The following is a 115,343-nucleotide window of genomic DNA, read 5'->3' on the forward strand; positions in this document are numbered from 1 at the left end:
ATGCGGACGTGGCTCAGCGGTAGAGCATCGCCTTGCCAAGGCGAGGGTCGCGGGTTCGATTCCCGTCGTCCGCTCCATCTTCATACGCGCCCTTAGCTCAGCTGGATAGAGCGTTTGACTACGAATCAAAAGGTCAGGAGTTCGAATCTCTTAGGGCGCGTTCCTTTGCCGGTGTGGCGGAATTGGCAGACGCGCGCGACTCAAAATCGTGAGGGAAACCGTGGGGGTTCGAGTCCCTTCACCGGCATCAAACAAGACAGGTTCATCAATGGCTTCGGCCGATGATGAACCTGTCTTTCTTTTATGCTCGATCAATGAGAGAATGAATAGTTTAGCTTATATTCCCTCGGACTCATCCCCGTGTATTTCGTGAAGACATGAGTGAAATAAGCAGGCGTTTCAATGCCTACGGCTACCGCAACTTCAAATACTTTATTTGCCGGATTCCGTAGTAATTTCTTGGCCTGTTCAATCCGGTACTTGTTGATGGAATCAATGATGGATTCCCCGGTTACTCGTTTATAGAGGCGGCTAAGATAGCTACTGTTGATATGGATGTGGTCTGCAATAATCTGCAGGTTCAGATTCTGGTTATAATGCTCTCTGATATATTTCTGGCATTCGATCACGATATAATTGGTTTGCTTGTCATTGGACGCCAAAGCCTCTGAACAGCTCTGAATCAAACGCTTTAGGATATCTGTCAACTGCTGGATATTTTTACTCTCCTGGATTTGCTTATACACGGTGGTTTGGCTTTCTGTGGGCTCCGAAACAAAGGGTTGGCTGGCAATCCGCAGACGGAAACAGTAAGAACTGACCGGCAGACAAGCTACCTTCACATTTTCAATCGGTTCTTGGTTGCTTTCTGTATCTCTCAAGCAGGTGGTCCAGCTCGTGGGTGGCCAACTCTTTTTGTCCACGTTGCAGATATTCGGCAATTTGATCTGCGACATGATGCGGAAGCGTAACGGGAGTGATTGCTTGGTTGGCATGTGGACTGTAGACGACGACAGGATTATCGCTGTAAAAGCTGCCCTTCAATGCTTCTCTAGCTTCGCGATAGGCTTGTGACAGCGTTAATACATCTCGATGCAGTGTACTGATGCCCATATTCAGACGATATCGTTGGAAATTGTTAGCCATGGCAAGAGCCTCATTGCAAATGGTGAGCAAGGATTGGATAGAAACGGCCGCGTCCTTGCCGTTCATGGACACGATAACGAGCAAGCTATTTTGTTCCATGGCTAAAGTATAGGACGGGCGATCCGTAATCTGTCCGTCACGATCGGCATTTGCGGATTCCCCCTTAAGCTCCCAGGTTCCTTCAAAAGGATCGGGAGAAGCGTTCTCCAGGACATAGGAGCTGGGATGTCCGTAACCAAAGTCATTCTCTGGGCCGGAAGAGAAATAAAGGTACCATTTGCTGTCCAATCGATAAATGTAGGGCCCCCAGACATAAAGCTCTGCCGATTAATATCGAATATTAATTGTTGACATCTTCACATAGGTCGCTATAATAGAAAAAGTGGCCCGATTTCTTAGATTGGGTAACCATTGATTTCGGGACGTAGCTCAGCTTGGTAGAGCACCTGGTTTGGGACCAGGGGGTCGCATGTTCGAATCGTGTCGTCCCGATTCGAATCAGCAGTCATCCTTTTAGGATGGCTGTTTTTGTTTAGGCGTTGAAACAACCTCGTTGGTTTCCCAATTGAATAAAGCTCCTTACTATCGGCCACAATAGAGACAAAAGTCCGATAGAAGGGGATAACCGTGAATATCTTCCAAATCAAAAAAAACTTCAAAAAACGATGGAGAAGATGGAGACGCGCCATATGGACCGCCAGCGCCTTTTGCCTGATTGCGGTGATGGCCTGGATGGGATTGCCATTATCCACACAAATGGAAAAGCTGATGGCCCGCGAGCCGATAGCTATCGAAACTTTAGGGAAATGGCAGGAAGCTGTCCCCACGGCCGATCACGAATGGTTATTGGACCTGGAGAAGGATAAGTCGCGAATCGTCCATTTGACGAAGATATATACCTGTGGTGAAGAAAGCAGCGTGCTCGGGATTATGACGCCGGAGGAAATCGCTGACTTGATGAAAGACCACCCTGCATGGGAAGGAAGACTGGGCGCAGGGGGCGATGTTTGGATTGAGGAAAAAATCGACGGCCTGTCCGATACCTGCAAAACGCGGGGGTACATCGGTTTGGACAAGGATGGGAATTTGACGTTATTTGACGGTCCGCCGAAGAAGGAAAAGGTGATCCGTACTTTTTTCCAGATGGATGTAGAGATGATGGAGAGCGCCTTGCCTGCGGAAGTGATTCAACAATTAAAGCAAGGGATTCGCATTCAGGATGAAGAAGAGTACAACAGCGTCCTGTCCACCTTCAGCGACTTTGCGATTGAGCCGTCGGAGCGGGTTATGCAGCAAAACGATGAGCAGTCGCAATGAGCAGCAGCCATACTGAAAACGGCCAAAGCAGCGCCCCCTTCCTATGCAAAGGAGGGAGGCGTTTTTTTACGTTGCATTGCACGGTACACCGGAGTTGACGAGGCCTTCCAATGTGGTACTATCTGAGAAAGAAGCTGCTAATTTTCATCGCAATGGAGGCTTTGTTTTGACTAACCTTGTCTCGGAGTGGGCGGAGTTCCGCTTCCCTATATATACGGCTGTCCAAATTCGTTCGTTATACGGCACTTCAAGCTTGCCGATGCACAAAATCCATGAAGAGTTTGCGGTGCTGATCGGCATTGCCGGCGGCAAGGCGGTTCTCGGAATCGAAGACCAGTCCTTTGAGCTTGCCGAAGGCACGGTTATATTGCTTCCGGCCGGAGCCCCTGCCGCGCTGATGACGGATTCCCAGGGGCCGCTGCACGCCTACAAGCTATCCATCGGCATCTCCGGGCCAACCGTATCTCAGTATGACGGCTCCATGAACCACGGCAGCGAGCTGATTGATGGTAAGAATGTGCGACTTTTTCCAAATGAACCGGGGATTGTGGCCATGCTGGAGGAATTGTACCTTTATCGTTCACCGGCTTATGAAGCCCGGCATGTCCAGAATCAACTGGTGTTTTATCGTGTGATTTTTGAGCTGCTGTCCCGAACGGGGACAACCGCTGCGGACATTGGGCAGCCAAGCATGGAGCGAAGCCTCGCCTATATGGAGAACCACTTTAAAGATAAAATCACCCGCGAGCAATTGGCCGCGATGGCGGGCGTAAGCAGTTCGCATTATTCTATTCTATTCAAACGGATTACCGGCTTCTCACCGCAGGAATACCTGTCGCGGCTGCGCGTTCACCGGGCCGTCGAGCTGCTGATCGGCGGTTCGGGCACGCTCCGGGAGATCGCGCAGAAGGTCGGCTACAAGGATGAATTTTACCTTAGCCGCCGCTTTAAACGGCAGACCGGGGTTTCGCCGACGGGATACCACCGCGTTTCTCCGCAGCGCGTGGCCGTCATGCTGACGCCTTATGCGAGCCATCTGCTGCTGCTTGGGCGGGAGCCGGCGCTCACGATTTCGGAGAACGGCGAGTATGTCCAAACCGCTGACCTGCCGCAACCGCAAACGATGAGATTTATCCATACGGACTGTACCTTCGAGCAGTTAAAGTCGGCGCTGCTGGATACCCAAGCGGACATGATTATCGCAGCGGGTCAGCATTTGCATCGGCATGGTTTGAATCCCGAGCAGTTGCGAGCCATCGCGCCTGTGGTAGATATTCCATGGATGGAGCTGGGCTGGAAGGAGCATCTTCGCTTGATCGCCCGGGCGATCAGGGAGAGCGATAAGGCGGAAGCGTGGCTGGCCGCATTTGAACAGGAGGAGATGTCGGCGCGCCAGCTTGTACGGCAATATGCGGCCGCGGGCGAAACCGTGGCGATATTGGTGCTTCGCCCGGAGGGGCTGCTCGTTTACGGCGCCCGCAATGTCGGGTACGTAATCTATCATTCGCTCGAGCTAAGGCCACCGGCCAAAGTGGAGCAGCTTATCAATAAGCTCGGTACGCCCTTTCATTCCATTCCCATCGAACCGGCGGAGTTAGCGGATTACGCGGGGGATCGCCTGCTCGTCATCGTGCTTCCCGACGCCAAAGGTTCAACCGCCCACGCTGACGCCGTGTTTCAGTCTCCGCATTGGAGAGAGCTTCCCGCCGTGCGGCACAACAAGGTGCATCAGCTGGACGTAGATGAATGGATCCCATACAATCCCGTGTCGATCCGGCTGCAGTTGCAACGTGCGATCGCGTTGTTTGCCGGCATTCAATAGTCCAAGCTTCTTTCCTAACAATAAGCTATGGTCTAGCAAAATGAGGCTGAATATAATGATTAATGAAAATGAAACTCATTATCAACTGAAATGCGGATTGATGCATAGCCATTGTAAAAGGGAGAGGGTCATCTTATGAGAAAGCTGTTTGTTCCAATCATATTGTCACTAGCGGTTATGTTGAGCGCGTGCGGTGGAAATCAAACCGATCGCACAGGTACTGGCGGGAATTCTTCCCCAGCGTCTTCCCAGGCTTCAAACGCGTCTGACTCCGGGACCATGACTTATGAATCCGAGAACGGGCCGGTCGAAGTTCCGGCCGATCCGCAGCGTGTCGTTGTCCTGACCCGGTTCCTGACGGGCAATGTGATGCTGCTGAATGTGCCGATCGTCGGAGCGGATGAAATGTCCAAGGAAAACCCTCAGTTTCAAGACAAGCTGAAGGACGTCGAGGCGGTTACGGACGAAAGTCTGGAGAAGATCATCGAACTGCAGCCGGACCTTATCATCGGACAGTCTGATATCAAAAACCTGGACAAGCTCAAGCAAATTGCGCCGACAGTTACTTATACGTACGGCAAAGTGGACTACTTAACACAGCAGCTGGAAATCGGCAAACTGCTGAACAAGGAAAAAGAAGCCCAAGCCTGGGTCGATGATTTCAAGGCGCGGACCAAACAAGCCGGTGAAGAGATCCAAGCGAAGGTCGGCGAAGGAGCGACGGTGTCGGTCATCGAGACGTTCAACAAACAGCTGTACGTGTACGGCTATAATTTTGGACGCGGCACCGAACTTTTGTACGGCGATCTGGGGTTTAGCTTGCCCGAGAAAGCCAAACAAGCCACGGAGAAAGAGGGCTTTTTCGCGGTATCGTCCGAAGTTTTACAGGATTATGTAGGGGACTATATTATTTTCAGCAAAAATGCCGACGAGGACAATTCCTTTCAGAATACACAGTCCTACAAAAATATCCCTGCCGTCAAAAACAACCGGGTATTTGAAGCCGATGCGAAAGCGTTCTACTTTAACGACCCGCTCAGCATGGAATACCAGTTGGACTTCTTCATTAAAAGTTTTCTCGGCAAATGATCAAGGCAACGATACCGATGAGAATTAAAATACGTTCGATTCCGTTTATTTACAAGCTTCTCGGCGGTGTGCTGCTGCTCGTCGCCGCCTTCGTAATATCGATGTGGTTCGGCGCGCAGGAAACGACGCCCCGCGAGCTGTGGCTGGCGCTAACTTCGACTGCCTCCGAAGGGAATATACTCACGCTGCAGGAAATCCGCTTGCCGCGTGAATTGGCCGCGATGCTGGTCGGCGCCGCGCTGGCGGCAGCCGGAGCGATCATGCAAGGGGTCACCCGCAATCCGCTCGCCGATCCCGGCTTGCTGGGGCTTACATCCGGCGCCAACCTGGCGCTTGCCATTATTTTCGCGAGCGTTCCGGGGATCAGTTATTTCGGCATTATGCTGGCTTGTTTTATCGGCGCGGCCGCAGGCGGCGGGTTGGTCATCGGCCTTGGCGCGGTACGCCGGGGGAAGCTGTCCCCCGTCCGCATCGTGCTTGCGGGAGCGGCCATTTCCACCTTCCTTCAAGCCGTCACAGAAGGCATCAGCTTAATGTTCAAAATTTCCAAGGACGTCTCTATGTGGACGGCAGGCGGTTTAATCGGGACTACTTGGGCACAAATTCAGGTGATAGCGCCGGTGATTGCAGCGGGGATCGCAGTGTCCATTCTGTATTCCGGACATTTAACGATTCTGAGTCTGAGCGACGAAGTGGCGGTAGGTCTGGGGCAAAAGCTCGCCCGAATCAAAGGGATTCTGTTTGCTCTGGTCATCCTGCTGACGGGGGCCGCAGTGGCGCTCGCCGGAAACCTCGCTTTCCTGGGGCTGATGATTCCGCATATCGTCCGCAAGGTTGTCGGTACCGATTATCGTTATATCCTGCCTTTTTCAGTGCTTGCAGGGGCGGCCTTCATGCTGCTGGCGGATACGCTTGCCCGGACTATCAACGCGCCTTACGAGACGCCTATGGCAGCGATCGTAGCTATGGCGGGCTTGCCGTTCTTCCTGCTTGTCGTGCGTAAAGGGGGCAAAACGCTATCATGAGTCCGTTAGCGCTTGTTCGGAAACAGCGTCTTATTTTGCTGATCAGCTGCGTGGCGATCGTCCTGACGGCTGTCGCCAGCATGGGATTCGGCTATTCGCCCCTGTCTTTCGACAGGCTGATCCCCGTGCTGCTAGGTCACGGCACGTTCAAAGAGGACTTCGTCCTGTTTTCCGTCAGACTGCCGCGGATTCTGATCACGTTGTTGTCGGGAATGGCCTTGGCGTTGTCGGGATCGATTCTGCAAAGCGTTACCCGCAACGATTTGGCCGACCCGGGTATCGTCGGCATCAATTCCGGGGCCGGCGTGGCGATCTCCGTGTTTTTTCTGTATTTTCCTATCGAGACGGGGGCGTTTGCCTATCTCCTGCCTTTTGTTGCGTTTATCGGGGCTTTGCTCACCGCCGTCCTCGTCTATCTGTTCTCGTACAGCCGGACCCGGGGGCTTGATCCCGTTCGCCTTGTATTGGTTGGAGTAGGCTTCTCCATGGCTCTGTCGGGGATTATGATCGTCATTATCTCCTCGGCGGAACGCGCCAAGGTGGATTTTATCGCCAAATGGATCGCCGGCAACATTTGGGGGACGGACTGGCCTTTTATCGGGGCCTTGCTCCCATGGCTGATCCTGCTTGTCCCGTTTACTTTGTTCAAATCCCGGCAGCTCAATCTGCTCAGCTTAAGCGAGACCTCGGCGATCGGCGTGGGCGTGCATCTGGAACGCGAGCGGCGGGTCCTAATCTTGGCCGCCGTCGCGGCTTCCGCATCGGCGGTTTCCGTCACCGGGGGCATCGCCTTCATCGGGCTGATGGCTCCGCATATCGCTAAAGCGTTGGTCGGACCGCGCAACCAACTGTTCATTCCCGTTGCCGTGCTGCTCGGCGGATGGCTGCTGCTCATCGCCGATACGATCGGCCGCAATCTGATCGATCCTGACGGGATTCCGGCCGGGGTTATGGCCTCGCTGCTCGGGGTGCCTTATTTTGCCTACTTATTGCTCAAGAAGTAGCGTTAAGCGCAAACAGAGAAGATGGCAACAGCCACTTCCTGCTTGCGCTTTTTTTGCATCCACCGATCCATACCTCTCTACAAACTTTTTCCTCAATGTACGCGATCTTTTGCTATAATAAAGTGAATACATATGTTCGCTTTACGCGGGACAGGGCTCCATCCAAAGGATCATGGAGGAGTTTAAGCAACGATTGGGGAGAGATGAGCCTTGCGTATACTTGGCATTGACCCCGGCATCGCTATTGTCGGGTTCGGATTTATTGATAAACAGGGGAGTAAGGTGACGCCGGTACAGTACGGATGCATCCAGACCGAAGCGCATACCCCGGAGGAAGAACGGCTTTTGCATGTCTACGAGGCCATGGTGCAGTTGATTGACAAATACAAGCCGGAGGCGGTGGCGTTTGAGAAGCTGTTTTTCAATCGGAACGTCACGACGGCGATGTCGGTCAGCCAGGCCAGGGGCGTGCTGGTCCTCGCTGCTGTCCAGAAAGGCTTGTCGATAGCGGAGTATACCCCGATGCAGGTGAAGCAAGCGATTGTAGGTTATGGGAAGGCGGAGAAACGTCAAGTGCAGGAAATGACGCGCATGTTCCTGAAGCTTCAGGCGATTCCGAAGCCGGACGACGTGGCGGATGCCTTAGCCGTTGCCGTCTGCCATGCGCATTCCTATACATTAAATTCTAAAATAAACGAGGTATTGCGTTCATGATCGATTTTTTACGAGGCCAGATTGCCCATTTGGAACAAGAATACGTTGTCTTGGATGTGCAGGGGGTAGGGTATCGGGTGTTTTGCCCCAATCCTTACGCTTTGGCCGCTAAAGGACAACAGGAAACGGTGACCCTATACACCCATCACCATGTCCGGGAAGATGCCATTCTGCTGTTCGGATTCCCGACCCGCGAAGAGCAGAAGCTGTTCCGCAAACTGATTGAAGTATCCGGCATTGGCCCGCGCGTAGCTCTGGGGATCTTAAGCGGCGGCAATCCGGACCATGTGGTGGCGGCGATCTATCAGGAGAATATCGCGTTTCTGACCAAGCTGCCGGGGATCGGCAAGAAGACGGCCCAACGGATGATTCTTGATCTCAAGGACAAGCTGGAGGGCGTCGGGGGGACCTTGTTTGACCCGGTGCCGGCTGATGTTGGAGAGGCGGGGCTGGATACCGGAACTCCGGGTTGGCCGGAGGCGCGGGAAGGACTGAAAGCGCTGGGGTATACCGAAGCGGAGCTGGACAAGGTCTGGCATCGCCTGAAGGACGAGGTTGCGCCGGACGAAGCGGTGGATTCCGTTATGAAAAAGGCGCTAAAGCTGCTGTACGCCGGCTAAGGATGAGGAGAGGAAAGGAGCTTAGCGCATGATGGAGGACCGGATCATATCCGCAAACTTAATGATGGAAGATCAGGCGGTGGAGTTAAGCCTGCGGCCGCGTTATTTGGCGGAATATATCGGACAGAATCAGATTAAGGAAAATTTACAAATCTATATCGAAGCGGCGAAAATGCGCAAGGAAGCGCTGGATCACGTGCTGTTGTACGGACCGCCGGGACTTGGCAAGACGACGCTGGCCAACATCATCGCCAACGAACTTGGCGTCAATTTGCGGACAACCTCGGGGCCGGCCATTGAGCGCCCGGGGGATTTGGCGGCTCTATTGACCAATCTGCAGGAGGGCGACGTCTTGTTCATCGACGAGATACATCGGCTGCACCGGACGGTGGAGGAAGTGCTGTATCCGGCGATGGAGGATTTCGCGCTCGATATCATGATCGGCAAGGGGCCGAGTGCACGGTCCGTTCGCTTGGACCTGCCGCCCTTTACGCTGGTTGGGGCCACAACACGAGCCGGGCTGCTGTCGGCACCGCTTCGCGACCGTTTCGGGGTGGTTAGCCGCCTTGAATTTTATAATATCGACGAACTCAGCTATATCGTGTCACGGGGGGCGGATATCTTCGGCATTGAAATGGTTGGGGATGCAGCAACGGAAATTGCGCTTCGTTCACGGGGCACGCCGCGAATCGCGAATCGGCTGCTGAAGCGGGTGCGCGACTATGCGCAGGTCCGCGGCGACGGCATGATTACGACGGATATCGCTAAAGAGGCGCTGCAATTACTGCAGGTTGACCCGATGGGGCTGGATTTAATCGACCATAAAATGCTGCGTGCCATGATCACAAGCTTCCGGGGCGGTCCCGTCGGACTCGATACCATCGCCGCGACGATCGGCGAGGAGAGTCAGACCATAGAGGATGTCTATGAGCCTTACTTGATGCAGATCGGATTTCTCCAGCGGACGCCGCGAGGACGCATGGTGACGCCGGCAGCTTATCAACATTTGGGTTTGCCGATACCGGAAACGCCTTAACCACTTTAACTTAGCCTATTGGCATCATGAGGAGGAGAAGCGGGTTTGAAACGTACAAGACGGACATTTTCGTTAGGCCGATGGGGAAAGGGAATTCTCGCCGGGTTACTGTTAGCCGGGGGGATTCACCTTCCGGCGGCGGCTGATCAATCGGATACCACACGCGTTCGCGTGGCTATGTACCTGGACCTCGGCAGCACTTATAAGTCAACAACACCGGCGGTGACCCTGAAGACGGCTGCGGCAGCGGAAGCGGGCTTTGTGGTCAACTCTGGATTGGAGCCTTGGCTGCAATTGGGAGCGGGAAATACGGCAAGGTTCAGCGTTAACGGTTATAAGGTCAAAGCGTTGGAATCCGCTGACTGGGGGGCGGTCTCCGCTGCCGTTAAGAAGCTGCAGGGAACGACGGATAAGCCGGTGGCTTACGCCGCAGATCAAGCAGCAGGAGGCACCCTTTATCGCGTATACACGGGTCCCTATGCCAGCGCTGCAGAAGCGCAAAAAGCAGCGGACCGGGTCAGCCAAACGTTGTCCGCTTCCTTAAAAGGGGCCAAGGCCGAAGCACGCGGGCCCTGGTATGTTAGTGCCGGCTCGTTTGCGAGTCAATCCGAGGCGGTAAGTTTAAGCCAGACGTTGAATGCACAGCATGCAGAGGCGGCTGCGGTTATGATCGGGCCGCAGCAGTATGCGGTATGGGTTGGAGGAGCTTTAAGCGCAGCGGAGCAAGCCGCGCTGCAAACCGAGTTGAGCGGGCTCTATCCCGCGTATTCTTGGGCTCCGGTCAACGAGACGGTACCCGCATTACTACTGCATCGTGATGTGACGCTAAACCTGGATGCCCCCGCCGGCGTTGATCATTACGAGCTCAGCGGGGAAGGCGCCACATTGTCCGTCCGGGATGACGGCAATTCCCCGATTCAGGTGGTGGAACGCTCAGGGCGCAGTTACCGGGGGGATTTTGAAATCAGCAAAGTGAACGGTCAACTGGCGCTCATCAATGAGCTGCCGTTAGAGCAATATCTATATTCCGTTGTTGCGGGCGAAGTTCCGTCGTCCTGGCCGCAGGAAGCTTTGAAAGCCCAGGCGGTTGCGGCTCGCAGCTATGCGTTGTACAATGCGGGACTCAACAAATTTAAGGTTGCCGGCCTCGTGGATACGACTTTAAGCCAAGTGTACAACGGTACGGAGAAGGAAGTGCCCAGCATCGTCCAGGCCGTGGATGCCACGGCGGGGGAGGTGCTGACAGCGGGCAACGGGCAGATCGTGGAAGGCATCTTCGCATCCAACAGCGGCGGTGTAACGGCGGATTCGACGGAGGTCTGGGGGAATGTGAATCCGATTTATTCCAGCGTGCCCAGCGACGGAGATGAATCGGCGCAAGCTTCCCTGAAGTCGTGGTATCAGGTTCTGCTGTCGAACGGAATAACGGGATATGTCCGGGAAGACAACACGACTTTAAATGGAACGACACCGGCCGGCTTGCAGAAGCTGACGGTGACGACCAGCAACGTTCTGGTCCGGAAGCTGCCGTTGATTCAATCGGAGGTGGATCCGGTTGCCAAGTTGAACCCGGGCGATCAGGCCATCGTATTGGACAAGGTGCCTGAATCCAGTTCCTACGCGTGGATTCGTGGACCTTTCAGCTCGGATGAGCTGGTGAAATCCCTGAAAGGCAAAACGACAACGGAAGCCCCGTCTTCGATCTCGAATCTGGAAATCACACAGCGCGGACCGTCTGGCCGAGTGACGCAGGTGAAGGCCGACGGCCAGCCGCTCGAGGTGAAATATGCGGACTCGTATCGCTCTGCTCTCGGCAGCTTGCCAAGCACCCTGTTTGATATCGTCCAAACCGGGCGGTATACTGTACAAGGTGCAGGAGGAACAACAGGAACAGGCACAGCCACGTCGTCCACGTCGATTCTGTCGGCTTCGGGCAAGACAACGGCGAACGGCAAGCTGGTCGTCATGAGCGGTGATCAGACGGCCCGCGTGGTTGACACTTCCAATCAGTTCGTCTTCGTTGGACGAGGAAACGGCCATGGCCTGGGGTTATCCCAGTGGGGAGCCAAAGGGTTGGCCGACGCCGGGTATGATTATCGGCAAATCTTGCAACACTACTACCAAAATGTGACTATCGTTAAGGAATGAATAAACCGATGAATGTGGATCTTTATGATTTCGAGCTCCCGGAGGAGCTGATCGCCCAAACGCCGCTGGTCGAGCGAAGCGCTTCGCGTCTGCTGACTTTAAATAAACAAACCGGGGAAATCCGGCATCATACCTTTTCCGATATTCTGGAGTATTTGCAGCCTGGCGATACGTTGGTGCTCAATGACACTCGGGTCATCCCGGCTCGCTTGTTCGGTGTTAAAGAGGATACCGGCGCCAAAGCGGAAGTGCTGCTGCTCAAAAATCTGGGCGAGGACCGATGGGAAGCCCTGGTCAAACCCGGGAAGAAGCTGAAGGCCGGTGCGGTTATCGTATTCAGCGAGGAGCTGCGTGCAACCGTGGAGTCCGAAGGAGAGATGGGCGGACGAGTGCTGCGGTTTGCTTATGAAGGGATTTTCAATGAAATTCTGGATCGACTTGGCCAGATGCCGCTGCCTCCTTACATTAAGGAGAAGCTGGATGACCGTGAACGTTACCAAACCGTGTATTCCAAACATGAAGGGTCTGCCGCCGCACCAACCGCAGGTCTGCACTTTACCGAAGATTTGCTGGAGCTGGTGCGGGCCAAAGGGGTAACCCTCGCTTTTGTTACGCTGCATGTCGGTCTGGGCACGTTCCGGCCGATGTCGGTGGATCGGGTTGAGGATCACGTCATGCACGAAGAGTATTATGTACTGCCTCAGGAAACGGCGGACATCTTAAATGAAACGAAAGCCAGAGGAGGCCGGGTTGTCGCCGTCGGGACTACCTCCGCGCGGACGCTGGAGACCGTAGCCCAGCAATGTGGGGACGGACCTATCGTCAAAAGCAGCGGGTGGACAGGGATTTTCATCTATCCCGGCTACTCATTTGGGCTGGTGGATGCGCTCCTCACGAACTTTCATCTCCCGAAATCGACGCTGGTTATGCTGGTCAGCGCCCTGGCGGGGCGGGAGCGGATCTTGAACGCTTATCAGGAAGCGATCCGCCTGAAGTACCGTTTCTTCAGCTTTGGCGACGCCATGTTCATTTACTAAAGAGGTATCCATTACGAGAAGAGGACGGTTGATCAGATTGGCAGCAGCAATAACCTATGAACATATCAAGACCTGCAAGCAATCCGGCGCCCGGCTGGGGCGCGTGCACACGCCGCATGGCTCGTTCGACACGCCGGTCTTTATGCCGGTTGGCACACAAGCGACCGTGAAAACGATGAGTCCGGAAGAGCTGAAGGAGATGGATGCCCGGATTATTCTGAGCAACACTTACCATCTCTTCTTGCGGCCGGGGCATGAGATCATTCGCGAAGCGGGAGGACTGCATAAATTCATGAACTGGGATCGCGCGATTCTGACGGACAGCGGCGGATTCCAGGTGTTCTCGCTCAGTGAAATGCGCAAAATCACGGAGGAAGGCGTGCACTTCCGGTCCCATCTGAACGGCGATAAACTGTTCTTGTCTCCGGAAGTGGCGATGGAAATCCAGAATGCGCTCGGCTCGGATATTATGATGGCATTTGATGAATGCCCGCCTTATCCGGCGGATTACGATTACGTGAAGAACTCGCTGGAGCGCACGACCCGCTGGGCGGAGCGCTGCTTGCAGAGTCATGCCCGTCCCCAGGATCAAGGGTTGTTTGCTATCGTTCAAGGCGGCATGTACGAGGACCTGCGCAAGCAAAGCGCCCGCGATTTGACTTCGCTGGATTTCCCGGGGTATGCTATTGGTGGACTGAGTGTAGGCGAGCCTAAGCCATTGATGTATGAGATGTTGGAATATACCGTTCCCCTGCTGCCGGCAGACAAGCCGCGTTATTTGATGGGGGTCGGATCGCCGGATGCGTTGATTGAAGGGGCGATTCGCGGAGTCGACATGTTCGACTGCGTGCTGCCGACCCGGATTGCCCGCAACGGCACAACCATGACCAGCCAAGGCCGGCTTGTCGTACGCAACGCTCAGTATGCCAATGATTTCGGACCGCTGGATCCCGAGTGTGACTGCTATACCTGCCGAAATTACTCCAGGGCGTATCTTCGCCACCTCATCAAAGCCGACGAGACATTTGGGCTGCGATTAACTACATACCATAATCTGCATTTCCTCATCAATCTGATGGGCAAAGTCCGTCAGGCGATTATGGACGATCGGTTATTGAGTTTCCGGGATGAGTTTTTTGAGCAGTACGGTCTGTTTGGCAATGACAAAGGATTTTAAACAGTTAGTTATCTTGGAAAGGGGGATAAGACATGTTCTTTCAGTATGCCGCACAGCCGCCGGCCGCCGGCAATTCGCTGATCACCATGATCATTCCGTTTGTTATCATGATTGCTGTTTTCTACTTTCTATTAATTCGCCCGCAGAAGAAGAAGCAGCAACAACGCAATACGATGCTGAATGCGCTGAAGAAAGGCGACAAGATCGTAACGATCGGCGGGTTGCATGGGACGATTATGGAACTGACCGACGATACGGTAGTGCTTCGCGTCAATGACGTAACCAAGCTGACGTTTGACCGCAGCGCGATCAGCCACGCGATCAAGGAGTCGGAAGGGTAATTTCCGATAAGCAAACCAAGCAAGAGCCTGTATGCTACAGGCTCTTTCGTATTATCAGGTTATCCAGTGTTTAAGGGGTAGCCGTTTTTCTTATGTCTTGATTCGGTTTAAGGCTTCCGGGCGGCGAAGAGTTCGCCATACGTTTCCCCCAAGCAAGGCCGATGGTTGAGGCTGAAACGGCTAGCACCACTCCCCCGATCATGTCCGTAACCCAGTGAATTCCCAAATAAAAGATCGAGAACAGAATGATGGCCGAACAGCAGGAAGCCATTAGGCCCCAGCGCCGGTTTCCTGAGCGCATTGCCAAAATGGCCATAGAGACGGAGACTGAGGTGTGCAGGCTGGGGAAACAGTTATCGAGACCGGACAAAGGGCGGTAAACCTTCTCGAAATCCGGGAAGACCTCCAGCATATAAAAAGAAGCGCCCGACGGAGAATACGACCATACCTCGTTTACGGGGAACAGCAAATAAAAAGGAAGCGCCACCACGTAATTCAGGATCACGGTACAACAGGTGGCGTACAGCAAAGGGAGTCGGTCGTCGGAAGCATAAATCCCCAGCGAAGCAAGAATAAGAGCTTGAAAAACGACTAAATAGAAGAAGGCGGCCACTTGGGTGACGGCTGGTGCATGAAACAGGCTTTGAAAGGAAGCGACAAAATGCCCCTCGATGCTTAAGATCCACGGGGTGAAATCCATATTGTAGGGAAATTGATTTTCCAGTAACAGTTCATATCTATTTAACAGCAGAACTCCGGCGGTCAACAGCGGAAGCCACAGCAAATGCCTTGATTTGATCAGTTGCCGAAACAATGAAATACCGGCATGCCAGGGCGAGCGAGACGTGTTGACCCCGATTAGGATTAGAACGGAGATTCCGGTCAGCCAGGAAATGCCGGACATGGAATAATACATGATACGAGAACGACCTCCTCATATGATGTCGGTTGGACTATGTCCAACTTATCATGAATGGAGGCCGCCGTAAAACCCGGTTTACTTGCGAACGAGATTCACTCCGATCATGCCGCCGATTGCCCCGATCACCAACCCGGGCAAGATTAATCCCCATTCCCGCAAGCCGAGCGACGTATCCATGGCCAAGAAGCTGATCAGCAACAAGAGCAGCACATACAGCGCTCCGGTCAGTGCCCCTTGATACCAGCCTTTCTCTTTTGCCCGTTTGCCGGAGACGATCCCCCCAAACAATACGGCAGCAGCGTGTACAAGATACGTGTATAACGTCATTTCATACTCTTCCAGCATGTCCCCTTGCAGCAATAAGGATAAAATCAAGGCACCGATCATCATCCACAAAAATCCATACCATAACCCGGCAACGGTGGGTTGGGACAAACGAACCCCGAAAATTCGCCGAATCAAATGCATTGCGCTCAACCTCCTGTCCTCCATGTCTTGACAGACGTTTTACCTCATTTTATGGTCAAGCTTCCCCGGATAGACCAGACTTGGCCAAAATTGAGCAAGGAAGAATATTGCAACCTTCCCGCATTTTAACCTGCGAAGCTTTCGCATGGATTAGGAGGGGGGCGGTCAGAATACCTATACCATGTTCTGTGCGAGCTTCTAACCAGAGGAGGGATTGGCGTGGTCGAGCATATGGCAAACCATATCTTCCGAACCGTCCTGATGTATTTCTTGGTGTTCGGAGTCATGCGTATTATGGGCAAAAGGGAGATCGGCGAATTGTCCATCTTCGATCTGGTTATATCGGTAATGATTGCAGAAATCGCTGTGTTTGCGCTGGAGGACATCAACCGGCCGATCTATGACGGAGTTGTTCCCATGCTTACGCTGCTGTTGATTCAGATCGCGATTGCAATGCTGTCGCTGCGTTTTCGTAAAGTGCGTTTGTGGTTTGACGGCAAGCCCAGCGTCATCATCCAGAACGGGCAAATCAACCGTAAAGAAATGCGGCGCCAGCGATACAATCTGGATGATTTGCTGATGCAGCTTAGATCCCAGAAAATCGACAGCGTCGCTGACGTCGAATTTGCCGTGTTAGAAACCACGGGGCAGCTGAGCGTGATTCCGAAGGAGAAATCCGGAGGTCAGGAAGGATCGCATCCCAAAAAGAAGGAAGCCCGTCTCTCCGCGAAAATCAAATACGAGGCGCTCCCGCTGCCGTTAATTATGGACGGCAAGGTAAACGACGATAACTTGAAGCAAATCGGAAAAACGCGCTTTTGGCTGAAAAATCAAATCCAATCGAAGGGCTTGACGGATTTTAAACAGGTGTTTTTTTGCAGCATCGATCATAAGGGCAAGCTATATATTAACGCGATCGACGAGAAGCAATAAGCCGCGGTTATCTTCGGAGCCACTTGCCGAGGACCGGGATCCGTTTCAGGTCCTGGAGATCGAACAATCCCATGATTCCGGCAAGAGCCAGATAAAGCAACCCGGACAGCAGAGCTGCCGTCAGGAATTGCCACCCCATTTGCGAGCTGATGACCAGGTGCTTGTAGAAGTAGTCCGCAGCGGCGGCCATAATGATCATTGCCGCGCTTACCTTAAGCATATCTAGATAAGGCAAGCGATAGCGAAGGGTCTTGGACACGCTGTACCCGTGCATGACAGTCACTACGATAAAGTTAATAATAATAGCGATAATTGCGCCGTAGATTCCTAGCGCCGGGTTGGAGGCAAGGTAGAAGATCAACGAAATCTTGATGATCGCCCCAACCAACGTGTTGATGAGTGCGCGCCCCGGTTTATCCAACGCTTGCAGCGTGGCCTGCAGCGGCGTCTGCACATACAGCAGAAGGGCAAACGGCGCCATAATTCTGAGCATCCCCCCGATGGTTCCGTCGTTATAAACGAGCCGGCATATCGGGTCGGCCAGGACAAACATGATCGCGGCGAACGGAGCGCCGGTGACCAGCGCAAGCCGCAAGGATTGATGAAGCCGCAGATGGATCGTCTTGACATCCCCGCGTGCCTGCGCCTCGGCTAAGGAGGGGACCAGGGACACTGCAAGCGAGGAAGTTAAGGCTCCGGGCAGCAGCAGAAGCGGAATGATCATCCCTTGCAGCGCCCCGTATTGGGAGGTGGCTACACCAACGCTTATGCCCGCGATCGCCAGGCTTCGCGCCGTCGTAATCGACTCCAGTAGGTAGGATAGGGAACCAACCAGGCGGCTGCCCGTGACCGGTATCGCGATGCGCAGAATACGGCGCAACGTTGCTGCGAAGGGATTAGCCGTTTCATTTTCAGCAGAATGGTCAGGATCGGGGGATTCCGACATGGCGCTCTGGAGGGAGTTTGCCGACTGCTCCCGGCGTTGCAATCGCCGATATTGCCACAGCAGAACGCCCATTCCAACTACCTCGCCGGCCACGACGCCAAGCATCGCCCCTGCGGCTGCATAAGCAATTCCCATGGGCAACAGCAGATAAGAAAACCAGAGGACGCCGATGATGCGGGCAACCGTCTCCAAGATCGAGGAGACCGCCGAAGGAATCATATCCTGCTTCCCTTGGAAATATCCGCGGTAGACCGACGAGACCGCCACAATTACAATCATGGGGCTCATGGCGATAAACGTATGATAGACACGTGGATCGGTCAGGATATACCGGGTCACCCAAGGGGCGCCAAATAAGCAGAGAAATGTAAACAAAAATCCGGCTGCCGTCGTAAACACCAAGCTTGTCCGTAAAATCGACACCGAACGGTCGGGTTTGCCTGAAGATTCGGCTTCGGCCACCAGTTTCGCTACCGCAAGCGGAATACCGCCGGTGATCATCGTGACCAGCACGAGAAAAAACGGATACCCCAGTTGATACAGCCCAACCCCTTCGGCCCCGATCACGCGGGGCAGCATGATGCGCGGAATGAAGCCCAGGAGGCGGTTTACGATCCCTGCCACCAATAGAATCATCGTACCCTGGATAAAGGTTTGTTTATTCAATCGAAACTCCACTCCCCCGGCAGCAGTCCATTGCTTCTAATCGATGCGGCAGCTGCCTAATAAACTCGTAAGCAAGGCCCGTACAACCTCTCTCTTCATGGATATGACAGACCTGTCCCGGTTCATGACTCGTCTTTTTTGCAAGATTCCCAAATGGAAGAACTCTTCTAAGCAGGATTCGGAGATTTAGGGTAGAATGTAATAAGACGGGTTTTCTAAGGAGGCTTGAAGCGTGGCTGAAGATCAAATGACGGACCAACAACTGAACGAGGCAATCGAGGGCTTGTGTCGCAGCAAGGCCGAAGAGTTCCGGCTTATCGGGTACGAACATATCACCGGACCTGACATTTGGGAGTGTATCAGCCATAAATACGAGAAGGGCGGAATCCCCCCTTTGTATCAGTTGGTCAATGACATTCTTTCTCTGAAAGTAACCCAGTTTATGAACTATATGACGATGTCCGCTTATCGGGGATCCCGTTTAGATTGAAGGGGATCTTTTTTTTCGTGCCGGTCGTTAATCAAATTGACAATATTAGATAAATTGACTGGTTTTTCGGCCATCGCTATAATAGGAATATTGAGAATTTGAAAGGGGAAAGAAGTACGGGATGAAAAGAATTATCGCATTCATAACCGTCGTGGTTGTCTCGTTTGGGATCATGGCTTGGACAACCCCCGACCTGTTGAACAACGTACGTCTCGGCCTTGATTTGAAAGGCGGCTTTGAGATTCTATATGAAGCCAGTCCGCTTGAGGGCGGAAGCGGGGTTACGCGTGAATCCTTGATCCAAACGGCCAAAAGCCTGGAGGACCGGGCGAACAAGCTGGGGACAAGCGAGCCGGAAGTGACGACGGAAGGCACGAACCGGATTCGCCTGAAGTTGGCTGGCGTGACCGATGAGGCTACGGTGCGCAAGACGATGAAGGAACCAGCTACGCTGACGTTCCGCAGTAAGGACGGCACGGAGAAGAACGCCGACGAATACAACAAAATCGAAATGATCGGCACGGATTTTGCTGCAAACGGAGCCAAGCTGGAGTTCACCCAAATGAACGAACCGGTGGTCAGCATCAAAGTGAACAGCAAAGAGAAATTTGCCGAAGTGACCAAGCGGTTGCTGGGACAACCGTTAGCGATCTATATGAACGACGAGTTGGTCTCCGACCCGGTCGTTCAAGCCGTTCTGACCGACGGAAGCGCACAAATCAGCGTGGGCGGCGACTTGGACAAGGCCAAGGAACTGCGCGACAAGATCAACCTTGGCGCACTCCCGCTTCAATTAACGGAGAAATATTCGCAAAGCATCGGCGCAACGCTGGGTAAGCAATCGCTGGACAAGACGATTGAGGCTGGCCTGATTGGCTCCCTCTTCATTCTGTTGTTCATGATCGGCATGTACCGGGTGCCTGGGTTGATCGCTTCGTTCACGTTAATCGTGCACACCTGGTTGCTCATTCTCGTGTTCGTCTGGGCCGATTTTACCCTGACCCTGCCAGGGATTGCAGCGATTATTCTCGGGATCGGGATGGCGGTTGACGCCAACATTATTACCAATGAACGGATCCATGAGGAAATGCGGTCCGGCAAGAGCATTATGTCCGCCGTTAAAGCAGGGGACAAGCACTCCCTGCGTACCGTGCTGGACTCGCAGATTACGACGATCATCGTTGCGGCCGTGATGTATGCGTATGGTACGGGGGCCGTCAAAGGTTTTGCCTTGGTGCTCATCGTGGAAATCGTACTCAGTATCGCCACGAATATCTATCTCTCCCGTTTCCTGCTGAACCTGCTGCTTAAAGCCGGCAAGCTGTTGAAACCGAAATATTTCGGTGTGAAGGAGCGTGACATTCGTGAGCTTTAATAAGAATCTAGATTACGTACATCTTAGCAAATATTTCTACACCCTATCGCTCGTCCTGACCATTGCCGGCATTATCTGTCTGTCGTTCTTCGGCTTGAACTACAGCGTTGACTTCAAAGCGGGATCCAATGTCGATATTTCGCTGTCCAAGCCTCTGACGGCGGAACAAGTCAATCCGATTCTGGAGAACCTGGGCATTGATGAAGGGGCGACGATCAGTCCCGGGGAAGACCGGATGAATATCCGGTTTACGAAAGTCTTAAATGAAGATAGTGATGCGAAACTGAAAGCGGAAATTTCGAAACTGGACGAGAAAGCTTCGTTTGAAGTGAATACCGTGGATCCGGAAATGGCCAAGGAGCTGGCGCGCAATGCGATTTACGCGGTCTTGATCTCCTGTCTCGGGATTATCATCTATGTCAGCATCCGGTTTGAATGGCGGTTTGCCGTAGCCGCGATTGTAGCGTTGCTGCATGATGCCTTTATGGTCATCGCCGTGTTCTCGATCTTCCGGCTTGAGGTGGACTTGACGTTTATCGTAGCTGTATTAACAATTATCGGTTATTCGATTAACGATACGATCGTTATCTTTGACCGGATCCGCGAGAACCTGCGTTTTGCCAAGCAGAAGTCCCGCCAGGATCTGATCAAGCTGGTAAACGAAAGCGTATCGCAAACCATCATGCGTTCCTTATATACCGCATTAACGGTGTTTGTAGCTGCGTTCTTCCTCTTCCTGCTGGGCGGGGAGTCGATCCGGATGTTCTCGCTTGCGATGGTGATCGGGCTGTTGTTTGGGGCATATTCCTCCATCTTTATCGCCAGCCCGCTCTGGTTCGTATTGAAGAGCAAGCAAAAGCGCAAACCGGCCAAAGCTTCTTAAGCGGCCGTCAGGCCAGATTGAACCGCCAATCGATTAGCTGGATAAGGACAGAGCCGCGTCTTTTGACGCGGCTTTCGCAACTTATCCGTTTTTACGTGCATCAGGAGGGAGATTATGACACGAGAACAACCTGTTATTCCTGGACCGGCGACTTGGCCCGGGATCGTGGGGGATGTCGTTCTGGCTGTGTTTTTAGGGACGGTAGGACTGCTGTACGGCAGCCTGGCATTGCTGGCCGGGGCCTTATATTCCGCCTGCGATGCCGCCGGAGGTGGGGCAGCCAGACTGCCTGGACTGGGAAATCGGCGTTTGCGGCGGGCCGGATGGTCCCCGAGCAAAGCGTCGCCCGAGCCGCTGCCAGCTATTTTCTTCTCCGTTTTTCTGTTGATGGGCGCCGTACAGCTGTGGATTGCGGCCATTACCGACATCGTTGAAGCCGATACCACTCCGCCGGAGACCTTCGTTTTGGCGGCTGTCCTCCTATCGATGGCTTTGCGGGAGACGCTGTTTCAAATCAAATGGCGGTCTGTCCGCAGGAAGTCGGATGGCGAGCTGCAATCGCTCGTCGAGAAACATCGCCATGCCCTGTTCTCCTCCGTGATTGTCCTCGCCGGGGTATTTGGGGCGATGGGAGGGGGAGCCTGGGATTTGCCGGCGATGCTCTATCTTGAACCGGTTGCCGCTATTCTGGTCGCGTCGCATGTGCTGATTCAAGTCTATCGGCTGGTCACACGCTCCATTTACGGTCCGATCTCGCAGCAGGTACGCGAAGAAGATGCTGCTTCATTGATCGAGACGGTGCAGCGAGTGCATGGGGTTATCACCGTTGAGGATTTGAAGGCACAGGAGAAGGGCCATTATGTGACCGTAAGTGCCCGAATCAGCGTGAACCCGCGGATTACCGTCATGGAAGCCAATGATATCGCGAATCGGGCGAAAATGCTGCTGCTCAACCGGTTTTCCCACGTCACCGACGTTCGGATTCAAGTTGCGCCTTACGAGGCGGAATATCCGTACAAGAGCAATGCCGAGGAATCCGACAGCGACTTGCCGAACCTGCTTCAGTAAGCCGGCCCTAAGGATAGAACCGACAGGAAGAAAGAAGGTGCCGCTTGTGCTTCACTCCAAATATCGCTGGTCTCAGCTGCCCTGTGACGAAGGGGCAGCCGGCCAGCTCGCCGGCCAGTTGAACATCTCCCCGCTGCTTGCTTCCTTGCTGGTTACACGGGGGATGGAGAACCCGGAAGAGGCGGAGCTATTCTTACAAGGAAGCCTCGCGAATCAACATGATCCCATGCTGCTCAGCGGGATGAAGGAAGCCGTTCCCCGCATCCGCCGCGCGGTGGAGAAGGGCGAGCGGATCTTGATTTACGGGGATTATGACGCCGACGGCGTTTCATCCACGACGTTAATGATCCACCTGATGAGGCGTCTTGGTGCTACATATGACTATTACATTCCACATCGTACGAAAGAAGGATACGGCCTGCATATTCCGGTGCTGGAACATTTTCAGAAGAAAGGCTTTACATTGATCGTGACGGTGGATACGGGGATCAGTGCCGTCGAGCAGGTGGCTTATGCCAATGCGGCGGGGATGGATGTCATCGTCACCGATCACCATGAACCGCCTGCGGTTTTGCCGGAAGCGTATGCCTTGATTAACCCCAAGCTCCCCGCCTGTACGTACCCTTTTAAGGGGCTGGCCGGAGTTGGCGTGGCGTACAAGCTGGCTCAGGCCTTGATGGGCGACGACATTCCGGAGGCCTGGACGGAGCTCGCCGCATTGGGAACCATCGCCGACCTCATGCCATTAACCGGAGAGAATCGGGTGATCGTCAAGGCGGGGCTGGCTTCGATGGCCCGTTCGGCTTTCCCGGGAATGACGGCGCTGCTCGGCACGTCCGGATGGTCCAGCGGAGAAGTGACCTCGACGGCCGTTGCCTTCGGTTTGGCGCCGCGGATTAATGCCAGCGGCCGGATGAGTCACGCCAACCGGGCGGTCGCCTTGTTGACGGCGGAGAGCATGGAGGAAGCCGAAGCGATTGCCGAGGAACTGGATGTGCTGAACAAGGAGCGCCAAATGCTCGTTGAAGAAATGGTGCAGGAGGCGCTTCGGCAATTGGAAGACCAGGAGAAGACGGAGGGGATCCCGGACGTCATCGTCGTAGCCGGTGAAGGATGGAATGCCGGCGTTGTCGGGATCGTGGCCTCCAAATTACTGGAACGTTATTATCGTCCCACGATCGTGTTGGGCATTCATCCCGAGACAGGAGAATGCAAAGGTTCGGCCCGCTCGATCCCCGGCTTTGACATTTACGAAGCATTAACGGATTGCGCCGATCTGCTGGATCATTTCGGCGGCCATCCTTCGGCGGCCGGGATGTCCCTTAACCGGGAGCGATTGGAAGAATTCGGCCGCAGATTAAATGCTTATGCAGCCGGCCGACTGACGCCGGAGCACTTCGTGCCGGTTCTGCAGACGGATTTGGCTTGTTCCCTGAAGGATGTCACGCTGCAGGCAATCGAGCAGCTTCAGCATCTGGCGCCATTCGGCATGGCCAACACCTGCCCAAGGCTGCTTCTTCGCGGCCTGAAGCTGCTGGAATGCCGGCAGATGGGCAAGGACGGCAAGCACTTGAAGCTGATCCTGGGCCAGAGCGGTAAGACGGTGGAAGCGGTCGCGTTTGGCAAAGGGGAATTGGCCCCGCTGCTGGCCGAGGAAGCTCAGATTGATATCGTTGCGGAAGCCGCAGTTAACGAGTGGAACGGATCGCGCAAACCGCAGCTGATGATCCAGGATATGGCCGTTTCCCACCTGCAGGTGTTTGATTATCGGGGTTCCCGGAATCCGGCGGCGCTGCTCGAAGAGCTGCAGGGGAAGCTGGGAAAACTCTCCGCTTGCGGTTCGGGAACCTCGGCCGTCGTGCTTAATGACGGGTCCGGATTTTTCCAGTCCCTTGATTTGAAGGAGACCCCGGTTTGGGTATATGATAAGAACGTTGGCTTACGTCCCGGCAACGATCTTGCCCAAGCGGCAGGAATCGAGGCCGCGGCGACGCTGTTCGTCCTGGAGCTTCCGGAATCGCCGGAGGGCTGGACCGGAATCTTAACTGCTTTTACCGGCCTGGAGCGCATTTATATGCTGCATTCGCTGCGTGCGCCCCAAGAGCAAATCGAACCGCCTTCCAGGGACCGCTTCAAGTTGGTTTACAGCTTGATCTATAAAGGGGCGGGGCAGGGGTTGCGCGAGGAAGAGCTGCTGGCTGCGCTTGTGAAGCGCACCGGCTGGTCCAAGCGTATGGTCGAAATGGCACTCGGGGTATTCGAAGAACTGGGATTTATTATCCGGGCATCGGGGATGATTCGGATCCATCCGTCTCCTTCCAAGCAGGCTCTGGAAACGTCAAGCCGTTACCGGGAGCTCGGACTGCTGGCGGAAATCGAACAGATGCTGCAGTACGGCCGGGTGTCGGAAATTACCGAATGGATGCTCACCCATAAACAGGGAGCTTCATAAATGATTGTTCGAGATCATCGAGACATTGGAAATGATTCGCACGCATTTGAATTAGGAGGAGATTGGTTTGGATTTTAAAGAGTACATTCGGGTGATTCCTGATTTTCCTCAGCCCGGCATCAGTTTTAAAGATATTACCACGCTGTTGAATGACGGTGAAATGTACCGTAAGGCCATTGACGAGCTGAAGCAGCTGGTATCCCACCTCCAAATCGACTTGATTGCCGGACCGGAGGCCCGCGGCTTCGTGGTGGGGGCTCCGCTGGCTTACGCGCTTGGCGTTGGGTTCGTACCGATCCGCAAAAGCGGGAAACTCCCTTACGAGACGATTGAAGTGGAATACGATCTGGAGTATGGCAAAGACCGGTTAGCGATGCATAGCGATGCGGTGAAGCCGGGGCAAAATGTGCTGATCGCAGACGACCTGCTGGCGACCGGCGGAACGATATCCACCTCCGTTAATTTGGTTCGCCAATTGGGCGGACATGTGGTTGGCACAGCGTTCCTGATTGAGTTGAGCGAGCTGGACGGCCGCAGCAAGCTGCCGGGAATCGATGTATTCTCGCTTGTGAAATACGAATAAATCTATGCGAATAACAAAGAGGGGCTGTCGCCAGGTAATCTATGGCGGCAGCCCCTTGTTGATTAGTGGAAGAGCTTAATGCGCAGCGTCTTCATTGTCGTTGCTTAGTTTGAGGACCTGGATCAGTTTGAAGAACAAACTGAGCAAGATTCCGACGATCGTAGCCAGGGCCATGCCTTTCAGCTCGACGCTGCCCATCGTCAGCTTGGTGCCGCTCAGGCCGATCACCAGCACGACCGTAGTCAACAGCATATTGGTCGGCTTGGAGAAGTCCACCTTCTGCTCCACGAAGATCCTCAGGCCCGAGGCTGCGATTACGCCGAAGAGGAGCAAGGATACGCCGCCCATCACCGGATTCGGAATATTGGCAACGATAGCCGAGAATTTGCCGGAGAAGGAGAGCAGGATCGCAAAGATGGCGGCTCCACCGATGACAAACACGGAATATACGCGGGTCAACGCCATGACGCCGATGTTCTCTCCGTAGGTGGTGTTAGGCGTTGAGCCTACAAAACCGGAGAGAATCGTGGAGATCCCGTTCCCCATCAGCGACCGGTGCAACCCGGGATCCTTGGACAAGTCTTTGCCTACGATGTTGCTCGTCACCAACAGGTGGCCGATATGCTCTACGATCACGACCAGCGCGACCGGCACGATCGAGATGATAACGGAAGGATCCCATTGCGGGGTCGTGACCGTCGGCAGGGTGAACCATTTGGCTGCTCCGATAGCTTCGGTGTTCACTTCACCCATGAAGAGCGCAAGTACATATCCAACCACGATCCCGATCAGGATATGGATGATCTTCGGGAAGCCGCGGAACAAGACAGCGCCAAGTACCGTTACGCCTAACGTTACAAGCGACAACGTGATGTCCGTCCCGTTTGGCGTCCATCCTTCCGCGCCATCGGTGATCCACCCGGCCATGCCGGCTGCGACCGGAATTAACTCCAAACCGATGAGAGCGACGATGGCGCCCATGGCGGCCGGCGGGAATACGATGTCGATCCAATTGGTGCCGGCGTATTTAATCAGCAGCGCAATCAGGACGAAGATCACGCCGGTGACGATAAACGCGCCAAGCGCCATGGCATACCCGTTCCCAGGATGGCTGATGATCACCGCCTGAACCGGTGCGATGAAGGCAAAGCTGGAGCCCAGATAGGCGGGGATTTTCCCTTTGCAGATGAGGATGTAGAGCAGGGTGCCGATGCCGTTCATCAGCAGGATCATGCCCGGGTCTACGCCGAACAGATTAGGCACCAGGACCGTGCTTCCGAACATGGCAAATAAGTGCTGCAGGCTTAACAGCACACCCGGTCCGAACGGGACTTTCTCATTGACTTGAATTTCACGTTGCAACGCGTTCACTCCTCTATAGATACGTTCATAAGATAACTATCCTTAATAGGATAATGACAATGCCGACAATTTTCAACAGAAATTTGCACGGCTGACGCATTTGTCTCTAACAATATTCCCGATGTCCACTTGACGGCATACAGCTATGAAGAAGATCCGAATGTGCTTGGCGGGTGTCCGCGCATCGAGGACAATACCCGGAGTTGACGGGAGGGAACGCAAGAGTCATAATTATAGGAAATCAAAATGAGGCGAATTATGCTCTTGTATGCGTTTTTTCAGTATATTTTCATAATAGAAAGGAATCAACAGGATCTCAATGGGCATAGAGCAATTACTCGAAAAGGCGTCTGCCTATATAAAGGAACCGGATCTCGAACGGATTCGGGAAGCGTACGAGTTTGCGGACGAAGCCCATCACGGACAGGTCCGCAAATCCGGGGAGCCTTATATTCTTCATCCTTTGGCCGTGGCGGATATTGTTGTTAACATGCAGATGGATGCGCTGTCGGTCATTGCGGCCCTTCTTCATGATGTGGTTGAAGACACGACGGTGTCTTTAAAGGAGATACAGGAGCATTTCGGCAGCGATTGTGCTCTGCTCGTTGACGGATTAACCAAGCTGGAGCGGATCAAATTCCAATCCAAGGAGGAGCAGCAGAACGAGAACTACCGCAAAATGTTTATTGCGATGGCACAGGACATCCGGGTGATCGTCATTAAACTGGCGGACCGGCTGCACAATATGCGGACGCTCAAATACCAGTCCGAGGAAAGCCAGCGGCGGATCGCTTACGAGACGCTGGAGATTTTCTGCCCGATTGCCAACCGGCTGGGGATTTCCGCGATCAAATGGGAAATGGAAGATATCGCTCTGCGGTACCTGAATCCGCAGCAGTATTATCGGATCGCCAATTTGATGCGCAAGAAACGGGCCGAGCGCGAGGAATACATCAAGAACGTCATCGGCCGTATCGCCGAGAAGCTGGAGGAAATGGGCGTACAGGCGGACTTGTCCGGCCGCCCGAAGCATATCTACAGCGTTTATAAGAAAATGACGGTGAAAAACAAGCAGTTCAACGAAATCTACGATCTGCTGGCCATCCGCATCATCGTTGACAATATTAAGGATTGTTATGCAACCCTGGGGATCATCCATACGTTATGGAAGCCGATGCCGGGGCGGTTTAAGGATTATATCGCCATGCCGAAGGCGAACATGTACCAGTCGCTGCATACGACGGTCGTCGGCCCGAACGGGGAACCGACGGAAGTTCAGATCCGGACCTGGGAGATGCACCGCACCGCCGAATACGGGATCGCGGCACACTGGGCTTATAAGGAAGGCTCAGGAACAGGCGGCCTGGAAAATAAAATCACGTTCTTTAACGAAATCCTGGAGCTTCAGCATGAGGCCAAGGATGCATCGGAGTTCGTGGAATCGCTGAAAATGGATTTCTTCTCGGACCTCGTATTTGTCTTTACCCCTTCCGGGGAAGTCATCGAGCTGCCGGCGGGCTCCGTGCCGCTGGATTTTGCCTACCGTATCCATACCGAAGTTGGCAATCGTACCATCGGCGCCAAGGTGAACGGACGGATCGTGCCGCTGGATCATCGGTTGAAGACCGGGGACATCGTGGAGATTTTGACGTCCAAGCATTCGTACGGACCGAGTCAGGACTGGCTGAAAATCGCCCAATCCTCTCACGCCCGCAGCAAAATCAAGCAATGGTTTAAGAAGGAAAAACGCGAAGAAAACGTGGAAAAAGGCCGCGAAGCGATCGAACGCGAGCTGAAGCGGGCGGGGATCGAGCCGTCCCAGTGGATGAGCGACGATAAACTGCTGGAGGCGGCGAAGAAATACGCCTTCAATGACATCGACGACATGCTGTCGGCGATTGGATTTGGAGGAATCACGGCTTCGCAGATCGTCACCAAGCTGACCGAGAAGCTGCGCAAGGAGCAGGAGGATACGGCCGGGCACATCGAGTTGACCTCGGAGGTCAAGGAAGTGAAGGCGCCGGAAGAGCGCCGGCGTCCAACGAACGGCGTCGTCGTGAAGGGAATCGACAATTTGCTCGTACGGTTTGCAAGGTGCTGCAACCCGGTTCCGGGCGATGAGATCGTGGGCTATATCACCCGCGGACGCGGGGTATCGGTGCATCGCAGCGATTGCCCGAACATTCCGAGCGGGGGAGACGGCGAGGAAGCGGCGCGCGTCATCGATGTGGAGTGGGAAGAAGCGATCGAAGCGAATTACAGCGTCGATATTGAAATCACCGGTCATGACCGCCGGAACTTCCTTAACGAGGTGCTGCAGGCCGTGTCGGAAAGCAAAACGAATATTTCGGCCGTCTCGGGCCGATCGGATAAGAACAAAATGGCTTTGGTGCATATGACGATCTTGATCCGCAATACCGATCATCTGCAATCCGTCGTAGAGAAAATCAAACGGGTGAAGGATGTGTACACGGTCCATCGGATCATGCAGTAACAGACACAGAAAGGATTCGAACCCAGATGAGAGTGGTCGTGCAGCGCTGCCGCGAGGCGCGCGTAATCGTAGCGGGAGAGACGGTAGGGGCGATCGGCCCGGGGCTCCTGCTGCTGGTTGGCGTCACGCATGAGGACACCGAACCAGATGCCGCCTATTTGGCGGAGAAGATCGCCGGCTTGCGGATTTTCGAAGACGAAGCGGGGAAAATGAACCTCGCGGTGACGGAGATTGGCGGAGCGATTCTATCGGTCTCCCAGTTTACCCTGTACGGCGATTGCCGCAAGGGCAGACGTCCGAATTTCATGGCGGCCGCTCGGCCGGAAACGGCGGAGCCGCTCTATGAGCGGTTAAATGAGCTGCTTCGGGATAAGGGGCTGACCGTCGAAACCGGGGTGTTCGGTGCGGATATGGACGTTGAACTGACCAACTGGGGGCCGGTGACCCTCATTCTGGACAGCGCTGGGGGGAATTGACCGATTGCGACACGGTGTCTGCGATTCAGCGGTCGAGCGGGGCGTATTTTGTAAGCCGGTGCGATGGAGGATAAGCAACGGGGCTTTTGGACAACCTTTGAATAAATTCTATGTTATCCGAAGGAGTTTTTGTTATGCGCCAATCCGCGAAATCCAGAGACTGGCAGGCCATTCCGCTAATTGCGGCGGGGGACCGCGCCGAAGCCAGAGTGCTGGCCCGCTCGGCCGCCCCGGAGCAGTTCGAGTTGATCCCGCGGGAGGTCAAGCCTTCTGCCGAATGGCTTCCCCGCCCCGGAAGCTGAAGGCTCGCCGCGTTCGCGTTATTGATAGATCATCCCAATAGGAGGCCACTGCTAGGCGAATCGCCGGCAGTGGCTTTTTGTCCGTTATGCAACTAGACCCGGCAATTCCCGGAATTTTCAGTACCCGTGCGGCTCCTGAAATGGCTGCATTCACATAACCTTCACTGACTTTTGGCGAAGCCGCAGGGTATAATCAAAGAAAATTTGAAGGATGGGAACGATGAAAATAGCCGGTCGAACGCTGCGTTTACAAACGACCACTACTTTGATGGTTTGCTCCGTTTTGGCTTTGGTCCTGCTTACGGTTTATGTGATGTTTAATATGAAAATATCCGAGCTGACAAGAGAAGATTTGGAGCATAAAGCGGTTACGATCGCTCGAACGCTTTCCCGCGAGCCTACCGTGATCAACGCTTTGACCGGCCGGGGGGACGCCGACGCTGTCCAGGAATTTACGGAAGAAATCCGCATGGTTAACGGCGTGCAGTTTATCGTCGTTATGGACATGAGCGGCATTCGGTTGTCCCATCCCGATCCCGCTTTGATTGGGCAGCATTTTATCGGCGGCGATGAGGCGACGGCCTTAAGCGGGCAGGAGTCCGTTTCCATTGCTAAGGGAACATTAGGCAGATCCGTGAGAGCGTTTTCGCCCATTGTCGACGCGGGCAAGGTGGTTGGCGCAGTTGCAGTTGGCCTTTCATTGAACGACGTCAATTCGGCCGTAAGGCAGAATCGCTGGATCATTTATTTGGGGATTGTCGCAAGCGGGATCCTCGGCGTGTCCGGAGCCGTTTTCCTGGCCCGCAGGCTCAAGCGGATGATGTTCGGCCTGGAACCGGACGAGATCGCCAAGCTGCTGGAGGAACGCAACGCGATGCTGCAATCCGTCAAGGAAGGCATTGTCGCCGTAGACGGACAGGGGGATATCACTTTGATCAACACCGAAGCCAGGAGACTTCTCGGCATATCGGAGATGGAGGGCAATTCGCGCGACCTATGTCCCATGCTGAGAATGGCCAACGTGCTTGAAACGGGAGAGCCGCTGAACGACATGGATATTGATCAGGAGGGGATGACGCTGCTGGCCAATGTCGTACCCGTCAAAGTGAACGGACGGATTGAAGGCGCGATCGCCACTTTTCGGGACAAGACCGAAATGGACGTCCTGATGGAGCGCTTGTCGGGAGTTTCGCTGTATGTCGAAGCCTTGCGGGCGCAAACTCATGAATTTATGAACAAACTGCATGTCATGGCCGGATTGAACCATATGCGGCGTTACGATCGTCTGGATGAATATCTTAACGGGACCCTTCAGCATTTTCAGTCGGAAGCCGGTGTTCTAGTGAAGCAGGTCAAGGACCCCGTTATGGCTGGATTTCTGTTGGGCAAGCTGAGCCGGGCACGCGAGGCCGGAGCAAAGATGAGCATACGTGAAGAGGGGATGCTGCCGGAATGCGCTGATGCGGAGACGGCCCATGAGCTGGTTACGATTGTGGGCAATCTGCTGGAAAATGCACTGGAGGCCGAGCCCGGCGACGACAACAAGCAAATATCCATCGGTTTTTCCCATGAATGCTTCCATTTGACCGTGACCGTTACGGACAACGGCGCCGGCATACCTGGGGAGATCATTAAACGCATGTATGAGCAGGGCTTTTCGACCAAAGGCAAGGGCCGAGGAATTGGCCTATACCTGGTGATGCGCAGCGTAAGGAAACTCGGCGGGCATCTTTTGTGCCAGAGCTCGCAAGGCTCGGGAACGGAATTTATCGTACGGATACCGTACGAAGCAAAAGTGTGGGAGACAAATGATTAAAGTGCTTATCGTTGAAGACGACCCGATGGTCGCGGAAATGAACAAATTTTATCTGGAGCAGATTCAGGGTTTTCGAGCCGAAGGTTGGGCTGCTTCCGTCGAGCAGGCGCTTGTTCTGCTGAATTCCGCAAATTATGATTTACTGTTGCTGGACATTTACATGAAAGGGAGCAGCGGGCTGGAGTTGCTAACCGAAATCCGCCGCAAAGCCTGGCCGACGGACGTGGTCGTCATTTCGGCCGCGAGCGACAAGAACAGCATCCGGCAGGCGCTGAACAACGGAGCGGTTGATTATTTGATCAAGCCGTTTGAGTTTAACCGCTTTCGGATAGCCATGGACGCCTATCGCAAGCGAGTTGCACTCTTCAAAACTGCTGACAGCATGGTCCAGTCGGAGCTTGACTCCTTGACTCATGTCGCTGCCGATGAAGCCCCAAGCGTACCCTTGCCCAAAGGATTCACACGCCAGACGCTTCAAGCGGTATGGAAGGCGATCGAATCTTTCCCTTCCGAAGGGTTCACCAGCGTGGATATTTCCGCAGCCACGGGGATATCCCGGGTGTCCGCCGGCAAATATTTGGCCGAGCTGGAGAGCAGGGGCGTACTCGAAATGGAGCTGATCTACGGAACCATAGGCAGGCCGGTGCAGAGGTATAAAATAATGCCGCAGGGTAAAATCAAGATCACGAAGTATTTGTAACAGGCAGTTCTCCTTGGTTTGCAAGGAGAGTTGCCTGTTTTTATGACAGCGTTTACTTTAATAACTTACATAAAGCAATCAATATCTTAACAAAAACAAAAGCGCTTACAAGAAAGCTATGATGGGGCTGAACATAAATAAAGGAGGCCTACATCCCCTATGGAAAAAACTTTACAGCCGCCGTCAATTCCACACGAACCGCAGTCACAGCCCGCCAAAGCGGACGGCATGCTATCAAAAATGCTGAGGTTAAAGATTGGCGTTATTCCTCTCCCGATTTACATCGTGCTGGCTCTGATCATTATTGCCGCCGCCGCCGTCGGAGAGCTTCCGAATGACATGATCGGCGGCCTGGCTGTCATCATGATTATGGGAATGCTGTTAAGCCATTTGGGTTTTAAGCTCCCGCTGCTGAAGAACATCGGCGGACCGGCGATCTTGTCCCTTATGGTTCCATCGTTTTTGGTTTTCTGGAACGTGCTGAATCCTCCGGTAGTTGACGCCGTGAACACGTTGATGAAAACGTCTAACTTTCTCTATCTGTATATCGCCTGCCTGGTGGCGGGAAGCATCACCGGCATGAACCGCCAGACGCTGATCAGCGGTTTTATCCGTATCTTCATTCCAATGATTGCAGGTACAGCGGCGGCCATTGCGGCGGGATTGGGTGTGGGCCTGCTGTTTGGCTATACCGCCCATCACACGCTATTTTACATTGTCGTTCCGATTATTGGCGGCGGCGTAGGCGAAGGCATCCTGCCCTTGTCGATTGCCTTCTCGCAAATTCTCGGCGGCGAATCGGGACAATACGTGGCGCAGATGATTCCGGCAGCGGTTATCGGCAACGTCTTTGCCATTATCGGGGCCGGTATTTTGAAGAAAATGGCCGATAAAAATCCAGCGATCACCGGCAACGGCGTTCTTGTGCGAGAGAAAGACGGCAAGAAGCTGGGAGGAAGCAACTATGACAGCGAGAAAATCGATTTTGCACTGATGGGAGGCGGCCTTTTGTTTGCCTGCAGCCTGTTTATTACCGGCAGTTTGCTGTCTCCATATGTGGGCATTCCCGGTCCGATCCTGATGATCTTCGGGGCGGCGCTGCTCAAAATTTCCAAGCTGCTCCCGTACAAAATCGAACAAGGCGCCTACCACCTTTACAAATTCGTGTCCGGCACCCTGACTTGGCCGCTGATGGTCGGCCTTGGTATTTTGTACATTCCGCTTGAAGATGTCGCCGCGCTGATCTCCATTCCTTATGTGCTTGTTTGCGCGTCCGTGATCACCGCGATGATTCTGACCGGTTATTTTGTCGGCAAGTGGATCCGGATGTACCCGGTGGAGGCCGCCATCGTTACAGGCTGCCGCGGCGGCTTGGGAGGAACGGGGGATGTGGCTATTCTTTCCGCTTCGGGCCGGATGGAACTGATGCCTTTTGCGCAAATCTCAACGCGGATCGGCGGTGCGTTGACTGTCGTTGCAGCTACGCTGCTCATCTCCGTCTGGGGAGGTTAACCTCTAGCGGTAGTTCAGCCGGGACTTCAGCTATAGTTTAAATTCAAAAATTGGGAGGCGATTGTTATGAGTCAAGTGCTGGATCATTCTCATTTATTTTCGCTGCGCGTACAGTACCACAGCGGAAACGATTATATGGCAAATCTGGTGAATATCGTGGAGGCTTATCGAGGAACCGTGCTTCAGGTCGAGCTTCAGGACCCGAATGAAGAGGGGGCGGCGATGGCTGAGGTTAAGATATCGGTGCCGCATCCGGATGACAGGAACTTGATCGAAACGGCGGTGCAAAAGCTAGGTGGAGGCGATATCGTAGAGCGGTTGATGGAAATCATGCAACTGCACGAAGGCGGGAAGTTGGAAACGACGATCAAACATCCGATCCTCAGCAAGGAGGATCTTTCCAAGGTATATACGCCGGGGGTCGCCAAGGTTTGCCAGGCTATTGCCAAAGACCAGGAGAAGGCCTACCAGTTGACGACGAAAAAGAATACCGTAGCCGTCATTTCGGACGGAACGGCCGTGCTCGGCTTGGGCGACATTGGACCAAAGGCGGCCATGCCAGTCATGGAGGGGAAAGCGGCCCTGTTCAAACAGTTTGCCGGGGTGGACGCTGTTCCGATCTGTCTCGACACCAAGGATACCGAGGAGATTATTTCCATCGTGAAGGCGCTGGCGCCGACTTTTGGCGGTATCAATCTGGAGGATATCGCTTCCCCCCGTTGCTTTGTCATCGAGGAACGGCTTAGAGCCGAGCTGGATATTCCCGTCTTCCACGACGATCAGCACGGCACAGCCATCGTGGTGCTTGCTGGCTTGTTGAACGCCTTGAAGGTATGCGATAAAGATATCCGCGATGTCAAAATCGTCGTCAATGGCGTTGGAGCTGCAGGCATCTCCATCTCCAAAATGCTGTTGCGGGCAGGGGCGCTCAATTTGATCGGCGTGGATCGCGAAGGCGCCATCAACCGTAGTGACCTGTACGAGAAGCAACACTGGGCCGATTTCTCGAAAATAACGAATCCGGACAATGAACAGGGATCGCTTTCGGAAGTCATCAAGGGAGCGGACGTATTTATCGGCGTATCGGCTCCGGGCGTACTGAAAGTAGAAGATTTAAAGAACATGGCAAACGATCCGATCGTGTTCGCTATGGCCAACCCGATGCCTGAGATTGATCCTTCACTCGCTGCGCCTTATGTAAGGGTCATGGCGACCGGCCGCTCCGATTATCCGAACCAAATCAATAATGTGCTTTGTTTCCCCGGTATTTTCCGTGGCGCACTCGATTGCGAGGCAACGGATATCAATGACGAGATGAAGCTGGCAGCGGCGGAAGCGATCTCCTCCGTAATTGAGCCGTCGGAGCTGAACGAAAATTACATCATTCCGGATGCGTTTGATTCGCGCGTGGTGGATCGAATCCGGAAGGCGGTAGCTAAAGCGGCCGTTAACAGCGGCGTTGCGCGTAAAAATTCGCTTCCGGACGTAAACTGATTCCGGCTGAAATCCAGATTGTTGTGATGAAGCGTGAAATTGATGTCAACTGTTCATAAAGTTCGCCCATTCTGGCAATAACAAGCGAAGAGCTTTTCGATAATCGATGAACACAGCAAAGAATAAGGAGCGATCGGCATGACGAAACCTATTCAGGCCTATTTCAATACAGAGGATCAAGTGGAAGGCGCGCGCATCACCCTGTTGGCCTACAATACCAATGAGGTTGAAGCAGGGCATGTATCTAACGAATGGGGGGAGGACGACAGGCTCCAGGTTCCGTTATTACCTTACAATAACGGGGTCATCAGCGCCTCGGGAGCGAACAACCCGGGAATGGTCCCTGTCCCTGGAACGGCGCACGGCATCCAAAGTGTGCTGCCGGTCACGGTCATGGGGGAGCGTTATGCGGGCGACGCGCTGAACGGAGAACGCAGCGAAGCCGTTGAAGGAGATCGTCCCATGACGTCGGAATCCCTCATCGACACCAGCGACGAGCCGCAGGGATGGAAATACGTGCTGAGTGCCAGTGTAGAGGATAGCGATTATGAAACCGTCGTGCGGAAGTTGCGCGAACAAGGGGCATATATCGCCGAGCCGTAAGTCATTCGCTGATTTGAAAAGTTTTCTGTAATATAACTGTAATATTAGATACATGTTCCCTTAACATTGTCTGTTTATAATAACAGCATGACCCCCTTTTTAATATAATACCTTTTGGACCTGCACCCCGTTGGTGTCAGGTTTTTTTCTTTATTCGGACATTTTTCGCGGTCGGGCTTGACTTTAGCGCGGTGGTTTCATACAATCTAAAAATAACAGTTGACGTCACCTCCAAGAGGGGCGTAGATTGGCACTCATAGTTATTTGATGACGGGACAAAGTAGTTCAACCCCACATCCGCAGAGAGGAATCCCCGACTTCGACAGCCTTAACGGACGAAAATGCTTGTTCGTTAACCTGGGCAGCGAAGCAGGCTGGAAGGATTCCGGTGATGATTGAGCGAAAGACTTCCCCGAGAACCGGCGGCGAAACCCTGAGCGATCCTTCGCTTGGAGAGTAGACGTACGGCGTAGGCGGGCGATAACCGCTTAAAGCGAATTGCGATGCTTGGAAGCCGACATGCAGCCTGCGTGACGGTACCGATTCCGGCTCGAATTCGGAATGTGGGTGGCACCACGGGTGATTGCGAACCGATCTCTCGTCCCTGTTTGGATCAAACAGGAACGGGGGATTTTTTATATTGGCTTACGAGTCTGAGATGGAGGATGAACGATATGGCTTTTCAGAAACCGACGGGCACGCAGGATTTGCTGCCGGGAACCGTCGAGAAATGGCAATTGATCGAGGAGAAGGCCAGAGATTTGTGTCGGCGCTTTAACTACCGGGAGATCCGGACCCCGATCTTTGAACAGACCTCGCTGTTTGAACGCGGCGTAGGGGAGACGACGGATATCGTCGAGAAGGAAATGTATACGTTCCTGGACAAGGGAGAGCGTAGCATGACGCTGCGTCCGGAAGGGACGGCCGGCGTCGTTCGCTCCTATGTGGAGAACAAGCTGTACGGTGAGCCGGACGTCAGCAAGTTGTATTATATCGGGCCGATGTTCCGGTACGAGCGTCCGCAAGCAGGCCGCCAGCGCCAATTCCACCAATTTGGGGTAGAGGCGTTCGGAGCAACCGATCCGGCGATGGATGCCGAGGTTGTGGCGCTGGGTTACCAGTTCTGCCGCGAGCTGGGGCTAAAGGGAGTCAAGGTGGAGATCAACTCCGTTGGCAATCCGGCCAGCCGGGCGGCCTACCGCGAGAAGCTGCTGGGGTTCCTGCTGCCGATGAAGGACAGCCTGTGCAAGGACTGCCAAGCTCGGATGGAACGCAATCCGCTGCGCGTACTCGACTGCAAGATCGACCAGGACAAATTCGTTGGCGTACCGTCGATTCTGGATAGCCTGGATGAAGAATGCACCGTGCATTTTGCCAAGGTGCAGGATTTGCTGAGCGCGATGGAGGTAGAGTTTGAGATCAATCCTCGTCTCGTCCGCGGGTTGGATTACTACACGCACACTGCTTTTGAATATAAGGCGGAAGGCATCGGCGCGATCGATACGATCGGCGGAGGCGGGCGTTATAATGGACTGGTGGCTGAGGTAGGCGGCCCGGATCAGCCGGGCATCGGGTTCGGAATGGGGCTCGAACGGATTGCATTGATTCTGGAGAAGCAGGAGATTGAAGTCGGCGCCGTCAAGCCGCTTGACGTCTATCTAATCGCCCTGGGCGAAGCGGCGGATAAGGAGATTACGACCCAGCTGTTCAAGCTGCGGCAAGCGGGATTCTCCGCCGAACGCGATTACCTGGGCCGGAAGATGAAGGCGCAGATGAAATCCGCCGACCGGATGCAGGCGCGCTACACCGCGATACTCGGCGATGATGAGCTGCAGCGCGGGGAAATCGCGCTGAAGTCGATGGAAAGCGGCGAGCAGCGCACAGTGAAGTTAAGCGAATGGATTCAAGAGTTGAAATAACATTTATCTATAAACAACAGCTAATAGCGAAAAGGGGAGTTACGATGAAACGAACGCATCAATGCGGGGCGCTGAGCACCGCGAACATCGGAGAAACCGTTACATTAAACGGCTGGGTGCAAACCCGCCGCGACCTGGGGGGCGTCCTGTTTATCGATTTGCGCGACCGCAGCGGAATCGTGCAGGTCGTCTTTAACCCGGCTTATTCCGGAGAAGCGCTGCAAATCGCCGACCGGGTGCGCAGCGAATACGTGCTGGCCGTCACCGGGAAAGTCGTTGCTCGGGACCCCGAGACGGTCAACCCGAATCTGCCAACCGGCGACATCGAAGTGCAAATTACCGAAATCGAAGTGCTGAATGCCGCGAAAACGCCGCCGTTCTTCATTGAAGACGGCATCGAAGTGGATGAATCGCTGCGGCTGAAATATCGCTATCTTGATCTGCGCCGTCCGGAAATGCAGCAAACGTTGTGGCTGCGCTCCAAAGCCGCTAAAGTGTTCCGTGATTTCCTCGACGGGGAAGGCTTCATTGAGGTGGAAACCCCCATCTTGACCAAGAGTTCGCCGGAGGGCGCACGTGACTATCTTGTGCCAAGCCGCGTACATCCGGGCGAATTTTTTGCCCTTCCGCAATCGCCGCAGCTGTATAAGCAACTGCTGATGGTCAGCGGCGTTGAGCGTTACTATCAAATTGCCCGCTGCTTCCGCGACGAAGACCTGCGTGCCGATCGTCAGCCGGAATTTACTCAAGTCGACATCGAGACTTCGTTCCTGTCGCGCGACGAGCTGCTGGAGATGATGGAGAAGCTGGTGGTGCGCCTGTTCAAAGAGACGAAGGGCATCGATATCCCTACGCCGTTCCAGCGCTTAAGCTACGCCGATGCGATGGACAAATACGGCTCGGACAAGCCGGACCTGCGATTTGGACTGGAACTGGTCAACGTGAGCGACCTCGTGGCCACTAGCGGCGTTAAGGTGTTCGCTTCCGTCATCGAGAAGGGCGGGGAAGTGAAAGTGCTGAACGCCAAAGGCTGCGGCACATGGAGCCGGAAGGAGATCGACGATCTCGGACCTTATGCGGCTCGCTACGGCGCCAAAGGTCTCGCCTGGATCCAGGTGAAGGAAGGCGAATTCCGCGGCCCGATCGTGAAGTTCTTCACGGAGCAGGAAATCGAAGCGATTAAGGCACGCACCGGCGCCGAAGAAGGCGACTTGCTGCTGTTCTCCGCTGATAACAAGAAGGTTGTAGCCGACGTATTAGGCGCGCTGCGCCTGAAGATCGGCCGCGATCTCGGCTTGATCGATGACAACGTGTATAAGTTTGCCTGGGTTGTCGACTTCCCGCTGCTCGGCTGGGACGAGGAGCAAAAACGCTACATCGCCGAGCATCATCCGTTCACCCGCCCGCGTGAAGAGGATCTGCCGCTGTTTGATACCGATCCGGGCAAAATTCTCGCTCAAGCCTACGACCTTGTGCTGAACGGCTATGAAGTTGGCGGCGGCTCCATGCGGATTTACAAACGCGAGGTGCAGGAGAAAATGTTCAAAGCGATCGGTTTGTCGCCGGAGGAAGCTCAGGATAAGTTCGGCTACCTGATGGACGCTTTCGAATACGGTACGCCGCCGCACGGCGGGATCGCCTTCGGTTTCGACCGCCTGGTGATGCTGCTGGCAGGCCGCAACAACCTGCGTGAGACGATCGCTTTCCCGAAAACGGCCAGCGCGACCGATTTGCTGATGAACGCACCTTCCGAGGTGGACGGTTCACAGCTGGATCAACTCCATATCAAGCTCGCCGCCAAGCTGGCGGAAGCGAAAAAATAACCGATTAAGACGTCAACCTATCGGGAGGTACACTAGATCATGCTTCATCAATTTTCGCGAACAGAACTCGCTATCGGGGCAGAAGGGCTGGACATTCTCAAGAACAGCACGGTAGCCGTGCTTGGCGTCGGCGGCGTGGGGGCGATGGCGGTCGAAGGACTCGCCAGAACCGGTGTCGGCCGAATCATCCTGATCGATAAGGACGTCGTGGATATTACCAATATCAACAGGCAGATTCATGCTTTGACGACGACGATCGGTCAGAAGAAAGCCGATCTGATGTGCGAGCGGGTCAAGCTGATTAACCCGGAGTGCGAAACGATCGCGCTGAATATGTTCTATACGGAAGAGACTTACGAAGAGTTGTTTAAATACGAAATCGATTACGTGCTGGACGCTTCCGATACGATCATGTACAAGATCCATCTGATCAAGGAGTGCTTGAAGCGGGGGATTCCGATCCTGTCGAGCATGGGGGCTGCCAACAAAATGGACCCGACGAAGTTTCAGGTTACGGATATCTCGAAAACCCATATGGACCCCATGGCCCGCGTGATTCGCACGAAACTTCGGGAAGCCGGGATTAAGAAGGGCGTAAAGGTGGTCTTCTCGACTGAGCCGCCGGTCAAACCACGGCAGGAGGTCACGGAGAAAATCGCTCCGGCCGACGCCAAAATCCGCAAGGCCAAGCAGCCGCCGGCGAGCAACTCGTTTGTGCCTCCGGTGGTCGGCTTGATCATGGTCAGCGTAGCGGTGCGCGAGCTGCTGGAGCGCGGAGGCGTGCGGGTATGAACCCGGAGTTGATCAGGAAGCTGCGATTGCCTGCGGATCGCGACCGCGTGCTCGTGCTGGATGCGCCCGACGGGTACGTTGAGCAGTTGGGCTTGAGCTCGAAGCACACTGCCGCCGGCGTGAACCGGGCCGGAGATTATGATTTCGTGCAGATGTTCTTTCGTTCGATCCGCGAGGTCGAGGAAGGAGCGGCGAAGGCCCTTCACGCCGTTAAGCCGGATGGACTGCTGTGGTTATGCTATCCGAAAGGCGGCGCTAAAGCAGGTACCGATCTGACCCGGGACAAAGGTTGGGAAACGGTCAAAGCTGCGGGGTATGACGGGATTGCGCTGATCTCTGTCGACGAGACCTGGTCGGCGATGCGTTTTCGCCCGGCGGACAAAGTGAAGCTTACGCCGGGTTCCTCGCGCCGTACGGCGGGGACGGGGGAGGCCAAGGCGAAGCGCCAGCCGGCACCGGCTCCGGAGACGCCGGAGGACCTGGCGACGGCTTTGAACCGTCAGCCGCAGGCGGCTGAGGTGTTTAGCGGGTTAGCCCCTTCGCACAAGAGGGCGTACATTGAATGGATTACGGACGCCAAGCGGGCGGAAACGCGGGCAGGCCGGATTGCGCAAACGGTCGAGAAGCTGATGCTTGGTTTGAAGCGGCCGTCGGATAAAGTTTAATCGGAAGACGCGGGTTTTCGTGGCATCTGTCATGAACGATACCGCGTCTTTTCTTTTTTGTGAGAATTCGCCTTTTGACTGAAGATAGTGGTATAATGGAGTCCTTTGACGCTTGGCGTACACAAAACCTTAGGAGGTAACTGAAATGGATGATTTTCAAAGTGCCTATCAAGAAGAGAAAGCGCGGCTTGACCGCACCCTGGAAGAAATCGACGAGCAACTGCAACGGCTTCGTTCGATTCCGGTGTACACCGGGCAGGATTTTACCGAACAACTTCTCGAGGAGAATCGGGAGACCCAACGAAAGCAGTTGGAGCAGTCGATCCGCGAGCCGTATTTCGGCCGGCTGGATTTCGAGGAGCAGGGAAGAAGAAAAATGCCGCTTTATATTGGCAAAGTTGGCGTAGGCGACCAAGATGGCAAAGACCCTATCGTCATCGATTGGCGCGCGCCGGTGGCCAGCCTGTTCTACTCGTTTACCGGCGGGGGAGACGCTTCGTATGTGGCGCCTGAGGGTTTGATTGAAGGCTTAGTGTATTTGAAGCGGAATATCGTGATTCGCAAGGGGATTCTCGATCGAGTCGTGGATACGTATAACCGTGACAGCGACGGTCCGGCCGTATCGGATGAGTTCCTCGTTTATCGGCTCGGGGAGAACAAGGATAACCGGCTGCGCGACATCGTCTCGACCATCCAGGCCGAGCAGGACCAAATTATCCGCGCAGCGAAAAATACGGCGCTGATTATTCAAGGCGTAGCCGGCAGCGGGAAAACGACCGTGGCGCTGCATCGGCTGGCTTTTTTGCTGTATCAATATAAGGAGCAGATTAAGGCGGAGCGGCTGGTGATTTTTGCACCCAACCATATGTTTATCGATTATATTTCGGAAGTGCTGCCCGAACTGGGGGTAGGAGATATTCAGCAAAGCACGTTCAGCGATTGGGCCGCTAAGGTGTTGGGATTGGATGAGGTTCCATCCGATGGATCTGAGGCGTTATCGCGCTGGTTTGACGGCGGGGCGAAGGGAGCGGAAACGTGGCAAGATACGGAGTTGCCCGGACGCTTCAAGGGTTCGATGGCGTTTAAGGAGATCATCGACGCAGCGGTGAGCCAGCTAGAGTCTGGCTGTGTGCCCGAAGGGGATTTCGAGCCTTGGGAAGGAGCGCGCCTGCCGCGCAAGGAGATCCTGGCCTGGTTCGAAGGCGAATACCGCCATTATCCGGTAGCCCGCCGCAAAGAACGGGTGTTGGCGCGTATTCATCGCTGGATTGAAATGGAACTGAAGAAATCGCCATCAGTTGCGGCGCTGAAGGAGCGGAAGAAAAAGGCGCAGCAGCGGGAAAAGAGCTATGCGAAAAAGTGGCCGGAGCTGACGCCACTCAGCTTGTATCGCGAGCTGTTCGGCATCCGAAAAGGTGGCGGGACGGAAGGCTTGGCCGATGTTTCAGACCGGATCCCGCCGGGTATCTGGAAGGAGACGCAAGCTCGTCTGAAGAAAAATGACATTATTAAAGAAGAGGATCTCGCAGCCCTGCTCTATTTGTATACGCTGATCCATGAAATCGACGGCAACCTCACCTTCGACCATGTGGTCATCGACGAGGCGCAGGATTTCACCCCGTTTCAGGTGCATGTGCTGGATCGCTTTGTGAAGGGCCATTCTTTTACGATTCTAGGGGATTTGTCGCAGGGCATCCATTATTACAAAGGAGTGCGAAGCTGGGAAGAAATGAAGGAGCTGTTCCAGCCGGATGAGACCGCCTATTTTGCGCTCACTCGCAGTTATCGATCGACGATGGAGATCATTCAATTCGCCAACGAGGTTCTGGAGCGGGGCGTAGGTGCGGATTTGCTGGCCGTCCCGGTATTTCGCAGCGGGGAGCCGGTGCGGCTGCTGGAAGCGGCTGGCGAGCAGCGGCTGCCGCTGATTCGGAAAGCGCTGAATAAGGTGCTGGGCGGCTCGTTCCGCACGTCGGCGGTGTTGACCCGGACGATGCGGGAGGCGGAGGAGCTGCACGCCGCATTAAGCGATGAAGGGTTCGAAGTCAACCTGATCAACGGGGAGTTGACGCAATACGCTGGCGGCGTCTCGGTATTGCCGGTGTACCTGTCGAAAGGCCTGGAGTTTGATGCGGTGATCGTGACGGACGTCGACCGGGAGCATTACGGGCCGAGGGACGCCAAGCTGCTGTATGTCGGCTGCACCCGCGCGCTGCACGAACTGTGGCTGCTGCATGGCGAAGAGCTGCCGGATTACGTCTCCGGCGATGGAGCGTCGGAATATGCCGCCCGGATGAGCTTGGAGGCATAAGGCTCGGGCTCGGTGCGTTCAAGGAGCAGGGCATATACGTCCTAAAAAAATCGTCCTAATACGTCGCGATCGGTGACTACTGGGTTTGGGCCTCTTTACGGCATTATCCCCTTTGTTCAGGTGAATGGGGAGGCGAAGGGGATTGTGAAGAGTGACTGGGGATTGTGAATGGGAAGGCGAACGGGATTGTGAAAAGGAGGACGAGGGGGAGTCGTCGGAGGCGAAGATAAAGGGGAAGATGAAGATGAAGATGAAGGGAACGTGCGGCTGACTTGATGCGCGAACGGGATGAGGCGCTATGTAAACTTGCACGTTGGTTGGTTGGGCGAGGGGATTAGCTTCCCTAGCCCTTTTTTTGCGGCAGGATCCCTTTCGCTCAGGTGGGGAGTTGGCCCGCGTTCCGGTCTGCACGAAACAAGACTCGGAAGTCACACGAGCGGAAATGTATTCGATTTTTCAACTATAAAATCCCGCCGAAGGCAAAAAAACCGAAATGTATTCGGTTTTTCGCCTATATTTAGGGCATTCCCCTTCAGGCTTCGCAAATATGTATGAAATTTCATACACATTCCGCCCAACTCGCCAAGAACGCTCGATTGTATTCGAATTTTCGCATAGATTCACATTGAGAGGCCCTGAATGAGCGGAGTCCGAAGAATGGGGGGCGAACAGATCGCTCGATCCATGATCATTTGGAGCACCCGTCCACCAGACGGATCGTTTATGATAGCACATCGTCCTGCATGAAGTCGTCCAGCCACCGGTCGGCTTTGCTCTGATTGCAGAGGTTGCAGGCGCAGACGCAGTTGACCGGGGTGGTATGTCCCCCCTTCGCCTTGGGCAGCAGATGGTCAATGGTATCGCCGTATTCCCCGCAGAAGAAGCAGGTGTAGTTGTCCCGCGTCAAAATATATTGGCGAAACGCTTTATTGGTATACAACCGCCGAATGGTAAACGGGTTCACGACGACGGCCATATGCTCGCGCACGAGCGTGACAGCCAGCTCAAAGTCGATCTCCTGCTGCCAGCGGCGGCCTTTGTCGGTGCGCCCGCGCAGGCGGATCATGCCGTTCCGGTTCGGGCGCAGGGTCCGCACGTCGGGCCCCTCGGCCTTCGGCGGCGGGGNTGAGTCAAGGGGGTCACCTCGGTTTGGAATAGACTGTAAGTAGGATATGATACCATTATACCTGATCCAATATAAATATAGCCAAGACCAGCCGGTCTTGGCTTATCGTTGTTATAAAATTCCTCATTGGATGTTCCCCCGTTGCCTGTTACTCGGTCACGGCCGCGGGTTGTCTGAGACTGCGCATTTTGCTTACGATCTTGCGGATGCTTTCATCGGAGAGGTGGAATCTTCCGGCTAAATCCCGAACCGTGCTCCCGGTGCGATAAAGGCGGAAAATCTCTTCGTTCCGCTTGGCGATGGAGATGCGGGAACCGCTCAGTTCTCCCCATAACGCCCTCGACTGTTCCGGTTTGGGAATGTACAACAGCTCACCTTGGATATAGGTCTGGAGCTCCTGCAGCAGCCTAGGGGGAAGAACATCCTTTCCATTTTTGTAATTCACGATCATGTACCTCCTTATTTCGTGGTCCGTCCTCGATTGCAGTTACGATATAAGTCAACATGCTCGCTTCCCCCTTTCAAATTGGAATAGGTAGTCGCTTCATCCCCACCTTTACGGTGTGGAAAAGCCGACCTTTTGTCTTTAAATAAAGACAAAATTTGGTTTTTGCTGGATCTATCTTAACACAAGTATCGTCAAACATAAATAAGGGAGGCTGTTCCCAGCCCCCCGTTTTATTGCGGCGCCGCTTACGCGGCAGCCACCTCACTCACTGAAATCACTTCGATCAGCCCCCTTTCCCGTGATTCGTCGGCCCGACATCTATATTAACTCATACTTCCGGCCGCAGGAAAAGCGAAAGAACGACTATAAGTGTTTTTTACTCAAGTTATGCTAGAATAAGTTTGGGTTCATTCCCATAAATCATGCTCATCATGCTAAGGATCAAGGAAGTGACTTGAAGGTGGATTTATTTTCTTTCAATCAGGAGCAGAGTCCGGCGGGACGGCTGCTGGCCGACCGGATGCGGCCGACCTCGCTGGATGAATATATCGGACAGGAGCATATCATCGGCCCGGGCAAGCTGCTGCGGCGGGCGATCGAAGCGGACCAGGTATCCTCCATTTTGCTGTACGGCCCTCCCGGCTGCGGCAAAACGACGCTGGCTCATATTATTTCCAACCATACCCAAGCCGAATTCGTTAGGCTGAACGCGGTGGATGCCTCGGTGAAGGACGTTCGCGAGGTCATCGAGAAAGCGCAGAACGACAAAGCCTTTTACGGCACGAAAACGATCTTGTTCCTGGACGAGGTGCATCGTTTCAACAGTTCCAGACAGGATGCCTTGCTGCCAGCGGTGGAAAAAGGCACGATCATCTTCATCGGCGCGACCACGGAAAATCCGTTCCACTATGTGAACGGCGCTCTTATGAGCCGCTCCACGTTATTCCAGCTGGAGTCGTTGACGAAGGAGCATTCGCTGATCGCGATGCGGCGAGCTTTGGCCGATCAGGAGAAGGGGCTTGGCTTTATGCCGCTGCAGGTCGACGAGGAAGCGCTCCTGCACATCGCGGCGATGGCCAACGGCGATATTCGGCGGGCGCTGAATGCCCTGGAGCTGGCAGCGATGACGACGCCGCCGCAATCGGACGGCACAGTGCGCATCACGCTGGAAGTAGCGGAGGAGTCGATCCGCCGGCCGCTTGTCAAAGCGGATGAATCCACGCAATATGATGTGCTGTCGGCGTTCCATAAATCGATTCGCGGTTCCAGCGATGCGGCGGTGTTCTGGTTCCTTTACGCTGTGGAGAAGCTGGGGATGGATCCGATGACCTTTATCCGCCGGCTGATCGCCGCCAGCAGCGAAGATATCGGTCTGGCCAACCCGCAGGCGATGGTGCAGGCGGTCAGCGCCTTGGACGCCTATCGCAACAACGGATGGCCCGAAGCGCGGTTGAACGTCGTTCAGGCGATCCTGTTTGCGGTCGAAAGCCCGAAATCGAACGGGGTCGTAGAGGCGATCGGGAATGCCATGGCGGCCATCGAGGAGGTCAAATCCGCCGAGGTGCCGCTGCATTTGCGCGATACCCACTACAAAGGTGCGGTGAAGCTCGGGCACGAAGGCTACAAATATCCGCATGATTACCCCGGACACTACGTGCAGCAGGAATATCTGCCGCAGCGTCTGGCCGGGCGGACGTTCTACCATGCCACGGAGCAGGGGAACGAAGCGAAAATCAAGCATAACCAGGAGCTGCGGCGCAGAAGCGGCAAATAACCACCGAACCGCCCGTGCAAGAGCTCTGCGGGCATACGCAAAAAAAGCGGGAGTCCCCGCGTCAATACTGAACTGACGCGGGACTCCCGCTTTCATTAGGCTTGCGTCGCTGCAGCCTCTGCCCGCAGCTTCGCCGGGGCTTCGATCGTGCCTCCGCCCAGGCATTCTTCGCCTTGATAGAACACGACGGCTTGTCCTGGGGTGATCGCCTTTTGCGGCTGATCGAACGCGACATGCACGGTGCCGTCCGGCCGCTTTGTCAGCGTCACGCCTTGATCGGGCTGGCGGTAGCGGAATTTGGCCGTGCAGTGGAACGGTCCTTCCGGCAACTGGTCAGCTCCGGCGATCCAATTGACGCCGGAAGCGATCAGCGAGGTCGAGTACAAGCTGGGGTGCTTGTCGCCTTGCACGACGTACAGGATGTTGCGCTCTAGGTCTTTGTCGGCGACGAACCACGGTTCGCCGGTGCCGGAACCGCCGATGCCGAGGCCTTGCCGCTGGCCGAGCGTATAGTACATCAGGCCGTCGTGGCGGCCCTTGACTTCGCCGGTGACGATGTCGACCATCTCGCCGGATTTGGCCGGCAGATAGTTGCTTAAGAATTCCTTGAAGTTGCGTTCTCCGATAAAGCAGACGCCGGTGCTGTCTTTCTTCTTGGCCGTATAAAGACCGGCTTCTTCGGCGATCCGCCGCACCTCCGGCTTCGGCAGGTGGCCGATCGGGAACATCGCTTTGGACAGTTGTTCCTGACTCAACGCGTTGAGGAAATAGGTTTGATCCTTGTTATTATCGACGCCTCGCAGCAGCTTGTATGTCCCCTTCTCCTCCACGACCCGCGCATAATGCCCGGTTGCGACATAATCCGCACCTAAGTCCAGCGCTTTGTTCAGAAATTCGCCAAATTTGATTTCCCGGTTGCACATCACATCGGGATTTGGAGTCCGGCCCCGCTTATATTCTTCGAGGAAATAGGCAAATACTTTATCGTAATATTGCTTCTCGAAGTTCACGGTGTAATAAGGGATATCGATCTGCTCGCAGACGCGGCGAACGTCTTCGGCGTCCGCTTCGGCGGTGCAATAGCCGAATTCGTCGGTATCATCCCAGTTTTTCATGAATATGCCGATGACATCGTAGCCCTGCTGCTTCAGCAGGAGCGCGGTCACCGAGGAATCGACGCCGCCGGACATGCCGACGACGACGCGGGTTTCGCTATTAGGCTTCGCCATGAATATCACTCCTTTGAGCGGCGTTCGCTCGCCGTTTATTTTACCATATTTGTTGCTTTATTTTCCAAAACCCATATGATATGTTACGATAAGCACAGGGTAAAGATAGGAATAGGGAGGAATTCCCGGATTTGGGCATGACTGTCGCGGAAGAACGCGGAGCATGGCCCGAGACTGTCTTTTTTAGGATCAAAGCTTAATTATATAAAGTTTACTTGAAAATTGAAAGAGGTGCCTTCTTTGAAGATTTCGACAAAAGGACGCTACGGATTGACGATTATGATGGAGCTGGCCGCTAAATTTGGCGAAGGGCCAACTTCTCTCAAAAGCATCGCCGAGAAAAATCAATTGTCCGAGCATTATTTGGAGCAATTGATCGCCCCGCTGCGCAACGCCGGTTTGGTGAAGAGCGTGCGCGGAGCTTACGGCGGCTATATTCTCTCTAAAGAAGCAAGCGAAATTACGGCGGGGGATATCATCCGCGTGTTGGAGGGGCCGATTTCTCCGGTCGATTTCACCGAGGAGGACGATCCGGCCAAGCGCGATTTGTGGCTGCGCATCCGCGACAGCATTGCTGAAGTGCTGGATTCAACGACACTCGAGAATCTGGTGAATTTTGAGGAGCATGGGGCTAAGGAAAACTACATGTTTTATATCTAAAGGGAAAGGGCTCGGTCGGAGCCCTTTTTTTCATGCAATGGCATCCTCGGCTTCGCTCTCTATCGGTTTGATCTTTGCTTCTTTTTTTGCTATGATACAAAACGAACGTTCAGTATAGATAGGAGGGTTCCGATGAACAAAAAGCTGCAGCAAAGTCTGGAAACGAAGAAACGGATCGTCGGCGCGGCCAAAGATCTGATTTTTAAAAAGGGCTACAAGGCGACTTCCATTGAAGACATCGTAAAGGCGACCGGAAGCAGCAAAGGGAACATCTATTATCATTTTAAGAGCAAGGAAGGCTTGTTCCTGCACCTGATCGAAGAATGGGACGCGGAATGGGAACAGCGCTGGCGGGAGAAGGAAGCTTCCTACCCTACGGCGACGGATAAACTGTACGGAATGGCCGAGCAACTGGCGCTCGACGAATTGGACCACCCCATGTCCAAGGCGATGGATGAATTTATGAACGATGATAATCTGGCTGACGACGTTCGGGTGAAAATCGCCGAAATCTTTGCCCATCATTTTGCCTTCAACAAGCAGTTGCTGGAGGAGGGCATCGCCGCAGGAGAATTCGCGCAGGGCGACGCCGAAACCCTGTCCGTCGTGCTGGAAAGCCTGCTGGTCGGGGTGAGTCAAATGACGCGGCTCGTTAAGCTTGAAGACGTCCGGGGGTTATACCGCGCGGCGATCACCGTATTTTTGAACGGAATGGTTCCTAAGTAGGTTTTTACTTATAAATACAGACTGAATGTTCAGTATATAAAAATAGATCTTTTATACTCATTTGGAGGAAATCATCATGTCTTTATTACTTCGTAACAACGGGGCCATCCTGCTGCTTATGATCAATATCTTCCTCGTTTTTACGGGGATCGGGCTCGTCGTTCCGATCATGCCGACCTATATGACGGAGCTGAACATCAGCGGCAGCATGGTCGGTATGCTGGTCGCCGCATTCTCGCTGACGCAGTTGCTGTTCTCGCCGCTGGCCGGCCGTTTATCGGATTCGCTGGGCCGGAAGAAAATCATCGTCGCCGGCATGATCGTCTTCGCCGTGTCGGAGTGGCTCTTTGGGGCGGTAAGTTCTCCGGTTCCGTTGTTTGCCGCGAGAATGCTGGGAGGCGTCGGCGCTGCGCTCATCATGCCGGCCGTCATGGCTTATGCGGCTGACGTCACATCGGGCGAGGAAAGAGCCAAGGGCATGGGGCTGATCAACGCCTCTATTACTACCGGTTTTATTATCGGTCCGGGGATCGGCGGGTTTATCGCCGAATTCGGGATCCGCGTGCCTTTTTATGCCGCGGCCGTAGCCGGACTCATCGCCGCTGTGGCAACAACCATTTTGCTGCCGGAATCGCTGAAGCTTGCCAGCCGACGGCCGGAGACGGAAGCGGCAGCCGGGCCGAAGCCGAAGCGGGAGAGCCTGATCATTCAGTTAGCCCGCTCGTACCGGGAGCCCTATTTCATCAGTTTGATTACCGTCTTTGTCCTGTCGTTTGGCTTGGCGAATTATGAGACGGTCTTCGGCTTGTTCGTCGACCACAAATTTGGCTTCACGCCGAAGGATATCGCCATGATCATCACGTTCGGCTCGATCTCCGGCGCCGTCGTGCAGGCGACGGTCTTCGGCTCAATCCTCAACCGCTTCGGGGAGAAGCGGGTCATTTCCGTCAGTTTGATTACGGCCGGCGTGTGCATCCTGTTGACCTTGTTCGTTCACCGCTACTGGCTGATCTTCCTGGTGACTTTCCTGGTGTTCTTGTCCATCGATATTTTGCGGCCGGCGGTCGGTACGCAATTGTCCCGAATGGCCGGAGATCAGCAGGGTTACGTTGCCGGTCTCAACTCGGCCTATACCAGTCTCGGCAATATCGCGGGTCCGCTCGTCGCCGGCGTCTTGTTCGACATGGATATCCGTTATCCGTATATCTCCGCCGCGGCCGTCCTGATCCTTTGTTTCGTCCTGGCCATCAGAGCAGGCTCGCCTCGGACGGAGGCTGCGGCGCGGCAAGCGGAATATTAAAAGCCTGCTCTACGGCAGGCTTTTTTTTTTCGTTAAACGAGTCCTTTGTCCATCGCTTTGCATATCAGTGCGGCGAACAGGCTGTTGGACCAGGCGAACCATTCCCGGGAAAAATCGGCCGGATCGTCGGGATGGAACCCTTCGTGCATATAACCCGTGTCCGCGTCCGTGGCGATCAGCATGTCGATCAGCGCTTGGACTTCCCGGTCATCGCTGGCCGTCAGCGCCTGCATAGACAATGCCATATGCCAAACGTATCCGCCCGGCGTATGCGGACTTCCGATGCCCTTGGCGAACTTGCCTTCAAAATAAAACGGATTGTCGAAGCTAAGGGCAAAGCGCCGGGTATTTTGGTAAATCGGATCCTCCGCCGAAACGTAGCCGATATAAGGAATCGACAGCAGTCCGGGCGTGCCGGCGTCGTCCATCAGGCAGTAGTTGCCAAACCCGTCGGTTTCGTAGGCGTAGATTTTGCCGTACACCGGGTGGTTGACGATCCCGTAGGCGCGGATGCCGTAATCGATCTCTTGGCGCAGCTTGTCCGCTCTTTCGGCCAGCCGCGAGTCCCGGTAAACTTCCAGCGCGATGTCGCGGATCTGCCCCAAAATGACGACGGCAAACATGTTGGACGGGATGTTATAGCCGAACAAGCAAGCATCGTCGCTTGGCCGGAAGCCCGACCAGGTCATTCCCGTATAATTCACCGGCAGACCGCGTCCGTCGTTCTGCAGCGTCTCCGTTTCTTGGGTGGTTTGGCGGACAAACCGGTACGGAGATTGTTCCATGTGCCGCTGTTCCGTTTTCAGCACCTGGACGATGGTGCTCAGCGCCCGGTAGCAGGCATCGTCGAAGATCGAATCGATGCCGGTTTCCCGCCAATACGAATAGGCGAGTTGGACGGGAAAACACAAGGAATCAAGCTCGTATTTCCGCTCCCACATCCAAGGGTTCAAGTCGCATTCGTCGGTAGCCCGGTAATGCTGATCGCTGGCCGTTTCGTTGAACGCGTTGGTGTAGGGATCGATGTTGATGTAGAACATTTGCCGGGCGATCAGACCGCCGATAATCCGCTGTAAATCCGGGTCTTCCTTGGCGAACGGGATGTAGTGGCGGACTTGTTCGGTGGAGTCGCGCAACCACATGGCCGGGATGTCGCCGGTGAACACAAAGGTCGTGCCGTCTTCCAGCAGTTTGGTGGTTGTCTCCAGCGTATTGGGGAAACAGTTGCGAAACAATTGCTTCAACTTGGGACGATGGGCGAGACGAGCGTCCGCTTCGTCCAGAAATCGTGTGATGGATACGGGTAGTTTCATGATCGGTTCCTCCCTGGTTCGGTTTGTAGTGTTGTGGCGGAAATAGCGATGGTTACGATTTCGGCTTGACCCGCCTGGATTTGCAGGTTCCCATCCTGCAGATCCAGTTCGGTGTGCCTGCGTTCCAGGATGTCGCTTCGATACGCGGCCCTGGCCGGGAAATGCAGCGCAACGTCCAGCTCGGTCGAGTCGCGACGGTCCAGATTGTACCAGCGGAGCACGAGATCGTCCTGCTCGGACAACTTGCAGGCCGACAGGGCCAGCTTGGCTCCATGCCAGGAGATCGGTGCGTACGTTGTCGGCAAAGCGCCGTACCGAAACTCCGTCTGGACATGGAACCAAGGAATCTGGAACGCGTAGGCGTCTTCGTATCCCCCGGATTCAATGGCATCCCCGGCATGAGGAAATACCGCGTATTCTACGGTGTGCTCGCCAAGGCATTGCGCCTCCGGCGTCGGAAAGACGCCCCAATCGCCCAGTTCGCCCACCGAACGAAGCAGTGTGACCGCGATCGTATTCAGGCCGTCCCGCAGCACTTCGTATTCGTTTAATCCTTTATTGGCGACGGTGAGCCCGGATTGTCCGTCCGACACGCTGACGAAGGCTTGCTGATGCTGGGCATTGCTCGGATTGGTCCACTCCGGAGCCGGCTCGATGTTGCGTTCCGCCGCTTCGAAAATGGAATCCGCGTAAAGCTGGTCGGCCTGAAGACCGGTCGGAAACAGGACGCGCAGACGATGATCCTGGGCCCGGTTATCGAACGAGGTCGTTACGAGCAGCCCTTTGCCGGACTTCTCCAAGCTAACCCGGGTTGTCAGGCGAAGCGGGACCATTTCTTCGCTTCGTTGGGCTTGCCGCTGCCGGAACGGCAGCATTTTGCGCCGTTCCTCCTCAAGCCTCTCGTCCGCCCCGGCGGGAACGGCCCAATCATGAACGATCTCGTAAGTGATCCGGTATGGTTCGGCTTCGACCACCCTGATTGCCGCCGGAACTCCCCGGGTCGTCAGGGCGATATCGCCGTCCGGCTGTTTGAACATATATTCGTTGCCGATGTCCCCGCAATCTTCAAATACCCCCAGCCCCCGGAAAGTATGGCCGGTTCGCCGGTCGGTCAGGTCGTAGGAGCCATCTGCCCGGAATTGCACGGACATGAACTCGTTGGCCATTCCGTTCTCCAGCAGGACCAGCGGCGAATCCGCCGGCCGAAGCGCGGCCGGAGCGCCCTTCGGCTGCCAGGCGTAGCTTCTGAAGCCAAGGGCCGGCACGGCTTCCGCTTCAAAGGTCAAGCGGATCCTGCGCGCCATATACGGCTGGCGGAACCGGTCTTTTGGCAGCTCGTAGCCGAAAGCGGTGCCTAAATCCTCGACCTTGGCGGCAACCGCACGGCCTTGATCATCGAGGAGCCGTCCTTCTGTTAACGCTAACGGAATTCCGTCCAATTGTTCCGCGATCGCTGCCGGATTCGGCCCTTCCTTGAAGTAGCGCTTCGCCACGGTCAACTCTACGCTGACGATGCCGCTTCGCTCCCGGCCGGCCGTGTTAAACACGGCGACAGGCACGGCTTCCTCGTTCCAGGCCTCCACCTGAGCCGTCCCGATCTTGCCGGCAATGGCCTCCAGGCTTTCGCGGACGATCGCTTCCGCCGTATGCCGGCTTCTCTCGAACCGGCCGACCATTTCCCGATGCACCTCGTCCACGCTGCATCCGCAAATGCTGTCGTGCGGATGGTTCTGCATCAGCGTCTTCCAGGCGTACGTCAGAAGTCGGTGCGGGTAAGCCTTAGCTCCCACAATCGCGGCGAGCGCGGCGAGCGGTTCGGCTCCTCTCTCCAGCAGCGTTTGCCCGCGCTGGTTCAGCTGTTTCAGGTATACCCGCGCCGACGCCGTGTTGACGAGCGTCCCCCAGCCGTCGGTATGTTGGCTGCGCAATTCTCCGGTCACCGTAACGAGGCGATCCGGGAGCTGCTGCTTTAAAGCTTCGAGATATTGAGCAAAATCGGAATGCACGAAATCGACCTCGGGAAACAAGGCGCGTGCGGTCTCCAGCGCGTCCGGCAAATCGGTCTGCACCGGCTGATGGTCGCAGCCGTTCATGAACAGGAGCTCCGGCGTCGAGGCGTATTTTTCGGCATCGGCCAATTTCTTGCTCCAGAAGCGGGCGGCTTCTTCCGCATCAACCGGCACTTCGTTGCCGTTGCTGTACCAGTTGGCGAACAGCAGTCCCAGCACGGTCGATCCGTCAGGCGAAGCCCAATGCATTTCCGAGAACGGCGATTCGTACCCCGATCCGGCGAATTCGTCCACCTGATTATTGAAGCCGGTCGGTTTGACCCCGCGGCCGAACACGGCCGTTTCGATGCCGGCCTGCTTCAGAAGCTGGGGGGCTTGCCCGATATTGCCGAAGGAGTCCGGGAAGTACCCCAATTTGCATACGGCCCCGAACTCCGCGGCATCCTGGTGGCCGATCAGCAGGTTGCGGACGTTGGCTTCCGAGCTGGTGAGAAATTCGTCCTGCAGCACGTACCAGGGGCCGATAGCGATCCGCCCATCGCGGATGTGCTTCTTCAGCAGTTCCCTTTTTTCGGGATGCACCTGCAAGTAGTCTTCCAGCACGATCGTTTGCCCGTCCAGATGAAAATGGCGGTAACGCTCGTCTTCCTCCAAAGTGTTCAGCAGGCGATTCATCAATTCGGTCAATAGACTGTGATGATATTCGTACGGCATGTACCATTCCCGATCCCAATGCGAATGGGAGATCAGGTGTGCGGTTTTGCGTGTCATCTCGTTCCCTCCTCATCAATCCAAATCCCAAGGCACACTCGTAAGCAGGTTCACACATCTGTCCGGAAATCACAATATGTATGATTTGCAGGCGCTTTCAAGACTGCATGATCGACATATTTCGAGGGGAGTCATCGACAAATGTCAACCGGGTGTAAAATCGGGAAAATGCCGCAGCACCGCGGTCTGGCGCTTTTTTAAAGATGACAATCCACATTCGACATATTTACGGTGTAAGCTGTGATTCCCTACAATTTGGGTTGTAAGCGTTAGCAAGGCCCGGATGTGAACGGACTGGATCAAGAGAAAGGAGAGATAACGATATGAAGAACAAAAACGGCCGGAAAACATCCGTCGCCGCAAGGTCAGCATCGGGCGAAAGTTCTCTCGGCCGCAGAATGCTGAAAAACTGGGAACTGTATCTGTTCATGGTTCCTGCCTTCTTATACTTCCTTATTTTTCACTACGGTCCGATGTACGGAATTCAAATCGCGTTCAAGAACTTTACGCCGGTCAAGGGCATCACAGGCAGTCCGTGGGTAGGGTTCGAACATTTCGAGCGATTCTTCAATTCTTATTACTTTTGGGATCTGCTGTGGAACACGCTCAGCTTGAGCTTCTACGAACTGGCGATCGGTTTCCCGCTCCCGATCCTCCTGGCGCTCGCCTTTAATGAGATCCGGAACGGGGCGTTCAAGAAAACCGTACAGACCGTCACCTATGCGCCTCATTTCATCTCTATGGTCGTCATGGCGGGGATGATCATCACGTTCCTGTCCCCCTCATCGGGGATGATCGTGCGCATCATAGAAGCGTTCGGTGCGGAGGCTCCCGCATTTCTGACCGACCCTCGCTGGTTCAAGACCATCTATGTGTTGTCCGGCGTGTGGCAGAGCACGGGCTGGGGCACCATCATTTATCTCGCGGCTTTGGCAGGCGTGGACCCGCAGCTCCATGAAGCGGCGATCGTCGACGGCGCGAGCCGATTTAAGCGCGTGCTGCATATCAACCTGCCGACGATCGTTCCGACGATCACGATCCTGCTTATTTTGAACATGGGGAATATTTTGGGCGTCGGGTACGAAAAAGTGCTGCTTCTGCAAAATCCGCTCAATATGGAATCTTCGGACGTCATCTCCACGTTCGTGTACCGCTCCGGTCTGGTCAGCGCACAGTACAGCTTCTCTACCGCCGTCGGCGTGTTCAATTCCATCGTGAACGCGATCCTGCTGATCACCGTGAACAAAATCGCCAAACGGACCAGCGAGACCAGTCTATGGTAGAAGGGAGGAAAACGAACGAATGGTCACGACAATCAAAGAATCCAAATCGGACAGGCTGTTTCTGGTTTTGAATTATGTCTATCTGCTTATCGCGCTGGTCGTGGTGCTGTACCCGTTGATTTATATCGTCAGCGCTTCCGTCAGCAGTCCCAAATACGTCAGCTCGGGAGAAATGTGGCTGTTTCCCAAAGGGTTAACGTTTGACGGCTACAAGCTCGTATTCGACAACCCCAAAATTTGGCTGGGTTACCGCAACACGATTTTTTACACCCTGATCGGCACGCTGCTGAATCTGGCAGTGACTTTGCCGGCAGCCTATGCGCTGAGCCGTTCCGATTTCGTAGGACGCCACTTTTTCATGGGGATGTTCCTGGTCACGATGTTTTTCAGCGGCGGCCTCGTGCCGACCTATTTGATGGTCAAGAATCTCGGTCTGATTAACACGGTCGGTGCGTTGATTTTGCCGGTATCGGCTTCGGTTTGGAACATCATCGTAGCCCGGACGTTTTTTCAATCGACTATTCCGAAGGAGTTGCAGGAAGCCGCTCACGTGGACGGATGCACGAATATCCGACTATTCCTGCGGATCGTGCTTCCTTTGTCCGCCCCGATCGTCGCCGTTATGGCGTTGTTTTACGGGGTTGGCCACTGGAACAGCTACTTTCCGGCCCTGATTTATTTGAACGATGACGCGAAATACCCGCTGCAAATGGTCTTGCGCCAAATCCTGGTGCTTCAGGAAATGTCTGCAGAGACGACCGGGGCAGCGATCAGCGGCGATATCGCTCAAGCGATGGCCAATAAGGCGGAAATCGCCGCGCTGGTCAAATACGCCGTGATCATCGTCTCCACGCTCCCGGTGATCGCCGTGTATCCCTTCTTGCAACGTTATTTTGTGCAGGGGGTAATGATCGGTTCGGTCAAAGGTTAAGGCCGGCGAGCGGGGGTGAAACATACGCGGAACATCCGCGGACGCACGGATAATAACGGGACTCCGGTTCCGATTATTATATAATTCAATCATGGGTCAAAAGGGAGGATTCTGAATGCAGAAGATTAGAAAGAGCGGGGTTTTGCTGCTGCTTGCGGCGATGGTCATCACGTTGCTGTCCGGCTGCGGCGGTTCCGGCAACGCGAAAGAGGAGGGAGCTAGTGGAAATGCAGCTTCTGAAGTGAGCAAAGACGGGTTTCCGATCGTGCCGGAGCCGATTACGTTAACGATGATGGCACCCGACGTAGGTCTGCAAAACTGGAAGGACATGGCCGTTTTGCAGGAGATGGAGAAACTGACGAACATTCATTTCGTGTATAACAACGCGCCGAAGGACAGCTTCGATACGAAGAAGAACCTCGTATTCGCCAGCGGCGAATACCCGGACGTCTTTTATGCGGCGGGACTGACTCCGGCCGAGCAAATGAATTACGGCGAACAAGGCATCTTGATACCGCTGGAAGATCTGATCGATGAATACGCGCCAAACTTCAAGAAGGTGCTGGAGGACTATCCGGACGTCCGTAAATCGATCACTGCCCCGGACGGCCATATTTACTCGCTGCCGGTTATCGAGTTCAATCAGCCCTGGTACCGGAATCCGATTTGGTATAACGGCGATTTTCTCAAGCAACTGAATATCGGCAAACTTCCGGAAACGACGGAAGAATTGTATGAATACCTGAAGCGCGTTAAAGAGGAAGATCCCAACGGCAACGGGAAAGCCGACGAAATCCCGCTGTCTTCCACAAACAACCTGCGCGATATCCGCACCTGGCTGCTTGGCGCATTTGGCATCTATGAAGAAGAGATTTACGTAGACGATCAGGACGTGGTTCATTATACGCCGATGGAAGAGGGCTATAAGGAATATCTCGCTTATCTGAACCGGTTATGGGCGGAAGATCTCCTCGATCATGAATCGTTCTCGCAAACGGCCGAACAGAAAAAAGCGAAAGCCCAGAACGGCCAAGTCGGTTTGTTCTCCGAATGGCATGCCTATATGACCCTCGGGGGCGAGCCTAGCACTGACGATCCGATGTTTGCCCCGGTGAAGAGCGATCTGGTGGACAAGCCGGCGATCGCCAAAAACAAAGGAATCACGACGGGAGCTTTTGCCATCACGAATACCAACCCGGCTCCGGAAGCTTCCCTGCGCTGGGTCGACTATCTGTATTCTTACGAAGGGGCCTTGATGTTCAACAAAGGTCCGGAGGGCGTGCTTTGGGAGTATACGGACAAGGATAACCGGGTCAAGCAATATCTGCCGGTGCCGGGCGGCGGCGACCGCGAGGAATATCGCGCAACGCTGACGCCGAACTACGGGATTCCGGCGCCGACGATTTCTTTTGACGACATTTACAAAGGCTTGAAAACCGATTTCGAAGTTTGGGTGGATAACGAATCGAAAATCAAGCTGCTGGATCAAGGCGCGAGAATTCCGTTCCCGACCTTGTTCCTGACTCCTGAACAGCAGGCGGAAGTGACGACGCTCAGCTCCGACCTCACCACCTACGTTCGGCAGATGGAGGCGAAATTTGTGACCGGCGCCGAGCCGCTTGCGGGTTGGGATAAATATGTGGAAACCGTCAAAAAGATGGGCGGCGACCGCATGCAGCAAATTTATCAAGAAGCTTACGACAGCTGGAAATCCAATTAAAACGGAATAAGCACGGCCGGCCGGCTCTCCGAGATGCATCTGATCTCTGGGAGCTGGTTTCCCTTAGGGGCAGTATCCGACTCGGCCGACCTGACTTTAGCGGAGAAAGGTGCGAGATATGGACTACAGAAATAAATTATTGCCTGCCGAAAAGAGAGCGGGCGATCTCCTCGAACGCATGACGGTCGACGAAAAAATCGGCCAGCTGGTGCAGCCCTTCGGCTGGAAATGCTTCGAGAAAAACGCGGACGGCACGATTGAAATCACCGATTCCTTCAAGGAACAGATCGCCCGGGGCGGAATGGGTTCGCTCTACGGGTTGCTTCGCGCCGATCCTTGGACAGGGGTGACGCTTGAGACCGGTCTGTCGCCGGAAGAAGGCGCGGAAGCGCTGAATCAAGTGCAGCGCTACGCTATAGAGCACAGCCGGCTCGGCATCCCGATTTTGTTCGGGGAAGAATGCTCGCACGGCCATATGTCGATCGGCTCGACCGTCTTCCCGACGCCGATTTCGATCGGCAGCACGTGGAACCCCGCCCTGTACCGCGAGATGTGCCAAGCGGTGGCGGCGGAAACGCGCAGCCAGGGGGCGGCGGCCACCTATTCTCCCGTGCTTGATGTCGTCCGCGACCCGCGTTGGGGCCGGACGGAGGAATGCTACGGGGAGGACCCGTACCTGGTGGCCGAATTCGGCGCAGCCGCAATCGCAGGGCTGCAGGGCGAACGGCTGGACGCGCCGGACAGCCTGCTGGCTACGCCCAAGCATTTCGCCGCTTACGGCAGCAGTGAAGGCGGGCGAAACGCGCAGGCGGTCCATATGGGGCTGAGGGAACTGCACGAGGTGGACCTGCTGCCGTTCCGCAAGGCGGTGGCTGCCGGCGCGCGCTCCGTGATGACCGCCTATAACGAAATCGACGGCGTGCCGTGCACGACCAGCCGGTATTTGCTGCAGGACGTGCTGCGGGACGAGTGGGGGTTCGACGGCTTCGTCATCACCGATTGCGGGGCGCTTGGCATGCTGATGAACGGCCACAATACGGCCGAAACCGGGGAAGACGCCGTCGCGCAAGCCATCCGGGCCGGCATCGACATGGAGATGTCCGGCGAAATGTTCCGGGAGCACCTGCGCACGGCTCTGGACGCGGGGGTGCTGAGCGAAGAGGAACTCGACGAAGCGGTGCGGCGGGTCTTGAAGCTGAAGTTCGAGCTGGGTTTGTTCGAACGCCCTTACGGTGACCCGGCGCGCTCAGGCGAGATCATCGGCTGCGCGAAACACCGGGAGCTGGCCCGGGAAATCGCCGGGGAAGGCATCGTGCTGCTCAAGAACGAGCGCGGCATCCTGCCGCTGCGCAAGGATATTCGCAAGCTTGCGGTGATTGGGCCTAACGCGAACGCGGCTTACAATCAGCTTGGCGATTACACCTCTCCCCAGCCGAAGGACCGGATCGTCACCGTGCTGGAAGGCATCCGGCGCGCGCTCGGCGACGAAGAAGACCGCGTGCTGTATGCTCCGGGCTGCCGCATCCGCGACAACGCTCGCGAAGGATTTCAGCCGGCATTGGCTTGCGCCGCCGAGGCGGATGCTATCGTCGTCGCGGTGGGAGGTTCCAGCGCCAGGGATTTCGGCGAAGGCACGATCGATTTGCTAACCGGCGCGTCCGTCGTGACGGATCATGCCTGGAGCGAGATGGAGTGCGGGGAAGGGATCGACCGGGCCACGCTGGGCCTGCTGGGCGCTCAATTGCCGCTCCTTCAAGAGCTCCGCAAGCTCGATAAACCGTTGATTGTGGTCTATATCAACGGGCGGCCGATCGTCGAGCCGTGGATCGCAGAGCATGCCGATGCCATCCTGGAGGCCTGGTATCCCGGACAGGAAGGGGGCCACGCCATCGCCGACGTGCTGTTCGGCGACGTGAACCCGTCCGGCCGTCTGACGGTCAGCGTGCCGAAGCAGGTTGGTCAACTGCCGGTTTATTACTATCACCGGAGAACGAGAGGCAAGCGGTATCTGGAGACGGATTTTGACGCCGCATACCCGTTTGGTTATGGACTTAGCTACACGACGTTCAAATACGATCATCTTCGCGTCGAACCCGAGGTCATCGGCCCGGACGGGCACGCCCGGGTTTGCGTGGACGTGACGAATACGGGGGAGGCGGCCGGCAAAGAAGTCGTCCAGCTGTACATCTCCGATCTGGCTTCGTCGGTTACCCGGCCGGAAAAGATGCTGAAAAGTTTTCGGAAAATCGCCTTGGCTCCCGGAGAAACGCAAACCGTCGTTTTTGACGTCGGGCGGGAGCAACTGGAGTTTGTCGGCATGGGACTTGCGCGCATCGTGGAAGACGGGGAGTTTCAGGTGAGGGTCGGACCGAACTCCGCGGAAGGGCTGACGGCCGATTTGACGGTTCGGACGGGGGTTGATCCTTCCTGAAGCGGATCGAGCGATTGATGCGGCGCTCAATTAAGTTAAGCCAAGATGAGAAAGGGGAGGACCAATAGATGAAGATTACGAGGCATCCGGAGAACCCGATTGTGGTACCGGGAGGATATGAGTGGAGAAAAGTAACGGTATTCAATCCGGCGGTCATTATCGATAACGGCAAATTTTATATGATTGAACGGACGGCAGGCTCCCTGACGCCGTGCAAAAATTTCCTGGGCCTGCTGGAAAGCGAAGACGGCGTGCATTTCACCCATGTGAAGGACGAGCCGATCGTCACGCCGGACCAGCTCGGTTTCCCATACGGCAGCGTGCAGGACCCGCGGATCGTAAAAATCGACGATACGTTCTATCTGAACTACGCGCTGCGCCCTTGTGCGATGAGCTATTATCCAACGGGCCGGGGGGTTCCGGAACGTTCGATCCCCGAGTACCCGGACGGGTGGGGCGAGCAGGAAGGCCACTGGCTGACGCGTTCGTCGATCCTTGCCTCCAAGAACCTGATCGATTGGGAGTTCGTGGCCGACACGACGCCGCTGGACATCAATGACCGCGACAACATCCTGTTTCCGGAGAAGATTAACGGCAAATTCGTGTTGTTGCGCCGGCCGGAGGAGTTCATAGGCGAAGCGTACGGTACGGAAAAAGCGGCGATGTGGATCACCTATTCGGACGATCTTGTCCACTGGGAGGAACCGAAGCTGCTGGCGAAAGCGGAAAACATGACGTGGGAGTCGCGCAAAATCGGCGGATCGACGCCGCCGGTGCGGACGGATCGCGGATGGCTCGTGTTGTATCACGGCGTGGACGACGAGGTGGTCTATCGCGTTGGGGCCATGCTGCTGGATCTGGACAACCCGGAGAAGGTCATCGCCCGCACGAAAAATTTCATCATGGAGCCGGAAACGTACTACGAGAAATTCGGTTACCAGATTCCAAACGTCATTTTCCCGACGGGGAACGTGGTCAAAGACGGGCTGCTTTATATCTATTACGGGGTAACCGATACGGCAATCGCGCTGGCGACGGTGCCGCTGGAGGAACTCGTCGATTATATTCTGGAGCAAGCGGAATAGTGGAAGAACTGTTTAACCTGAGCTAAGAAGCGTCCCCGGCGGGGACGCTTCTTGCTGGTTTTTTCGGCTGTTCATGAATCTTCGTAAGCCAACGAGACGTCCGGATTAACGGCATGCAGCTTCCGATATTGTCCCGGGGTGTACCCGGTCTCCTTCTTGAACTTGCGGATAAAGTTCGGCGCATCGAGGTAACCGACCTGCTCGATGATCTCCTTCAACGGGGCATTGGTGTTCACGAGCAGCCGGATGACTTCCTCCTTGCGGCAATGCCAAATATATTGCGAGAAATTATACCCGGTCTTCTCCTTGAAACATCGACTCAGATAAGAAGTGGAAATCGAATACCGGAGGGCCACATGCTCCAGGCTGAGCGTATAATCGGCGAATTGCTGATTGACGTAAGCTACAATGTCGTCCATCAGGGAGTTTCCCCCGGTCTCTGCGTTACGCTCGACTTGAAGGCAAATCCGGGAAGCGAGGGCGTCCAGCTTGGCCTCCAGCTCCTCTAAGGATTCAAACGAAGCCAGGTTCGACAGGTTGAGGAACACGTCGCTCATCCCGAGTTCGGAGGCGGTGCGGAGCAGCGAATTCAACAGGTCGAAACAAAGGCAGCGGAGCAGGGATACGGACAGGGAATCCCGCTTGAGCTCTTCGATGATCGATGCGATCATCTGTCTGGCAACCAGCTCATTGCCTTGTTTTAACCCGTGCTCAAGCTTCAAGATCGACTTGCGCGGAATCCAGAACGTTTCGGCCGAAGGGACGTTTAATTCCGCAATCTGTTCGAAATAGGTCACTCGTCCGTTGCTGCCGATCATGCGGTACTCCAAAGCGGCGGACGCCTCGATGAAAGACTGGTTCAAATCCCCCGGATCCTCGTATAAGGTCCCGACTCCGAAATAAGGAACGATCCGGGAGTTGTCGATCACGAGCACCTTGATCGCTTCGATAATCTCCACGATGCGCTGCTGCGCCTCTTCCCGACTGTTTGCAGACAGCGATACGATCAAGGCAAACTGCTCCTCCGGCGAAAATTCCAGCCCGCAAACATAAGTGCCCAGCTCGGTAATTTCAAATTCGCTGAGCATTTCCTGCAAATGCTGCTGTTCCTCCCAGGTTTTCTCTCCATCGACCATTTCGTCCCAAGCCAAAATCACGGAAAAATAGTATCCCTGGCCTTGAGGAAGCATCAGACCCGACCCGCTGATCATCCGTTCGATTTCCGGGTCGTTGGGTTTGCCGTATTTCAGCAGCAGAAGCAGGTATTGATTGCGGACATAGGGCTGCTGCATATCGATTCTGGCGCTGTAATCGTGGATCGTTTGCTTGAGCCAATCCCATTCGTCCCGGGTTTTCGGACTGTCCGACGGACTGATCTTCAATTTGGCGAACTCCATCAAATCCTTGATCGGGTGATACTGGCGTTTGGCCAGCTGCATGGCCGCCAGGATCCCGGTGATGACGGCAATGCCGAAAATCAGAAACACGAGTTCCTTAATATGGGCAACGCGGCTGAAAAACTGGTAGCTGGGCATGGTCGTGACATAGGTCCATCCGTTGGTCTGGGATTTGACGACGACGACGGAGTATTGTTCTTGGTTTAAATAAAGGCTGTGGATGCCCGGTTCCAGCGATGGCAAAGCCATTAAATCGTCAGTCGGCAGGCTTGCGCCGTGATTGTTGATCGTTAACGCGTTGCCTTTCTGATCGAAAATATAGCTGCTTCCCGAAAAATCGTTCAGTATGGAGTCCATGACCCCCGTCAATTTGGACTCTTTCATTAAATAGACGACGATCCCGTGCGGATAGGGGTCGTTCGGCTTGATCGGCACCAGGAAAGTCAGCATGGGATCGCTGCGCGAATACACGTTGACCTTCTCTGCGGGCCGCATCACCGGCAGCTTCAATTCGTTCAAATCCCGGATCAGCTGCGCGCTTGTCCAATTTTCAAACCGGTACATGCGTTCGAACACCACGTCGACGTAAGTTAGACCCGTAGGGGAGTAAATGATCGTGTCATCGTGAAAATACAAAAAAAGATCTTCGAGAATGCTGCTGTTCGCCTTGTAGTTGGCCAAGGTACGGATCGCATCGGCGCTGTATAGCGGATGGCGTACCATATAGGGGGTGAGGTGCTCGTCGTACGATATTTTGCTGGCGATTTCCAGCAGCTCGGCCATCCGCTCATCGATCGTTGTTTTGACCTGCGTTAATTGGTTTACGTTGGCTTGTTCAATCTCCATTCGCAAATTCCTGACGGCGCTTTCATAAACGGAAACCGTGACCAGCGTCAACGGAACCAGAAACATTAAAATGTAGGATAATGTGTATTTGAGCAGAAGTTTCGATTTCAAATGCTCCCACCTTGACGGAATGGCGGAAATCATCTTTGAACGGCTTTTTACGTTTCGCACGGAAACCATCCCCCAATGGATTGAATTTAATCATTATAACGTTATATCTATTATGCTATAAAATGTCGGGCAGCGGAAGAAAGATTCGAAAAATGTCGTATTTCACGCATGAGTAGTTTTTTCGGATAAAATAATATAGAATTAAGTTCGCTTAAAATTTGTCAGGAATATGCCCGGCCCTCATCGGCGCGTATTCCCTTAAGTTAAGGTGGCTAAAATATGAAGCATATTTACATAGACCACGCCGCTTCCACGCCGATCCATCCGGAGGTTGCGGAGACGATGCTGAAGGTGATGCGGGAGCAAGTGGGCAACGCCTCCAGCGTTCATTTCTACGGCCGCGAGGCTAAGCGTCTGGTGAATGGAGCGCGCGATACGATTGCCGCCCGAATCGGCTGCCGTCCGGATGAGCTGGTGTTTACCAGCGGAGGAACGGAAAGTGATAACCTGGCGTTGTTCGGCACGGCAACCGCCCGTAAAACGGAAGGCCGCCATCTCATCACGACCGCCATCGAGCACCATGCGGTTCTGCATTCTTGCGAGCGCCTGGAGAAGGACGGGTTCGAGGTGACCTATTTGCCGGTGGATCGTTACGGTCAGGTGCATCCGGATCAAGTGCGGGAGGCGATCCGCCCCGATACGATCCTGATCAGCGTGATGTACGGCAATAATGAGGTCGGCACGATTCAGCCGATTGCGGACATCGGCGCCATCGCCAGGGAGCGGGGGATCGTTTTTCATGTGGATGCCGTACAGGCCTTGGGTTCGTTGCCGATTTCCTGCCGCGAGCTTCCGGTCGATCTGATGAGCTTCTCCTCGCACAAAATTAACGGGCCGCAAGGCGTCGGGGCTTTATATGTTCGGAAGGATCTTCTGCTGGAGCCGATCCAGCACGGGGGGGTCCAGGAGAGAAAACGCCGAGCCGGCACGGAGAATATGGCCGGGATCGCCGGTTTTGCCAAAGCGGTCGAATTGGCTGCGGCAGAGCGAGAGGAGCGCACCGCGCAGGATCGCCTGCTGATTCAGGAGCTGTTGTCGGCTTTAGAACGGCGGATCTCTGCCGAAGCTTTCCATCTCAACGGTCATCCGACCGACCGGTTGCCGCATATCGTCAACCTCAGCTTCCCGGAGGTGGATTCGGAGACGATGTTGATGAATCTGGATATGGAAGGCATTGCCGCCTCCAGCGGCTCGGCCTGCACCTCGGGGTCATTGGAGCCGTCCCATGTGCTGGAAGCGATGCATCTGCCGGCAAGTTTTTTGCGGTCCGCGATTCGATTTAGTGTCGGAATGGGTAATACTAGGGAAGAAATTTACGATATTGCCGAAAAAATTGGAACCATCTTAGAACGTCTTCGTAGAAGAAAATAATGGGCACCTTTTAGGGGTCAAATCAGCTTTTGCGGAGGGGAGGTTCAGGTTTTTCGGCACAGTATGAAATGCCCAAGCAGGGAGTGTCCTTTCCAACATGAGAATGCAAGAAATGATTGGCCTGACCGTCTATGATGTGGACCATGGCAAGCAGGTCGGGAAAGTCGTTGACATCATCCTGAACCACGATTGGTCGATCTTTGGCATTCAGCTGGAGAACCGGTTGTTTTGGGCTTCCGGCGTTAAGGCTGTACGATGGGACGACATCGTGGCTTACGGCGAAGATGCCGTGATGATTCGCAATCAACAGGCTGTCCGCAAGTGGGGAGCCGAGAACATACAGAACACCTTTTTGACGGGGAACGGTAAATTGAAGGAATTGCCTGTCCTGACCGAAGACGGGATTCGTCTGGGCCATGTGACGGATGTTTATTTTGAACATGAATTGGGAAACACAATTACTGGAATTGAAATTAGCGACGGGTTTTTCACCGATCTGATGGAGGGGCGCAAGCTGCTGCCTTTTATGCCGGAAATGACCCGAGGGGAAAATGCGATCATGGTGCCCCTGGGCAGCGAACAGCTGCTTGAAAAGCCGTGAATTTTTGTGGATGGATAGGTGATGGTTCTATGATGAAATGTCCAAATTGCAATTCCAAGGATATCGGGAAAATCGGCTCCCACCAGTTCTACTGCTGGGGTTGCTTTATCGAACTGACGGTGAACGGCGACAAAATGTCCGTGTATCAGGTTGAGGAAGATGGAACGCTCAGCTCGCTGGACGATCTGTTCTTCGGCGAGGAAATGGTGCAGGATTTCCCGCAAATGCACGCTTCCTCGTAACATTATATTCCGGCTACGCTGTGGAAATGCAGAAGCTGTCCTCTTTTTTCGCGAAGGGGACAGCTTTTTTTTGCATAGGAGGAATCGCTCTTCAAATGTTGTCAACAATAATCATGACGAAACCGTGTTTTGATTTGATTGAGAAAGAAAGCGCTTTGAATTAGGATGAGGATAGAAACACGGTAATCCAACAAGTTCAGATTGTTGATGGTCCGTACATCATTTTAAGGGGGTTTCTCTTTATGGCTATAGCACAAACGAAAGAACCGTCTGCAGGAACCGGCGGAGTCCGGGTCAAGGTCCAGCAGTTCGGTCGTGCGCTCAGCGGAATGGTCATGCCGAATATCGGCGCATTTATCGCCTGGGGGCTCATTACCGCACTCTTCATACCAACCGGCTGGATTCCGAACGAATATCTCGGCAAGCTGGTCGATCCGATGATCAAATTCTTGCTGCCGCTTCTGATCGGTTACACCGGCGGCAACATGATTCATGGGAAACGCGGTGCCGTGACGGCAGCGATCGTAACGATGGGGGTTATCGTCGGCAGCGACATTCCGATGTTCCTCGGCGCCATGATCGTGGGTCCTTTGTCCGCTTGGGTCATTAAGCAGTTCGACAGAGTGGTAGACGGCAAAATCAGATCCGGCTTCGAAATGCTGGTCAACAACTTCTCGATCGGGATTCTGGGCGGCCTGATGGCGCTTGGTGCATACTCCGGCGTGGGTCCGGTCGTAACCGCGATCAGCAAGGCCTTGTCTTCGGGCGTTGACTTCCTGGTGGATGCGAAATTGCTTCCGCTGGTCAACATCATCATTGAACCGGGTAAAGTATTGTTCCTGAACAATGCCATCAACCATGGTGTCATTACGCCAATTGCTTCGGAAGAAGCGCTGCGGATCGGGAAATCGATGCTGTTCATGCTCGAATCCAACCCGGGTCCAGGTCTGGGTATCCTGCTGGCATATTGGGTCTTCGGACGCGGTATGGTGAAACAATCAGCTCCAGGCGCAGTGGTGATCCACTTCTTGGGCGGGATTCACGAGATTTACTTCCCGTACATCCTGATGAGACCGGTCCTGATTCTGGCAGCGATTGCCGGCGGTGTGGCAGGTACGTTCACGTTCCAATTGACGGGTGCAGGTCTTGTTGGTTCACCTTCGCCGGGTAGTATTTTCGCTTACTTCCTGATGACGCCGAAGGGCGGCTATGTCTCGATGCTAAGCGGGGTTATTGTGGCAACCGTCGTTTCGTTCCTGGTCGCTTCGCTGCTGCTCAAAACGGGTAAACAAGATGAAGAGGATATGAATCTGGACGAAGCTTCGGCTAAAATGAAAGAGATGAAAGCTGCGGGGACCAAAACCCAAGCTGCAGCTCCTGCTGCAACGGGCGGCGTGCAAAAGCAAACGGTGAATAAAATCGTGTTCGCTTGCGATGCCGGCATGGGTTCCAGCGCAATGGGCGCTTCGGTGCTGAGAAAGAAAATGCAGGACGCCGGCGTGCAGGTGACGGTCGTCAATTCGGCGATCAGCGAAATTCCAAACGATGCCGACATCGTCATCACGCAAAAAACGCTGACGGATCGCGCGATCGCGAAAAAACCGGACGCCGAGCATATCTCCATTGATAATTTCCTGAAGAGTCCCAAATACGATGAACTGGTCGAACGGCTGAAAGGCTAATAGAGTCGCCGGTTACGATGCGGGGGCAAAACACTGGCGATTTTTCGCCGGTGTTTTGCGTCTATATTAGGGAGAGACTTGATATGAGGAAAATGACCGCACGACAAAAGCAGATCCTCATCCTCCTCCTCGGTCGCAAGAACGGGATGACCGCCGCTGAAATCGCTGCGGAGATCAACGTCAGCGTCAGAACGGTTCACCGGGAATTGGACGAGATTGAGAAAATTCTGGCTTATTTCGGATTGGTCCTGCACCGGAAATCGGGTACCGGGATCTCCGTTTGGAGCAGTTCCCCCGACCGCGAAGAAGGCGAGAAGCTCCAGGAGGCCAAGCGATTGCTGCTGGTGGATAAGCCAAGCGATTATTCCGGGGAGGAGCGGCAACTCTTGCTGATCTGCCGGCTGCTGGAGGAGCAGGAACCTTGCAAGCTGTTTACGCTGGCTCATGGCTTGAAGGTGACCGTGGCGACCATCAGCAGTGATTTGGATGCGGTCGAACCCTGGGTCCGAAGGTTTGGGCTGGAGCTGGTCCGCCGCAGGGGTTACGGCGTTGAGCTGATCGGCGATGAACAGGGGAAACGCACGGCGTTATGCCAGTTGGCGGCCGATCATCTGGATTACTCCGACCTGATTGGAGGCTCTCCGGAAAGCCAGATTTCCTCGGCAACCGCCAGGCTGCTGGAGGTCGTCGGCACGCATAACCTGATGACGGTGGAGAACGCGCTTTGGGCGATGAACTGGAATTGGACGGAACACCTGTCCGAAAATGCCTACACGCAGCTGTTGATCCATCTCTCCGTATCGGTAAATCGCATCAAAGCGGGAAGGTTTGTGGAAAGGATTGCGGGTCAGGGGAAGCCGGTTCCGGTCGGGGGCGCGGAGCAGGAGGAGGCCGAAACCTCCCGCTTTGCCCTTCGCTTGGCTGATATGCTGGAGATGGAGTTCCCGCCGGAGGAAATCGCCTATTTGAATTCGTTGTTCAGCCGGGCCAAGGAAACCTCCCCCGAGCTCGTCCAAACGGATTTGGAGCTGGTCGATACCGTGTATCGGCTGACGGAGAACGTCGTTAAGCGAACCGGTATCCCGTTTCAGGAAGACCGCCTGCTGCGCAGCGGCCTGCTCGAGCATATGGGACCGGCGTTTAAACGAATCCGTGAGGGCTCGCGAATCCGCAATCCGCTGTTGGGGGCCATTCGAAAAGACTATGAGGAACTCTTCGGCATCGTTCGCGAGGCGATGGACGACAGCGCCTCCGGTCTGGAAGTCCCGGACGAGGAGATCGGATTCCTGGTGATGCATTTCGGGGCTTCGGTCGAACGGTTAAACCAACTGGGCCGCAACGTGAGGGCGATCCTGGTCTGCTCGAGCGGACTAAGCTCTTCCAAGCTGCTGGCCACCCGGCTGGCGAAGGAGATGCCGCAGATCGAGGTGCTGGGCAACGTGTCATGGTATGAAGCCAAGCGGCTTCCGGAGTCCGATTACGATTTGATCATCTCGACGATCGATTTGCCTCTGCCGGAGGATCGGTATGTCAAGTTGAGTCCGCTGCTCACGGAAGAGGACAGCGAGCGGTTGCTGGAGTACGTGCAGCACACGACGTTGAAGTCGCGGAAGCCGGCGCCCGAGCCGGAGTCGTCCAAGACCCGGGCTTTTGACAAGGTGCGGACGTTGTCAATGGCTTTGAGCGAAGTTGTCAGCGTGTTGGAACAATTCGACGTTCACGCTCTGAACAACCGGGGGGATTCGCTGCGGGAGACGGTGATGACGGCGCTGGAGGGAATAAACCAATCCTTTGTTCCGCCTCCCGTTGCCGACGTTGGAGCCGTCACCGACCGGTTATTGGAACGGGAGAAAATGGCCAGCCAGGTCATTCCGGGCACCTCGTTGGCGCTATTCCATACGCGGACCCGGTTCGTGAATTATCGATCGTTGGCCCTGTTCCGGCTGGAGGAGCCTGTGCTGCTGGACGGCGGTACGGAGGTCGGGGCGCTGCTGTTCATGCTTGCGCCGCGCGAGCTGTCGCGCGAAAGCCTGGAGGTGCTGAGCGAAATCAGCGCCTTGCTGCTGAAGCCGGAGCTGGTGGAGCTGCTGGAAACGGGGGAGTGTCAGGAAATTCGCAATTTTTTGGCAACCGAGCTGCTGGTTTATTTTGAGAACCTGTAAACACAGAAGATAGGACAATAAGTGGAAAGGGAGAGAATAATCATGAAACTACTGTCTAAAGAGAAAATTGTACTGAATGGGAAAGCCAGCGATAAATACGAGGCCATCCGCATGGCCGGAAAGCTGCTGGTGGATGCCGGCCACGTTACGGAAGAATACGTCGACAAAATGGTGGAACGCGAAGAGATCGTCTCCACTTATATGGGTGGCGGTCTGGCGATCCCGCACGGGACGAAGGAGGCCAAGAGCATGATTTCCTCGACCGGACTGTCGGTTGTGCGCTTCCCGGAAGGCGTCGACTTCGGCGGCGACGAGCCGGCCTTTATCGTCATCGGGATTGCTGCCGCCGGCGGGGATCATATGGAGGTCCTGACCAATGTCGCTATGGTGTTCACCGACGAGTCCAATCTGGAGCGGATTATGAATGCCCAAACTGAAGAGGAAATCGCGGAAATCCTGGAAGGGGGCATGGAGGGATGAAGGCCGTTCATTTTGGTGCAGGCAATATCGGCAGAGGTTTTATCGGCTTGCTGTTATCCCGTTCGGGTTATGAGGTTTGTTTTGTGGACGTGAATGAGAAGCTCGTCTCGGAGCTGGCGCGGCGCAAGGAATACCCCGTCACGCTTGCCAGCGACCAGCGGGAAACTGCCATCGTCCGCGGTGTGACGGCGATCAACAGCATGAACGACCCCGTGGCCGCCGCCCGGGCGATTGCCGGAGCTGATGTGGTGACGACGGCGGTTGGCGTTACGGTGTTGAAGCATATCGCCGGCACGATTGCCCAAGGCTTGATGCTGCGGAAGAGTAATGCAGCAGCAGCCCCTCTGCACGTCATCGCCTGCGAGAATGCCATCGGCGGTAGCTCCCAGCTTAAAGAGCATGTCTATGCTCAGTTGGATGAAGCGACCCGAAAGTGGGCGGACGCCAATGTGGCGTTCCCCGATGCGGCGGTCGACCGGATCGTTCCGCTGCAGCAGCATGAGGATCCGCTGCAAGTCGTGGTTGAGCCTTTTTATGAATGGGCGGTCGACCAATCGCAAATGTTCGACGGCTTCCACCGGGTGGAGGGGGTTCATTACGTCGATCGATTGGAGCCCTACATTGAACGCAAATTATTTACCGTAAATACCGGCCATTGCTCGGCCGCTTATATGGGATACCTGCAGGGACATGCTACGATTCAGGAAGCGATGAACGACGAGAAGGTCGTTCATCATGTGCGTGCCGTCCTTTCGGAGACCGGGGCGGTGCTTATGGCGAAACATGGGTTCTCGTCAGCCGAGCATCAGGCATATATCGATACGACGCTGGAGCGCTTCGCCAATCCGGCGCTGACGGACGAGGTTTCGCGGGTCGGCCGTTCACCGATCCGCAAGCTGTCCGCCGGCGACCGGCTGGTCTCCCCGGCGACGCAGGCGTATGAACGGGAGCTTGGATATGGCTACCTGGCGCTGACGATGGCGATGGCGCTCCGCTTCGAGTCTCCGGACGATCCGGAGGCCGCAGAGCTGCTAGCGTCGCTGCGAGAAGTCGGCGCTTCGCAGACCTTGGCCAAATACACCGGCCTCGACGCCGAGCACCCGATCCATCAAGCGGCCCTGGCGCATTATGAGGAGTTGAAGAGCCGCTGAGCGCGGTAACGCGAACTTGCACTAGCCCGGCGAATCGTAAGGATGAGCCGGGCTTTTGGTTTGCGGGAGGTGACGAGTGAGCGTCCGGCAGAGGCATAAGTTGGCAGAACCTCCCGCCGCACTTGGACTAACGTGACGTAACGGAACTCAGAGACGTTATTGTGCTAGAAACGGGAGCTTGGTAGAAATAACGGAACCAGATGGCCTTATTCCTGCTTTTTTCGCTCAATCCGCTCGATTTGGAGGTCAATAGCGGCTTGTGGTTCCGTTAGAGCGGGAAATCTCCGGGAAATGACTTCATAGCGGCTCCTCGTTCCGTTAAGGTCTGTCGTGAGGAGAACAATTCATCTGTCGGCTCCCCGCCCCCTCCCCTCATAAATTTCCCTCCCCAGGCAAATACTGATCTATACGAAGAATTCGCCGCGTAAGAGGGAGGAGGTTTGGAGCCGATGGAACCAAAGGGGCCGATAGAACCGATGGAACCGATCACCCGAAGCAAGCTGTTTCGATATGGCGTTTGGCTGCTGCTTGGGTTGGTAATTTTGTTTTTCGTGTGGCAGCTGCGTCCGATGTTTTCGCTCGTCTACGGATTTTTGAAGGCCGTCTTCGCCCCGTTCGTGATCGCCGTTATCATCTCTTACGTCTTGAATCCGATCGTCCGGATGCTCGGCGGGCGCAAAGTGCCGCGGACGATGGCTGTACTGCTGATCTACGCGGTATTCCTGACCGGCTTTACCGTCGTGCTCATGAATGTGATCCCGATGTTCGTTGAACAGCTGGAGGAGCTGGGCGAGCATTTGCCGGAGCTGACCATCCACACGCAGCAAATGATGAACCGTTGGGACAACGGTCTTTTGCCGGGGAGCATTCGCATGGGGATGAACAATTGGTTCTATCAATTCGAAAATCGGATGGCGAGCGCCATTTCCGGCTTCTTGGACAATATCGGGGCGACGATCGGCGTGGTGTTTAATGCGTTCATTATCCCGTTCCTGATCTTCTACATGCTGAAGGACATCGAGCTGATCGAACGGCTGATGCTGCAGTATTTGCCGCGCTCGCGGCGCAAATCGATCATCACGCTGCTGAAGGAAATCGACATGGCCCTGGGCAACTATGTCCGGGGACAACTGCTGGTCTGCGTCATTATCGGGATATTGGCTTATATCGGCTATATGCTCATCGGGATGCCGTTTGCGCTGTTGCTGGCGGGAGTGGTTGCGCTGTGCAACATTATTCCTTACCTGGGCCCGTTTCTCGGGGCAGCTCCGGCTATGGTCATGGCTACAACGATCTCCTGGAAAATGGTCCTGCTCGTCCTGCTCGTCAACATGGTCTGCCAAACGATCGAGAGCAACGTTATCTCCCCGCAGGTGGTGGGACGGAGCCTGCATATGCACCCGATGCTGATAATTCTGGCACTCTTGATCGGCGGGGAGCTGGCGGGGGTTCCCGGGCTGATTTTGGCCGTGCCGTTTTTTGCCGTGGTGAAGGTGGTTATCCAGCATTTCTATGCTTACTACGTTCGGCGCAAGGCGATGTGAACCCGCTNGCTGATTTTGGCCGTGCCGTTTTTTGCCGTGGTGAAGGTGGTTATCCAGCATTTCTATGCTTACTACGTTCGGCGCAAGGCGATGTGAACCCGCTGCATTGACACGGCGTCAAGCGCCTTATATACTTAAAATGTTATGTGCAAAATCGAAAACGTTGATGAAATCAAGTACGTTCGGTAAGCGGATTTGCCAGAGAAAGGTTCCGCGGCTGGGTGCCCCGCAAGGGATAGCCTTAAGCGGCGGCTGAGAGAACCTGAAATCTTGCGCGAACGGAAAGCTAATTTCGGAGTGTGAGCTACAAATTCACCGGCAGGTCCCCGTTACCGGACCGACGAGGCGATCGCTGCAGACGCCGGCGGACAGAGGTCCAGCCGCTCGGGAGCGATAACCAGGGTGGTACCGCGATGCAATCGTCCCTGATTTTCAGGGGCGTTTTTGTTATTTTTAGAGGAACATTTAGGAGGGCAATACGATGAAAGCAAGTGAAATCCGTTCCAAATGGCTGGAGTTCTTTGCAAGCAAAGGCCATAAAATCGAACCAAGCGCTTCGCTCGTTCCGCATAACGATCCATCGCTGCTGTGGATCAACGCCGGGATGGCCCCGCTCAAGCCTTATTTCGACGGTCGGGTGAAGCCGGAAAATCCGCGCCTGACGAACTCGCAAAAATGCATTCGCACCAATGATATCGAGAACGTTGGCAAGACGCGCCGGCACCATACGTTTTTTGAGATGCTGGGGAACTTCTCGATCGGGGATTATTTTAAAGAAGAAGCCATTACGTGGGCTTGGGAATTCCTGACGGACAAGAAGTGGATCGGTTTTGACCCGGAGCGTCTGTCGGTGACCGTATATCCCGAAGATGAAGAAGCCTTTACATTGTGGAATGAAAAAGTAGGCCTTCCGGCGGAGCGCATCATTAAGCTGGAGGACAACTTCTGGGATATCGGCGAAGGGCCTTGCGGACCTTGTACGGAAATTTTCTACGACCGCGGCGAAGCTTACGGCGACCTGTCCGATCCCGAATGTTATCCGGGCGGGGAGAACGAACGTTTCCTTGAGGTCTGGAACCTCGTGTTCTCGCAGTTTAACCATAACAAGGACGGCAGCTATACGCCGCTTCCGAACAAGAACATCGATACCGGGGCCGGTCTGGAGCGGTTCGCGTCCATTTTGCAGGATGTGAACTCCAACTTCGACACCGACCTGTTCCAACCGATTATTCTCAAGACGGCCCAAATGGCCGGGGTCACTTACGGTACGGCTGAGGAGAGCGACGTGGCGCTTAAGGTGATTGCCGACCACATTCGTACGGTGACGTTTGCCGTGGCCGACGGCGTGCTGCCGTCCAACGAAGGCCGGGGTTATGTCATTCGCCGCCTGCTGCGCCGCGCGGTGCGTTACGGCAAGCTGATCGGTCTGGACAAGCCGTTTATGTACGGTCTGGTGAGAACCGTCGGGGACATCATGGGCACTTACTATACGGATGTCGTCACCAAACGCGAGTTCATCGAGAAGGTCATTCGCGCGGAGGAAGAACGGTTCCATGAAACGCTGAGCGACGGCTTGGCGATTTTGGCGGACATCAGCGGGGAAGCCAAAGCGGCCGGCCGCACGTTGATTAGCGGGGCGGACGCGTTTAAGCTGTACGACACGTACGGGTTCCCATTGGATCTGACCGAGGATTTTGCGGCAGAACATGGGCTGGGCGTCGATCGTGAGGGTTTTGAGGCCGCTATGGAAGAACAGCGCGAACGCGCCCGGGCCGCCCGTCATGAGAGCGGCAGCATGAAAGTGCAAGGCGGGGTTCTGGCGGATTTTACGACTAAAACGGATTTCGTTGGATATAATGAGCTTGAAGTTACTACCCGCATCGCGGCTATCGTGGTCGACGACGCCCTCGTGGATTCGCTAAGCGCCGGTCAGTCGGGCCAAATGATCTTGGCTTCGACGCCATTCTATGCGGAAAGCGGCGGCCAGGTCAGCGACCAGGGGACGATTCAGAGCGACTCCGGCCGCGCGTCCGTCGAAGGCCTGTTCAAGGCACCGCACGGGCAGCATGTCCATCAGGTCACGGTGGAAACCGGCGAGCTGCGGGTGGGGGCGGAAGTCACGGCCTCTGTGGACCGGGAACAACGCAGCCATACGGTGAAGAACCATACGGCAACTCACCTGCTGCACCAAGCGTTGAAAGACACGCTCGGCGAGCATGTGAACCAGGCGGGATCCCTCGTTGAACCGCAGCGTCTGCGCTTCGACTTCTCCCATCTCGGCAGCATATCGCCGGAGGAACTGGTTGAGATTGAGCGCCGCGTCAATGAGCAGATTTGGAATGCGCTGCCGGTGACGATCACGCTGAAGCCTATCGATGAGGCTAAAGCGATGGGCGCTATGGCGCTGTTCGGCGAGAAATACGGGGATATCGTTCGCGTCGTCCAAATCGGCGACTACAGCCTGGAACTCTGCGGCGGCTGCCACGTGAACAACTCGGCCGAGATCGGCCTGTTCAAAATCGTGAGCGAAAGCGGCATCGGCTCCGGTGTGCGCCGGATCGAGGCAGTGACCGGGCGAGGCGCTTATCTGTTCATGGACGGTCAGCTGGATCTGCTGAAGCAGGCGGCCGGCTTGCTAAAATCGAACGTGAACGACGTGCCGAAACGGGTCGAAGGGTTGTTCCAGCAGTTGAAGGAGCTTGGCCGCGAGAACGAATCGCTGCAGAGCAAGCTCAGCGTGATCGAAGCCGGTGAATTGACGAGTCAGGTCGTCAGCGTCGGTCAAACCAGGCTGTTGGCCGCTCGCGTACAGGCCGGCAGCATGGACGCGCTGCGCACACTGGCTGACGAGCTGAAGGTGAAGCTGCCGGATGCCGTGCTGGTCCTGGGGGCTCCAAGCGAGGATAAGGTGAATTTTGTCGTCGTCGTGCCAAAAGAAGAAGTGGCGCGCGGACTTCATGCCGGCAAGCTCGTCAAAGAAGTGGCCGCGGTCTGCGGCGGCGGCGGCGGCGGCCGGCCGGATATGGCCCAGGCCGGCGGGAAGGACGCCAGCAAACTGGACGAAGCCTTGAAGAAAGCGGCGGAATGGATTGCTTCTCAAGCCTGAGAAGGCCGTGAATTTGACGGGGCCACCCACCGAAAATTTCCTTATGGAACCGATGATATGGTATAGTATGATTAAGCTAAGAGGAAAACAGCTGCGATCATAAAGGCGTATGTCGAAGAAGCGAGGTGTCATCATGGACTCCATGGATAAAACCGTCAAATTTAACGTCAAAGGCGATGAACAAGAGGCGTCGGCGCAGGAAATTCTTCTTACGGTATACCAAGCGTTGCAGGAGAAGGAATACAATCCGGTTAACCAGATCGTCGGATATTTGTTGTCGGGCGATCCGGCCTATATACCGCGTCATAACAATGCGAGAAGTTTGGTCCGCAAGAAAGAACGCGATGAGCTGATCGAAGAGCTGGTGCGCTTCTACATGGCGGGCCACCGTTAAGGGAAACGATCCTTCTCGGTACTGAAAGAGGCGCGGATACGCATTAAAGGAGCAACGCATGAAAATCATGGGTCTGGACTACGGGGATCGTCGGATCGGAGTCGCTCTGAGCGACAGCTTGGGCTGGACCGCCCAAGGGCTTGAAACCATCGAGCGCCGAAGGGAAGGCAGCGAGTTCGAGCGCATCGCCGAGCTGGTGAAGCAGCACGAGGTGGAGGAGATCGTTGTAGGATTGCCGAAGAATATGAACGGCACGATTGGTCCCCGGGGAGAAATATGCATGGCGTTTGCCGAGGATTTGCGGAGCAGGCTGGATCTGCCCGTGCATCTCTGGGATGAACGGCTGACGACCGTGTCGGCGCAGCGAACGCTGCTGGAGGCGGATGTCAGCCGGAAGAAGCGCAAGGGTGTCGTCGACAAGATGGCCGCCAGCTTGATTTTGCAAAATTATTTGGACTCTAAGAGTATAAAGTGAGGGTGATCGCGTATGTCTAAAGATCGTATCGGAAATGAAGAAGAACCGGAAATTATTTATATCCCCGATGAAGAGGGCAATGAAGAAGAGTTCGAAGTGATTATGAAATTCGAAGTCGACGGTTCGGACGCCAAGTATATGATGGTCGTTCCTTTGGATTCCGATGGGAATGAAGATGAAGAGAGCGAAGAGGTATACGCGTTCCGTTACGAGGAAGACGGCGATGACCTGAAGCTGTACACGATCGAAAGCGACGAAGAATGGGAAATCGTCGAGGAGACGTTTAATACGCTCATCGACGAGTTTGATGGAGAAGATCGCAATGACTGATTTTACGGCAGACCAAGCGGTCATGACGTCGCGGGTTCGCGATGCTTTCGGCCCGATCGTGGAGCTGGAGGACGAGTCGGGCCATGCTTCCTACTACCAAGTCGTTCAAGAATTTGACGTCGCGGGTGCGTCCTATGCCGTGCTTAAGCCGGAGGATGCCTCCAAGGAGGAAGAACCGGAGATCTTCAAGATTCTGACAACCGGCGATGAGCTTGAGCTGGTCACGATCGATGACGATGAGGAATGGGAGAACGTATCCGAGCTTTATGACGAATTGACCTTTCCAGAGTAGCGGGAAGGCGTTGCAGGAGCACGATAGATCAGTCCGGGAAGAGCGGGATTTTACCGCTCTTTTTGGCTGTTAAGGGGGAAGCGGTTTGAGAAAGGCGCTGAAATGGCTGACCGTCCTGCTGCTGCTCGTGGTGATCGGAGCAGGAGCGGCCGGAATTTATGTATACACGGGCATGTTGCCTGTGGAAGCGAAGGAGCAGACGGCCAAGGTGACGATTGAACCGGGAACGGGGACATCGGGAATTGCACAGCTGCTGGAAAAACAGGGACTCATTAAAAATTCCTTCTTATTTGTCACGTATTTAAAATGGAAATCGGAAGGCAGCCGGTTCCAGGCCGGAGTTTATGAGATGCAGCCGGGCGTAACGTATGACGAAATCATCGCCAAGCTGAACCGCGGCGACGTGGTCAAGGCGGAGATGATCCGGTTTACGATTCCCGAGGGCTTTACGGTCAAGCAAATGGCTGACAAGTTGTCGGAAGAAGGCTTGGTCGACAAAGCCAAGTTTCTGCAGCTGGCGAAGGATGCTGCGGGTCTTGACAATGAACTGTTGTCGCAGCTCCCGGCGAACGAGCGGTTGACGTTCCGGCTGGAAGGATATTTGTTCCCGGAAACCTATGAGCTGAAAAAAGGCAGCAACGAGCAGGACATCATCTCCCGCATGCTGCAGGAAACCGGGGATCGGCTTGAGAAAATTCCGGATTTTGCACAAAAACTGCAGGCTCGCGGCCTAACTTTAGGCGAGCTGATGACGGTCGCTTCGCTGGTGGAGCGGGAAGTGGTGGTTGATGCCGAGCGGCCTATGGTCGCGGGCGTGATCTACAACCGGCTGAAGGACGGCATGAAGCTGGAAATCGACGCCACGGTGCAATATGTGCTGGATAAACCGAAGGAGCGTCTGCTTTATTCGGATTTACGAAGCGTGGACAGCCCCTATAATACGTATTTGTACGAAGGGCTGCCACCCGGACCGATTGCGGCGCCCAGTCTCAAATCGATTGAAGCGGCGCTGACGCCGGAGGCTTCGGAGTACCTCTTCTACGTGACCAAGAAGGATGGCAGCGGAGCGCACCTGTTCGCCAAGACCTATAAGGAGCATTTGAAGAATATCGAGACAAGCAAGGCCATGGCCAATCCATAAATCATGGGGAGGTTCAGGAACCTCTTAAAGGTGGGAGTAACAAGATGAGTAAAAAACCGGAACTGCTGGTCCCTGCCGGCTCGCTGGAAGAATTAAAGCGTTACTTCGCAGCGGGGGCCGACGCGGCCCTGATCGGCGAGGCTAAATACGGGATGCGTCTACCCGGTGACATGACGATACGAGACATTGCCGAAGCGGTTCAAGTCGCCCGTGAATACGGAGCCAAAATCTATGTAAGCCTGAACAACCTGATGACGAATGCCATGCTGGGGGACCTGCCTGATTACGTGAAGCAGGTGGCCGAATGCGGCGTAGATGCTGTCGAATTCGGCGATCCTTCCGTGCTTCAGACGGTGCGCCGGGTGGCGCCGCAGCTGATGCTGCATTGGAATGCCGAGATGACCTCCACTAACTATGCCACCGCCAATTATTGGGGGACGAAGGGCGCATCCCGCGTAGTGCTTGCGCGCGAGTTGAACATGGACGAGATCACGGCCATGCCTCCTTCGTTGAACATCGAGGCGGAGGTTCAGGTGCACGGGATGACCAATATCTATCACTCGAAGCGCCGTTTGGTGCAGAGTTATATGAGGCATCAAGGACGACCGGTTGATCCAAGCAGCGATCTGGGCCTAAGCCGCGGTCTGTTCCTGGTCGAGGCGGAGCGTCCGGACGAGAAGTTTCCGATTTTTGAAGATACCAACGGAACGCATATCATGAGCTCGGATGATATCTGTATTTTAGAAGACTTGCACCTGCTGATGGCTTCGGGCGTACACAGCTTCAAAATCGAGACGCTGCTGAAGCCGATCACATATAACGAGGTTGTGATTCGTTCCTATCGCCAGGCTATCGAAGCCTATTTCCGCGATCCGGAAGGGTATGAGCTTGACGAGGGTTGGATCGAAGCGATCCGGGAGGTACAGGACCCGGAGCGGGAGCTGACCTTCGGCTTCTTCTACAAAGAACAAGTCTATTGAGAAGAAGTCAAAAAGCCGGCTTTTTGACCTATATTTCAAATTTAAGTACCAAAAAACTTATAAACCAACAAAATGATGAGAGGTGAACGAAGATGCAAACTGCGGAGAAGCATATCCCGAAATATGCGGGAAAACGCAACCGGCTGGCAAAACCTGAGCTGCTTGCCCCGGCCGGCAATCTCGAGAAGCTGAAGTTCGCCGTTCATTACGGCGCTGACGCCGTATATATCGGGGGACAACACTACGGCCTTCGTTCCAATGCGGATAATTTCAGTTTTGAGGAAATGCGGGAAGGCGTGGAGTTTGCCAAGAAATACGGTGCAAAAGTGTTCGTCGCCACGAATATTTACGCCCACAATGAGGATTTGGAAGGCATCGAGGCATACTTGCGCAATCTGTACGACGCGGGGATCGCGGCCATCATCGTTGCTGATCCGGTGATCATAGGGACAGCGCAGCGGGTTGTTCCGGAGCTGGAGGTCCACCTCAGCACCCAACAGTCAACTGTCAACTGGCAGGCGGTTCAGTTCTGGAAAGACCAGGGATTGCCGCGGGTCGTGTTAGGCCGCGAGACCAGTCTGGAGGAAATCGAGGAAATCAAACGTCATGTCGACATTGAGATCGAGGCGTTTATCCATGGGGCGATGTGCTCTTCTTTTTCGGGGAGATGCGTCCTGTCCAATCATTTTACGGACCGCGATTCCAACCGGGGCGGCTGCTGTCAATCCTGCCGCTGGAAATATGACTTGTTCACGGATACGCGCGCGGAGGGAGAATGGATCTCTGAGGAAGAAGCTCGTGAGAGCCGGGTGCTGGAGAAGTTCCGCCTTGGCGTCACACAGCTGCCTTTGTTTGAGGAGGACGACAATGCGTTTACAATGGGATCGAAGGATTTGTGCATGATCGCGCATGTTCCCGATTTGATTGACGCCGGAGTAGACAGCTTCAAAATCGAAGGGCGCATGAAGTCGATCCATTATGTAGCGACGGTTGTGAACGTATATCGCCAAGCCATTGATGCGTATATGGCGGACCCGGAACATTATGTGCTGAAGCCGGAGTGGATCGATGAGATCAATAAGGCGGCAAACCGACCGCTGAATACAGGATTTTTCTATGACACGCCGGATCATGAAGATCATATTTATGAGCCGGAGGAGAAGGCGGCGCCATACGACTTCGCCGGATTGGTGATGGAGTACGACGAAAAGACCGGAATGGCCACAATTCAGCAGCGGAACCATTTCAAACCGGGTCAAGAGGTGGAATTTTTTGGACCGGGAGGAACGTTCTTTAAGCAGAAGGTTGGAACGATTTACGATGAATCCGGCAATGAATTGGATGCAGCCCGTCACCCGCTGCAACGGATCAAAATGAAGGTAGACCGGCCGGTCTCCTATTTCGATATGATGCGCAAAAAGAAGTGAATGCGAAAAATCAATATGCTTTGGGGCCTGTTCGTTTATAGGACGAAAGGCCCTTTTTTGTGACTTTTGTCAAGATTATTTAAAATCCGACCCAATTCCAACCGATATTATAGAGGAGAACGTCAGGTATTGTCGAATATTTCGAATAGCTGACGAGTGATGGGAACAACCAACAGCGTTATGCATGACCCTGAGACTAAGGGACTGGGTCTGCAACTATTATGAGTGGCGGGTGATCAACATGAGTCTGGTTCCGAAGAACGAGGACCAAGAAACTACCAACAAGAAGAAGGAAAAGAAGCAAAAGGGAGAACGGACAAAATCAAAAGCGGGTAAGCCGGCGGGAAAAACACCGCTAGATTTCAAGGCTTTGTTGGGTTCGCTGCGGGACAAGCTTCCGAAACAAATCAACCCCTCGAAATCAGTAGGCATTCGGTTGTTCTTGATTTTCTTTGTGGCAATCATGTTCTTCGTACTGGCGATCGGGATTATGTCCTCCCAGATGGCGAAGGCAACCATTCAGGACAATGCAGAACAAGCCAACCTGCAGACGATTGTTCAAACCTCGCAAAAGCTGGATATCGTCATGCAAAAGTATGAGGAAAATCTGCAGCAGATGTTCCTGGACGACGAGATGCAAAATGCAATTATGGACGCTTCCTTGTCGAACATCTCGGACTATGACAAGTTTACCGCGACCAACAAAATGAGAACGCGTTTGAATACGCTGACATTCTCTACGAAAGGCGTCTCTGCGGTATACATGCTGTCGGCGGACAAAATCGTGGATGATGTGACTTCGGGCAGCGCGGATGTCCTTTTTTTGAGTACCGTTCGCGACGAGGCTTGGTTTAAGGATCTGGCTGCAACGACCAAGACGATTTGGCTGCAAGTTCCGTCGGAAGGGAAGAGCACGGAAGTCTTTCGTTTGGCTCGTTCGGTACAGAGCGTAAACAGCATGAAACGTTTCGTCCTGATTGCCGATATCAATTTGGACATCTTAAACGGGTATCTGAGAGAAGTGAACTTGGGGAACAACTCCAAGCTGCAAATGCTGACTCAAGATAACGTCGTAGTAGGCTCTTCTATTGACGGCGATCAAGGGAAGCCGAGCGAATTTGATCTAGGGCAAAGCAAAGAGGCTTCCGGAAGCTTGCGAACCAAGGATGCAGACGGCAGCTCCGTCCTCGCCTCTTACAACACCCAGGCATCCGGATGGAAATTGATCGGAACTGTAGATGCAGCGGAACTCACGAAGAGTGCAGACCGGATTCTGATGTTTACGATATTCTCTTTGGTGGTTGTAGCAATTATCGCGATTCTGATCGGCGTTTGGATGGTTCGGATGATCGCTCATCCGCTTGGCAAGCTTAGAAACTTGATGGAGGAAGGCTCTAAGGGGAATCTGAACGTTCGAATGAACACGAAAGCGCAGGATGAGATCGGCCAGTTGACAGTGAGCTTTAACGTGATGATGGAGAATATCACCGCTCTCGTGAAGCAAACCAACAACTCCGCACAGGATGTATTGGATACGGCTACGGAGCTGTCCCAAGCCTCGAACAAAACCGCGTTGTCGGCCAAAGAAATTGCGGTGGCTACCGAAGAAATCGCCAACGGGGCAACCAGCCTGGCGAACGAAGCGGAACGCGGCAACGAGCTGACCGAGAATATTTCCCGTCAGATGGAACGCGTCATCCAAACCAACAAAGAGATGGAGACTTCGGCCCGTCAGGTAGAGAAGTCGAGTCAGCAAGGGACCGAGTATTTGAACGGCTTGATGGAGAAAACCAATGTAACGGTCGAGATGATCAACGCCTTGACCGCCAAGGTCGACTCCCTCAAAGCAAGTACAGGTTCGGTCTTGAAAGTGCTTGATGTGATGCAGAACATTACGCAGCAAACGAATATTCTGTCGCTGAACGCAACAATCGAAGCGGCTCGTGCAGGGGCGGCCGGCCGAGGGTTCATGGTTGTTGCCGACGAAATTCGCCAATTAGCGGATCAATCGCGTCAATCGATCACAATGGTTGGCGAAATTACCGATACGATTCAGAAAGAGATGAATGAGACGGTCAAGACTCTGTCCGAAGCGAGCCCGATCTTCCAAGAGCAAATCGCCTCGGTACAGGAGACGAACCAAATCTTCGTATCCGTACAGCAGCAAATGGAAGGGTTCGTGCGGCATCTTGATTCCGTGACGGCTTCCATCGACCAGTTGAACGAGTCGCAATCGGTCCTGTCCGAAGCGATGAGCAACGTCAGTGCGGTTGCACAGCAATCGTCCGCTACGTCCGAAGAGGTTGCATCGCTCTCGAGCGAACAGCAAACGGTTGGCGATCAACTGGTACAACTGTCGAACAAATTGGAGAACGTGTCCACCGGCTTGAAGGAGTCGTTGTCGAAGTTCACCGTATAGAGAGAAAGTTAAGCGCCTGAACCGATTTTCCGAGGGTTCCGGAAATCGGGGATCAAAACCCGGCCAATCTGCAATTGCAGGTTTGGCCGGGTTTTGTTTTTGGCAGCGGAGTCGCCGCCATTGCGAACGAGATGCCCGCCGCGAGTGTCGAATACGCCCGAACGCCTGGCGCGTATTGCACCTCAACCCGAAGCGGGCAGGCCAGGGTTTACCTCGACTTTTCCCAGGAAATAATGAGAGCAGAATGGAGGGCGAACGATGTCGTTATTGCGCAAAAAACGAATCTTTTATCTGCTGTTGTCCTTCGCGGTTGTGATCGCGTTATTTGCGCTGCGCATCGCCTGGATTCAGACGACCTCGGCGTTTAAGGCAGTAACCGTCGGCGGCAAGACGGTCAACGAGCTGGCTGTCCGGCAGCGTGAGGAGAGCATCGAATTGGATCCGGGGCGGGGACATCTTTTTGATCGAAACGGAACGATGTTAACAGGGAAAATGGCGTGGACGCCGATTTTATTTCCGGTTCGTCATTTGCCCGAAGATTCCCGGCTTGCCAATTTGGCAGCGGCGCTGGGCACAACGGTCCCTGAACTTCGAAGCAAGTGGGGAGAGCTGGAACGGCCCTATATTTGGCCAAAAGCCGGCGGCGAACCGGGCGAGCCGCTTCGGATCGACGAAGTCGCGGCTCGTACATTCCCGCGGTTGGAGGGGGTCGAGGTATTGCCGTATATGACGCGTTATGGTCCCGGGGAGCGGGGCAACCAGTGGTTAGGATTTGTGACGCAGCGACCGGATGTCATCCGTAAGCTGCGGGAAGATCCGCATCAACCCAACTTGGCGATGACCTTGCAGGTCGGGGCGTCAGGTTTGGAAAAAACGCTGGACGCATGGCTGCGCGGGCTTGGCGGGGTCAGAGCCGCCTATACGGTCGATGGCCGCAAAGACCCGCTCGCCGGGATTGGCACCAGGGTGAATGCAGCCTCCAGCCGATATTATCCGTTGCAAGTCCTAACGACGGTGGATGATTCCCTGCAGCAGAAGATTGAGCGGTTGGCGGCGGATATGGGCGTGACGGAGGGAGCGGTGGTCGTGTTGGATGCGAAGACAGCGGATATCGCTGCGATGGTGTCGGTGCCCTTTTATGATCCGCACGAGGTTAATCCGGCGGCGGAGAACTGGAGCAACAAAGCCGTGAAGGCAGCAGTCCCCGGCTCGATCTTCAAGACGGTGATAGCAGCTGCCGCCCTGGAAGAGCGTGTATCAGTCCCTGGCGAAGTGTTTCATTGCAGCGGTCATTACGGAAAATACGGTTTGTCCTGCTGGAAGGACGGCGGGCATGGAAACCTTACGCTGGAGGAGGGATTCGCCAAGTCTTGCAATGTGGTCTTCGCCACATTGGGAGAACGGTTGAGTGCGGAAGCGATCGATCGGACAGCGGCCAAGTTGGGTTTGGGTCGTGTCGTCGGTTGGCGGGATCCCGCCTTCCTCGGAGGCAGCTTGCTGCGGCCGCTGGATCAAGAGGAGGCGGGGACGGTGTTTAGCAACCTGGCGGGGGCGGACGGCGGGGTGCGGGCCCAAACGGCGATCGGCCAGCGGGATGTGCGGGTCTCCCCGCTGCAAGCGGCAAATCTGGTCGTCACCCTGCTCCACGGCGGACAGGTCACTGCGCCGCGCTTGGTCAGCGAGATCCGTTATAAAGACGGTTCACTGTTGACGGATTTGCCGACCCAATCCTCGCCTTCCCCCAGCGGACAAATTACGCCGCAGACGGCGCAGCGGCTGCTCTCCTGGATGAGGCTGGTCGTCACGGACGGCACCGGGCGTACCTTGCAGCAGGCGAAGTGGCCACTGGCAGGGAAATCCGGGACGGCGGAAGTCCTGAAGAACAATCATCAACGCAATAACCAATGGTTTATCGGCTATGGGCCGGTGGATCAACCGAAATATGCCGTGGCTGTTCTTGTGCAGAATCGGCCCGAAGGTTCCAAGCACCTTGCGGCGGAGTTGTTCCGGCGAACCATGGATTTATTAGCCTCCCCAAGCTAACCGTCTTTTCCTGAGCTTTCCCCAAAAAAATGCGCCTAAACTGCGGATGTCTGTGATAAAATAGTGTAGATGCTATGCTTTTCACGGAGCATGCCAAAGTCATTGATCATAGAAAAGTGGGGAAAGCATATGGAGACTTTGCTGCTATGGTTATTTTATATCTCAACGCTGTACGCTTTTATCCCCGGATTGATCACTCGGATCTTCGGGTTTCGCGTATTTAAGCACGGGATCAGCGAGAAGGAGTTTGCGCTCACGTTCGACGATGGTCCTGATCCGAAATATACTCCGCAATTGCTGGATTTGCTCAAGCGTCATGGAGCGAAGGCAACCTTTTTCCTGGTTGGCTCGAATGCGGAGAAATATCCCGAGTTGATTAAACGGATTCACGAGGAAGGCCATCTGATCGGCACGCATAATTATGTGCACAAGACCAATTGGCTGATGGGACCGGCCGCCGTCAAGAAACAGATTCAGAAGACGAATAAGATCATCTACGACGTGACCGGTATTCACTCCCATTATTACCGTCCGCCGTGGGGCATTGTCAATTTGTTTGACTTTGCGAACCGCGGCAACACGCAGATCGTCTTGTGGTCGGCCATGTTCGGCGATTGGCGGGTTAAGGTTGGCGCCGATCGATTGACGAAGCGCATGATGAAGAAGCTGCGGGGCGGAGAGGTGTTCCTGTTGCATGACTGCGGAGCCACTTTAGGCGCCAATGCCGGAGCTCCGTCGGAAATGCTTACCGCGCTCGAGCGTGTGCTGACGGAGGCGGATCGCCGCGGGATGCGCAGCGTCCGCATTGATGAATTGATCGAGGTGACGGAGGAGGCCAAGCTTGGACGCAGGCAAGCCGGCACCCCCGCACCGAAGGGAAGAGCCCCGGTGAAGGTTTCCTGGCTGAAGCGAAGTATCGTAGCCTTATGGCTGCTCTGGGAGAAGATCTTCCACGTCGTATTCCAGTTGAAAACGCCGAATCCCGAGGATCCGATCTTCCACTTCCGTATCCGGCCTTATCACGGGAAGCCGGTAGCAATGAACGATGGGAAGGTCCTGCAGGCTGGGGATCAGGTGATGGAGCTCCATTTTGACAACAAGAAATTGTACGAAATCGGGACCCGCTCCAGAACAACCGTGCAACTGGCGATTCAAATGATTCGCGGAGTGGAGAAAACGTTGCCCTTATTAGCTAAGTATGTAACGGATCATCCCGAGTTAAGCGAGGTAAAGGCGTTGTATGGCGTTAGTATGATTAACCGGGGGCCGGAGCAATTTGGATTCATCATTACGGATTTGCCGCGAGGCTGGTTTGCCAGCTCGACCAAAATTTATTTGAAATTATTGATGAGTGTTATCCATCCTGCCGGAACGTCGAGATTAAAGGAACAATCTCAAGAGCTGGTGCCGAAAATGATTGTGATGCCGATGGATGTGCTGCTGGAACGGTTCGCCGATCACGGCTCGCATCGCAGCAGCCATGCCGTGGAAGAGAAGCCGGTCGTCGTCGAAGAGGAGTCTTTGCTTAGCGTCACATTGCCTACTCGTTAATTGGATCGCTCATTCTTCTGGAAGAAGAAAGGCCGTACCCGAATCATCAGATTCGGATACGGCCTTATTTATTTTAGATTAAATTTTCATTACGCCGCCGGAGCTGGCGTTCGTAACCAGCTTGGAGTAACGGGCTAGATAACCGGTTTTGACTTTCGGTTCGAAGCCTTTCCAATTCGCTTTGCGGCGCGCAAGCTCTTCATCGCTGACGTGCAGCTCGATCTTGCGGTTATTCAGATCCAGCTCGATGATGTCGCCGTCTTCGACGAAAGCGATCGGTCCGCCTTCGGCTGCCTCCGGAGAGATGTGGCCGATGCTGATCCCGCGGGAAGCCCCAGAGAAACGTCCGTCGGTGATCAGGCCAACCTTGGCGCCGAGCCCCATCCCCACGATCTGCGAGGTCGGAGCCAGCATTTCGGGCATGCCTGGTCCGCCTTTTGGCCCTTCATAACGAATGACAACGACGCAACCTTCTTTCACTTTGCCGCCTGCGATTCCTTCGAGCGCTTCCTCTTGCGAGTCGAAGCAGATGGCCGGACCTTTGTGGTACCCGCCAACCGAAGGGTCTACGGCTCCCACTTTGATAACCGAGCCTTCCGGCGCCAGGTTGCCGTACAGGATAGCGAGCCCGCCTTTTTCCGAATGCGGCTTGTCGATCGGATGAATGACGTTGTGATCGAGAATTTCGCAGCCGGCGACGTTCTCAGCCAGCGTCTTGCCCGTTACGGTCATTTGTTCGCCGAAAATAGCACCCGGCTTCTTCAGCAGCTCATTGATGACGGCGCTGACGCCGCCGGCCCGGTGCACGTCTTCAATGAAGATATCGGAAGCCGGGGCCAGCTTGGCGATATGAGGCACGCGGTTGGCCACTTCATTGATGCGTTCCAGTGGGTAATCGATCCCTGCTTCCTGGGCCAAGGCCAGCGTATGAAGCACGGTATTGGTGGAACCGCCCATCGCCATATCCAGCGCAAAAGCGTTATCGATCGATTCCTTGGTGACGATGTCGCGTGGTTTCAGATCAAGCTTGATCAGTTCCATCAACTGCCGCGCGGACTGCCGCACGAAGTCGCGGCGTTCCTCAGCCACCGCCAGGATCGTGCCGTTCCCCGGCATCGCAAGGCCAAGCGCTTCGGCGAGGCAGTTCATCGAGTTGGCAGTGAACATCCCGGAACAGGAGCCGCAGGTCGGGCAACCGTATTGTTCAAGCTCGAGCAGGTCGCTGTCGCTGATTTGCCCGGCTTGATGCGCACCAACGCCTTCAAAGACAGAGGTCAGGGACAATTTGCGCCCTTTGCTGTCCACGCCGGCTTTCATTGGGCCGCCGCTGACGAAGACGGTTGGGATGTTGACGCGAAGCGCGCCCATCATCATGCCCGGGGTGATTTTATCACAGTTTGGAATACATACCATGCCGTCAAACCAGTGTGCAGACACGACGGTCTCGAGCGAATCCGCAATGATCTCGCGGCTTGGCAGGGAATAGCGCATCCCGATATGTCCCATCGCAATGCCGTCATCCACGCCGATGGTGTTAAACTCGAACGGGACGCCGCCGGCTTCGCGAATTGCTTCCTTGACGATTTTGCCGAACTCCTGCAAATGCACGTGTCCAGGCACGATATCAATATAAGAGTTGCAGACCGCGATAAACGGTTTGCCGAAATCTTCTTCCTTCACGCCGGCAGCACGCAGCAAGCTGCGGTGCGGAGCACGGTCGAAGCCTTTTTTGATCATATCAGAACGCATCTTCTTGGCTGGCATGATCTCCGATCCCCCCCATGATTTCATATAGTTTTGGAGCTTTACAACGCTAAAGGTTTTCTCTAAAGTCTATCACAACTAGTTATGATTTTCTACCGTCGATCGCAGGAAATCGCATCAGGACAGGTGCTGCAACGGCCTATGAAACACAAGAAATCTCCGGGAATTCCCGGAGATTCGCAAGGTCTAGGCATTAAATCCTGGTTTACTGCGGGCACCCCCGCCTTTGCGGCCGATCTCCCGATAGAACCCTCGATCATGCTTCTGGGAGGTCGCTTCGCCGCCTTTCTGGCCGATTTCCTGATAAAATTCGCGGTTATGGGTTTTCGAAGTCGCTTCGCCGCCTTTTTGTCCGATTTCCTGGTAAAAGGCTTTGCCGTGATTTTTGGCTGTGGCCAGTCCTCCCAAACGGCCCGCTTCTTCCCGGGTCATTTTGCTGTGGCTTCGTGCCATCGAATCCCTCCTTGATCTTATTTTGGAGTTCGTATGTTTTATTTACCACGGATTTCCATGATGAAACGAGTTTAGTGAAAAAAATTCAAAATATCCAATATTAAGGTACCTTACCCGCAATGTGAACCCGATGAAATGGACTTGAGCAACCGCGGCGATAGCCCGAAAATGATATAATAGGGCTATGATTTATAGGAAGGGGAACAACTATGGCAACGATTGAAGCACATGGGCATCAAGCGGCTTGCCGCGCCATTCTGTTCGACAAGGACGGGACACTGCTGAACTTCATGAGCCTGTGGGGCAGTTGGGCGGCGGCTATAACCGGTTTAATGGAGCGAAAATTGGCTGAACTAGGGTCTCCTGGAACCTTGAACAAAACCGTGCTGCTTGGGCTTCACACCGATGAGGAGAACCGCGTGATCGGATATGACAAAACCGGGCCGGTTGCGATAGGGTCGGAAGAGGAGATCGTTGCCCTGCTGGCTTCGACTTTGTATGCGGCAGGGCTCCCTTGGAACGAAGCGGTGACGATGGTGCGGGAATTAAATGCGACGGCCATGGCGGAGCTCAAGCGGAAGGGGCAAGCCGTTCCCTTGGCGGGGCTGCGCGACTTCCTGCAGAGCTGCCGGGATGCGGGGCTGAAGCTGGCGGTCGTCACCTCGGACTCGACATCGGAGACGCTGGAGCATTTGGAATGGATGGGCATTCGAGATGCGTTCAGCAGCGTGGTCGGGCGGGACCGTGTGCTGCGGGGGAAACCGGGACCCGATATGGCGCTGTTAGCCTGCCGCGAGCTTGACGTCTCCCCTGGCGAAGTCGTAGTCATTGGCGACAGCAACGCCGATATGCAGATGGGGAAGCGTGCGGGAGTCGTGATGACGATCGGAATTGCGGAGGGGTACGGTGAAGACGAGCAGGCCGCGAGTTATTTGCGGGACGCGGACGTCATCATCGCCGGATACGGCGAGTTGACGATCCATCATGAGGAGGTTCGATCCGGATGACCAGGGAGATCGACACTTTGGCGGCTTGGGTTCAGGAGAGCCGTAATATCGTATTTTTCGGTGGAGCCGGGGTATCGACCGAGAGCGGAATCCCCGACTTCCGATCGGCGGCGGGCATCTATCAGATGGAGAAGGCGTCGCCCTACGCCCCGGAGGAGATCTTGAGCCGACGGTTTTTTGAGCGGCACCCGGAGGTGTTTTTCGATTTCTATAAGACGAAAATGATCCACCCGGAAGCGCAGCCGAACGCGGCGCACCGCTTCCTCGCCGAACTGGAGCGGGGAGGACGCTTAAGCGCCGTGGTTACACAAAACATCGACGGGCTCCATCAACAGGCGGGAAGCCGCCGCGTGCTGGAGCTGCACGGATCGGTGCACCGCAACACCTGCATGGACTGCGGCCGCACCTTTACGCTGGAAGACGTCATGAGCAGCGAAGACATCGTGCCGCGTTGTACCTGCGGCGGAATCGTCAAGCCGGACGTGGTGCTGTACGGGGAGAGCCTGGATGAGCAGGTGATCCAGGACACGGTTAATGCAATCGCGGGCGCCGATCTGCTGCTGATCGGCGGCACCTCGCTGACCGTGCAGCCTGCGGCGCATCTGATCACCTATTTCCGCGGCGAACGGACGGTGCTGCTCAACGCTTCATCAACGGCGTATGATCATCGCGCCGACTTGCTGATCACCGAGCCGATCGGCTCGGTATTGGGGGCCGTCTCCGGGATGCTTGGCTTGGCGGAGTGAGGCGAAGCTCACTCCCCGGCGGGATTCCGGGTGACCGCCTTGCGGTATTCGCTCGGCGATTCGTGATGGAAGCGGCGGAATTGCCGTGAGAAATACAGCGGATCGGTGAGCCCTACGGAAGCGGCGATCTGTTCGATCGACAGTTCGGGACGTTCGCGCAGCAGCTGGCGGGACTTATCGATCCTCAGCTTCAGCAGGTAGGTGACCGGGGCGAAGCCGGTTTCTTTCTTGAAAATCCGTGAAAGATAAGCCCGGTTATATCCCAAGGAGGCACACATCTGCTCAATCGAAATCGGGTGGGCATATTGGCTGGCCATAAAATGAATCATCTGCTTAACGATCCGCTGAACGCCGGATTCGCCTGACGGCAGCGCCGAGGCCAAGCCAAGCGCTTCCTGCGCTTCGGCCATGATTTGATACAACAGCCCCAGCGATGACAGGTGGGAGCTGTTTTTTTTGCTTTGAAACGTCTGCAGCACGCCGTGCAGCAGGCCCGGGATTCGGCTGTTCCCGTCGTAGCGGAACACCGGCTGCTCCGGGGTGAAGCCGGCCCGGTGGACAAGCTCCGCCGCCTTCGTACCGGTAAAAGCGATCCAGCGGTACCGCCAAGGCTCGGCAATGTCGGATGCATAGCTGACGAGTTGCTCGGGGAGGATCAGGAAACCGTCCCCTTTACTCAGTTCATAAGAAGCGGATTCCGTGCGAAAAGAGCCCTTGCCTTGTTCCACAAAGTGAAGAAGAAAATAATCATAGACTTTCGGACCCAAGCGGTGATCGGGCAGGGTCTGGCTTTCGCCGGCGAAGAGAACATGCAGTTCTTCCGCCTCGAATAAATCCGGGTTGGCGGCGGCACGATACGTTTCTTGCTTCATGGGTCTTGTCTCCTTTATGGCAGGGACGCGGAAGCCCTGAAAGATACCTGTTCACATTTTACTCCGAAAAGTCACATTTATCTATATAGTTCTCGCAAAGTTGCATTATCAAAGCATTGCGATTTCATTATACTGGGTACAAGAATCAAAGATTCCTTGACGATGGGGTGGACGTTCATGAAGAAGCAGGAAATGGAACAATTGTTTATATCCAAATACGGGGAAAGCTCCGAACCGCTGAGCGTGTTCAACGCGCCAGGACGCGTCAACTTGATCGGCGAACATATCGACTATAACGGAGGGTATGTGTTCCCGGCCGCGTTGGAATTCGGGACGACGCTCGCGATTCGCAAGAGAGCCGACGGCAAAGTCTCCTTCGCTTCCAACAATCTTCCCTTTACGGCGGAGCTGGCCTTGGAAGAGCTTGGGACCCGCAAAACCGGTGAATGGATCGATTACCCGATCGGCGTCTACGTCGAACTGAAGAAGCTGGGCATCGAGCTTACGAGCGGATACGATCTTCTGTTCCATGGTGAAATTCCGAACGGATCGGGGTTATCCTCCTCGGCTTCGATCGAAGTGGTGACGGCTTTCGCCTTCCTGAGCATGGAGGGGAAAGAGACCAATAAGGTGGAAATCGCCCGGTTGTCCCAACGGGCGGAAAATCAATATGTCGGCGTCAACAGCGGCATCATGGACCAGTTTGCCGTAGCAAACGGAGCGAAGGATCATGCGATCCTGCTGATGTGCGACACCTTGGAATATCAGCTGGTGCCGTTTCGGACGGGGGCGTATAAGCTGGTGATCAGCAACACGAAGAAACGCAGAGGTCTGGTGGATTCCAAATATAACGAACGGCGCTCGGAATGCGATGAGGCGTTGGCGATTTTGCAAAAACGCGAACCGGGCCTGGAGTTCCTGGCTCATCTGAAGCCGGAGCAGTTGGAGCAATGGCAGGGTGATTTTACGAACGAAGTGCTGTTTAAACGGGCCAAACACGTTGTGGAAGAGAATGCGCGCGTACTCAAGTCGGTGGAGGCGCTGAACGCAAACGACCTGAAGGCTTTCGGCGAACTGATGAACGCTTCGCATGACTCGCTGCGCGATTTGTATGAAGTGAGCTGCTTGGAACTGGACGTGATGGTCGAAGAAGCGCGGAAGATCGAGGGCACGCTGGGCGCCCGGATGACCGGGGCCGGATTTGGCGGTTGTACGGTCTCCTTGGTACATGAGGATTCCGTGGAGCGTTTCGTAGCCGAGGTAGGCCGGGCTTACCAAGAGCAGACGGGGCTGGAAGGCGAGTTCTACGTCTGCGGCGTCGGCGACGGCGTGCATGAAATGAAAGGGGAGAATTAATCATGGCGATTTTGGTGACAGGGGGAGCCGGCTATATCGGATCGCATACCGTAGCCGCGCTGCTCGAGCAAGGCAAAGAGGTCGTCGTGGTCGACAACCTGCAGACCGGGCATCGCGAATCGCTGCTCGGCGGCAAGCTGTATGAAGGAGACCTGCGCGATAAAGCGCTTCTGGCCAAGCTGTTTGCCGAGAATGAGATCGAAGCGGTCATTCATTTTGCCGCAAATTCTCTGGTTGGGGAGAGCATGAAGGACCCGGTAAAATACTTCGATAATAACGTGTACGGCACATTGTGCCTGCTTGACGCGATGGATCAGGCCAACGTTCGCAAAATTGTCTTTTCCTCCACCGCCGCAACCTATGGCGAACCGGAAAAGGTACCGATCGAGGAATCCGACCCGACCCAGCCAACCAATGTGTATGGTGAAACGAAGCTGACCATGGAACGGATGATGGCCTGGTTTGATCAAGTGCTGGGGATCAAATACGTATCGCTGCGCTATTTCAACGCGGCCGGCGCCCATGAGAGCGGCAAAATCGGCGAGGACCATCGCCCGGAAAGCCATCTGATCCCGTTGATCATCCAAGCGGCCTTAGGACAACGACCGTCGATTCAGGTGTTCGGCGATGATTACAATACGCCCGACGGCACCTGCGTCCGCGACTATATCCATGTGAGCGATTTGGCCGATGCTCATCTGCGCGCGGTTGATCATTTGCTCGGCGGCGGGGAGAGCGATGTGTTTAACCTGGGTAACGGGCAAGGCTTCTCGGTCAAGGAAGTGATCGAAACCGTGAAGGACGTCACCGGCCGCGACTTCCCGGTCGTCATCAGCCCGCGCCGGGCCGGCGATCCGGCGGTGCTCATCGCTTCTTCGGACAAAGCGCGCCGCGTGCTGGGCTGGAATCCGACCCGCAACCAATTGACGAACATCATCGAGAGCGCGTGGCAGTGGCATAACAGCCATCCGAACGGCTATAACGACTAAGGGAGTGGTATGGGATGGGAGTAGAAGAGAGAAATCGCCAAGAGGCGCTTCATGCCATCGAACGGCTGGTGAATTATGCGCTGGAGCAGGGCCTGATCGATTGGTGGGACGTGGACTACTCGCGCAACCGTCTTCTGGAGTTGTTTTCGTTCGATGAGCCGTACGCCGGCGAAGTGGCGGAGGAGGCGTTGACCGGACCGCAGGAGCCACTCGAAGTCTTGATCGATTACGGGTTCGCGATCGGGTTGATTCCCGAAGATACCGCCACTTACCGCGATTTACTGGATGCCAAAATCATGGGCCTGCTCATGCCGCGCCCGTCGGAAACGATCGCCGCCTTCCGTAAAACGGAAAGCGAGCAGGGAATCGCCGCGGCAACGGACGCCTTCTATAAGCTGTCCGTGGACAGCAATTACATTCGGATGGATCGGGTCCGCCAAAACATCTATTGGGAGCAGCCCACCCCGTTCGGGGACATGGAAATCACAATCAACCTGTCCAAACCGGAGAAAAATCCGAAGGAAATCGCCATGGCCAAGCTGCTGCCGCCGCCGGTGTACCCCAAATGCCAGCTGTGCCGCGAGAACGTCGGTTATGCCGGTCGTCTGAATCATCCGGCCCGCCAGAACCTGCGCGTCATTCCGCTCACGCTGAACGGGGAGCCATGGTTTTTCCAGTACTCGCCTTACGTCTATTACAACGAGCATTGCATCGTGTTCCACCACGATCACGTGCCGATGAAGCTGACCCGCGATACGTTCAAGCGGTTGCTTGATTTCACGACGTTGTTCCCGCATTACTTCATCGGCTCCAACGCAGATCTGCCGATTGTCGGCGGTTCGATTCTGACGCATGACCATTTCCAAGGGGGACGCCATACGTTCCCATTGGAAAAAGCTCCGGTGGAAGCCGCATTCGCGCATCCGGGTTTTGCCGGCATCACCGTCGGCATGGTGAAATGGCCGATGTCCGTGCTGCGGGTGAACGGTCAAGACCGCGAGGCCGTGTTGGAAGTGGCCGACGATCTGTACGAGAAATGGAAGCAGTACAGCGATCCGTCTGCGGGCGTCTTAGCCTTCTCCGAGGAGAAGGGGGAATCCGTGCCGCATAACACGGTGACGCCGATCGTCCGCCGCAGCGCGGACGGTGGATATGAGGCCGACATCGTCCTGCGCAACAACCGGACGGACGAACAGCATCCCGAGGGGATCTTCCATCCGCATCGCGAGATGCACCACATCAAGAAGGAGAACATCGGCCTGATCGAAGTCATGGGCGTGGCTATCCTGCCGGGCCGGCTGAAGGAAGAACTGGCGGGGGTTGCGGCCATTCTCAGCGGCGACAAGGCGCTGTACGAGCAGACCGTAACCGATCCGAATGCCCGCTTGGCCGTGCACGCGGATTGGGTGAAGGAACTGGTTGCCCGGGCAGGCATGTCGCTCGCGCACGAGGAGGCCGAAGCGCTGTTGCGTGACGAGGTCGGCAGCAAGTTCGCGGAGATCCTTGGACATGCCGGCGTGTTTAAAACGACGCCGGATGGCCGCGAAGCTTTCGAACGCTTCGTTGGATCGATCGGTTACCGGAGACGGTAAGACCTATCCTCATTTAAAGGGTCGTCCCAAGTCGCTTCAGGGCTTGGGCGGCCCTTGTTCGGTTTGTTATTTCATTCCAGATGGAAGTATAATTAGGTTGGGAGTTCGAAGAGGCTAAGATCGCAAAGCCCCTTTTACATAACCTAACTTAGGAGGAATTTGGTATGGACAAATTCGTATTTCATAATCCGACGAAGCTGATTTTCGGCCAAGGTCAACTCGAGTCGCTTCGGACCGAGGTGCCGGCCTATGGGAGTAAAGTGCTGCTCGTCTACGGCGGCGGCAGCATCAAACGCAGCGGGCTGTATGATCAAGTGACGGCGATATTGCGAGAAATCGGCGCTGAGGTGACCGAGCTTGCGGGGGTTGAACCCAACCCGCGCCTGTCTACGGTGCACCGCGGGGTCGAGCTGTGCAAGTCGAACGGCATCGAGCTGGTCCTTGCCGTCGGCGGCGGCAGCGTGCTGGACTGCTCGAAGGCGATTGCCGTTGGCGCTAAATACGACGGCGATATGTGGGATTTCGCGGAGCGGAAAGCCGCGCCTAAAGCGGCCCTGCCGCTCGGAACGGTGCTGACGATGGCCGCAACCGGCTCGGAAATGAACGGTAACTCCGTGATCTCCAACGAGGCGACGAAGGAGAAGCTAGGCTGGGGCAGCAACCTGGCGTATCCGGCTTTTTCCATCCTGGACCCTCAGTTCACCGCTTCGCTGCCTAAGGAACAAACGGTATACGGGATGGTCGACATCATGTCCCATGTATTCGAGCATTATTTCCATCCGACGCCGAATACTCCGCTGCAGGACGAGTTCTGCGAGGCGCTGCTGCGGACGGTCATCGAAACCGCGCCGAAGCTGGTGGAGGATTTGGAGAACTTCGACCTCCGGGAGACGATTTTACTGTGCGGCACGATGGCGCTGAACGGCGTGTTGAACATGGGCTTGTCCGGGGACTGGGCGACCCACAACATCGAGCATGCCGTGTCGGCGGTTTATGATATTCCGCATGGCGGCGGTTTGGCGATCCTGTTCCCGAACTGGATGAAATATAACTTGAAGCAGGACGTCGCACGCTTTAAGCGTCTGGCGATCAACGTCTTCCACGTCGATCCCGCCGGCAAGAGCGACGAGGCGATTGCGCTTGAGGGCATCGAAGCGCTGCGGTCGTTCTGGAGTTCGATCGGCGCACCTAGTCGCTTGGCCGACTACGGCATTGACGGCAGCCAGCTGGAAGCGATGGCGGATAAGGCGGTGCGCTTCGGCTCTTTCGGCAATTTTGCCGTGCTGGAGAAGCAGGACGTGCTCGAAATTTATCGGATGTCGCTGTAAATTCCTGCCTGTCTTTTGCCTCCCAATAACCGGTTTTGCGGTCAAGCACCGCAGGCCGGTTTTTTCTTTTTCGAAACATAATTCTCCATTTTACGTATGTATTTGTAGAGTACATCAATATTTTGGGTAGAGGGAGGAACAGGATGGAAACGCTGTTTTGGGGTTGTTTCGTGGGCGGCGCCTTGTTTGCCGTGATCAGCGCATTGCTTGGCGACTTGCTTGGAAGCTGGCTGGACGGCGTGTTCGATTTCCTGTCCGCGGATTTTCTCAAGCCGATCATTACGGCCTCTGCGGTCACGTCTTTTGGTGGAGCCGGGATTCTGCTGAACCGGTACACCGGGCTTGGAGCGGCCGGCGTGATCGTACTGGCGATCGTAGCGGCCATCCTGTTATCCGCCGCCGTGTATTTCGCCTATGTCCGGCCGATGGAGAACAGTGAAAATTCCACGGGATTTTCGGAATCGGAGCTGCCCGGCAAGGTTGGCGAAGTGACCGTCCCGATCCCGGCGCAAGGGTATGGCGAAGTGATGGTGAAGTTGGTGGGCGGCAATACGCTGCATATCGCCTCAAGCTGGGACCGGAAGGAGATTCCCGCCGGAACGGTCGTTGTGATTATTGAGACGGCGAAAGACGGGACCGTCCAGGTCTCCGAGCTTTATCCCCACCCGATGTAATGCCATAACAAGAAGAGGGAGCTGATGTCTTTGTTCGAAAGTATTCCGGATTTCCTGCTGATTCCCGTCATCGTGATCGCGGTCATCCTTGTGTTAGGGCTGGCGTTCTGGGCCCGATACAAAACGGTGAGCCCCGACGAAGCGATGATCGTCACCGGTTCTTTTCTCGGGGGCAAGAACATATCCGACGACCAGTCTGGTCGTAAAATCAAAATCGTCCGCGGCGGCGGGGCGTTTATCTGGCCGATTTTTCAAAAAGCCGAATTCATGTCGCTCCTCTCCCACAAGCTGGACGTTATGACGCCGGAGGTCTACACTGAGCAAGGCGTTCCGGTCTCCGCAGACGGCGTGGCGATCATTAAGGTAGGAAGCTCCATCGAGGACGTCGCAACGGCGGCCGAGCAGTTTATGGGCAAGCCGATCGAATCGCTTAAGGGCGAAGCACAGGAGGTTCTGGAAGGCCATCTCCGTTCGATTTTGGGTTCGATGACCGTTGAGGAAGTCTACCGGAACCGCGATAAATTTGCGCAAGAGGTCCAAAGCGTGGCCGCCCGCGATTTAAAGAAAATGGGGCTGCAAATCGTCTCGTTCACGATTAAGGATGTTCGGGATAAGCACGGTTATCTGGAGGCGCTTGGGAAGCCGCGGATCGCGGCCGTTAAGCGGGATGCCGACATCGCGGAAGCGGAAGCCGAGCGGGATGCCCGGATTCAGAAGGCTTTGGCCGAGGAGGCCGGGCAGAAGGCGGAGTTGGTGCGCGACACGAACATCGCCGAAGCGGAGAAAGAGAAGGAGCTGAAGGTCGCCTCCTTTAAGAAAGAGCAGGATACCGCGAAGGCGGAAGCGGACCAGGCATATCACATTCAGGAAGCTCGTGCCAAGCAAGTGGCGGTTGAGGAGCAAATGAAGGTAGAATTGGTGCGCAAGGAACGGGAGATCGACCTGCAGGATAAGGAGATTACCGTTCGTCAGAAGCAATATGACGCTGAAGTGAAGAAGAAAGCCGATGCGGACCGCTATGCGGTTGAACAGGCTGCCGAAGCCGATAAGGCGCGGAAAATGCGGGAAGCCGACGCGCTGCAATACTCGATTGAGACGCAGGCCAAAGCATCCGCGGAACAGAAACGCCTGGAGGGCTTGGCGATTGCGGAAGCGGAGCGGGCCAAAGGGACAGCGGAAGCCGAGATCATCCGTCTGCGCGGCTTAGCCGAAGCCGAAGCGAAGGAGAAACTGGCCGATGCGTTCCAGAAGTTCGGCGAGGCCGCGATTCTCGATATCGTTACGAAAATGCTGCCGGAGCTGGCCGGCCAAATTGCCGCACCGCTGTCTTCCATCGACAAGCTGACCGTTGTCGATACCGGCAAAGGAGAAGGCGCCGCCCGCGTCAGCAACTATGTGACCGAACTGATGGCCACGGCACCTGACATGCTGAAGAGCGTCTCGGGGATCGAGCTGGATCGGTTAATCCAAGGCTTGACCAAAGGCAAAGTTGCCGCTGCGGCACCGGCGGTTGAGGCAGCTCCCGCCAAGTCGGCGGCAGCCGTTAAAGCACCGGAGCCGGTCGCCCTGGAGACCGCAGCGTCGAAGGAACCGGAGCAGGACCGATAGTCAGGTCTTCTGAATCAGGTCTTCTGAATCGGCTTGACAATCGTGATGAATCCGTGTACCTTGTCATAGAATAAATAAGGCTAACCGGCGTCCCGTTCGTGTCTTCGAGCGAGGACGCCTTTGAAATGCCTGAGAATCGGCTGACGCGACTCGGGAAATCAATTATAATGGGCTTAACCGTTTTCGGAAAATTAGAAAGAGGTGCTTATGTTGTGAACAGCCTTCGCGTGGCCAAAGTGTTGAATAACAATGTCATCATCGCAAATCATCCAGAGCGTGGCGAGGTCGTTGTAATCGGCAAAGGCATCGGCTTTAACCGGAAAACGGGGGATTCCATTCCACTTGAAGCGGTCGAGAAGATGTTCATTCTCACGAATCAGCAGGAGCAGGAACAATACAAACAGCTTATACCTCAGGTTGACGAGCGTTTGATCGAAGTCATCGGCGAAATCATCATGTACATTTCCGGGAAAACGCAAACCGAGCTGAATGAGCATATTCACATCGCGTTAACCGACCACTTGGCGTTTGCGATCAAACGGGCGGAGCAGGACATCGCGTTCCATAACCCGTTTCTGTTCGAGACGAAGGAGATCTATCCGATGGAGTTCGAGCTGGCGGAATACGCCATCCGTTTGATCAAGGAACGGCTTGATGTGGATCTCGGCGAGGACGAAATCGGCTTCGTTGCGCTCCATATCAACAGCGCCATGACCAACCGCCACATCAGTGAGGTTCGCGGGCATGCCCAACTCATTGCAGATTTGGTGGGCATTATCGAGACGGAGCTTCAATTTTCAATCCTTCGGAACTCCCTGGATTATTCGCGTCTGTTGACCCATCTGCGATTTGCCATCGAACGGGTTCGGCGGGGCGAGCAGGTCAGTGAAGTCGACAAGCTTGAATTGCTGTTGAAGCAGGAGTACCCGGTTCTGTATTCGCTTGCGTACAAATTGACCAAGGTGATGGAACAGAGGCTCAAGATGCCGGTATACAAGGCCGAGGTCAGTTATTTAACGATGCATCTGCATCGGGTAGCCCCGGAGAATCTTCAGTAACTCGCTTGCATGAAAAAAAAAGGTCTGCTATAATTCCTAAGTACATTGACACTAACTTCATAAATCACAATGTGTGACTGATTCGATCAGGCATGAGTTGATAAAGGTTTTTTTGGATTGTATTGGACGGTTACGGGGTATTCTATCCGTAAGCGATCACGATACAGACCCATTACCTATATTGGCTTATGCCTGTTTTTATTTGTTGCAACATGTCACAACAGGAGGGGTATTTATGTTTAAGCGTTTGTTTGGGGTTTTACAGCGGGTCGGGAAAGCGTTGATGCTGCCGGTCGCCCTGCTCCCTGCGGCAGGGCTGCTGCTCGGGATCGGCAATATGCTGGTCAGCCCCGAGTTCCTGGATTTGGTGCCTGCGCTGGATAACCAAGGCGTACATGCTGTAGCCACGGTCATGATGAATGCCGGCCAAATCGTCTTCACGAACTTGGCCTTGCTGTTTGCGGTTGGCGTGGCCGTGGGTCTGGCCGGCGGTGAAGGCGTGGCCGGACTGGCCGCGATCATCGGCTATCTTGTCATGAACGTGACGATGGGGACGGTGATCGGGGTGACGCCGGGGATGATCGGGACCGACCCTGCTTATGCCAATGTGCTGGGGATTCCGACGCTGGCAACGGGGGTGTTCGGCGGGATCATCGTCGGGATTCTGGCCGCCGCCATGTACAATCGTTTCTTCAAGATCGAACTTCCGTCCTACCTCGGTTTCTTCGCCGGGAAGCGGTTCGTGCCGATTATGACGGCGGCCACCTCGGTGCTGCTCGGCTTGTTGATGGTGATCATCTGGCCGCCGATCCAAACCGGACTAAACTCCGCGTCCCACTTCATGCTGGAACAGAACCGGACCTTGTCCGCGTTTATTTTCGGGGTGGTCGAGCGGGCGTTGATTCCGTTTGGTTTGCACCATATCTTCTACTCGCCGTTTTGGTTCGAATTCGGCGAATACATCAACAGCGCCGGTCAACTTGTGCGCGGGGATCAATCGATCTTTATGGCCCAGCTGCGGGACGGCGTACCGTTTACGGCCGGTACGTTCATGACCGGTAAATTCCCGTTCATGATGTTTGGGTTGCCGGCCGCCGCGTTGGCGATTTATCACGAAGCCCGTCCGGAGCATAAGAAATACGTGGCCGGGATTATGGGTTCGGCGGCGTTAACCTCCTTCTTGACGGGGATTACGGAGCCGCTGGAGTTCTCGTTCCTGTTCGTCGCACCGGTATTGTTTGCGGTGCATACCATCTTTGCCGGCTTATCCTTCATGACGATGCATATCCTGGGTACGAAGATCGGGATGACCTTCTCCGGCGGTTTGATCGACTATCTGATCTTCGGGGTGATCCCGAACCGTACGCCTTGGTGGAACGTCATTATCGTGGGTCTGATTCTTGCGGTCATCTATTATTTCGGATTCCGTTTCGTGATCCGCAAGTTCAACCTGAAGACGCCGGGCCGCGAAGACCCGGAAAGCGGAGCAGAAGACGAAGCGAAGGGCGGCGCGGTGAATCAGGACGATCTGCCGCACAATATTTTGGCGGCGCTCGGCGGACAGGAGAACATCGCCCACCTGGATGCCTGCATCACCCGCTTGCGGGTTGAAGTCAAGGACAAGGGCAATGTCAGCAAGGGCACGCTCAAGAAGCTGGGTGCCTCCGGCGTGCTGGAGGTTGGCAATAACATTCAAGCGATCTTCGGAACGCGCTCCGATACGATCAAGTCCCAAATCGCCGACATTATGAGCGGGAAGACCCCGCGGGCGGCTGTGGAGACGGAAGAGGTTAAGCCTGCCGAAGCGGAGCAGCAAGCCGCTCAAGACGGCGATGCGATCATCAACGAAGACATCGTCATGCCGGTAAACGGCGAATTGATGGATATCTCCGAGGTTCCCGATCCGGTGTTCTCGGAAAGAATGACCGGCGACGGGTTTGCGGTACTGCCCCATGACGGGGTGATCGCTTCACCGGTTTATGGGAAAGTGTTCAACGTCTTCCCAAGCAAGCATGCGATTGGGATTATGTCGGACGGAGGCAAGGAAGTACTTGTGCACATTGGTGTCAATACCGTCAAGTTGAAAGGCCAGGGCTTTAACGTGCTGGTCCAGGAAGGGGATTTGGTCGCTGCCGGACAGCCGATCCTGGAAGTGGACCTGGATTATGTGAAGGCGCATGCTCCGTCGATCATTTCGCCGATCGTCTTCTCGAACCTGCCGGAGGGCGCGTCCGTGAAGCTGCATAAGACCGGCAAACTGCCGAAAGGCGAAGCCGGAATCCTTACGATCCAGTAAGTCTCTCTATGCCCGTACGTTCATTTGGACGCGGTGCATTTGGCTTTGGTTCTCACGATCCCTTACAATAAGATAGGGAGCGTATTCTATATCTTTTTCCAAAACTCATAAACCAGAAAGCGAGAGGATCAATCATGGAAAGAATGTTCAAAATTACGGATGAAGACGGAATTCATGCACGCCCTGCTACGGCTCTGGTAAATACCGCCAATAAATTCAAGGGAGCCGAATCCTTCGCGGAAGCCGGCGGCAAGAAAGTTACGTTAAAATCGATTCTTGGCGTGTTGTCCCTGGGTCTTGAGCAAGGCGATTCGCTGAAGCTCATCGTTGAAGGGGAAGAGGCCGCAGAAGCACTTCAAGCGCTCACCGAAGTGATGGTTAACGAAGGGCTGGGGGAAGTGAATGCTTAAAATTGATGGCATTGCCGCTTCGGCCGGCGTGGCCATCGCCAAAGCTTTCAAACTGGAGCATCCCGATTATACGATTCATCGTCGGGATGCTTCCGATCCCGCAGCGGAATTAGCGCGTCTGGACGATGCTTTGGCTAAATCTCAACAGGAGCTTGAGGCGATTAAAGAGCGCACGCTTCAGGAGCTTGGCGAGAAGAAAGCGGAAATTTTCGAGTCCCATCTGTTGATTCTGAACGATCCCGAGCTGCTGAACCCGGTCCGTGACAAAATCGCGTCCGACAAGCTGAGCGCGGAGTATGCTTTAAATGAAACGGCGAATGAATTTATTACGATGTTTGAAAATATGAAAAGCGCCTACCTCAAGGAACGCGCGGCGGATATGCGGGACGTAACCAAGCGCGTGCTCACGCATCTGCTTGGCTTGACTTACGCCAACCCGGCGGATATCAGCGAGGAAGTCATCGTGATTGCCGAAGATTTGACCCCGTCGGATACGGCGCAGTTGAATCGCACTTACGTGAAGGGCTTTACGACGAACATCGGCGGCCGCACGTCGCACTCGGCGATCATGGCCCGCTCGCTGGAGATCCCGGCGGTCGTCGGCACCAAAGAGGTGTTGGGCAAGGTGAACGGCGGCGATCTGGTGATTGTGGACGGGCTGGACGGCAGCGTTATCGTGAATCCAACCGAGGAAGTGCTAAATGAGTACCTGACGAAACGCGACCAGCATCTGAAGCAGATCGAAGAGTGGAAGAAGCTGCGCGAAGTGCAAACGACGTCGAAGGACGGCGTTCATGTAGAGCTGGCGGCCAACATCGGCACTCCCAACGACGTCGCCGGGGTATTGGAGAACGGCGGAGAAGCCGTAGGCCTGTATCGGACGGAGTTCTTGTACATGGGACGCACCGAGTTGCCTTCCGAGGAAATTCAGTTTAACGCCTACAAAACGGTTCTGGAAAAAATGGAAGGCAAACCGGTTGTCGTTCGGACGCTGGATATCGGCGGCGACAAGGAGCTGCCGTACTTAAATCTGCCGAAAGAAATGAATCCGTTCCTGGGCTTCCGGGCGATTCGTCTGTGTCTGGAGCAGAAGGACCTGTTCCGCACGCAGCTGCGCGCCTTGCTTCGGGCCAGCGTCTACGGCTCGCTGCGCATCATGTTCCCCATGATCGCAACGCTGGATGAATTCCGCGCGGCCAAGGCGCTGCTTATGGAAGAGAAGGAGAAGCTGAAAGCCGAAGGTGTTCAAGTATCCGAGGAGATTCAGCTCGGAATCATGGTAGAGATTCCGTCGACGGCCGTTCTGGCCGATCAGTTTGCTAAAGAAGTGGACTTCTTCAGTATTGGGACTAACGACCTTATTCAATATACGATGGCAGCCGACCGCATGAATGAACGTGTATCTTATTTGTACCAACCTTACAACCCGGCGATTCTGCGGCTGGTGAAAATGGTCATCGACGCTGCCCATAAGGAAGGCAAATGGGCGGGCATGTGCGGTGAGATGGCGGGCGATGCCACCGCTATTCCGCTGCTGCTGGGACTCGGGCTGGACGAATTCAGCATGAGCGCAACTTCGATTCTGCCGGCTCGTTCGCAGATCTCCAAGCTGTCCAAGGCGGAGATGGAGCAGCTCGCGACCAAGGCGCTGCAAATGCAGACCGCGGAGCAGGTCGTCGAGCTGGTTCGGGGTATCGAAGCGTAACCAGCGAAGATCTTTTCCAACCGAATTTGACGGGTTTCTTCTTGAACCGGTGCCGTGATGGCGCCGGTTTTTTTTCGCAGGCAAGGTTTATTTTTGGGCGATTTTGGGATAAAGTGAGGTAAAACTGCAAAGCTGTTGAACCACAACTTCTATAGGTTACGGGAGCTAGAGTTCGTATGCAAAATAACTATGAAACCATTGGAATCATCGATATCGGGTCCAACTCGATTCGTTTGGCGATTTATGAAACGACCCCGCGGGGAGAGTATCGCTTGATCCATGAGCTGAAGGAATCGGCGCGTTTGAGCGAAAAGATGAATGCCCAAGGGGCCATGGAAACCAAGGAAATCCAGTCGATTGTTCCGATCCTGCGCCAGTTCCGCGAAGTGTGCCGAGCCTACCGCTGCCGGGGGATCCGGGTGGCCGCGACGGCGGCGATCCGGAACGCAGCAAATGCGCAGGAGATCGGCAGGATGCTCGAAGAGCAGACTGGTCTGACGGTGGAGATCCTATCCGGTGAACAGGAAGCCTACTTCGGCTTTATCGCCGTAGCCGGCGGGATGGCGATCGAGGACGGCTTTATTATCGATATCGGGGGCGGCAGCACGGAAATCACCTTATTCCGCGGCCGGCAGTTGATCGACAGCGTTTCGCTGCCAATCGGTGCGGTCAACGCCCAGGTGAAGTTTGGCGTACCGGAGGAGCCGTGGCCGCCCGAGCAAGTGGCCCGGCTTCAGGAGGAAGTCGGCCGAATGCTGGACGGCTTGCCCTGGATCGGAGCCCACCCGGGATTGCCGCTCATCGGGCTGGGCGGAACGATACGTACGCTGGGCAAGCTGGATCAGCGTCGGCGCAAATATCCGCTCCGCTTGGCTCATCATTACCGATTGGAGCCGGAGAGTCTCCGGCATTACGCTGAAGCCCTGCCTCGGCTGACGCTGGAGAAGCGCAAACGCATCGACGGGTTGTCCAAGGCGCGGGCGGATATCATTGTACCGGGAACGATCCTCTTGAAGACCGTCTTCGACCGGATTGGGGCAGTGAATCTTCGGGTCAGCGGTTCGGGGCTGCGCGAAGGGCTGCTGCAGGATACGCTGGGTCTTGAAGTACCGGCTGCCGATCAGGTGCTGGAACAGCAGGCTAGTACACTTCTGGCCTTTCATGGACTGGCTCCGACTGCCCATTACCGCAAGGTTCGACAGTACGCGGAGCAGCTGTACGGGGTACTCACCGGGGAGCAAGCTAACCGAGACCACGCCAAGCTGCTGGGAACGGCGGCGATGTTGTATAAAATCGGCGGCACGATCCGTTACCATCAATACGATAAACATACCTTGTACTGGTTGCTGCATGCTCCCCTTGGCGCATTCACCCACCGGGAAGCGGTATTATGCAGTTATATCGCCGATTATCCGGCCAATCACGGGAAAAAGTCGGGAATGGAGGAGTTCCGCACGTTGCTGCAGGAAAAGGATGACGAGGACATGCAGAAACTCGGAGCGCTGTTGGAGGTGGCGGTTGCCCTTGACGCCAGCGAGACGCAGACGGTGGCCGCCGCCGAAGCAGTCTTGGAAGGGGAGGCCTTGCTGCTGAAGCTGAAATGCCGCAGTCAGGCTTACCTGGAGACCAGGCAGCTTGAGGCTGCGGCCAAGAGCTTCAAGAAAGCGTGGGATCTTAGATTGGAGTGGGAGATTCATCCGTCTTCCACGCGCTGATTGCCCGGGCGGCAAATTGGCTCCGGCAAGGAGCGGCTTGAGAGCCGCTGTGGATGGGCTCGTATTTGCCGCTGGGGACCAGGCGTCTCGCCTTCACGTTATCCGCGAGCGACAGCATCAGGACCCGCACCAGCGTCTCCCGGGTTTGCGGCTTGGTGACAGGGCACATCAGCTCAAGCCGTCGCGTCAGGTTGCGCGTCATCCAGTCGGCGCTGGACAGCCATACCTCGGGGCTCCCGCCATTTTCAAAATAATAGATGCGGGAATGCTCCAGGAACCGGTCGACGATGCTGCGCACCGTGATCCGTTCGCTTAAGCCCTCGACTCCCGGGCGCAAACAGCATACGCCGCGCACGATCAAGTCGATGCGGACGCCGGCAGCGGAGGCTTCGTATAATTCGTCGATCATCTCCTGGTTGGATAAGGAGTTCATCTTGGCGATAATCCGCGCCGGGCGGCCGGCAGCAGCATGCGCAGCTTCCCGCCGGATCAGCTCAAACAGCTTGTCCTTCATGCCGGTGGGCGCTACGGTCAACGCTTGCCACTCTTCGGCTTCCGAATACCCCGTGATGAGGTTAAACAGTTGGGAAGCGTCCTCGCCAATCGCAGAATCGGTCGTAAACAATCCGATATCGGTGTAGAGCCGGGCGGTGATGTCGTTATAGTTGCCTGTGCCCACATGGACGTAACGCTTCAGGTCGCGTCCTTCCTGGCGCACGACCAGCAGGATCTTGGCATGGGTCTTCAGCCCGATCAGACCGTAAACGACATGGCAGCCGGCCTTCTCCAGCGTACGCGCCCAGGCGATGTTCCGCTCTTCGTCAAATCGGGCCTTCAGCTCAACGACGACGGTGACCTGCTTGCCGGATTCCGCGGCCCTTGCGAGCGCCTGAATCAGCGGCGAGTTCCCGCTGACGCGATACAGCGTCATCTTGATCGCCATCACCGTCGGATCCTCCGCGGCCTGATCGATGAAATCGGTCACCGCATCGAAGCTCTCGTAGGGGTGGTATACCAGAACATCCTTCTGTTTTAATACCTCAAAGAAGTCATCGTTCTCATCGAATTCCCGGGGATACACCGGATCAACCTGCGGGTAACGCAGTCGAGCAAATCCCTTGGCCGCACCCGGGAGACGTCCGAGGAACCCCAAATCAAGCGGACCCTCAATTTCAAAAATCGCGTCGCTGATTTCAAACTCCTCCTTAAGGACCTCAAGCGCATATGGATGAATGCCCTTCTGAATCTCCAGGCGGACCGGTGCTCCCCAGCGCCGTTTGCGCAGTTCCTTCTCAATCTCCTCCAATAAGTCCTCGGCCCCTTCCTCGTCGATGGCCAGGTCAGCGTTGCGCGTCAATCGGAATTCGTCAACGGCCAGCGGGGTGTACCCGCTGAACAGCGTTTGAATATGATGGCGGATCAGTTCCTCGATCAGGATGAAGGACTGCTTCTTGCTATTGGAATGATGCGGCAACGGGATAATCCGGGACAGGTTGGAGGGAATTTGCACGATCGCGAAGTACGTTTCCTCCTCCTCCTCTTCTTCCGTTTGCGCCGTCCGGTTCCGTTTTAATACGACGGCCAGATAGACAAACCCGGTGTGTACGAGTGGAAAAGGGCGGCTCTGGTCTACCGCCATCGGCGTCAGCACCGGATACACGATATCGTGATAATACGTCTCCATCGATTTGCGCTGTGCTCCGTTCAGCTCGTCATACTTGAGAAACTGGATGCCCTCCTTGGCGAGAAGTCTCGACAATTCCCGATAAGTTCGATATTGCTCGGCCACCATCGCCGAAATCCGGGCAATCAGCCTTCTATAGAGTCCGGCCGGGGTGTAGCCGGTAAAATCCTTCTTGGTATATCCGGCGCGGATTTGATCCTGGATGCCGGCGACGCGTACGCTCATGAACTCGTCCAGGTTGCTGGAGACGATGGACAGAAATTTAGCCTTCTCCAGCAAAGGGGTGCTCGAATCCTTGGCTTCCTGCAGCACGCGGCGGTTAAATTCCACCCAGCTGAGGTCGCGGTTCAAATATCGCGGTCCTTGCTTTTTCATCACCATATCCGCCATGTACGAATGACCTCCGCCTCATTTTTCTTGCTCTGATTCTTTTTTATTTTACTATGATGCGAGGCGCTGAAATGCATAGTTATGTAAACTCTATGTAAAAATTATAATTCTATGTAAAGTTGATGCGTGAGATCGGATCTCTTTGGTTAAGTTGGTGGTAAAAATGGGTAATATACGTTTAGGGCATCTTACGCCAATTGCCAAATTAGGAAAAAATTCAAGGAGGTTGTTGCAAGATGAGTACGAACCATCACTCGTTTCAACTGAACGCCACGCCACGAACGGAATTCCACCGTTCATCGCTGCGCCAGCTGAGACAACATGGACGCGTTCCTGCGGTCGTGTATGGAGCGGAGTCCGAGAACCTCGCGGTTCATGTGGATGTGAAGGAGCTTGTGAAGGTCGTGCGTACGGGAAGATCGGAATTTTTCGACCTGAAGGTGGAAGGAGGTCCAACCGTTCCGGCGCTGATTAAAGATATCCAGCAGCAGCAAGGAAAGATCCTGCACGTCGATTTTCAGCAGGTATCCAAAAATAAACCGATTCGCGTGAAAATCCCGCTGCATTATACCGGTACGGCAGCAGGAACCCGGGTTGGCGGCGTTCTGCAGGTTCAGGCAACCGAGCTGGAGGTGGAGGGCTTGCCGGATGATTTGCCGGCAACCTTGGATATAGACATCACTTCGCTGGATGCGGGGGACAAGCTGTTAGCCGGAGATGTGAAGCTGCCGGCGGGGGTGACGATGCACGCGCAGCCGGAGGAGCTGTTGGCTTCGATCGTCCTGCCGCGGGTGGCCGATGCGGACCTGGCTCAGGATGCCGCTGCCGACGGGGAGCCGGCCGGAACGGTTGGCTCGGGCGAAGCTGCGGAATAATCCGCGTTGCAACTGGATGAGATTCGTTTGTCTTCAGGGGTTGTTCTCAGCGCCTTGAGCGCTGAGGGCAGCCCTTTTCATTTGCGGCTCGTTCCGCTTGACGAATCCTGCTTTTGTAACTAGAATGGTTGCAGGATAAGACGAAGCTCAAATCTATCAATCTATCAGGAAAGAAGGGGTCGCATGCCGCCGAAAACCGCAACCAACGCTTTGGCCAAGCGCAAAGCCGAACAACAGAAGCAACAGCAGCAAATGAAGAAAAGACGCCTGATCTGGTTTACGACGGTGGGGCTGTTACTGGTACTCATTATCGTCGTGTTGACGATTCAACCCAAGCCGAAGGCGGTCGAATTTGATTACGCCGCGCTGCCTGTGCTGGGACAAGCCGATGCGCCGGTCAAGGTGCTGGAGTTCGGGGACTATCAATGTCCGTCATGCAAGCATGTTAACGAACTGATTAAGCCTAATTTGGTGAAGGATTATATAGATCAAGGCAAAGTCGCCTTTTATTTTATGAATTTACCGTTTATCGGTTCCGACTCGTTTACGGCCGCGCTGGCCGCTCAATCGGTATATCATCAAAGCAATGACGCGTTCTGGACGTATTTCGACGCGATCTTCGAACGTCAAGGGGCGGAAAACAGCGGCTGGGCTTCGCCTGAATTCCTCGTGAATCTGGCTAAGGAGCTGGAGCTGCCGATCGATTACGACCTGCTGCAGAAGGATATCGCCGAGGCAACGTACCAAGAAGAGGTTGAAGCCCATTTGTCCCGAGGCGACAAGCTGGGCGTGGACAGCACGCCGACGTTCTTCATCAACGGGGTGGAATACGCTGGCAATCTGGGTGATTACGAGACGCTGAAGAAGACGCTGGATCAAGAATTATCCGGCGAATAATCGGGGTGGAGGGATGGAGAGTGCGGGGGTTCTTGAGAGACTACGGCATCTACCTTGCCTGGCTGGTTGCGCTGGTGGCAACGGCCGGCAGCTTATATCTAAGCGAAGTGCTGCATTATGAGCCATGCCGGCTATGTTGGTTTCAGCGGATATTTATGTACCCGCAGGTTATTTTACTGGGGATTGCTGCGTACAAGAACGACCGTCAAATCATTCCGTACGTGCTGCCGCTCAGCGTCATCGGCGGTATGATCTCCATTTACCACTACAGCGAGCAGAAAATCCCCGCGTTAGCCAAGCTGCTTCCCTGCAAAGTAGGCGTGCCGTGCAACGTGGATTATCTGGGACAAGGCTGGCTCGGTTTTATTACGATTCCGTTTATGGCGCTGGTCGCCTTCGTGTTGATCGTTTTGTTCTTGCTGGCGGCCCGGGGAACTAGAGAAGAAGAAACCGGTGATCGGTAAAGTGGTATAAGAAAATAAGAAATAGGGCGAGGCGGGGCACCTTAGGGGGCTTCGCCTTTTTGGTGCGCTCGTTGCCGGTATGCGGAACAGCAGAAATTGTCTTGCTTTGGCAACTTTTTGAGGGATGGTGCCGTCTGTGTATACGGGGGTGTTCCTAATGACAAACATGAGCTTAAAGATGAAATGGAAGAAAACGACGGGCTTGCTTGGGATGCTGCTGCTGGTCTTCTCGTTGGCAGCGTGTACCGGGAACGGTTCTGAGCCGGGGCTAAATACAGGCGGGGAAACGAACGAGAATCAGCCGGCGCCAGGCAACCATACACCGGATAATGAGGCAGGCGAGACGAAGCAGGGGACGGGGACATTCGTCGGGTTGATCGATAACCATTCGGCTGAGATTGAAGTGGACGGGACGCCAACTGCTTTTCAATTGGATGAAGCATTAAGTGAGGCGGCGCAAAACCTGGAGCAGGGGACGCCGGTATCTATCGAATACGTCGAACGGACGGTAGAGGGCGATGATTCGCTGAAACAGCTGGTTTTGACGAAGCTCGAGGCAACTTCTGCCGAGGGGACGACCGACTCCGGTACGACGTCGGAACTGCCGGCTGAGAAATCGCTGGAGGTTGAGCTGGAAGGCAAGAAGGAGATGCGAACCGCCACGCTTGCGAAGGGGGAGGGGTATGCGTTCTACATGTTCGACGGCTTCTCTTTTGATGCCAGCACCAACAAATTAACGATGGATTATGACCCGGGATATCATGTCGTGATCACCAAGCTGCCTTCCGGCTACGATGTCGAGGAATTGGCGAAGACAGCCAAAGAGGATTTATCCAAGATCGGCAAAGTCGAGCAGTGGTCGGGCGACCAACTCTATGTAACGATGCGCGATGCCGAGCTGTTCCTGATCGCTCAAGGCGGAGGCCTGACTCAGGAATATATCGTCAAGAACATGGGCGGGCAGGGGTTTGCCTTCCTGATCAACATGCCGCAACGCGAAGCCTCGGAAGGTTTTGGTCCGATGGCATTCGCATCCATCAACACGACGGTGGTGACCGACTAAGATTGCTTATCGTTTCAAGGCGTAAATGCCGTTCGCGCAGAATGATTCTGTGGCGGGCGGCTTTTTATTGAGGAAGAGGGGGAAGGAGGGCCAAATGTTGCAGTTAGTGCAGCAATTTTTCTCTGAAGAATAGGGATCAGGCGGAAATGTTGCATTTTGTACAACAAAATTGAGCTTGGCAGGGAGAATCACCCGAAAATGGTGCATAAATTACAACATTTTATGGTTTTGGAGCGATATAGGGCCTGAAATGTTGCAGGAATTGCAGCATTTTGGCTTCGGCAAGAGTTGCCGGGATCGTCTAGCAGTTGGTTAACGACCGCTCGCCAGAAAGCACCAACAAGTCAGCACCCACCAGCGCACCAGCACACCAGCATACCAGTAGCATCAGTAGAACCAATAGTAACAATAGCAGCATGAGTATATATTTGAACCGATGCATCAGCACCAAAACACCGGTACCAGCACACTGGCACCAACAACAGTAGTAGCACCAGCAGTAACAATAGCACCAATAGTAACAGCACCAGCGCGAGTAAATTTGCACCGACGCAACAGCAACGACGCATCAGCACCGATGCAACAGCACCAACGCAACAGCACCAACGCAACAGCACCAACGCATCAGCACCAAAACACCTCAGCACCAGCACCAGAAGTATCAGTTACAACACCACCAGCATTCCACCAACACTAACATCTCCGCCCCTTTTTACCTTCCAACGAGCAGCACTCTTCCCGCCCCAAGATGCACTGACTCACCAACTCCTCAAGAAGTATATTGCTTGCGGAACTCGCGCGGCGAGCAGCCATTCTTCAGCGCAAACCGATTTGAGAAGTAGGGAGTACTGTTGAAGCCAACGTAAGCGGCGATGTCCGCGATCGGCCACTCCGTCTTCAGCAGCAGCAGCTTGGCCTGCTCCAGCCGGTAATGCAGCAGATAGTCGTTAGGCGTCATGCCGTACACCTGCTTCATGCAGCGCGTGATGTAATTGTAGTGGTAATGCAATGCGCCGGCCATCTGCCCGCTGTTCAGTTCGGAGCGGTAGTGGCTTTTGATATAAGCTTCGGCCTTCTCCGCGACGATAACCACCGGGGAGGCGTGGGATTCCAACTGCCGGAGGTCCATTGCGCGGAGCAGTTCTTCGAACTGCTGCTGCCGATTCCAAAATGCCCGGGATTGGCGCTCCCCGAGACTTGCCAGCAACTGGCGAAATAAGCGGAACGTCTGCTCGGGAGAGGGCAGATCCCATGACTTGGGCAACTGGAGGGAATACGGCGAAGCCAGGAAACGGCCGTAATGGTCGTCCGCATCAGGATAGCGATGGTCCGCTTCCTCTGCCGGAAGCTGCTGCCACGCGCAAACGGTATGGAAGTGCAGCCAATAGAAGGACGTAGTCTCCTCGCACGGCTTGACTGCGTAATGATGCCGATCGGGCAGCAACAGCAGCGACTGGCCGGCTCCCAGGCCCCAGGTCTGCCCCTCCTCACCGATAAATAACGCGCCGGACTCCACTACGACCCAGTCAAAGATTCCGATGTTGCGCCGATTGGGATGCTCGTCTCCGGGCTGATACACGCTGTGCCCGCACTCGAGAAAATAAGGCAAGGGCGGGGCTGTAATCTGCACCAGGTCCGTTGGTTTTGGCAAGATATTCGTCTCCAATCCGAGTGTGAAATATTATAACTTTGAGGTTGCTGTAGTTCGTTTTTTGTCTTAAATATATGAGATAAAATGAGAATTGTCAGTATGATTTTTCAAAAAAAAGGAGGACGTTATTCGATGGGCTTGGCCGGGCAAATGATGCGTTCCGAGCGCGTCGCGCTGAATCGGGTACGAATTCGCGACGATTTTTGGAGTTATTATATCGAGCTGGTTAGAGATGTGGTCGTCCCGTATCAATGGGAGGCCTTAAACGACCGGGTACCCGGGGCGGAACGCAGCGGCGCCGTGCGTAATTTTCAAATCGCTGCGGGCTTGGCGCAAGGTGATTTTTACGGGATGGTGTTTCAGGACAGCGATTTGGCCAAATGGCTGGAAGCGGCAGCTTATCTTTTGGAAGCGGATGCAAACCCGGAGCTGGAGGCGATGGCCGACGGGCTGATTGATACGATCGCTCTGGCTCAACGGGAGGATGGTTATTTAAATACGTATTTTATCCTGAAGGAACCGGACAAGCGCTGGACGAATCTGACCGAATGCCACGAGCTGTATTGTGCAGGACATTTGATCGAAGCGGGAGTCGCCTATTACC

At 54.9% G+C, this 115,343-nt stretch carries 94 protein-coding genes, 4 tRNA genes and 1 pseudogene (1 of these 99 running past the window's edge); 82 read left to right on the forward strand and 17 right to left on the reverse strand.

The features are described 5' to 3' along the window. Positions 1 to 2 precede the first annotated feature (2 nt). The 3 genes from BN3795_RS10265 to BN3795_RS10275 all read left to right on the forward strand — a co-directional run bounded on the left by BN3795_RS10265 (position 3) and on the right by BN3795_RS10275 (position 247). A tRNA-Gly gene (locus BN3795_RS10265) sits at positions 3 to 77 on the forward strand. A gap of 9 nt (positions 78 to 86) precedes the next feature. Beyond that, positions 87 to 160, forward strand: a tRNA-Arg gene (locus BN3795_RS10270). Between the two features lie 7 nt (positions 161 to 167). Further along, positions 168 to 247, forward strand: a tRNA-Leu gene (locus BN3795_RS10275). Positions 248 to 311: 64 nt separating this feature from the next. Here the strand turns inward: BN3795_RS10275 and BN3795_RS25050 are convergent. Both BN3795_RS25050 and BN3795_RS25530 read right to left on the reverse strand, forming a co-directional pair. Further along, positions 312 to 881: a helix-turn-helix transcriptional regulator gene (locus BN3795_RS25050; RefSeq protein WP_198524690.1), complete on the reverse strand. Its 570-nt coding sequence runs from the start codon at positions 879 to 881 to the stop codon at positions 312 to 314. After that, entirely contained in the window at positions 847 to 1,434 is a 588-nt protein-coding gene (locus BN3795_RS25530; RefSeq protein ID WP_068784607.1) for a hypothetical protein, read from the reverse strand. The genes BN3795_RS25050 and BN3795_RS25530 overlap by 35 nt, the downstream gene beginning before the upstream one ends. A gap of 130 nt (positions 1,435 to 1,564) precedes the next feature. Here BN3795_RS25530 and BN3795_RS10290 point away from each other — a divergent pair. From BN3795_RS10290 to yajC, 13 genes are all read left to right on the forward strand, one after another. After that, positions 1,565 to 1,638 (forward strand) — tRNA-Pro (locus BN3795_RS10290). A gap of 135 nt (positions 1,639 to 1,773) precedes the next feature. Continuing rightward, on the forward strand, positions 1,774 to 2,463 hold the full coding sequence (locus tag BN3795_RS10295) for a BofC C-terminal domain-containing protein (protein WP_068784608.1): 690 nt from the start codon (positions 1,774 to 1,776) through the stop codon (positions 2,461 to 2,463). A gap of 166 nt (positions 2,464 to 2,629) precedes the next feature. Next, positions 2,630 to 4,285, forward strand: a complete 1,656-nt coding sequence (locus BN3795_RS10300; RefSeq protein WP_068784609.1) for an AraC family transcriptional regulator — start codon at positions 2,630 to 2,632, stop codon at positions 4,283 to 4,285. Between the two features lie 135 nt (positions 4,286 to 4,420). Next, positions 4,421 to 5,374, forward strand: coding sequence for an iron-hydroxamate ABC transporter substrate-binding protein (locus BN3795_RS10305; RefSeq protein ID WP_068784610.1), 954 nt, complete (start codon positions 4,421 to 4,423; stop codon positions 5,372 to 5,374). Positions 5,375 to 5,391: 17 nt separating this feature from the next. After that, positions 5,392 to 6,399: a FecCD family ABC transporter permease gene (locus BN3795_RS10310; protein ID WP_068785334.1), complete on the forward strand. Its 1,008-nt coding sequence runs from the start codon at positions 5,392 to 5,394 to the stop codon at positions 6,397 to 6,399. Further along, positions 6,396 to 7,403 carry a FecCD family ABC transporter permease gene (locus BN3795_RS10315; protein WP_068784611.1) on the forward strand — a complete coding sequence of 336 codons (1,008 nt, stop codon included), beginning with the start codon at positions 6,396 to 6,398 and terminating at the stop codon, positions 7,401 to 7,403. Before BN3795_RS10310 ends, BN3795_RS10315 begins: the two co-directional genes overlap by 4 nt. Positions 7,404 to 7,613: 210 nt before the next feature. Further along, positions 7,614 to 8,117 carry a crossover junction endodeoxyribonuclease RuvC gene (ruvC, locus tag BN3795_RS10320; protein WP_068784612.1) on the forward strand — a complete coding sequence of 168 codons (504 nt, stop codon included), beginning with the start codon at positions 7,614 to 7,616 and terminating at the stop codon, positions 8,115 to 8,117. Next, a complete protein-coding gene (gene ruvA / locus BN3795_RS10325) occupies positions 8,114 to 8,737 on the forward strand; it encodes a Holliday junction branch migration protein RuvA (RefSeq protein WP_068784613.1) in 624 nt (207 codons plus the stop codon). The genes ruvC and ruvA overlap by 4 nt, the downstream gene beginning before the upstream one ends. Positions 8,738 to 8,768: 31 nt before the next feature. After that, positions 8,769 to 9,773 carry a Holliday junction branch migration DNA helicase RuvB gene (ruvB, locus tag BN3795_RS10330; RefSeq protein ID WP_068785335.1) on the forward strand — a complete coding sequence of 335 codons (1,005 nt, stop codon included), beginning with the start codon at positions 8,769 to 8,771 and terminating at the stop codon, positions 9,771 to 9,773. Between the two features lie 45 nt (positions 9,774 to 9,818). Continuing rightward, the gene (locus BN3795_RS10335) at positions 9,819 to 11,921 is read left to right on the forward strand and encodes a SpoIID/LytB domain-containing protein (RefSeq protein WP_198524691.1); all 2,103 of its coding nucleotides are present in this window, start codon (positions 9,819 to 9,821) and stop codon (positions 11,919 to 11,921) included. Positions 11,922 to 11,929: 8 nt separating this feature from the next. Further along, positions 11,930 to 12,958, forward strand: coding sequence for a tRNA preQ1(34) S-adenosylmethionine ribosyltransferase-isomerase QueA (gene queA, locus BN3795_RS10340; protein WP_068784614.1), 1,029 nt, complete (start codon positions 11,930 to 11,932; stop codon positions 12,956 to 12,958). Positions 12,959 to 12,995: 37 nt separating this feature from the next. After that, positions 12,996 to 14,135, forward strand: a complete 1,140-nt coding sequence (gene tgt, locus BN3795_RS10345) for a tRNA guanosine(34) transglycosylase Tgt (RefSeq protein ID WP_068785337.1) — start codon at positions 12,996 to 12,998, stop codon at positions 14,133 to 14,135. A 32-nt stretch (positions 14,136 to 14,167) separates the two neighbouring features. Continuing rightward, the gene (gene yajC, locus BN3795_RS10350) at positions 14,168 to 14,476 is read left to right on the forward strand and encodes a preprotein translocase subunit YajC (protein ID WP_068784615.1); all 309 of its coding nucleotides are present in this window, start codon (positions 14,168 to 14,170) and stop codon (positions 14,474 to 14,476) included. 70 nt (positions 14,477 to 14,546) lie between these two features. Here yajC and BN3795_RS10355 read toward each other — a convergent pair whose 3' ends face one another. Together BN3795_RS10355 and BN3795_RS10360 are read right to left on the reverse strand one after the other, a co-directional pair. Continuing rightward, positions 14,547 to 15,392 carry a phosphatase PAP2 family protein gene (locus tag BN3795_RS10355; protein WP_068784616.1) on the reverse strand — a complete coding sequence of 282 codons (846 nt, stop codon included), beginning with the start codon at positions 15,390 to 15,392 and terminating at the stop codon, positions 14,547 to 14,549. An 81-nt stretch (positions 15,393 to 15,473) separates the two neighbouring features. Further along, entirely contained in the window at positions 15,474 to 15,866 is a 393-nt protein-coding gene (locus BN3795_RS10360) for a TIGR04086 family membrane protein (RefSeq protein ID WP_068784617.1), read from the reverse strand. Between the two features lie 231 nt (positions 15,867 to 16,097). Between BN3795_RS10360 and BN3795_RS10365 the strand changes: the two genes are divergently transcribed. Continuing rightward, positions 16,098 to 16,799, forward strand: a complete 702-nt coding sequence (locus BN3795_RS10365) for a DUF421 domain-containing protein (RefSeq protein ID WP_068785338.1) — start codon at positions 16,098 to 16,100, stop codon at positions 16,797 to 16,799. Between the two features lie 7 nt (positions 16,800 to 16,806). On the opposite strand, the gene spoVB is transcribed toward BN3795_RS10365, so the two are convergent. Further along, positions 16,807 to 18,411, reverse strand: coding sequence for a stage V sporulation protein B (gene spoVB / locus BN3795_RS10370; protein ID WP_068784618.1), 1,605 nt, complete (start codon positions 18,409 to 18,411; stop codon positions 16,807 to 16,809). A 247-nt stretch (positions 18,412 to 18,658) separates the two neighbouring features. Between spoVB and BN3795_RS10375 the strand changes: the two genes are divergently transcribed. From BN3795_RS10375 to BN3795_RS10400, 6 genes are all read left to right on the forward strand, one after another. Further along, positions 18,659 to 18,901, forward strand: coding sequence for a post-transcriptional regulator (locus tag BN3795_RS10375; protein ID WP_068785339.1), 243 nt, complete (start codon positions 18,659 to 18,661; stop codon positions 18,899 to 18,901). Between the two features lie 121 nt (positions 18,902 to 19,022). Further along, positions 19,023 to 20,276 (forward strand): protein translocase subunit SecD, encoded by a 1,254-nt coding sequence (gene secD, locus BN3795_RS10380; RefSeq protein ID WP_068784619.1) that lies wholly within the window; start codon positions 19,023 to 19,025, stop codon positions 20,274 to 20,276. Then, complete coding sequence (secF, locus tag BN3795_RS10385) at positions 20,266 to 21,159, forward strand: protein translocase subunit SecF (protein ID WP_068784620.1); 894 nt, start codon at positions 20,266 to 20,268, stop codon at positions 21,157 to 21,159. Before secD ends, secF begins: the two co-directional genes overlap by 11 nt. 114 nt (positions 21,160 to 21,273) lie before the next feature. Continuing rightward, positions 21,274 to 22,227, forward strand: a complete 954-nt coding sequence (locus BN3795_RS10390) for a cation diffusion facilitator family transporter (protein WP_068784621.1) — start codon at positions 21,274 to 21,276, stop codon at positions 22,225 to 22,227. 46 nt (positions 22,228 to 22,273) lie between these two features. After that, the gene (recJ, locus tag BN3795_RS10395; RefSeq protein WP_068785340.1) at positions 22,274 to 24,679 is read left to right on the forward strand and encodes a single-stranded-DNA-specific exonuclease RecJ; all 2,406 of its coding nucleotides are present in this window, start codon (positions 22,274 to 22,276) and stop codon (positions 24,677 to 24,679) included. Between the two features lie 67 nt (positions 24,680 to 24,746). Beyond that, positions 24,747 to 25,262 (forward strand): adenine phosphoribosyltransferase, encoded by a 516-nt coding sequence (locus tag BN3795_RS10400; protein ID WP_068784622.1) that lies wholly within the window; start codon positions 24,747 to 24,749, stop codon positions 25,260 to 25,262. A gap of 75 nt (positions 25,263 to 25,337) precedes the next feature. Here BN3795_RS10400 and uraA read toward each other — a convergent pair whose 3' ends face one another. Continuing rightward, a complete protein-coding gene (gene uraA / locus BN3795_RS10405; protein ID WP_068784623.1) occupies positions 25,338 to 26,624 on the reverse strand; it encodes a uracil permease in 1,287 nt (428 codons plus the stop codon). 319 nt (positions 26,625 to 26,943) lie between these two features. Here uraA and BN3795_RS10410 point away from each other — a divergent pair, with 319 nt between their 5' ends. From BN3795_RS10410 to BN3795_RS10465, 13 genes are all read left to right on the forward strand, one after another. Further along, complete coding sequence (locus tag BN3795_RS10410; protein WP_068784624.1) at positions 26,944 to 29,118, forward strand: RelA/SpoT family protein; 2,175 nt, start codon at positions 26,944 to 26,946, stop codon at positions 29,116 to 29,118. A gap of 26 nt (positions 29,119 to 29,144) precedes the next feature. After that, complete coding sequence (gene dtd, locus BN3795_RS10415; RefSeq protein WP_068784625.1) at positions 29,145 to 29,594, forward strand: D-aminoacyl-tRNA deacylase; 450 nt, start codon at positions 29,145 to 29,147, stop codon at positions 29,592 to 29,594. 134 nt (positions 29,595 to 29,728) lie between these two features. Continuing rightward, a complete protein-coding gene (locus tag BN3795_RS25535; protein ID WP_198524692.1) occupies positions 29,729 to 29,896 on the forward strand; it encodes a hypothetical protein in 168 nt (55 codons plus the stop codon). Between the two features lie 220 nt (positions 29,897 to 30,116). After that, positions 30,117 to 31,712, forward strand: a complete 1,596-nt coding sequence (gene dcuS, locus BN3795_RS10420; protein WP_110945127.1) for a DcuS/MalK family sensor histidine kinase — start codon at positions 30,117 to 30,119, stop codon at positions 31,710 to 31,712. Beyond that, positions 31,705 to 32,412: a response regulator gene (locus tag BN3795_RS10425; protein ID WP_068784626.1), complete on the forward strand. Its 708-nt coding sequence runs from the start codon at positions 31,705 to 31,707 to the stop codon at positions 32,410 to 32,412. Before dcuS ends, BN3795_RS10425 begins: the two co-directional genes overlap by 8 nt. A 159-nt stretch (positions 32,413 to 32,571) precedes the next feature. Then, the gene (locus BN3795_RS10430; RefSeq protein WP_068784627.1) at positions 32,572 to 33,924 is read left to right on the forward strand and encodes a 2-hydroxycarboxylate transporter family protein; all 1,353 of its coding nucleotides are present in this window, start codon (positions 32,572 to 32,574) and stop codon (positions 33,922 to 33,924) included. 222 nt (positions 33,925 to 34,146) lie between these two features. Next, a complete protein-coding gene (locus BN3795_RS10435) occupies positions 34,147 to 35,418 on the forward strand; it encodes an NAD(P)-dependent malic enzyme (RefSeq protein WP_110945170.1) in 1,272 nt (423 codons plus the stop codon). A gap of 138 nt (positions 35,419 to 35,556) precedes the next feature. Then, positions 35,557 to 36,021: a hypothetical protein gene (locus BN3795_RS10440; protein ID WP_068784629.1), complete on the forward strand. Its 465-nt coding sequence runs from the start codon at positions 35,557 to 35,559 to the stop codon at positions 36,019 to 36,021. Between the two features lie 674 nt (positions 36,022 to 36,695). Then, positions 36,696 to 37,940 carry a histidine--tRNA ligase gene (hisS, locus tag BN3795_RS10445; protein WP_068784630.1) on the forward strand — a complete coding sequence of 415 codons (1,245 nt, stop codon included), beginning with the start codon at positions 36,696 to 36,698 and terminating at the stop codon, positions 37,938 to 37,940. Between the two features lie 44 nt (positions 37,941 to 37,984). Beyond that, a complete protein-coding gene (aspS, locus tag BN3795_RS10450; RefSeq protein WP_068784631.1) occupies positions 37,985 to 39,763 on the forward strand; it encodes an aspartate--tRNA ligase in 1,779 nt (592 codons plus the stop codon). A 39-nt stretch (positions 39,764 to 39,802) separates the two neighbouring features. Next, positions 39,803 to 40,555, forward strand: a complete 753-nt coding sequence (locus BN3795_RS10455; RefSeq protein ID WP_068784632.1) for a tRNA threonylcarbamoyladenosine dehydratase — start codon at positions 39,803 to 39,805, stop codon at positions 40,553 to 40,555. Then, positions 40,552 to 41,220: a YdeI/OmpD-associated family protein gene (locus BN3795_RS10460; protein ID WP_068784633.1), complete on the forward strand. Its 669-nt coding sequence runs from the start codon at positions 40,552 to 40,554 to the stop codon at positions 41,218 to 41,220. The genes BN3795_RS10455 and BN3795_RS10460 overlap by 4 nt, the downstream gene beginning before the upstream one ends. Positions 41,221 to 41,365: 145 nt before the next feature. Then, positions 41,366 to 43,531 carry a HelD family protein gene (locus BN3795_RS10465; protein WP_068784634.1) on the forward strand — a complete coding sequence of 722 codons (2,166 nt, stop codon included), beginning with the start codon at positions 41,366 to 41,368 and terminating at the stop codon, positions 43,529 to 43,531. Between the two features lie 721 nt (positions 43,532 to 44,252). On the opposite strand, the pseudogene BN3795_RS10470 reads toward BN3795_RS10465, so the two are convergent. Further along, positions 44,253 to 44,630, reverse strand: a pseudogene (locus BN3795_RS10470) (HNH endonuclease); the annotation flags it as partial. Positions 44,631 to 44,805: 175 nt separating this feature from the next. Continuing rightward, entirely contained in the window at positions 44,806 to 45,102 is a 297-nt protein-coding gene (locus BN3795_RS10475; protein ID WP_068785343.1) for a CD3324 family protein, read from the reverse strand. Between the two features lie 463 nt (positions 45,103 to 45,565). On the opposite strand from BN3795_RS10475, the gene BN3795_RS10480 reads away from it, so the two are divergent. Further along, a complete protein-coding gene (locus BN3795_RS10480; RefSeq protein WP_068784635.1) occupies positions 45,566 to 46,879 on the forward strand; it encodes a replication-associated recombination protein A in 1,314 nt (437 codons plus the stop codon). A 95-nt stretch (positions 46,880 to 46,974) separates the two neighbouring features. Here BN3795_RS10480 and mnmA read toward each other — a convergent pair whose 3' ends face one another. Continuing rightward, positions 46,975 to 48,108, reverse strand: a complete 1,134-nt coding sequence (gene mnmA / locus BN3795_RS10485) for a tRNA 2-thiouridine(34) synthase MnmA (RefSeq protein ID WP_068784636.1) — start codon at positions 48,106 to 48,108, stop codon at positions 46,975 to 46,977. Positions 48,109 to 48,348: 240 nt separating this feature from the next. On the opposite strand from mnmA, the gene cymR reads away from it, so the two are divergent. From cymR to BN3795_RS10500, 3 genes are all read left to right on the forward strand, one after another. Then, complete coding sequence (gene cymR, locus BN3795_RS10490; protein ID WP_068784637.1) at positions 48,349 to 48,768, forward strand: cysteine metabolism transcriptional regulator CymR; 420 nt, start codon at positions 48,349 to 48,351, stop codon at positions 48,766 to 48,768. Between the two features lie 132 nt (positions 48,769 to 48,900). After that, a complete protein-coding gene (locus tag BN3795_RS10495) occupies positions 48,901 to 49,494 on the forward strand; it encodes a TetR/AcrR family transcriptional regulator (RefSeq protein ID WP_068784638.1) in 594 nt (197 codons plus the stop codon). 76 nt (positions 49,495 to 49,570) lie between these two features. Then, positions 49,571 to 50,794 carry an MFS transporter gene (locus BN3795_RS10500; RefSeq protein WP_068784639.1) on the forward strand — a complete coding sequence of 408 codons (1,224 nt, stop codon included), beginning with the start codon at positions 49,571 to 49,573 and terminating at the stop codon, positions 50,792 to 50,794. Between the two features lie 32 nt (positions 50,795 to 50,826). Here the strand turns inward: BN3795_RS10500 and BN3795_RS10505 are convergent, their stop codons facing one another. Both BN3795_RS10505 and BN3795_RS10510 read right to left on the reverse strand, forming a co-directional pair. Next, the gene (locus BN3795_RS10505) at positions 50,827 to 52,107 is read right to left on the reverse strand and encodes a glycoside hydrolase family 125 protein (protein ID WP_068784640.1); all 1,281 of its coding nucleotides are present in this window, start codon (positions 52,105 to 52,107) and stop codon (positions 50,827 to 50,829) included. Beyond that, entirely contained in the window at positions 52,104 to 54,887 is a 2,784-nt protein-coding gene (locus tag BN3795_RS10510) for an alpha-mannosidase (RefSeq protein ID WP_068784641.1), read from the reverse strand. Before BN3795_RS10510 ends, BN3795_RS10505 begins: the two co-directional genes overlap by 4 nt. Before the next feature lie 323 nt (positions 54,888 to 55,210). Between BN3795_RS10510 and BN3795_RS10515 the strand changes: the two genes are divergently transcribed. The 5 genes from BN3795_RS10515 to BN3795_RS10535 all read left to right on the forward strand — a co-directional run bounded on the left by BN3795_RS10515 (position 55,211) and on the right by BN3795_RS10535 (position 62,337). Then, positions 55,211 to 56,170 (forward strand): ABC transporter permease, encoded by a 960-nt coding sequence (locus BN3795_RS10515; RefSeq protein ID WP_068784642.1) that lies wholly within the window; start codon positions 55,211 to 55,213, stop codon positions 56,168 to 56,170. 19 nt (positions 56,171 to 56,189) lie between these two features. Next, complete coding sequence (locus tag BN3795_RS10520; protein WP_068784643.1) at positions 56,190 to 57,101, forward strand: carbohydrate ABC transporter permease; 912 nt, start codon at positions 56,190 to 56,192, stop codon at positions 57,099 to 57,101. 115 nt (positions 57,102 to 57,216) lie between these two features. After that, positions 57,217 to 58,821, forward strand: coding sequence for a type 2 periplasmic-binding domain-containing protein (locus tag BN3795_RS10525; RefSeq protein WP_068784644.1), 1,605 nt, complete (start codon positions 57,217 to 57,219; stop codon positions 58,819 to 58,821). A 118-nt stretch (positions 58,822 to 58,939) separates the two neighbouring features. Then, on the forward strand, positions 58,940 to 61,252 hold the full coding sequence (locus BN3795_RS10530; RefSeq protein WP_068784645.1) for a glycoside hydrolase family 3 N-terminal domain-containing protein: 2,313 nt from the start codon (positions 58,940 to 58,942) through the stop codon (positions 61,250 to 61,252). Positions 61,253 to 61,320: 68 nt separating this feature from the next. Next, complete coding sequence (locus tag BN3795_RS10535; RefSeq protein ID WP_068784646.1) at positions 61,321 to 62,337, forward strand: glycoside hydrolase family 130 protein; 1,017 nt, start codon at positions 61,321 to 61,323, stop codon at positions 62,335 to 62,337. Positions 62,338 to 62,408: 71 nt separating this feature from the next. Here the strand turns inward: BN3795_RS10535 and BN3795_RS10540 are convergent, their stop codons facing one another. After that, a complete protein-coding gene (locus BN3795_RS10540) occupies positions 62,409 to 64,691 on the reverse strand; it encodes a helix-turn-helix domain-containing protein (protein ID WP_332835598.1) in 2,283 nt (760 codons plus the stop codon). Positions 64,692 to 64,970: 279 nt separating this feature from the next. Here BN3795_RS10540 and BN3795_RS10545 point away from each other — a divergent pair, with 279 nt between their 5' ends. From BN3795_RS10545 to BN3795_RS10635, 19 genes are all read left to right on the forward strand, one after another. Beyond that, the gene (locus BN3795_RS10545; RefSeq protein WP_068784647.1) at positions 64,971 to 66,122 is read left to right on the forward strand and encodes a cysteine desulfurase family protein; all 1,152 of its coding nucleotides are present in this window, start codon (positions 64,971 to 64,973) and stop codon (positions 66,120 to 66,122) included. 97 nt (positions 66,123 to 66,219) lie between these two features. After that, a complete protein-coding gene (locus BN3795_RS10550) occupies positions 66,220 to 66,723 on the forward strand; it encodes a PRC-barrel domain-containing protein (RefSeq protein ID WP_068784648.1) in 504 nt (167 codons plus the stop codon). 32 nt (positions 66,724 to 66,755) lie between these two features. Then, the gene (locus BN3795_RS10555) at positions 66,756 to 66,965 is read left to right on the forward strand and encodes a hypothetical protein (RefSeq protein WP_026263546.1); all 210 of its coding nucleotides are present in this window, start codon (positions 66,756 to 66,758) and stop codon (positions 66,963 to 66,965) included. A 242-nt stretch (positions 66,966 to 67,207) separates the two neighbouring features. Further along, positions 67,208 to 68,647, forward strand: a complete 1,440-nt coding sequence (locus BN3795_RS10560) for a PTS mannitol transporter subunit IICB (protein ID WP_068784649.1) — start codon at positions 67,208 to 67,210, stop codon at positions 68,645 to 68,647. An 83-nt stretch (positions 68,648 to 68,730) separates the two neighbouring features. Then, complete coding sequence (locus BN3795_RS10565) at positions 68,731 to 70,809, forward strand: BglG family transcription antiterminator (RefSeq protein WP_068784650.1); 2,079 nt, start codon at positions 68,731 to 68,733, stop codon at positions 70,807 to 70,809. 42 nt (positions 70,810 to 70,851) lie between these two features. Beyond that, entirely contained in the window at positions 70,852 to 71,289 is a 438-nt protein-coding gene (locus BN3795_RS10570) for a PTS sugar transporter subunit IIA (protein WP_068784651.1), read from the forward strand. Continuing rightward, positions 71,286 to 72,440: a mannitol-1-phosphate 5-dehydrogenase gene (locus BN3795_RS10575; RefSeq protein ID WP_068784652.1), complete on the forward strand. Its 1,155-nt coding sequence runs from the start codon at positions 71,286 to 71,288 to the stop codon at positions 72,438 to 72,440. Before BN3795_RS10570 ends, BN3795_RS10575 begins: the two co-directional genes overlap by 4 nt. Before the next feature lie 476 nt (positions 72,441 to 72,916). Further along, on the forward strand, positions 72,917 to 73,984 hold the full coding sequence (locus BN3795_RS10580; protein WP_068785345.1) for an AI-2E family transporter: 1,068 nt from the start codon (positions 72,917 to 72,919) through the stop codon (positions 73,982 to 73,984). 481 nt (positions 73,985 to 74,465) lie between these two features. Continuing rightward, positions 74,466 to 77,090 (forward strand): alanine--tRNA ligase, encoded by a 2,625-nt coding sequence (alaS, locus tag BN3795_RS10585; RefSeq protein ID WP_068784653.1) that lies wholly within the window; start codon positions 74,466 to 74,468, stop codon positions 77,088 to 77,090. Between the two features lie 133 nt (positions 77,091 to 77,223). Continuing rightward, positions 77,224 to 77,484 (forward strand): IreB family regulatory phosphoprotein, encoded by a 261-nt coding sequence (locus BN3795_RS10590; protein WP_068785346.1) that lies wholly within the window; start codon positions 77,224 to 77,226, stop codon positions 77,482 to 77,484. A 58-nt stretch (positions 77,485 to 77,542) separates the two neighbouring features. After that, positions 77,543 to 77,959, forward strand: a complete 417-nt coding sequence (gene ruvX / locus BN3795_RS10595) for a Holliday junction resolvase RuvX (RefSeq protein ID WP_068784654.1) — start codon at positions 77,543 to 77,545, stop codon at positions 77,957 to 77,959. A 12-nt stretch (positions 77,960 to 77,971) separates the two neighbouring features. Continuing rightward, on the forward strand, positions 77,972 to 78,289 hold the full coding sequence (locus tag BN3795_RS10600) for a DUF1292 domain-containing protein (RefSeq protein WP_068784655.1): 318 nt from the start codon (positions 77,972 to 77,974) through the stop codon (positions 78,287 to 78,289). Beyond that, positions 78,282 to 78,581, forward strand: a complete 300-nt coding sequence (locus BN3795_RS10605; RefSeq protein WP_068784656.1) for a DUF1292 domain-containing protein — start codon at positions 78,282 to 78,284, stop codon at positions 78,579 to 78,581. Before BN3795_RS10600 ends, BN3795_RS10605 begins: the two co-directional genes overlap by 8 nt. An 85-nt stretch (positions 78,582 to 78,666) precedes the next feature. Continuing rightward, complete coding sequence (gene mltG / locus BN3795_RS10610) at positions 78,667 to 79,722, forward strand: endolytic transglycosylase MltG (RefSeq protein WP_068784657.1); 1,056 nt, start codon at positions 78,667 to 78,669, stop codon at positions 79,720 to 79,722. Positions 79,723 to 79,766: 44 nt separating this feature from the next. Further along, a complete protein-coding gene (locus tag BN3795_RS10615) occupies positions 79,767 to 80,702 on the forward strand; it encodes a peptidase U32 family protein (RefSeq protein ID WP_068784658.1) in 936 nt (311 codons plus the stop codon). A 92-nt stretch (positions 80,703 to 80,794) separates the two neighbouring features. After that, positions 80,795 to 82,129 carry a peptidase U32 family protein gene (locus BN3795_RS10620; RefSeq protein WP_068784659.1) on the forward strand — a complete coding sequence of 445 codons (1,335 nt, stop codon included), beginning with the start codon at positions 80,795 to 80,797 and terminating at the stop codon, positions 82,127 to 82,129. A 241-nt stretch (positions 82,130 to 82,370) separates the two neighbouring features. After that, entirely contained in the window at positions 82,371 to 84,548 is a 2,178-nt protein-coding gene (locus BN3795_RS10625) for a methyl-accepting chemotaxis protein (RefSeq protein WP_068784660.1), read from the forward strand. Positions 84,549 to 84,806: 258 nt separating this feature from the next. Further along, positions 84,807 to 86,591 carry a peptidoglycan D,D-transpeptidase FtsI family protein gene (locus BN3795_RS10630; RefSeq protein WP_068784661.1) on the forward strand — a complete coding sequence of 595 codons (1,785 nt, stop codon included), beginning with the start codon at positions 84,807 to 84,809 and terminating at the stop codon, positions 86,589 to 86,591. Positions 86,592 to 86,720: 129 nt separating this feature from the next. Further along, positions 86,721 to 88,142, forward strand: coding sequence for a polysaccharide deacetylase family protein (locus BN3795_RS10635; RefSeq protein ID WP_068784662.1), 1,422 nt, complete (start codon positions 86,721 to 86,723; stop codon positions 88,140 to 88,142). 78 nt (positions 88,143 to 88,220) lie between these two features. Here the strand turns inward: BN3795_RS10635 and ilvD are convergent, their stop codons facing one another. Together ilvD and BN3795_RS10645 are read right to left on the reverse strand one after the other, a co-directional pair. Next, positions 88,221 to 89,906: a dihydroxy-acid dehydratase gene (ilvD, locus tag BN3795_RS10640; RefSeq protein ID WP_068784663.1), complete on the reverse strand. Its 1,686-nt coding sequence runs from the start codon at positions 89,904 to 89,906 to the stop codon at positions 88,221 to 88,223. A gap of 186 nt (positions 89,907 to 90,092) precedes the next feature. Next, positions 90,093 to 90,359: a KGG domain-containing protein gene (locus BN3795_RS10645; protein WP_068784664.1), complete on the reverse strand. Its 267-nt coding sequence runs from the start codon at positions 90,357 to 90,359 to the stop codon at positions 90,093 to 90,095. A gap of 209 nt (positions 90,360 to 90,568) precedes the next feature. Between BN3795_RS10645 and BN3795_RS10650 the strand changes: the two genes are divergently transcribed. Beyond that, positions 90,569 to 91,366, forward strand: a complete 798-nt coding sequence (locus BN3795_RS10650) for an HAD family hydrolase (protein ID WP_068784665.1) — start codon at positions 90,569 to 90,571, stop codon at positions 91,364 to 91,366. Next, on the forward strand, positions 91,363 to 92,112 hold the full coding sequence (locus BN3795_RS10655; protein WP_068784666.1) for an NAD-dependent protein deacylase: 750 nt from the start codon (positions 91,363 to 91,365) through the stop codon (positions 92,110 to 92,112). Before BN3795_RS10650 ends, BN3795_RS10655 begins: the two co-directional genes overlap by 4 nt. 8 nt (positions 92,113 to 92,120) lie before the next feature. On the opposite strand, the gene BN3795_RS10660 is transcribed toward BN3795_RS10655, so the two are convergent. After that, positions 92,121 to 92,984, reverse strand: a complete 864-nt coding sequence (locus BN3795_RS10660; RefSeq protein WP_068784667.1) for an AraC family transcriptional regulator — start codon at positions 92,982 to 92,984, stop codon at positions 92,121 to 92,123. 177 nt (positions 92,985 to 93,161) lie between these two features. On the opposite strand from BN3795_RS10660, the gene BN3795_RS10665 reads away from it, so the two are divergent. The 11 genes from BN3795_RS10665 (at position 93,162) to BN3795_RS10715 (ending at position 107,715) form a co-directional block, all read left to right on the forward strand. Then, a complete protein-coding gene (locus BN3795_RS10665) occupies positions 93,162 to 94,340 on the forward strand; it encodes a galactokinase (protein WP_068784668.1) in 1,179 nt (392 codons plus the stop codon). 2 nt (positions 94,341 to 94,342) lie between these two features. Then, positions 94,343 to 95,329, forward strand: coding sequence for a UDP-glucose 4-epimerase GalE (galE, locus tag BN3795_RS10670; RefSeq protein WP_068784669.1), 987 nt, complete (start codon positions 94,343 to 94,345; stop codon positions 95,327 to 95,329). 14 nt (positions 95,330 to 95,343) lie between these two features. Further along, complete coding sequence (locus tag BN3795_RS10675; protein WP_068784670.1) at positions 95,344 to 96,921, forward strand: UDP-glucose--hexose-1-phosphate uridylyltransferase; 1,578 nt, start codon at positions 95,344 to 95,346, stop codon at positions 96,919 to 96,921. 164 nt (positions 96,922 to 97,085) lie between these two features. Next, positions 97,086 to 98,249 carry an iron-containing alcohol dehydrogenase gene (locus BN3795_RS10680; RefSeq protein ID WP_068784671.1) on the forward strand — a complete coding sequence of 388 codons (1,164 nt, stop codon included), beginning with the start codon at positions 97,086 to 97,088 and terminating at the stop codon, positions 98,247 to 98,249. A 143-nt stretch (positions 98,250 to 98,392) separates the two neighbouring features. Continuing rightward, positions 98,393 to 98,923, forward strand: a complete 531-nt coding sequence (locus tag BN3795_RS10685) for an NfeD family protein (protein ID WP_068784672.1) — start codon at positions 98,393 to 98,395, stop codon at positions 98,921 to 98,923. A gap of 24 nt (positions 98,924 to 98,947) precedes the next feature. Further along, positions 98,948 to 100,531 (forward strand): flotillin family protein, encoded by a 1,584-nt coding sequence (locus BN3795_RS10690; protein ID WP_232729902.1) that lies wholly within the window; start codon positions 98,948 to 98,950, stop codon positions 100,529 to 100,531. 212 nt (positions 100,532 to 100,743) lie between these two features. Then, positions 100,744 to 101,589 carry a glucose PTS transporter transcription antiterminator GlcT gene (gene glcT, locus BN3795_RS10695; protein WP_068785348.1) on the forward strand — a complete coding sequence of 282 codons (846 nt, stop codon included), beginning with the start codon at positions 100,744 to 100,746 and terminating at the stop codon, positions 101,587 to 101,589. Positions 101,590 to 101,824: 235 nt separating this feature from the next. Beyond that, on the forward strand, positions 101,825 to 103,885 hold the full coding sequence (gene ptsG, locus BN3795_RS10700) for a glucose-specific PTS transporter subunit IIBC (protein WP_068784673.1): 2,061 nt from the start codon (positions 101,825 to 101,827) through the stop codon (positions 103,883 to 103,885). A gap of 134 nt (positions 103,886 to 104,019) precedes the next feature. Then, positions 104,020 to 104,295, forward strand: coding sequence for an HPr family phosphocarrier protein (locus tag BN3795_RS10705; RefSeq protein ID WP_068784674.1), 276 nt, complete (start codon positions 104,020 to 104,022; stop codon positions 104,293 to 104,295). Beyond that, positions 104,288 to 106,000, forward strand: coding sequence for a phosphoenolpyruvate--protein phosphotransferase (gene ptsP / locus BN3795_RS10710; RefSeq protein WP_068784675.1), 1,713 nt, complete (start codon positions 104,288 to 104,290; stop codon positions 105,998 to 106,000). Before BN3795_RS10705 ends, ptsP begins: the two co-directional genes overlap by 8 nt. A 176-nt stretch (positions 106,001 to 106,176) precedes the next feature. After that, complete coding sequence (locus BN3795_RS10715) at positions 106,177 to 107,715, forward strand: Ppx/GppA phosphatase family protein (protein WP_068784676.1); 1,539 nt, start codon at positions 106,177 to 106,179, stop codon at positions 107,713 to 107,715. On the opposite strand, the gene ppk1 is transcribed toward BN3795_RS10715, so the two are convergent. Continuing rightward, on the reverse strand, positions 107,675 to 109,789 hold the full coding sequence (gene ppk1 / locus BN3795_RS10720) for a polyphosphate kinase 1 (protein WP_110945129.1): 2,115 nt from the start codon (positions 109,787 to 109,789) through the stop codon (positions 107,675 to 107,677). The two genes, BN3795_RS10715 and ppk1, sit on opposite strands and share 41 nt — an antisense overlap. Positions 109,790 to 110,025: 236 nt before the next feature. Between ppk1 and BN3795_RS10725 the strand changes: the two genes are divergently transcribed. The 4 genes from BN3795_RS10725 to BN3795_RS10740 all read left to right on the forward strand — a co-directional run bounded on the left by BN3795_RS10725 (position 110,026) and on the right by BN3795_RS10740 (position 113,088). After that, entirely contained in the window at positions 110,026 to 110,664 is a 639-nt protein-coding gene (locus BN3795_RS10725) for a 50S ribosomal protein L25 (RefSeq protein ID WP_068784677.1), read from the forward strand. 183 nt (positions 110,665 to 110,847) lie between these two features. Continuing rightward, complete coding sequence (locus tag BN3795_RS10730) at positions 110,848 to 111,561, forward strand: DsbA family protein (protein ID WP_068784678.1); 714 nt, start codon at positions 110,848 to 110,850, stop codon at positions 111,559 to 111,561. Between the two features lie 20 nt (positions 111,562 to 111,581). After that, positions 111,582 to 112,025: a disulfide oxidoreductase gene (locus tag BN3795_RS10735; RefSeq protein WP_068784679.1), complete on the forward strand. Its 444-nt coding sequence runs from the start codon at positions 111,582 to 111,584 to the stop codon at positions 112,023 to 112,025. A 157-nt stretch (positions 112,026 to 112,182) separates the two neighbouring features. Then, positions 112,183 to 113,088: a hypothetical protein gene (locus BN3795_RS10740; RefSeq protein WP_068784680.1), complete on the forward strand. Its 906-nt coding sequence runs from the start codon at positions 112,183 to 112,185 to the stop codon at positions 113,086 to 113,088. A 769-nt stretch (positions 113,089 to 113,857) separates the two neighbouring features. On the opposite strand, the gene BN3795_RS10745 is transcribed toward BN3795_RS10740, so the two are convergent. Next, positions 113,858 to 114,739 (reverse strand): AraC family transcriptional regulator, encoded by an 882-nt coding sequence (locus BN3795_RS10745; RefSeq protein WP_068784681.1) that lies wholly within the window; start codon positions 114,737 to 114,739, stop codon positions 113,858 to 113,860. Positions 114,740 to 114,838: 99 nt separating this feature from the next. On the opposite strand from BN3795_RS10745, the gene BN3795_RS10750 reads away from it, so the two are divergent. After that, a protein-coding gene (locus tag BN3795_RS10750) for a glycoside hydrolase family 127 protein (protein WP_408635024.1) crosses the window boundary here: on the forward strand, positions 114,839 to 115,343 show its 5' portion. The gene runs 1,502 nt beyond the window's last position; 505 of the gene's 2,007 nt are visible here — the first part of the coding sequence; the start codon lies at positions 114,839 to 114,841; its stop codon lies off the right edge, out of view.

This window comes from Paenibacillus phocaeensis (assembly GCF_900021165.1).
In the GTDB taxonomy this organism is placed as follows: domain Bacteria; phylum Bacillota; class Bacilli; order Paenibacillales; family Paenibacillaceae; genus Fontibacillus; species Fontibacillus phocaensis.

Bases quoted from the DNA above. Each gene is read 5' to 3' on its own strand.
- BN3795_RS10305 (WP_068784610.1), top strand. From the start codon at position 4,421: ATGAGAAAGCTGTTTGTTCCAATCATATTGTCACTAGCGGTTATGTTG.
- BN3795_RS10310 (WP_068785334.1), top strand. From the start codon at position 5,392: ATGAGAATTAAAATACGTTCGATTCCGTTTATTTACAAGCTTCTCGGC.
- BN3795_RS10315 (WP_068784611.1), top strand. From the start codon at position 6,396: ATGAGTCCGTTAGCGCTTGTTCGGAAACAGCGTCTTATTTTGCTGATC.
- ruvA (WP_068784613.1), top strand. From the start codon at position 8,114: ATGATCGATTTTTTACGAGGCCAGATTGCCCATTTGGAACAAGAATAC.
- ruvB (WP_068785335.1), top strand. From the start codon at position 8,769: ATGGAGGACCGGATCATATCCGCAAACTTAATGATGGAAGATCAGGCG.
- queA (WP_068784614.1), top strand. From the start codon at position 11,930: ATGAATGTGGATCTTTATGATTTCGAGCTCCCGGAGGAGCTGATCGCC.
- yajC (WP_068784615.1), top strand. From the start codon at position 14,168: ATGTTCTTTCAGTATGCCGCACAGCCGCCGGCCGCCGGCAATTCGCTG.
- BN3795_RS10355 (WP_068784616.1), bottom strand. From the start codon at position 15,392: ATGTATTATTCCATGTCCGGCATTTCCTGGCTGACCGGAATCTCCGTT.
- BN3795_RS10360 (WP_068784617.1), bottom strand. From the start codon at position 15,866: ATGCATTTGATTCGGCGAATTTTCGGGGTTCGTTTGTCCCAACCCACC.
- BN3795_RS10365 (WP_068785338.1), top strand. From the start codon at position 16,098: ATGGCAAACCATATCTTCCGAACCGTCCTGATGTATTTCTTGGTGTTC.
- BN3795_RS10375 (WP_068785339.1), top strand. From the start codon at position 18,659: ATGACGGACCAACAACTGAACGAGGCAATCGAGGGCTTGTGTCGCAGC.
- secD (WP_068784619.1), top strand. From the start codon at position 19,023: ATGAAAAGAATTATCGCATTCATAACCGTCGTGGTTGTCTCGTTTGGG.
- BN3795_RS10390 (WP_068784621.1), top strand. From the start codon at position 21,274: ATGACACGAGAACAACCTGTTATTCCTGGACCGGCGACTTGGCCCGGG.
- BN3795_RS10410 (WP_068784624.1), top strand. From the start codon at position 26,944: ATGGGCATAGAGCAATTACTCGAAAAGGCGTCTGCCTATATAAAGGAA.
- dtd (WP_068784625.1), top strand. From the start codon at position 29,145: ATGAGAGTGGTCGTGCAGCGCTGCCGCGAGGCGCGCGTAATCGTAGCG.
- BN3795_RS25535 (WP_198524692.1), top strand. From the start codon at position 29,729: ATGCGCCAATCCGCGAAATCCAGAGACTGGCAGGCCATTCCGCTAATT.
- dcuS (WP_110945127.1), top strand. From the start codon at position 30,117: ATGAAAATAGCCGGTCGAACGCTGCGTTTACAAACGACCACTACTTTG.
- BN3795_RS10425 (WP_068784626.1), top strand. From the start codon at position 31,705: ATGATTAAAGTGCTTATCGTTGAAGACGACCCGATGGTCGCGGAAATG.
- BN3795_RS10430 (WP_068784627.1), top strand. From the start codon at position 32,572: ATGGAAAAAACTTTACAGCCGCCGTCAATTCCACACGAACCGCAGTCA.
- BN3795_RS10435 (WP_110945170.1), top strand. From the start codon at position 34,147: ATGGCTGAGGTTAAGATATCGGTGCCGCATCCGGATGACAGGAACTTG.
- BN3795_RS10440 (WP_068784629.1), top strand. From the start codon at position 35,557: ATGACGAAACCTATTCAGGCCTATTTCAATACAGAGGATCAAGTGGAA.
- hisS (WP_068784630.1), top strand. From the start codon at position 36,696: ATGGCTTTTCAGAAACCGACGGGCACGCAGGATTTGCTGCCGGGAACC.
- aspS (WP_068784631.1), top strand. From the start codon at position 37,985: ATGAAACGAACGCATCAATGCGGGGCGCTGAGCACCGCGAACATCGGA.
- BN3795_RS10455 (WP_068784632.1), top strand. From the start codon at position 39,803: ATGCTTCATCAATTTTCGCGAACAGAACTCGCTATCGGGGCAGAAGGG.
- BN3795_RS10460 (WP_068784633.1), top strand. From the start codon at position 40,552: ATGAACCCGGAGTTGATCAGGAAGCTGCGATTGCCTGCGGATCGCGAC.
- BN3795_RS10465 (WP_068784634.1), top strand. From the start codon at position 41,366: ATGGATGATTTTCAAAGTGCCTATCAAGAAGAGAAAGCGCGGCTTGAC.
- mnmA (WP_068784636.1), bottom strand. From the start codon at position 48,108: ATGGCGAAGCCTAATAGCGAAACCCGCGTCGTCGTCGGCATGTCCGGC.
- BN3795_RS10495 (WP_068784638.1), top strand. From the start codon at position 48,901: ATGAACAAAAAGCTGCAGCAAAGTCTGGAAACGAAGAAACGGATCGTC.
- BN3795_RS10500 (WP_068784639.1), top strand. From the start codon at position 49,571: ATGTCTTTATTACTTCGTAACAACGGGGCCATCCTGCTGCTTATGATC.
- BN3795_RS10505 (WP_068784640.1), bottom strand. From the start codon at position 52,107: ATGAAACTACCCGTATCCATCACACGATTTCTGGACGAAGCGGACGCT.
- BN3795_RS10510 (WP_068784641.1), bottom strand. From the start codon at position 54,887: ATGACACGCAAAACCGCACACCTGATCTCCCATTCGCATTGGGATCGG.
- BN3795_RS10515 (WP_068784642.1), top strand. From the start codon at position 55,211: ATGAAGAACAAAAACGGCCGGAAAACATCCGTCGCCGCAAGGTCAGCA.
- BN3795_RS10520 (WP_068784643.1), top strand. From the start codon at position 56,190: ATGGTCACGACAATCAAAGAATCCAAATCGGACAGGCTGTTTCTGGTT.
- BN3795_RS10525 (WP_068784644.1), top strand. From the start codon at position 57,217: ATGCAGAAGATTAGAAAGAGCGGGGTTTTGCTGCTGCTTGCGGCGATG.
- BN3795_RS10530 (WP_068784645.1), top strand. From the start codon at position 58,940: ATGGACTACAGAAATAAATTATTGCCTGCCGAAAAGAGAGCGGGCGAT.
- BN3795_RS10535 (WP_068784646.1), top strand. From the start codon at position 61,321: ATGAAGATTACGAGGCATCCGGAGAACCCGATTGTGGTACCGGGAGGA.
- BN3795_RS10545 (WP_068784647.1), top strand. From the start codon at position 64,971: ATGAAGCATATTTACATAGACCACGCCGCTTCCACGCCGATCCATCCG.
- BN3795_RS10550 (WP_068784648.1), top strand. From the start codon at position 66,220: ATGAGAATGCAAGAAATGATTGGCCTGACCGTCTATGATGTGGACCAT.
- BN3795_RS10555 (WP_026263546.1), top strand. From the start codon at position 66,756: ATGAAATGTCCAAATTGCAATTCCAAGGATATCGGGAAAATCGGCTCC.
- BN3795_RS10560 (WP_068784649.1), top strand. From the start codon at position 67,208: ATGGCTATAGCACAAACGAAAGAACCGTCTGCAGGAACCGGCGGAGTC.
- BN3795_RS10565 (WP_068784650.1), top strand. From the start codon at position 68,731: ATGAGGAAAATGACCGCACGACAAAAGCAGATCCTCATCCTCCTCCTC.
- BN3795_RS10570 (WP_068784651.1), top strand. From the start codon at position 70,852: ATGAAACTACTGTCTAAAGAGAAAATTGTACTGAATGGGAAAGCCAGC.
- BN3795_RS10575 (WP_068784652.1), top strand. From the start codon at position 71,286: ATGAAGGCCGTTCATTTTGGTGCAGGCAATATCGGCAGAGGTTTTATC.
- BN3795_RS10580 (WP_068785345.1), top strand. From the start codon at position 72,917: ATGGAACCGATCACCCGAAGCAAGCTGTTTCGATATGGCGTTTGGCTG.
- alaS (WP_068784653.1), top strand. From the start codon at position 74,466: ATGAAAGCAAGTGAAATCCGTTCCAAATGGCTGGAGTTCTTTGCAAGC.
- BN3795_RS10590 (WP_068785346.1), top strand. From the start codon at position 77,224: ATGGACTCCATGGATAAAACCGTCAAATTTAACGTCAAAGGCGATGAA.
- ruvX (WP_068784654.1), top strand. From the start codon at position 77,543: ATGAAAATCATGGGTCTGGACTACGGGGATCGTCGGATCGGAGTCGCT.
- BN3795_RS10600 (WP_068784655.1), top strand. From the start codon at position 77,972: ATGTCTAAAGATCGTATCGGAAATGAAGAAGAACCGGAAATTATTTAT.
- BN3795_RS10605 (WP_068784656.1), top strand. From the start codon at position 78,282: ATGACTGATTTTACGGCAGACCAAGCGGTCATGACGTCGCGGGTTCGC.
- BN3795_RS10615 (WP_068784658.1), top strand. From the start codon at position 79,767: ATGAGTAAAAAACCGGAACTGCTGGTCCCTGCCGGCTCGCTGGAAGAA.
- BN3795_RS10620 (WP_068784659.1), top strand. From the start codon at position 80,795: ATGCAAACTGCGGAGAAGCATATCCCGAAATATGCGGGAAAACGCAAC.
- BN3795_RS10625 (WP_068784660.1), top strand. From the start codon at position 82,371: ATGAGTCTGGTTCCGAAGAACGAGGACCAAGAAACTACCAACAAGAAG.
- BN3795_RS10630 (WP_068784661.1), top strand. From the start codon at position 84,807: ATGTCGTTATTGCGCAAAAAACGAATCTTTTATCTGCTGTTGTCCTTC.
- BN3795_RS10635 (WP_068784662.1), top strand. From the start codon at position 86,721: ATGGAGACTTTGCTGCTATGGTTATTTTATATCTCAACGCTGTACGCT.
- ilvD (WP_068784663.1), bottom strand. From the start codon at position 89,906: ATGCCAGCCAAGAAGATGCGTTCTGATATGATCAAAAAAGGCTTCGAC.
- BN3795_RS10645 (WP_068784664.1), bottom strand. From the start codon at position 90,359: ATGGCACGAAGCCACAGCAAAATGACCCGGGAAGAAGCGGGCCGTTTG.
- BN3795_RS10650 (WP_068784665.1), top strand. From the start codon at position 90,569: ATGGCAACGATTGAAGCACATGGGCATCAAGCGGCTTGCCGCGCCATT.
- BN3795_RS10655 (WP_068784666.1), top strand. From the start codon at position 91,363: ATGACCAGGGAGATCGACACTTTGGCGGCTTGGGTTCAGGAGAGCCGT.
- BN3795_RS10660 (WP_068784667.1), bottom strand. From the start codon at position 92,984: ATGAAGCAAGAAACGTATCGTGCCGCCGCCAACCCGGATTTATTCGAG.
- BN3795_RS10665 (WP_068784668.1), top strand. From the start codon at position 93,162: ATGAAGAAGCAGGAAATGGAACAATTGTTTATATCCAAATACGGGGAA.
- galE (WP_068784669.1), top strand. From the start codon at position 94,343: ATGGCGATTTTGGTGACAGGGGGAGCCGGCTATATCGGATCGCATACC.
- BN3795_RS10675 (WP_068784670.1), top strand. From the start codon at position 95,344: ATGGGAGTAGAAGAGAGAAATCGCCAAGAGGCGCTTCATGCCATCGAA.
- BN3795_RS10680 (WP_068784671.1), top strand. From the start codon at position 97,086: ATGGACAAATTCGTATTTCATAATCCGACGAAGCTGATTTTCGGCCAA.
- BN3795_RS10685 (WP_068784672.1), top strand. From the start codon at position 98,393: ATGGAAACGCTGTTTTGGGGTTGTTTCGTGGGCGGCGCCTTGTTTGCC.
- BN3795_RS10690 (WP_232729902.1), top strand. From the start codon at position 98,948: ATGTCTTTGTTCGAAAGTATTCCGGATTTCCTGCTGATTCCCGTCATC.
- ptsG (WP_068784673.1), top strand. From the start codon at position 101,825: ATGTTTAAGCGTTTGTTTGGGGTTTTACAGCGGGTCGGGAAAGCGTTG.
- BN3795_RS10705 (WP_068784674.1), top strand. From the start codon at position 104,020: ATGGAAAGAATGTTCAAAATTACGGATGAAGACGGAATTCATGCACGC.
- ptsP (WP_068784675.1), top strand. From the start codon at position 104,288: ATGCTTAAAATTGATGGCATTGCCGCTTCGGCCGGCGTGGCCATCGCC.
- BN3795_RS10715 (WP_068784676.1), top strand. From the start codon at position 106,177: ATGCAAAATAACTATGAAACCATTGGAATCATCGATATCGGGTCCAAC.
- ppk1 (WP_110945129.1), bottom strand. From the start codon at position 109,789: ATGGCGGATATGGTGATGAAAAAGCAAGGACCGCGATATTTGAACCGC.
- BN3795_RS10725 (WP_068784677.1), top strand. From the start codon at position 110,026: ATGAGTACGAACCATCACTCGTTTCAACTGAACGCCACGCCACGAACG.
- BN3795_RS10730 (WP_068784678.1), top strand. From the start codon at position 110,848: ATGCCGCCGAAAACCGCAACCAACGCTTTGGCCAAGCGCAAAGCCGAA.
- BN3795_RS10740 (WP_068784680.1), top strand. From the start codon at position 112,183: ATGACAAACATGAGCTTAAAGATGAAATGGAAGAAAACGACGGGCTTG.